This window comes from Arthrobacter sp. 24S4-2 (assembly GCF_005280255.1).
Lineage (GTDB): Bacteria > Actinomycetota > Actinomycetes > Actinomycetales > Micrococcaceae > Arthrobacter.
The window spans coordinates 225,855-338,635 of record NZ_CP040018.1; the positions used below are offsets into that span (position 1 = coordinate 225,855).

Genomic DNA, 112,781 nt, shown 5'->3' on the forward strand with positions numbered 1-112,781 from the left:
GGTGCCCGGCTCGCCGTTGAACATCTGATTGAGCGTGGACATAAGCGCATCGGGCACATCTCCGGGCCCCAGGACTGGATCGATGCCGCGGAGCGGACCGAAGGCTGGCGGGAAGCGTTGGCGCAGGCGGGATTGGTCGACGACCTTCTCGTCGAGGGGGACTGGAGCGCTGGCAGCGGCTATGGCATCGGCCAGAAGCTCGCCGTCGAACGTACTGCCACGGCGCTGTTCGTGGGCAACGACCAGATGGCGCTGGGGGTCTTGCGCGCCTTCAGTGAAGCCGGCGTGCGGGTGCCCGAGGATGTGTCCCTGGTGGGTTTCGATGACCAGCCCGAGGCCGGTTTCTTCACGCCCCCGCTCACCACCGTCCGCCAGGACTTTGAGGAGCTCGGCCGCCGCTGCGTGGACATGATGCTGGCGCTGCTCGAAGACGGTGCCGGGGCGGGAACCACCGTGGTGGATCCCCGGATCGTGCTGCGTGCAAGCACGGCCCCGCCTGCCTGATCCGCCACTGATCCACAAGCCTTGACCGGGTGGCTTCCGGCCGTTGGCACCACTTGCAGCATGGGCCATACCTTGACAGGTCGTTTGTTAGCGCTAACAATTAACTCAACCGCAGAGCAGCGGAGACTATTGGAGGAATTGATGGACGTCACAGCAGACGGTTCAGACAGCTTTGTGATCGGCGTGGACTACGGCACGCTGTCCGGGCGGGCCGTGGTGGTCCGCGTCCGGGACGGCAAGGAACTGGGCAGCGGTGTCTTTGAATACCCCCACGCCGTGGTCACCGGCGCTCTTCCGGCGGACCTGGCGGACGTAGCGGATGGAGCAGCCGCACGGCTGCCGGGGGAATGGGCCCTGCAGGTGCCCAACGACTACCGTGACGTGCTGCGCCGGGCAGTGCCCGCCGCGATCGCCGACGCCGGGATCGACCCCGCCGCCGTGGTGGGCATCGCCACCGACTTCACGGCCTGCACCATGGTCCCCGTCAAGGCCGACGGCACGCCCTTGAACGAGCTTTCCGAATTCGCCAACCGTCCGCACGCCTACGTGAAGCTGTGGCGCCACCATGCCGCCCAGCCGCAGGCAGACCGGATCAACGCACTCGCTGCTGAACGCGGCGAAAGCTGGCTGCCGCGCTACGGCGGGCTGATCTCCTCTGAATGGGAGTTTGCCAAGGGGCTCCAGCTGCTGGAGGAAGACCCGGAAGCGTACGCCGCAATGGACCGCTGGGTGGAGGCGGCCGACTGGATCGTGTGGCAGCTGTGCGGCAACTACGTGCGCAACGCCTGCACCGCCGGATACAAGGGCATCTACCAGGACGGGCGCTACCCGTCCGAGGAATTCCTGTCCGCGCTGAACCCGGACTTCAAGGATTTCGTCAGCACCAAGCTGGCGCACACCATCGGCCGGCTGGGTGACGCGGCGGGCCACCTGACGGCCGAAGCCGCCGCCTGGACCGGGCTGCCGGAAGGCATTGCCGTCGCAGTGGGCAACGTGGACGCCCACGTCACGGCGCCGGCGGCAAAGGCCGTGGAACCGGGACAGCTTGTGGCCATCATGGGCACCTCCACCTGCCACGTTATGAACGGCTCCGAGCTTCGCGAAGTCCCGGGCATGTGCGGCGTGGTGGACGGCGGAATCGTCGAAGGACTGTGGGGCTATGAGGCTGGCCAAAGCGGTGTGGGGGACATCTTCGGCTGGTTCACCAACAACGGCGTCCCGCCCGAGTACCACCAGGCAGCCGCTGACCAGGGCGTGGGCATCCACGAGTACCTCACGGAGCTGGCTTCCCGCCAGGCAATCGGTGAACACGGGCTCATTGCCCTGGACTGGCATTCGGGCAACCGCTCAGTGCTGGTGGACCACGAACTGTCCGGCGTCGTGGTGGGCCAGACCCTCGCCACCCGGCCCGAAGACAATTACCGCGCCCTGCTGGAAGCCACGGCCTTCGGCACCCGCACCATCGTGGACGCCTTCCGCGACTCGGGAGTGCCGGTCAAGGAGTTCATCGTGGCCGGCGGCCTGCTCAAGAACAAGCTGCTCATGCAGATCTACGCGGACATCACGGGGCTGCCGCTGTCCACCATCGGGTCCACGCAGGGGCCGGCGCTGGGCTCGGCCATCCACGCCGCCGTCGCGGCGGGTCAATATCCGGACATCCGTGCCGCGGCCGCTGCCATGGGTTCAGAGCCCGGCGGGATCTATATTCCGATTCCGGAAAATGTTGCCGCGTACGAGGGACTCTTCCAGGAGTACCGCACCCTGCACGACTACTTTGGCCGCGGCACGAACAGCGTGATGCACCGGCTTAAGGCGATCCAGCGCGCGGCCAGGCCCTCATTTGCCGCCGCCGCAGGCACCCCGGAGCGCAACGCCGACCCCGCTAACCCGGCCGCAGAGGAAGTGTCCGCATGAGTAACCTTCTTGAAACCATCGCGCAGGCCCGTCGCGAGGTCTGCGAACTGCACGCCGAACTCACGCGCTACGAACTGGTGGTGTGGACGGCCGGCAATGTCTCCGCCCGGGTTCCCGGCCATGACCTCATGGTCATCAAGCCGTCCGGAGTCTCGTACGCGGACCTCACCCCGGAGAGCATGGTGGTCACGGACCTCCACGGCATCCCCGCGGACGGGGAGTGGGGCAATCCGCCGTTCTCGCCGTCGTCGGACACGGCGGCACATGCATACGTCTACCGGCATATGCCGGAAGTGGGCGGCGTGGTGCACACGCATTCCACCTATGCCACGGCGTGGGCTGCCCGCGGCGAGGCGATCCCGTGCGTGCTGACCATGATGAGCGACGAGTTCGGCGGGAGCATCCCCGTGGGTCCGTTCGCGCTGATCGGCGACGACTCGATCGGCCAGGGAATCGTGGAAACCCTCCGGAACTCGACGTCACCGGCCGTCCTGATGCAGAACCACGGACCGTTCACCATCGGCAAGGATGCGCGTTCGGCGGTGAAGGCCGCGGTGATGTGCGAGGAAGTGGCGCGCACCGTACATATCTCCCGCCAGCTGGGTGAACCGCTTCCCATCGACCAGGCCAGCATCGAATCCCTCTACGCCCGCTATCAGAACGTCTACGGCCAGTAGCGCCGCAGTCCACCCGCTTTCTTCAGGAGAACCCCATGAGCAACGCCAACAACACGTCCCTCGAGCCGTACGAGGTCTGGTTCCTCACCGGCAGCCAGCACCTTTACGGTGAAGACGTCCTCAAGCAGGTCGCCGCGCAGTCACAGGAGATTGCCGCCGCCCTGAACGAGTCCTCCGATGTGCCGGTCAAGGTGGTCTGGAAGCCGGTCCTCACCGATTCGGACGCCATCCGCCGGACCGCGCTGGAAGCCAACTCGGACGATGCCGTGATCGGTGTGACCGCCTGGATGCACACGTTCAGCCCGGCCAAGATGTGGATCCAGGGCCTGGACCTGCTCCGCAAGCCGCTCCTGCACCTGCACACCCAGGCCAACGTTGAGCTGCCTTGGGCGGACATCGACTTCGACTTCATGAACCTCAACCAGGCCGCCCACGGCGACCGCGAGTTCGGCTACATCCAGTCCCGCCTGGGCATTCCCCGCAAGACCGTGGTGGGGCATGTGTCCAACCCGGAGGTCTGCCGCCAGGTGGGCGTATGGCAGCGGGCGTCCGCCGGCTGGGTCGCCGTCCGCACCCTCAAACTGACACGGTTCGGTGACAACATGCGCAACGTGGCCGTCACCGAAGGTGACAAGACCGAGGCCGAGCTGCGCTTCGGCGTCTCGGTCAACACCTGGTCCGTGAACGAGCTCGCCGACGCGGTTCACGGTGCCGCAGAGTCCGACGTCGACGCCCTCGTGGCGGAGTACGAGCGCCTTTACGACGTGGTGCCCGAACTGAAGGCCGGGGGAGCGCGGCACGAATCGCTGCGCTACAGCGCCCGGATCGAGCTGGGTCTGCGCAGCTTCCTCGAGGCCAACGGCTCGGCGGCGTTCACCACCTCGTTCGAGGACCTCGGCGAACTGCGCCAGCTGCCCGGCATGGCCGTGCAGCGGCTGATGGCCGACGGCTACGGCTTCGGCGCCGAGGGCGACTGGAAAACCGCCATCCTGGTCCGCGCCGCCAAGGTGATGGGTTCCGGCCTGCCCGGCGGCGCCTCCCTGATGGAGGATTACACCTACCACCTGGCCCCCGGCCAGGAAAAGATCCTCGGCGCGCACATGCTGGAGGTCTGCCCGTCGCTGACCGCCACCAAGCCGCGCGTCGAGATCCACCCGCTGGGCATCGGCGGCAAGGAGGACCCGGTCCGCATGGTGTTCGACACCGACGCAGGCCCCGGCGTCGTGGTGGCGCTCTCCGACATGCGGGACCGCTTCCGCCTGGTGGCCAACGCGGTGGACGTGGTGGACCTGGACGAGCCGCTGCCCAACCTGCCCGTGGCGCGCGCGCTGTGGTCGCCCAAGCCCGACTTCGCGACGTCGGCCGCGGCCTGGCTCACTGCCGGCGCCGCCCACCATACGGTCCTCTCCACCCAGGTGGGCATGGACGTGTTCGAGGACTTCGCCGAGATAGCAAAGACCGAACTCCTGACCATCGACGAAGGCACCACCATCAAGCAGTTCAAGAAGGAACTGAACTGGAATGCCGCCTACTACAAGCTGGCCGGCGGGCTCTAGGTTCCACTTCTAGCGGACCTTAAGGCCGCGGTTCCACCCTTGCCGCCCGCTCAGCCCTTCGGGGCCGGGCGGGCGGTTATGGCGTGCTGGTCCCCGCGGGCGCCACCGTCGAGCTCCGCACGATGAGTTCCGTGGCGAGCTCCACGGACGGAGGGCTTTTCGCCGCGCCATGGCCGCCTGTCCAATGTCGTCAAAGCCCACCACGCTCGGCTGGTCCGGAACCCGGATGGAACGCAGTGACGCGGCGCTCATCAGGCCCATGGCCTGGAGATCGTTGCCGGCAAAGACAGCCGTGGGCGGGGCATCCAGTTCATGAAGGCGCTGCCCAAGGAGCTCGACGACGCCGCCCAGATCGACGGCTGCGGACCCTTCCGGAGCTTCCTGCGGGTCATCCTGCCCCTGTGCGTTCCGGCCCTGGCCACCACCGCGATCTTCACGTTCATCTCCACCTGGAACGAGTTCTTCGGCCCCTGCCCTACATCCAAGAACCAGGACCTGTACACCGTTCCGCTGGCGCTAAGGGCCTTCATGGACTCCGAAGGACAAAGCTTGTGGGGCCAATGTTCGCCATGCCCGTGCTGTCCATCCGGCCCATCATCGGCTTCTTCATCGCCGGCCAGAGATACCTCGGCAACCGCCGTCATAGTGGCCACGCCAGCGCTGACGCTGGCGTGGCCACTATGGATTCAGCATGAAATCTGGAATGAAAAGAAGCTCCAATTGCCGATCAGTCGGTGAGCTACAATTGCCGGCCGAAGGCCGGGGTGGTGGTGATGGTGTTGCTGTCCAGGGTGACCGCGCCGTTCAGTGCCAGCGCACGGCCTTCAATGGCCACGCCGGTTGTCACCGTGATCGATGCGAGTGCCATGATCGTGCCCGCGATCGAGGACGCCGTGCCCAGAGTCGCGGAACTGCCGACTTGCCAGAAGACGTGGGACGACTGGGCGCCGTCGATCAGCTTGACGTGGCTGGCCGAGGCTGTGGTGAGCATGGATCCCATCTGGAAGATGAAGACCGCCTCCGGATCGCCCTGACCATCCAGTGTCAGTGTCCCGCTTAGCGCGAGCGAACTTGCGGAGCTATAGACTCCGGCGCTGAGGGTGCGGCCCACCAGGTCCCCCGCGACCGTCTCGGTCGGGGTGCGGCCGGCGGCATCATTGTAGGCGGCCTGCAGGTCCGCATGCGCGGCGCCGGCCTGCACATCGGCGGAGTGGGTGGTGCCATCCAGGGTGCCCGGCGGGAATCCCGTGATCGCGGTTCCCGGACTGACTCCCAGGTCCCCGCCAAGGTTTGTCGGACCGGTATTGGTCACCGTCGAAGCACCCAAAACCGAGAAATTCGCCGCAGTACCCAGCCCCACCATCGCACCCGAGGCATGGGCCGGGGAGGGCGTTGACAGAAGGCCCGCAAACAGTAGGGCGCATGTCAGCGCGGCGGCGCAGACAACCACTGTCCAACGGGTCGTTCCGGGACCTTCAGCAGCTTTGGTCCGAAGAATATTGCTAAACATCATGGTCTTCCCCCAGGTTGACTGCCCCCGCGGGTTTTCCGCCGGAGACTCATAGTGATCAATACGTTGTGTTGGGACGGGGCGTTGATTAAGCCGCAATCAGCCCTGTTTGCCGGTGCTTCGACGATTCCGGGCATGCTTGCGCCCGCTCTGGTCTGGGAGAGCTGCGCGATCGCGCTGGCTTGTTGAAGAAGTCGCCGGATACCGGCTTCCGGCCCGCCGTTAATTACTGGATCGCTGCGTAGGAGCGACCCTAGAGAATACGTTCCGTGGCCCCCACCATGAACGAATATCACCAACGACGTGGTGTGTAGGCCCCCACGCTGAACCTCATCCAGGATGAAGTCAATAGCTCGGACCGTCCAGAACGGCCGGACAGGCTAGCCGCCGGAAAGCCGGGTTCCGGACGCCATCAGCGCCCCGACCCGGCGTGTCCACGGCGTTCCCTTGACTGCGGCGGCTCTTGCATCAAGAATGGTGTTCTATAACGTTGTAGAAAACTAGAAACGAGGACGTTTACGTGGGCACTTCCGAACAGGCCACTGCAAAAATCACCCTTGATCCCGCCTTCACCGTGGGGCCCGTCCGGCGCCGCACCTTCGGCGCCTTCGTTGAGCACCTGGGCCGCTGCGTCTACACCGGGATCTTCGAGCCGGGCCACCCGAAGGCCGACGGGGACGGCTTCCGGACCGACGTCCTGGAACTCACCCGTGAACTGGGTGTATCCACGGTCCGCTACCCGGGCGGCAACTTCGTCTCCGGCTACCGCTGGGAAGACGGCGTGGGGCCTGTGGAGCAGCGGCCGGCGCGCCTTGACCTCGCCTGGCATTCCACCGACCCCAACCACGTGGGCGTGGACGAGTTCGCCAAATGGTCCGCCAAGGCCGGCGTTGAGCCCATGATGGCGGTGAACCTCGGCACCCGGGGGACCCAGGAAGCCCTGGACCTGCTGGAATACTGCAACATCGATGGCGGCACCGCCTTCTCCGACCGGCGCAGGGCCAACGGGGCCGAAAATGGCTACGGCATCAGGATGTGGTGCCTCGGCAACGAGATGGACGGCTTCTGGCAGATCGGCCACAAGAACGCAACGGAGTACGGCCGGCTGGCGGCTGACACCGCCCGTGCCATGCGGATGGTGGAGCCGGACCTGGAGCTGGTGGCCTGCGGAAGCTCCGCCCCCGGCATGCCCACGTTCGGCAAGTGGGAGCGGGTGGTGCTGACCGAAACGTACGACCTGGTGGACCTGATCTCCGCGCACCAGTACTTCGAGGACTTCGGCGACCTGCAGGAACACCTCTCGTCCGGCCACCGGATGGAGGCGTTCATCAAGGACATCGTGGCCCACATCGACCACGTGAAGTCGGTCAAGAAGTCCGCCAAGCAGGTCAACATCTCCTTCGACGAGTGGAACGTCTGGCACATGAGCCGCGACGAGTCGAAGGCCCCCACCGGCAAGGACTGGCCCGTTGCCCCCGTCCTGCTGGAGGACCGCTACACGGTGGCGGACGCTGTCGTCGTCGGCGACCTCCTCGTCACCCTCCTCCGGAACACGGACCGCGTCCACTCCGCCAGCCTGGCGCAGCTGGTCAACGTCATTGCCCCGATCATGACCGAACCCGGCGGCCGCGCCTGGAAGCAGACCACCTTCCACCCGTTTGCCCTGACGTCCCGCCATGCCAAGGGCACGGTGCTGCAGCTCGCCGTCGAGTCCCCGCTGCTCAGCGGCCGCAAGACCGCGGACTTCGCCGCCCTGTCCGCCGTGGCCACCTTCGATGCCGACGCCGGCGAGGCCGTGGTGTTCGCCGTCAACCGTTCGGCCACGGACGCGCTGACGCTGGACGCCGCCGTCGCCGGGCTGGGGAACGCCAAGGTTGTTGAGGCAGTCACGTACGCGAACAAGGACCCGTATTGGCAGGCGACGGCGGATGACTCCACCTCGGTGCTGCCTGGCGGGAACGTCAGTGTAAAGCTCGACGGCGGCCGGCTCACCGCCGAGCTTCCGGCAGTGTCCTGGAGCATGATCCGCCTGTCCGTAGACGGGGCCGGTAGCTAGGCACGGCGCCGGAAGCTAGCTGTCCAACAGCGCCGGATCGAGGTGGACGGGGGCGTCCAGGTCGCGAGAGCAGACCAGGACGTCCCCTTCCACGTGCAGCCGGGCCGCGTGGATGCTGGTGCGCTGTTCCCGGATGGCGCGTTCGGGGTGGTCCAGACCGTTCACCATCCCGGTGTCCTGCCACTCCGGATGCGTGAAGTAGAAGATGTAGGCGTGGTCGCCCTGGGTGACCACATCCGCGTGCCGCCCGTACGTGGCGTCGTCCGCGCAGGCGCCGGGGTGTCCAGGATGAGGCCGTTGTTGGTTTCCTGCCGGGCCCAGGCGAGGCCGTCCGCCGAGCGGTGCACGGCCTGGCCGCGCCACTCGTCCACCACCATCCAGTGCCAGCCGCCCAGCCGGAACACGTTGGGACCCTCATGGGCGGGCGGCCCGATCACCTGCCCCTCGGCATGCCAGTGGCCACCCGTAAGCGGGCGTCCGGTGCGTCCGACGGCGGTGCTGCCGCTGCCGCCGCCCGTTTCTTCCCGGAGGGCCGGTTCTTCCCAGACCGCCGACCACGTGGTGGAACCGTCCACCTCGTCCTTGAACCACAGTCGGGGCGCCCGTCCGCCACCACGGCGAAGGCGGCGTCGATCACGTTCTCGGAGCCGACGTCCACCCGTGCTTCGAACTCCCAGTGCTCCAGGTCCGTGCTGGTGAAGTGCACCAGGCGGCGCTCGGTCTGCTCCGCCCACGTGCCGGGTGCGCCGGCGCCCCACGTCAGGAACATGTGGTAGCTGCCGTCGTGCCACACCACTTCCGGCGCCCAGTGCGTGTTCAGGCTTGGGGCTACTTCCGGATCGAGGCCCTCCACCACGCCCCGGTACTGCCAGCTGGCCCCGGCATCCGTGGATACTGCGATCCCGATCCTGGTGCCCGTGATCCAATCCACGCCACCGGTGGTCAGCGTGGCCCGGCGGGCTGTGTAGAACATCCACCACTCCGCCGTGCCGCGCCGGTGGATCACCGTAGGATCGGCCGCGCCGTCGAACACCGGGCAGCGGAAGAGCGAAGAGGAGGCGCATGGCATGGCATTTTCCTTGCTGATGATCGGCGCCAGTGGTGGGCGGGCTGTTGACTCGGAGCTCTGGAACCGGACGCTGCAGAACGAAGCGATTCTATAACGTTGTATACGTTGCGGACAGGGCAAAACCGGAACGCATCTGCAACGATGTAGCTGAAAGTATTGACCGGGAAAGGGTGTCACCTGTGGCTGTGACCATGAACGATGTTGCGCGTGCCGCCGGCGTCTCGCTAAAGACTGTGTCCAATGTGCTCAATGACTATGAGTTCATCCGGCCCGCCACCAAGCAGAAGGTGCTGGACGCCATCGCCGAGCTGGGGTACGAGGCCAACCTGACGGCCCGCAGCCTCCGTTCCGGAAAAACCCGCATGCTTGGGCTGGTGCTGTCCGACCTGTCCGTGCCCTACTACGCGGAGCTCGCGTCCCGGCTGATGACGGTGGCGTCCGGCCGGGGCTACCGCGTCCTGGTGGAGCAGTCCGGCGCAACCGCCGGCCATGAACTGAGCGCACTCCAGGGCCCCTTCCGCCAGCTGACGGACGGGCTGCTGTTCACCCCGCTGGCCCTGGACGCCGGGACCATCGCCGCGCAGCAGGGCAGCAAGCCGATCGTGATGCTCGGCGAACACATCGCGGATCCGCACTTCGACCTCGTGACCATGAAAAACGCCGAGGCCGCCGAGGCGATCACAGCCCACCTCCTGGCCGGCGGCCGCCGACGGATTGCCGTCCTCGGCGCGGCGGCAGGGGACACCACCGACAGCCCCGGCCTTCGCCTGAACGGCTACCGGAAGGCCTTGGAGGCCGCAGGGTCTGAGTTCGATCCCTCCCTGGTGGTGCCGTGCGAGTGGCGCCGTGACGGCGGGGCCTCAGCCGTCGGCGGCCTGGTGGGCAGCGGAGTCCGCTTCGACGCCGTCTTTGGCCTCAATGACGCCATTGCGCTTGGTGCCATGCACGAGCTCCTGATCCGCGGCATCAAGGTCCCGGACGACGTGGCAGTGGCTGGCTTTGATGACATCGACGAGGCCCGCTTTGCGACGCCGCCCCTCACCACGGTGTCCCCCGGGATGGCGGAAATCGCGGAGCGGTCCGTCAACCTCCTCATCGACCGGATCGAAGGCGTGGCTACCGTGCCCCAGGGGCTTCATGTGGAAGCGGGCTTCGAGCTGAAAGTCCGGGACTCGGCCCCTTAGGGGCGGGAATTGGCGGCCAGGACCGGGCCGGGACCCAGCCCCCTACGGTCCGGGCCGGGGCCGGGCGCTGAGGACCGGCCCCTGCGGACGCGGCGAAACCAGGACGCGGACGTAACGTACGGCCAATTAGCGCACGTTTGAGTTGCTTAATTCGCACCCTTGGGCGATCCTCTTATGAGGCAAGCCTAACCTTGGCTGCGATATCTGAGGCTCTACGTAATGACAGCAAACTATTTAATCGGCCTGCGCGAAGGCCTTGAGGCAACACTCGTCGTCGTCCTTCTGATGGCCTACCTCCTCAAGACCGGGCGGCAGCACCTGCTTCCCCGGCTCTGGGTTGGCGTCGGAGTGGCCGTTGCCGCGTCCGTCGGGTTCGGGGCGCTGCTCACCTTCGGCCCGCGCGGGCTCACCTTCGAGGCGCAGGAAGCCATCGGCGGGAGCCTCTCCGTCGTCGCGGTGGCTCTGGTGACCTGGATGGTGTTCTGGATGGCCCGCACCGCCCGGACGCTTGGCACCGAACTCCGCTCGCAGGTGGACAGGTCGGCGGGTGGCGCCGGCTGGGGGCTGGCCGTCGTTGCCGCCCTGGCAGTGGGCCGGGAAGGCCTCGAAACTGCGCTGTTCCTGTGGGCTGCCGCCCAGGCCACCGGACAGTCGGCAACACCGCTGCTCGGAGCCTTGCTGGGACTGGCCACCGCCGTAGTGCTCGGCTTCCTGCTGCACCGGGGGTCCTCAGGATCAACCTGGGGGCGTTCTTCACCTGGAGCGGCGTCGCGCTCATCGTGATCGCCGGCGGCGTTCTGGCCTACGCTGTCCACGACTTCCAGGAAGCCGGACTCCTCCCCGGCCTCCACAACCTGGCCTTCGACGTGTCGGCCGCTGTCCCGCCGTCGTCCTGGTATGGAACGGTGCTCAAGGGCACCCTGAATTTCTCGCCCGCCACCACCTGGCTGGAAGCAGCGGCCTGGCTGCTGTACGTCCCGGCCGTGTTGTTCTTCTACCTTCGTTCCCACCGCCGCGCCCGCGCCGCATCGCAGGCCATTACAGCCTCGCGGACTGCCGTCCCGGCGGCCTGACCCCCACTCCCGCACCCCCAAAGGAACACCTCCATGCCCAGCCCCAGCCTGCCCAAATCCGACAACTCAGCAGCAGCCCGCACGCCCGGCCACCGGCGGGGCACTGCCGGCCGCCTGGCCGCGGCAGCCGCCGTCATCGTCCTTCCCCTGACGATGGCTGCCTGCACGGACAACGCTGCGCCGTCATCGTCCGCCGGGTCTGCCGGCCCGATCCAGGTCACCAGCACCAGTGACGCCTGCAAGGTGTCCACGACGTCCGCCACGAGCGGCAACCTCACCTTCGCCGTCCAGAACGACGGCGGGCAGGTCACCGAGTTCTATCTGCTGGCAGAGGACGGCCTGCGGATCCTGGGCGAGGTGGAAAACATCGGGCCGGGACTGACCCGGAACCTTGTGGTCACGGTCCCGGCCGGAAAGTACACCACCGCCTGCAAGCCCGGCATGGAAGGTGACGGCATCCGGTCCGGCTTCGAGGTGACCCAATCCGGCAGCCAGCCCGCGGTGGACAGCGACCTGAAAGCACTCACCGACCAGGGGACGGCCCAGTACCTGGCCTACGTCAAGGACCAGACGGAGCAACTGCTGACCAGCACCAAGAAGTTCGCCGAAGCCTACGCGTCCGGCGATGCTGCCGCCGCCAAGGGCTCTACGCCGCAACGCGCATGCACTGGGAGCGGATCGAGCCGGTGGCCGAGTCCTTCGGCGACCTTGATCCCAAGCTGGACGCCCGCGAGGCCGACCTTGCCTTGGGCGAGGAATGGACCGGCTGGCACCGCGCCGAAAAGGACCTCTTCCCGCCGGCAGGGTTCCAGGCGCTGAGCGCAGCGGACCGTGAAAAGCTGGCCGCCCAACTGGTGGCTGACACCGAGGAACTGGCCAAGCGCACGCGCACCGTTGAGCTCACTGCCGACAAACTGGGCAACGGCGCCAAGGAACTGCTGGACGAAGTAGCCACCGGCAAAGTCACGGGTGAAGAGGAAATCTGGTCCCACACCGACCTCTGGGACTTCCAGGCCAACGTGGACGGCGCGCGGATCGCCTTCGAAAACCTCAAGCCGGTGCTGGAGCAGAAGGACCCGGAGCTTGCCAAGAGCCTCGATACGAAATTCGCCGCGCTGCAGGCCGAACTGCAGACCCACGCCAAGGGCGACGGCTTTGCCTACTACAACGAGCTGACCCCGGAGCAGATCCAGCGCCTCGCCGCCCTGGTGGATTCGCTCGGAGAGCCGTTGTCCAACCTCACCTCGGCAGTAGTGCTGTGACGGGCTGCCCTTTCGGCCACGGCCCGGACGGCGAGCAGGGCGGCGGCCAGCGGGACACCGCCCCGGCCGCCGTCGCCGCCGGCTCGGCTGACGGCGCCGGCTCGGCTGGCGGCGCCGCCAATGGGGGAGCGGCCAGCGATGCGGGGGCCGGGCGCGGCGTGTCCCGCCGGCGCATGCTCTCCTTCGCCGGCGTAGGAGGCGCCGGGGCGCTTGCCGGCCTGGCTGCCGGGCTGCTGGGGCGCGACGCCGTCTTCGCGGCAGTGCCTGCCGCCGAGGCGCCGGCCGATGACACTGTTCCGTTCCACGGGGAACGCCAGGCTGGAATCACGACGGCGGCGCAGGACCGCCTGCACATGGCCGCCTTCGATGTCATCACAGAGGACCGCAAGGACCTGGTCCGGCTCCTCAAGGACTGGACTGCCGCTGCGGAGGCCATGACGCAGGGCCGGGAAACCGGCGAAACCGGCGCGGCCGGCGGCTCCTACGATGCCCCGCCGCAGGACACCGGCGAGGCAATGGGCCTCAGCGCCGGAAAACTCACCGTGACCTTCGGCTTCGGTGCCAGCCTGTTCGAAAAGGACGGGAAGGCACGGTTCGGGCTCGAGGGCCGTCGCCCCGAGGCCCTGATCGACCTGCCGCATTTCCCGGGCGATGACCTGCAGGCAGGGCGCAGCGGCGGAGACATCATTGTGCAGGCATGCGCCGACGACCCCCAGGTTGCCGTGCACGCCATCCGCAACCTGGCCCGGCTGGGCTTCGGGAAGGTCCGCGTCCGCTGGTCCCAGCTGGGTTTCGGGCGCACGGCCTCCACGTCCCGGGCGCAGCAGACGCCGCGCAACCTTTTCGGCTTCAAGGACGGCACCAACAACCTCAAGGCCGAAGACACGGACCTGCTGGAAAACCACGTCTGGGCGGAGGCCGGCACCGGGCCGGGCGAAGCCTGGATGCAGGGCGGAAGCTACCTGGTGGCCCGCCGCATCCGGATGCACATCGAGATCTGGGACCGCACATCGCTGGGCGAGCAGGAAGCCCTGATCGGACGGACCAAGGCCGAGGGCGCTCCGCTGTCCGGCGGCAAGGAATTCACCGCCCCGGACTTCAATATCAAGGGGAAGGACGGCGAACCCCTGATGGGCATCGATTCGCATGTCCGTCTGGCCCATGCGGACCAGAACGGCGGCGTCAGGATGCTGCGGCGAGGGTACAACTACACGGACGGTTCCGACGGCCTGGGGCACCTCGACGCCGGCCTGTTCTTCATCGCCTTCGTCAGGGATCCGCGCACGCACTACGTGCCCATGCAGATGGCAATGGCCAAGCAGGACACGCTGGCGGTGGAGTACCTCAAGCACACCGGCTCCGCGCTGGCCGCGGTGCCGCCGGGCATCAAGCCCGGCGGCTTCATCGGCGAAGGCCTGTTCAGCTGACCGCGCCTTAGCTGAGGCCCGCCGTCGCGTGCTCCTGCGCTGCGAGGTAACGGAACAGCTGCTGCAGCCCGAAGCGCCATGGCGGCAGTTCCTCCGCAGCGCCCACTGTATTGACCAAGGCACCAAGATGGCGGCTGCGGATGGTGACCACGTCCCCCATCCTGTGGGTGAACCCCTGCCCCGGCACGTCACGGTCCTGTGTGGGCGCGAACAGCGTACCCGTGAACAGAGCGAACCCGTCCGGGTACTGGTGGTGCTTGCCGAACGTCGCCGCCACCAGCTCCTCGAACGGACGGCTGATCCGGGCGACAGTGTTCCGGCCCTCCAGCTGGTACCCGTCCGCGCCCTCCACCCGGAGTAGGATCTCTTCCTGCCGCAGGGTTTCGAGCGTGAACGCGTCGTCGAACAGCCGGATCAGGGGCCCCAGCGCGCTGGAGGCGTTGTTGTCCTTTGCCTTGCCCAGGAGCAGGGCACTTCGCCCTTCAACGTCGCGGAGGTTCACGTCGTTGCCGAGCGTGGCTCCCACAACCCTGCCCGTGGACGTGGCGATCAGCACCAGCTCCGGTTCAGGGTTGTTCCAGGAGGAGAACGATGGGATTCCGATGCCTGCGCCGAGGCCGACGGACGAGAGCACTGGCGCCTTGGTGAAGACCTCGGGGTCGGGGCCAATGCCCACCTCCAGGTACTGCGACCACAGTCCTTCGGCGATCAGCACCCTCTTGGCCTCGGCGGCCTCGGGGGAACCCGGCCGCACGTCGCCGATGCTGCCGCCGAGGGCCCTGCCCACAAGTTCACGCATTTCGCTGGCCCTGCCGGCATCTCCGCCGCAGCGCTCCTCGATGACGCGCTCAATCATGCTATCAACGAACGTCACCCCGCAGGCTTTGATGACCTGGAGGTCAACGGGCGCCAGCAGGTGCGGACGAGCCGTCTCCTGCGCCAGGGACGCACTGACGACGTCCGCGGTCTTCCAGCGCGCCGCGGTCATGGCGGAACGCACGTCCGCCGCCGGTTCCGCCCGTTCCAGCAGCTCCGAGACCGTACCGGCAAGGTGCTGCAGGTCGAACACGTCCTCGCCCTGCACGGCGACGACCCGGGGGCCGGAGGTTTCCACGTCCCAGAGGCGGCCGATGAGAACGGCGTTCGCGGCGTCTTCCGGCAGAACCGACGCGACCGAAGCCGGCAGCGCGGTCACAGCTCGCCCTCCAGCCGGCCGGCCGACGGATGCTGCCAGATGCCGTCCACCCTTTGGGGGACGTTCCACGGGTTCGCATCCTGCAGCGGCTCCGGAAGGCGCGGCGCAGGGAAGGACTGGAAGGCCACCGGCCGCAGGAACCGGCGGATGGCGGCCGTCCCCACGGAGGTGGTGCCCGACGTCGTGGCCGGGTACGGCCCGCCGTGGTGCTGGGCGTAACTGACGGTGACGCCGGTGGGCCAGCCGTTCCAAAGCAGCCGTCCGCTGATATCTGCGAGCCTGCCGGCAAGCTCGGCGACGTCGTCCTCGGGTTCCGCCTGCAGTGTGGTGGTCAGCTGGCCCTCCAGGAGCCCGGCAAGGGCAGCGAGTTCGGATTCGTCGCTGTACTGCACCACCAGGCTGGCCGGACCGAACATCTCCTGGCGGAGGGGGCCGGGATCCCGGCGAACCGCATCGGATGTCGTCAGCAGGACGGTGGGTGCCGGCGCATCGGCGAAGTCGCCGTCAACCAGTACCTGCACGCCTGCCGTGTCCCTAAGGGTGTCCACGGCCTCCCGGAACCCTTCGTGCAGGCGTACACTCAGCAGCTCGGCCGGGGCAAAGTCCGCGAGGGCCGTTTGCAGGGTGGCCCGGACCTCGTCAGTCAGACCAGCCGGAATGAACAGCACGCCGGGCTTGGTGCAGAACTGCCCCATGCCGAGGGTGAAGGAGCCGGCATAGCCGCTGAGGATCTCCTCCCGTCGGGAGGCCCAGGCGTTTCCGGTGACGAAAACGGCGTTGATCCCGCCCAGCTCGCCGAAGAACGGTATCGGCTCCGGCCGCGCGGCGGCGCGGTCGAACAATGCCCGGCCTCCCGCCGTCGAACCCGTGAACCCGATGGCCTTCACCAAGGGGTGGTCAACCAGCGCTTCTGCCGCCTGGCGGCCGGTGACCAGGGAGAAAAGGCCCGACGGCGCCCCGGCCGCCGCGAGCGCGGCGGTCACAGTTTCTGCGGTGCGGACCGCGAGTTCCCGATGGCCGTCGTGCGCCTTGTGGACGACGGCGCAGCCGGCCGCCAGCGCCGACGCGGAGTCGCCGCCCATCACGCTGAAGGCGAAGGGGAAGTTGGAGGCCCCGAAGACCCCGGCCACGCCGAGCGGGACGTTGTAGCGGCGAAGGTCCGGCCGCGGCCCCATGCCCCAGGCGGCATCCTCATGGTCGATCGTCGCGTCAAAGTGCTCGCCGCGGCGGATCTCGTCGGCGAAAAGCCGGAGCTGGAAGACGGTGCGCTTCAGCTCGCCCTGGAGGCGGGGCACGGCGAGATGGGTTTCCCCGGCCGCGGTCCCAACAAGGGCCCCGGCGTCGTCTTCCAGGCCGCCGGCTATCGCTTCAAGCCAGGCTGCCCGTGTTCCCGGACTTTCCAGGCGGGCCTTTTCGAAGGCTGCGTGGGCGGCCTCGACGGATGCGTTCAGTTCGCCTGAGGTGGTGTTCATCGGAAGGCTCCCGCGGGAGCAAGGCTGGCGCCGGTCACGGCGGCACGGTTGCCCACTTCAAGCCAACCCGCGCCGGAGGGGAATTCCCAGCGAGTCCGGGAGGCGCTGAGCATTTCGGCCCCTGTGCCCGGGCGTTCCGGGGCGGCATAGCGTCCTTCGACGATCCGGACAGGTTCGGCGAAATGTTCGTGGAGATGGTCCACATATTCGATCATGCGGCCGTCCTGGCTTCCCGTGATGGCGGCGTAATCGAAGAAGGAGAAGTGCTGTACAAGCTCGCAGAGACCCACGCCGCCGGCATGCGGGCAGACCGGGACGCCGAACTTGGCGGCGAGCAGTAGGTTGGCGATGTTCTCGTTGACCCCGCCCACCCGGGTGGAATCGAGCTGGAGGACGTCGATGGCGCCTGCCTGGAGGAGCTGCTTGAACACGATGCGGCTGGCCACGGCTTCGCCGGTAGCAACGCGCACCGGCGAGATTCCCTTCCGGATGTCCGCATGGCCCAGGATGTCATCGGTGCTGGTGGGTTCCTCAATCCAGTACGGCTTGAATTCGGCAAGCGCGTTGACCCATTCGATCGCCTCGGACACCTCCCAGCGCTGGTTGGCGTCAATCGCGATGGGAAGATCGCCCACTGCCTGCCGGGCAAGGGCCATGCGGCGGCGGTCGTCGGCGATGGCGCCGCCCACCTTGAGCTTGATCATGGAAAAGCCGTCTGCGGCCGCCTCCTTGCTTAGCCGGACCAGTTTCTCGTCGCTGTATCCCAGCCAGCCGGGCGAGGTGGTGTATGCAGGGTAGCCGTCCGCCCGGAGGGCGGCTATGCGGGCGGCCTTGCCGTCCTGGCCGGCGCGGAGGATGTCCAGTGCCTGCCGGGGGTTGAGGGCATCGCGGATGTGGGTGAAGTCCACGACGTCCACGATCTCTTCCGGGGACATTTCGCTCAGGAGCAGCCAGAGCGGCTTGTTCTCGCGGCGGGCGCGGATGTCCCAGAGGGCGCTGACCAGGGCGCCGGCCGCCATCTGGGTGACGCCCTTTTCCGGGCCGAGCCAGCGGAGCTGCGAGTCGTGGATGAGGCGTTTGGAGGCGTTACCCAGGTCGTAGATCAGTTCGTCGATGTCCCGACCCTGCAGAAGCCCCGCATAGGAGTTGATGGCCGCCGTGAGGATTTCGTTGCCGCGGCCGCAGCTGAACACAAAGCCATGGCCTTCATCACCCGCATCGGTGCGGATGACGACGTAGGCGGCGGAGTAGTCGGGGTCAACGTTGACCGCGTCGGACCCATCGAGTTCCAGGGACGTGGGAAAGCGGACGTCCTGGGTGGTGATGGAAGTGATGGAAGGCATGGATCTCTTCTCTCGAATTGAACTGGAGGGTTTGCATGATTTCCTATATGAATTTCAGTAATCATATAGGAACCGTGATCCAGATCAAGCCCCGGTCGAAAAAAGAGCCCCGGCCGTGGGGCCGGGGCTTGGGTCTAATGCACGATGTGCCGCCTGGGTTGGCCGCTGTCCTGCAGCGGCGCGAGGTCCGCGTGGCCTTCGAAGGCCTGGGCGAAACGGGCAAAGGAGTTCCGGATGTGCTCCGCCATGGCCGCTTCGGCCTGTTCCGGCTGGCAGGCCTTGATCGCCTCGCGGACCTCCGAGTGCTCCGCGACGGTAATGGCACCGTCGACGTCGGCCGGGTAGAGGCGGAAGGTGTGCAGGTGGCAGTGCGTCTGCGCAAAAGCGTGGCGGACCACGGTGTTGCCGGCGGCGGCCAGGATTGTGTCGTGGAACCGGGTGTCATGGGCCACCAGATCCTGCCGCAGGTCGCCGTCGGACTTCATGGCGCCGCGGAACGCCGCAATTTCTTTCTCAAGGGCGGCTGACGGGTTGGCCAGCCGGTCGACGGCTGCAGAGCGCGCCGCCCAGGGCTCCACCAGCAGCCGGAATTCAAAGAGGGAGCGCAGTTCGGCCAAGTCCAGCAGGGGCGTGGTGCTATAGCCCCTGCCGGGGTTGTAGACCACCAGGTTGTCGCCCTCCAGCCGCTGCAGCACCTCACGCACCGGCGTCTGGGAAACGCCCAGGCTGCGCGAAACGGCGTCGATGTTGATCCGGGTGCCGGGCGCGATTTCGCCTTCGAGGATGGAGGCGCGCATCGACGAATACACATCGCTGACGGCGGCTTTGCCTCGGGAGATATCGGAAGACTGACGTGGGGGCACGCGCTGACCTCTTAGTGCTGGTTGGGTGTGTTGTTCGGGTTGGAGTCGCTGGGGGAATCATATTCCACCGGACGTGGGGGCGCTGCTGCAGGCGATTTTTTGAGTGGGGCTTGATCTGGATCACTTTTTCTATATGATTAACCAGATTCCTATATGATTTGGCATCGATATCTTCGGTGTCTTCCCCGGCGCCATAGGCGCCTGAAGCCATGTTTACGTCGAAGGAGACCACATGACTGCGCTCGGAAGTAAAGTCGCCAGCACGTCATCCCTCAAAAATCCCCGAACCATGACCCGGAAACGCTGGGTCATTATTTGGCTGGCCTTTATCGGGCTGAGCATCAACTACCTGGACCGCTCCAGCCTCAGCGTTGCCTTGCCCTTCATGGGCAAGGACTTCGAGATGACCGCCACCCAGCAGGGACTCATCTTTGCTGCCTTCTTCTGGGCCTACGATTTCTGCCAGCTGGCGGCCGGCTGGTACGTGGACAAAGTCGGGCCGCGCAGGTCGTTCTCGCTGGCGGCGGTCTGGTGGTCCATCTTCACGATGGTTACCGCCGCCGCGACGAGCTTCTGGTCCCTGTTTGCAGCCCGCTTCCTCCTGGGGTAGGCGAAAGTCCCGCGCCCAGCACCGCAGCCAAGGTGGTGGCCACCTGGTTCCCGGTCCGTGAACGGGCGTTCGCCACCAGCATCTGGGACTCGGGTTCCCGCGTGGGGGCCGTGATCGCGCTGCCCATCGTTACCCTGATTGTGGCGCTGACCTCATGGCATGCAGTGTTCATCATCATTGGCGTCGCCGGCCTTATCTGGGCCGCCGTCTGGTGGAAGGTGTACCGGAGCCCCCAGGAGCACCCCAGCGCCAACGCCGCCGAAGTGGCTTATATCGAGGAGGGCGGTGCCCGCGGCGAAGGCAGCGACGACGCCAATGCCGCGAAGCTGCCCTGGCGCTCACTCTTCAAGTACCGCACCATCCTCAGCATGATGTTCGGCTTCTTCTGCCTGAACAGCGCCATCTACTTCTTCATTACCTTCTTCCCGAGCTACCTCGTCAAGGAACGCGGATTCGACCTGCTCAAGCTGGGTTTCTTCGGTGCCATCCCCGGTATCTGCGCGGTGCTGTGCGGCTGGCTGGGCGGGTACCTGGCCGACCGCGCAGTCCGGGCCGGGGCATCCGTCACCAAGGTCCGCAAGACCGCCATCGCCGGCGGCCTCGCAGGCGGCTCCGTCATTATGTTCGCCGCCCTCGTTCCGGAAGCCTGGATGGCCCTGGCGCTCCTGTCCGTCGCCTACTCCAGCCTCACTGTTGCGGCGACCGGCATCTGGTCACTGCCTGCCGATGTGGCGCCGAGTTCCAAGCATGTCGGCTCCATCGGCGGACTGCAGAACTTCGCCTCGAACCTGGCGGGCATCTTCACTCCGATCCTGATCGGCGTGCTGGTTGACCAGACCGGATCGTTCGTGGCCCCGCTGGCGGTCATTGGAGCCGTTTCCCTCGTGGGTGCCGCCAACTACCTGTTCGTCATGGGCAAGATTGAACCCTTGAAGGTCAACGAGCCCGCGGCGGTGGCGTAACCGCATATCGGGGCGGCGGCAACTTGCTTGGTTGCCGCCGCCCTTTTGCGTTCCGCCAGCCCTTGCTTAATGCGTTAGTGATGACTAACGTATTTTCTGTGCCCGATCTTCTGGAAGTCGCAACGGAGCCCAACAGGCGGGCGCTGCTTCGGCTCCTGGCGGAGGGCGAGAAGTCGGTCACTGAGCTGTCCGGCCACTTTCCGGTCAGCAGGTCGGCCATTTCCCAACATCTGCTGCTTCTCTCGCAAGTGGGGCTCGTAACCGCCCGGAAAGACGGCCGGAACAGGTTCTACCGCCTGGACGGCGCCGGGATGGTCCGGCTGCGTGAACAATTCGAGGCCTTCTGGACAACCGAACTGGACCTGCTGGTGGCCGATGCCGGCCGGCTGGGCCAGCAAACAACTCAAGGGAATATCTGATGACATTCAACAAGACAGTATTCATCCCGGTTGATCCGGACGCCGCCTTCGCGCTCATCACGCAGCCGGAACGGCTCCGGCGCTGGAAGGCTGTAGCCGCGAGGGTGGATCTTCGCGTGGGCGGGGACTACCGCTGGACCATCACCCCGGGCACTCGGCGATGGGAAGCTTCACCGAAATCGAGCCTGGCAAGCGCATCGTCTACACATGGGGATGGGAGGGTGACGCCGGACTGCCGCCGGGAGCGTCGACCGTCACCGTGAACCTGGAGGCTGTCGAGGGCGGAACCACGGTCCAGCTGATTCACGAGGGACTGACCGAGCAGCAGGAGGCGGCCCATGCCCAGGGCTGGAACCACTTCCTCGAGCGGCTCGTCCTGCTCGCTACCAACGGAGATGCGGGCCCCGACGAGTGGGATGCAGCCCCGGACCCCATCGATGAACTCTCCAGCGCCGAGGCCGCCCTGGCGGTTGCCCAGCGCATCCTTCGGGGACTCAAGGATTCAGACCTGGGTGCAGCGACACCCTGTGAGGACTTCACGGTTGAGGCCCTCCTGGGCCACCTCTTTGGCTCGATCGCATCAATCGGCAACGCGCTCGGCGTGACCGTCCCAGACCGGCCGGATGCCACGCCGGAGACTCGAATCGCCGACGCCGCGCAGTCCACGCTGGAGGCATTCCGCGTCCGCGGCACGGAAGGAACCCTGGACATGGGCTTCGCCGAACTGCCGGCAACCATGGTCGCCAACATCCTGAACCTGGAACTGCTGGTCCATGCCTGGGACTTCGCCAGGGCCACCGGGCAGGAGCTCACCGTGTCGCCGGTCCTGTCCGACTACGTCCTGGGCCTCGCCCGGAACACCATCAGCCCGCAGATGCGCGGCAAGAGCTTCGCCGAGGAAACGCTGGCTGACGAATCGGCAGCAAGCATGGAACGCCTGATTGCCTTCACCGGCCGGCAGGTTGCAGGACTCTAGGTCCTCGGGGCACGAGCGGAGGTGGCAGGCATGGTTGACGTAGTGACGGCGATTGAAATCAACCGACCATGCGGGGTGGTGGCAGCCTACGCCGCCAATCCGGAAAACGCTCCGGCCTGGTATTCGAACATCAAGGCCGTCAGGTGGGAATCGGATCCGGTTGTGGCCGTGGGCTCCAAAGTGGCGTTCAGGGCTCAGTTCCTCGGGAAGACCTTGGACTACATCTACGAATTCACCGAACTTGACCCCGGCAGGAAGCTGGTCATGCGCACGGCCAATGGGCCGTTCCCCATGCAGACGAGCTACACATGGGAGGAGGCCGGCGGCGATTCCACCCGGATGACCCTGCGCAACACCGGCTCGCCGGCTGGCTTCCCCGCCGTCATTAGCCTTGTGATGGCCCCTATGATGCGCCGCGCCATGCGCAACGATCTCGCGAAGCTGAAATCCCTTCTCGAAGGGGACCGGCCGCAAGCCACCCAGGAAAACACACAACGGAAGGACAAGTCATGAGCAAGTTCATTTACATCTACAAAGGACCGGCCACGCCGATGGACCAGTTCACGCCGGAGCAGTCCGCGGAACAGATGGCTGCGTGGGGCGCCTGGATGGAGAAGCTGGGCCCGGCATTGCTGGACGCCGGTTCGCCCTTCGCTGCCAGTACCTCGCTGGTGGACGACGGATCCGTAGCGGAAGCCTCCGACCTGAACGGCTACTCGATCGTGGAGGCCGAAAACCTTGATGGTGCGAAGGCCCTCGCGGACGGCCACCCGTTCCTGTCCGAAGGCGGCGGTAAGTTCAGACTCGAGATCTACGAGCTCGCCAACATGCAGATGTAGAGGTTGCTCCACCGTCGCGGAGCACGGGCACCTGCTTGGCTTTGGAGTGATTGCGGGTCCGGCCCGGCCCAAGGCCAATACATCCTGAACGAAGCGGGCGGCAGCAACGCCGTCCGTTTCGTCCTTGACCTCAATCTCACAGGCCGCATAAAGGTCCTCGACGGACTGGTCGCCAAGACCATGCCGGCCGAGGTCGCCCAGCTCCGGGAGCTGAAGGCCGTCGTCGAAGCACGCTAAGCACCGTTGGAGCCAGGGGTTCCTTTAGGGTCCGGCCTTCTATAACGTTGTATGGATGTTGCTAGCGCAAACCCATCCCCTGGGCTGCAACAGCTGGGACTGTTTCGGCACCACTGTCACGGAGGACGACGTCCTCGCCAACGCCGAATTCATGGCCGCCCACCTCGCCCCGCACGGCTGGGACACCGTCGTCGTCGATATCCAGTGGTGCGAACCTGCCGCCAAAGCGGGCGGTTACAACCCCGGCGCCGCCCTTGTTTTGGATGGGTTCGGCCGCCAGCTGCCGGCCGTGAACCGCCTTCCCTCGGCCGCGGACGGGAAGGGCTTCGGCCCGCTGGCACGGCGGATCAGGTCGCGGACACAACGTCTGTCTGCGACTGGAACACCGACAACTACGGCCTGGACCACAACCACCCGGGGGCGCAGGCATACTAGGATTCGCAGCTGGCACTGTTCGCGGAGTGGGGCGTGGACTTCGTCAAGGCGGACGACATGCTGGGGCCGTACTTCACCTCGGAAATTGCCGCCTACCAGGACGCCATCGGCAAGTCCGGCCGGGACATGGTCCTCAGCCTCTCGCCCGGACGCGTGCTGTCCCTGGCGCACCTGGAGCGACTCCGTTCCAATGCCCAGATGTGGCGTGTCTCGGACGACCTCTGGGACAACTGGGACGACGTCGAAGCCCAGTTCGCGCGCCTGGCGCGCTGGGCGCCGCACCAGCGGCCGGGGACCTGGGCGGACGCGGACATGCTGCCGCTGGGCAGGATTGCCCACCGCGCGGAACGCGGCCCGGAACGACTCACCCGCCTTACCGCTGACGAGCAGCGAACCATGATGACGCTGTGGTGCATGGCCCGCTCGCCGCTCATGCTGGGCTGCGACCTCCCGTCCTCGCCGCCTGAAACCCTGGAGCTCCTCACCAATGCGGACCTCCTGGACGTCCCCAAGGCAAGCCGCAACAACCGCGAGCTCCTCCGCGACGGGGATCTGGTGCTCTGGGCAGCCGAGAGCACGACGACGGCGGACAGGTTCGCCGCGGTGTTCAACACCGGGGGAGAGACCTTGGAAGCGGCTTTTCCCCTGGGCGATCTGGGCCTTGGCGAGAGGGCTTCGTGGGATGCCTGGTCCGCTGTGGAGGCGTGGTCCAGGGAAGACGCGCGGCCCGGGACCGCGGCCTCTGGCAGTGTTTCGCCTGCCAGCGGTTTGCCTGGCGGCGTTCTGCAGTGTGCGGTGCCACCGCACGGGGTCCGGTTCTACCGCTTCTCGTAAAAATAGGGACGGCTGGTGGCCAGCCTTCAGTAGTTGTCCCCGATGCCAAAACGGGGATGCAGCACTCTGTCCTGCGCCTTAGAGAACCCGGGTTTCGTTGATCGCTCGAGGTGCTGCCAAGCTACGGCCCGGGACGAATACTCCGGCGAAGCGCTCATGTTCAATGGTGGCCGAGCTGCGGTTCTTGATCAGCTCGGCCATTACCGCTGTGCCCCGGACCGCCACATCATGCACCGGAATTCTTAGCGTCGCGATCCCGATCTGATCGGCGCCCATCAAGATGCCGTCACACCCTGTGATGGACAGATCCTCGGGGATGCGCAGCCCCGCCGCTTTTGCGAACGGCATGAAGGAGATGGCCCGGGTGTCCGAGGGGAACATGGCTGCGGTGATCCGCCCCTCGCCTGCCAGCCGGACGATGTCCTCACAACCGTCCACTGAGGAGCCAAAGAGATCCGTGTCGAGCTGGTGGACCTCTATCCCGCGCCCGCGCAGGTGCGCTGCCATGGACAGGCCCCGGCGGTTCTCGGCAGTGGAGAGGGAGAATGCGGGAACCACCACCGCGACCGAGCGGTGACCCGCGGCAGCCACACGGTCGGCCAGGATGGCACCATTAGTGTCTTCGTCATAGGAGACTCCGTAAATGCCCGGATGCTCCTCCATCCGCCCGACAGACACCACCGGCACCGAGTCGAGGAACGGTTCGAGATCGTGAGCCTTGATAACACCTGTGGACACCATGAGGCCTCCGACCCGCAGGCCCAGGAGGCGCCGCAGGCCGGTCAACTCGTCGTCAGCACCCTGCGTTGCCGTGGGGACGACAGTGATCAGCTGAAGGCCGGCCCGGCTGGCTTCGTTCTGGATCTCGCTGTGGAGCAACCCGTATGCGGGGTTCCTGGGATCCCGCAGCAGCAGGCCCACGAGGTCCGAGCCCTTGGCGGCCAGCCCGCTGGCAATCATGTTGGGCACGTAGCCTAATTCCCGCAAGGCCCGGTTGACCTTTTCCTGCGTCTTGGGAGAAACAGAGGAATGCCCCATCAACACCCGGGATACTGTGGCCCGGGACACCTGGGCAAGCTGGGCGACGTCGTCCATCCGCACGCCCAGCGGTGATCCTCCGTTACGTCCCTTGGGGGGCCCCAGCTCAGTCACAGCCATAACTCTACTGGCTGGCCAATGCGCGGGCCGACGCGCCGTCGAGCACGGCATTTCGGTATGGAACCAGCAGCCCCGGCCAGTCGGTCTGGATGATGTCCGCTCCTAGTCCTACAAGGCGGCCCCATCCTGAATCCGGGTCTCCAAGCACGGACATCTCGTCGTCCCAGCCGCAGAACAGGGGAACCCTGTCGTTGAGGTTTATGGCGTTCACCAGGGCGAACAGCCCCCGCGAATGAAGCCATGCCACATAATCCGTGGAGGCAAACTCGTGGTCCGGGCCTTCTGCCAGGAGCTCCAAGCCAACGGTGTTGATCTCCGTATATTCCAGCACTCGCAGGACGTCTTCATGGGATCGGACCATTGGCGCGAAGGCGTACTTCACATGGTGGGCTGCCAGTAACTCCAGTGCTTCCCGGTCCACAGGGGATTTCAATACGGCCCGGCCCAGCACGTCATAGTCGTCCAGATAAGGCAGAAGCCGTTCCCAGTACCACCAGGAGCGGTCAATGTTAAAGAGGGCATGACGGTTTTGACTCAGCACCTCTTCGAGCGTTGCCACCCGATATGCCTCACTGGTCCCCGTGGAGCGCCAACGGTACTCCAGGGCTCGGATCGTCTTGCTGTCCAGCGTCCTGATGTTCTCCTGGATGCCAAGCTGCATTTCCTCGCAGCCGTCGTGGAATAGGAAGAACTCTCCATCTGTGGACTCCACGACGTCGATCTCCACCATTTCCGCACCTTGCCGCAGGGCTGCCTCCACGGCCTGCTGGGTGTTCTCGGCGATGGTGCCGAGTCCTGTGCCGCGGTGCACGGCCACGAGTGGGCGTGCACGCGCGAAGGCGGCATTGAGCGGGGCGTTCTGTTGAGCAAATCGGGGGTGTCCAAACATTTTCTATCTCTCCTGCTTGTTCCCGGTGCCGGCGGTGGCCAGTTCGGGGGGTTCGGGGGCGGCTATCTGGCTTGTCGGGGGCGGGACCGGCACTGCTGCTCGTGGCGGGGTCCGACGGCGGGACCGTTTACGGCCCGCGCCCCGTCCGTAGACGAGGCACATGGTGACGCCGGTGATGGCCATGAGGATCACGGTGTAGACGAAGGTCAGGGCGGTGGTGTCCGACAGGGTGTCATCGTTGGTGGCGTTCTTGATGACGATGCCCAGCGGCTGGTACAGGGGGTGTGCCAGGAAGACAGCCGTATCGTAGTCGTCGAGCAGGTGGTTGAAATTCAGGGCAGCCACGGCCGCCGCCGTGGGTGCGACGATCGGCAAAAGGATCCGCCGGAAGGTGGTGAAGGAACCGGCTCCTAGAATCGCTGCCGCCTCTTCCAGCTGATCCGGTACCGCGGCGAAGGCTGCCTTTAGCATCCGCAGTGTAAACGGGATCTTGCCTATCACGTACGCAATGGCGAGGATTGCCAGCGTTCCGGTTAGGACAGTGTTGCCCACCAGCCATTCGGAGTGGTCGAAGGTGACCATCAGTCCAAGCGCCACCATGGTTGAGGGCAGGATCCAGGGAATATGCAGGATGTATTCGACGGCAACTGTGACCGGGTTACGGAAATTCTGCACGAGGCGGGCGACGAATAACAGCCCGAAGACAACAACAACTGTTGCGACGGCACTGTAGCCGACGCTCACCATGAACGGCCACAGTGCCGAGTAGTCGGTGAAAACGCGGAGGTAGTTGTCCAAGGTGAAGCTGCCCGGATTCAGGCTGGCGCTCTGGATCGATGCGGCATCGGTGAAGGAGAAGATGACGATCAGGACCGGCGGGAGTGCGTAGACGGCGAAGAGAGCATATGCCACCGCGTGCACCACAACATTAGCAATCGGGTTTTCAATTTTTTGCTTCTGCATGGACGCTGGAACTTTGGACACGCTGAAGTAGGTTCCGCCTTTCTCCAGGCGGTTCATCACAGCCAGCAGCACGATAGTGGATAGGCCCAGGACGATGGCAAGGGCTGCGGCAAGATCCCGCGATGACGGAGCATTGGCGAACGACAAAATCATGGGCGTGACGGTCTGGAAGTCCTCACCCCCGAGTACCTGAGGGCGGCCAGTGCACCCAGCCCACCCAGGAAAGTCAGGATTGTGATGGCATACACCATCGGCATCAGCGTCGGCAGGACTATGCGGCCCAGCACGTTCCAACTCGAAGCGCCCATCATTCGGGCGGCTTCGATAGTCTGGAAATCCACTTTTGCCAGCGCGTTGCCGAGAAACAGAAGATGGTTTCCGGTGCAGGCAAACGTCATGACAAACACCACGGCAAACATGCCGGTGAACCAGCCGGCATTCATGCCCGGGAACACGTTCAGCAGCAGTCGGGTAACGAAACCACTGTCTCCGTAAATGAACTTATAGCCCGCCACTAACACGATGCCGCCGTAGATCAGCGTGCTGGCGTAGCCCAGCCACAGGATGCGGGCACCTTTGATGTCAAAATACTGCGTGGCCAGGACGATGAAGATCCCGACAGCGTTGACGGTTACCGAGAGCACGACCGCAAGAACGAAGCTGTTGCGCAGGGACTCCATCGCGCGCTGGGAGGATGTCAGCCGCCGGATAGCTTCGAAGGAAAACTGCCCCTCGGGCATGAAAACTGTTCCAAGAAGCCGGACGTTCGGGTAGATCAGGAAGGTTACGGAAAACCACAGCAGCACCGCGCCCACGATCAGGAACAGCGGGGAGCGAAGCAGCTGCTTCACCGAGCCGTTCACGAGGCACCCTCGTACTGAAGGACATCGGAGGGAGTAACCAGCACCCGCACTGAATCTCCTGGCTGGAAGCCCCCGGTGCCATCCTCCTGCAGGATCCCCCGGAACATTCCGCGTTCCGTCTCGACCCGGTAGCTGCTGTAGACGCCGTGATATTGGCGCGAACTGACCCGGCCCGCGAGAGCGGGCACCTTTGCCGAGGCGGCGGCAGCGGGCGTCTCGATTCTGACCTTTTCGATCCGCACATAGGCTGGCCTGGCCGGATCAAGGTGGATCCCGCCATCGCGCTTCAATGCTTCAACGGTTGCGGGAGAGAGCTTGTTGGCGTCGCCCACAAAATTACACACAAACTCGGTCGCGGACCGTGTGTACACCTCCTGAGGCGTTCCCACCTGCTCGATCCGGCCGTTGTTCATCACGGCAATGCGGTCGCTCATCGTCAGAGCCTCGTCCTGGTCATGGGTGACGTAGACGGTCGTGATACCGAACTGCTGCTGCAGATCCTTGAGCTGGGCCCGCAGTTGGTGGCGGAGCTTGGCATCGAGGTTGGACAAAGGTTCATCCAGTAACAGAATCTTGGGGCGCAGCACGAGGGCGCGGGCGATCGCAACACGCTGTTGCTGGCCGCCGGAAAGGTCCGTGACACTCTTGGCCAGCTGTTCGTCGCTGAGATTCACCTCGCGGGCGATTTCATGGACGCGCTCTGCGGTCTCGGCCTTGGAAACTCTCGCGACTTTGAGGCCGAAGGCGATGTTCTCCCATACCGACAGGGTGGGAAACAGGGCGTAGCTCTGGAAGACCATCCCGATTTCGCGGCGGTGGCTGGGGAGGTGAGTGACACGCTTGCCGCCGATACGGATGTCGCCGCGGCTGGGCTGGATGAAGCCGGCCAGCACCCGAAGCGCTGTGGACTTGCCGCAGCCCGAAGGGCCGAGGAGGGTGAAAAACTCGCCTTCTTCCACCGTGAGCTGGTACTCCGGCAGCGCAACAAAATCGCCGAAACGGATCTCTACATTCTCAAACGTGATCATTTCCACTAGCCCTTCAAGTACTCAAGCTCGATCTTTTCGACCCACTTGTCGATGTTTTTCCCGACCAAGGTCCAGTCGATGTCCTGCTTCTTGAACTCGGCGGTCTGTTCGATGGCCTGGGCATCGGCCGCAGCAGCGGCCTTGCTGTTTACAGGAGCGGTGAAGAACTGCTTGGACCACTTGGCCTGGACATCGGCGGAACCGAACCAGTCGATGAACTTCTTGGCGGTTTCGGCCTTCTTCGTGCCTTTGACCAGGCCAACCTGCTGTACGGCGAAGGGAACGCCAATGCTCGGCTTCGCCGCCTCCGTCTGGATGCCGTACTGCTTTTCACGGCTGGCCTTACCGGCGAGCCACATCTGGCCGGCGTCCACCTGGGACTTCTTCATGCGGGAGTACAGATCCTCGCCCTTGACGGCACGGTTCCCGTTGGCGAAGTAGGCCTTCACCTGATTCCATCCCTCGGCGCTGACCCCGAGCTCGCCGCTGGGGTCGGCATAGCGGCCCAGGATGCCGGCAAGCACCATCTGTGTGGTGGCACCTCCCAGGGAGGTTTGCACCTCGTACTTGCCTTTGAACTGGTCCTTGGTCCAAAGGTCGGTCCAATCCTGCGGGGCGGCAGCAGGTGTGGCGTAGGCAGCCTTGTTGTAGACGAGCATGATCGGTTCGCTCACGATCGGCCAGAACTGCTTGCCGGTCTGGTCACCCAAAGAGCCATCGACCTCGCCCGCCCAAGCCGGGGAGTAGGGCTCAAGCACGTTCTGTGCCTTGAGCTTCTCGAAATACACATTGTTCAGGCCGAACGTCACGTCAGCCACCGGGTTGTTCTTCTCCGCCGTCAGGCGGTTCATTACGTCTCCGCCGCCCAGATCGACGAAATCAAGCTTGAAGCCCGCAGCCGCGGCCTCCTTCTTGAGCCAGTCGCCACGGCCATCCGAAACCGAGTTGCTGTAAATGATGAGGGACTCGTTAGGGGAACCCGACGCTTGACCGGGGGGCGTGCAGGCTGTGGTCAGTAGGGAGCCGGCGCTGAGCAGGGCACCAAGCAGAACGATTCGACGCTTCATAGTGTCTCCAAACGGGTGGGGGCAGGGTGATCAGGGCCGCGGCAGCGACGCCGGCGACAGGGCATGATATAAATCACACACAAGATGAACGCGCTTTCATTTTTACACCGCATAGCCACGCTGGAAAGGCTAGAAGGTAAACAAGACGCCAACGATTTGCAAAATTGGCGATTTGAACGCGCTCTCATAATTGAGTCAAGGAGCAACATGCTGCCCGAGTTCCACTACCTCATCCATTTGGTCATGGCCTTCGTACTTTCCACGGCCATCGGAATCGAACGGGAGATACATCAGAAGTCGGCCGGGCTCCGTACCCACATGCTCGTAGGGGTCGGCTCGGCACTGTTCATGATCATCTCCAAGTACGGATTCAACGACATCAGCGCGGAACCCGAATTCTCCCTGGACGGTTCAAGGGTTGCGGCGCAGGTCGTCAGGCATCGGATTCCTTGGGGCCGGGCTGATCTTTGTCAGGCGCGGTAAAGATCCGGTATGCGACGGTCGCGGCATCCTCAGGGAGATCATCAAGCAAACTGCTGAACACGGCCTCGCCGTAAACAACCTCAGCATGACAGCGGACCTCTTCGGCGAAACGCACCGGGACGAAAATTGCCAGGACATACTGCTCAGGGTGACCGGATCGCCTAACGCCGTGGCGGCTGCCGTCGTAGCAATCAATCAAATCGACGGCGTCTCCAGGACCTCGTTCAGCGAAGTGGACGGCTGACGGGCTCCTGTGCGGGCGCCCTTCTGGCCAAAATGCGGAGGGTTGATCATGATGAGTTCCTGGGCTCGGTGCAGCTACTCGCGGACGCCGACAGCATCATGGTGATTAGCTGGGGAGCGGGGGCCGCTGTGGCGGAGTACGCGAGAAGTATGCGGCCCTTGCCGTGGTCAGGCCATACCAAGAGACATCCGGTACGGCAGCGATCCCTTCGAGGGTTCCAGTTTCCAGAGGTTGCCTGCCCTCCGGACAACGCGATCGGCTTCTTCTAAGCTGTGCCAATCCTCGTGCGTCAAGGCGCGGAGGCTTGCCATGGGGTATTACGTCCGACGTTACGTCATGCCCACGGATCAGGCGCGACACGGGATATCCGCATCCTCCCCCAGCCCGAATCGCGCCATGTGGGACCCTGAAGACCGGCTCGAGATCGAAAGTGTGGATTTCGATCCAGGGGGTACATGGTCCTGGCGAGGTGAATGTATCCCGCGCGCAGAAGCGCAGATAGCCTACGCCTATCAGCCAGGCAGACTGACGCCCGTCCGCCTGAACTGCCACACTGTTGCTGATGCAGGCATTCTTCGACGGACTCCTCAACGCCAGCCCGCTGCTGGTGGCCTGTGTTGTGTTCGCGCTGGTTTTCGCCGAGGACGCCCTCTTCATCGGCTTCGTCATTCCCGGCGAAACCGCGGCCGTGGTGGGCGGCGTGATCGCGGGAAAGGGCGGCATCCCGCTGGCAGCGATGATTGCGGTGGTGGTCTCCGCGGCGATCCTGGGCGACACCGTGGGCTACGAAATCGGCAAGCACCTGGGACCGCGGCTGATCTCGCGGAAGATCTTCGACCGGAAGCGCCCCCAGCTGGACAAGGCCCGGGAGTTCCTCAAAAGACGCGGCGGACCGGCCATCTTCCTGGGCCGGTTCACCGCCTTCTTCCGCGCCGTGATGCCGGCACTGGCAGGTCTCAGCGGCATGCCCTACCGGCGCTTCGCGCTTTGGAACATCACCGGCGGCGTGCTGTGGGGGAGCCTGTTCGTCACGCTCGGCTTCCTCGCCGGAGGCCTGTATGACGAGGTGGCCCGCACTGGCGGCAGCGCCGCCGCGGTGGTCGTGGCAGCAGTGGCTGTGGCGGTGCTGGTCGTCTGGCAAATCCGCCGGCGCCGGTCCCCGGCGGACCGCTGATCCCGCCTGACCACCGGGGCGCAGCGCCGCCAGGAAGTGGGCTGGACGGCGCTCCGCTCCATCCAGCGTCCGGCCAACGGGGAAACCCTGGAATCAGCGCACGTTTAACCGGTAACCGAGCTGGTGGTTAGGGATTCCACCGCCGCTCCCGCTGCCTGAACTTCCGGTGCCTGTACTTAAGTGGCAGGAATGCACTCTAAACTTGACGGGTCCTCCGCGTAACTCCGACACAGTCTGTCTTACTGGCAGGGAATAAGGGCGCAATGGTGTATGTTGCATTGCCGTCAGACAAGAACATTAGAGAAGAGAACCCCCTAAGTGGCAACTGATTACGACGAAGTACGTTCCGACGTCAAGGAATCGCAAGACAACTCCCTGGAAGCGCTCCAGTCCGCCAACGCCCCGGATGCGCGCAGCGTTGTCCGCGAGCTGGACGAGGCCGACGCGATGGACGACTCCATTGTCCCCGGCGGCGAGTTTGTGGCCGAGGAACTGGTGGTCCAGGTCATCCCGCAGGCGCAGGATGAGTTCACCTGCTACTCCTGCTTCCTGGTCCGGCACCGCTCCCAGATCGCCCGCGAAAAGAACGGCCACGCTTACTGCGTTGAATGTGAAGGCTAGGCGCACAGCAGAGTTCCCAACCCATAACTGAACGCGCCGGCGCACTGAAAATCCGGGGACGGGTCCCCGAAATCTTCCGGAAACCTGACCGGCCTACTGTGGTCACAAACCACACCCGGTTGTGCCCAGACAGGTAGAGCTCCGGCAGGTCTGGCTAAGTCCGATCCTCCGGGTCTATAAACATAGGACCGTGCCGGGCCGTTGAAGGGACTCTCTGATGCATCTGTTGCCCCGTGAGCAGGAAAAGCTCATGATCGTGGTCGCAGCCGACCTCGCCCGGCGCCGGCAGGCGCGCGGGCTGAAGCTCAACTTCCCGGAGGCCGTTGCGGTCATCAGCTACGAACTGATCGAGGGCGCCAGGGACGGCCGCACCGTGGCCGAGCTTATGAGTTACGGCACTACCCTGCTCAGCCGTGACGACGTGATGGAAGGCGTCCCGGAAATGATCCACGACGTCCAGATCGAGGCCACCTTCCCGGATGGCACCAAGCTCGTCACCGTCCACAATCCCATCCGGTAGGAGAGCCCCTATGATTCCTGGAGAGTATGTCCTCGGCTCAGCGCCGGTGGTGGTCAACGCCGGGCGCGAGGCGATCGAGGTCGTCGTCGTCAACACCGGCGACCGGCCCGTGCAGGTGGGCTCGCACTACCATTTCGCTGAAGCGAACGGTGCCCTCGAGTTTGACCGCACGGCGGCGTACGGCCGCCGGCTGGATATCCCGGCGGGAACCGCGGCCCGGTTCGAGCCGGGTGACAGCAAGACCGTCCGGCTGATCGAGGTGGCCGGCAGCCGCGAGGTCTACGGCCTGAGCAACGCGGTTAACGGGCCCCTGGCGCCGGCGCCGGCACAGTCAGCCGAAGGGGGAGCGCAGTGAGCTTCGAACTGACCCGTAGGCAGTACGCGGACCTGTACGGCCCGACGACGGGCGACTCCATCCGCCTGGCGGACACCGAACTGTTCCTGGAAATCGAAAAGGACCTCACCGTGTACGGCGAGGAAGTGGTGTTCGGTGGCGGCAAAGTGATCCGCGACGGTATGGGCCAGAACGGCCAGGTGACGCGGGACGGGAACGTCCAAGGCGGAGCCATCCCGGACACCGTGATCACCAATGCCGTCATCCTGGACTACACCGGAATCTACAAAGCCGACGTCGCGCTCCGGGACGGCCACATCTTCAAGATCGGCAAGGCCGGCAACCCGCAGATCACCGACGGTGTGGACATCGTCATCGGCGCCAGCACCGAGATCATCGCCGGGGAACGGAAGATCCTCACCGCCGGCGGCGTGGACACGCACATCCACTTCATCTCCCCGGACCAGGTGCCCACCGCCCTCACCAGCGGCGTAACCACCATGGTGGGCGGCGGCACGGGACCGGCCGAAGGAACCAAGGCCACCACGGTGACCCCCGGCAAATGGCACATCCAGCGGATGCTGCAGGCCACCGAGGGGATGCCCATCAACATCGGACTGTTCGGCAAGGGCCACGCGTCCGCCGTCGAACCGCTGGCCGAACAGATCCGGGCCGGCGCCATCGGGCTCAAGGTCCACGAGGACTGGGGATCCACCACCTCCTCGATCGACAACTCACTGAAAGTTGCCGACGAATACGACGTCCAGGTGGCCATCCACACCGACACCCTCAACGAGTGCGGCTTCGTCGAGGACACCATCCGGGCCATCGCCGGCCGGGTCATCCACACCTTCCACACCGAGGGCGCCGGCGGCGGCCACGCCCCGGACATCATCAAGATCGCCGGGCTGCCCAACGTGCTGCCCGCCTCAACCAACCCCACGCTGCCGTACACGCGCAACACCATCGAAGAGCATCTGGACATGCTCATGGTGTGCCACCACCTCAATCCGGACATCCCGGAAGACGTGGCGTTCGCCGATTCCCGCATCCGCGCCGAAACCATCGCCGCCGAGGACGTCCTGCAGGACATGGGCATCTTCGCCATCACCTCCTCCGACTCCCAGGCCATGGGCCGCGTAGGTGAGGTGATCACCCGCACCTGGCAGGTGGCGGACAAGATGAAGAAGCAGCGCGGCGTGCTGAAAGACCCTGCCGGGGGCAGCCATGGTTCCGAAGACAGCGACAACTTCCGCCTGAAACGGTACGTGGCGAAATACACCATCAATGCGGCCATCGCGCAGGGCATGGCCGACTCCATCGGGTCTGTTGAAGAGGGCAAGTTCGCGGACCTGGTGCTCTGGGACCCGGCATTCTTCGGCGTGAAGCCGGAGCTGGTGCTCAAGGGCGGGCAGATCGCCTACGCGCTGATGGGCGATGCCAACGCCTCCATCCCCACCCCGCAGCCGCGCACCATGCGGCCGATGTTCGCCGCGTTCGGCAAGGCAGTGCAGCAGTCCTCCATCACGTTCCTGTCCCAGGCCGCCATCGACGCCGGAGTGCCCGAAGAGCTGGGCCTGCAGAAGGTCATCCGGCCCGTGTCGGGGATCCGTACGCTGTCCAAGGCGGACCTCAAGTACAACGACGCCACGCCGGACATCCAGGTGGACCCGGAAACGTACAAGGTGACGGTGGACGGCGAGGACGTCACCTGCGAACCGGCTGACGTGCTGCCCATGGCGCAGCGCTACTTCCTCTTCTAGGAGCCCCACGTGATCATCGAAGAAGTCCTCGGCAACCTGCACGATCTCCCTGACTCCGAGGCCGGGGCGTACGCCGGGCTGCACAAGGAGAAGGTGGTGCTGCCCAGCGCCCAGCTGGTGAAGCGCATCCAGCGCGTCACCACGGACCAAGGCAAGGAGCTCGGCATCCGGCTGCCGTCCGGTTCCGGGGACCTGCGCGACGGCGACATCCTGCACGTGGCCGGCGCCAACATGATCGTGGTGTCCGTGCTCCCCACCGACGTCCTGGTGGTGGCGCCGCGGACCATCCACGAAATGGGGGTGGCGGCGCACTCGCTCGGCAACCGGCACCTGCAGGCCCAGTTCTTCGACGCTTCCTCCGAGTACGCTGCAGAAGTCATGGTTTGCCAGTACGACCACACAGTAGAGGACTATCTCAAACACGTCGGAGTGCCTTACGACCGCCAGGAACGCGTGATGCCCGTCCCCTTCCGCCATGCCGAACACTCGCACTAGTCCGTACCTCCGCGCGTCAGGTTTCGTCCCAGCGGCCTTGGGGTTGGAGATGAGCGCGTCGTACCAGCTCGCCCTGCAGCAGTTGACGGATTCGGCTTTGCCTACCGGGGCGTTTGCTCACTCGCTCGGGTTTGAGACCTATATTGAGCGCGGGCTGGTTCATGATGGGGCGTCCTTTGGGGTGTGGCTGTCCGCGTTTGTGGGCCAGCAGCTGAGCTATTCCGACGGGCTGGCCATCCGCTTCCTTTACGAGGGTGTCCCCGTTGCGGACCTCGATGTCCTGCTGACGGCTCAGCTCCTGCCGCGGCAGCTGCGGGAGGCGAGCATCAAGATGGGAAACCGCCTCCTTGAGATCGGGAGCGAAGTGTTCCCGTCCCCGCCGCTGGCGGCGTACCGGGACCTGGTGACCGCGGGCCGGGCCGCCGGCCATCAGCCGCTGGCGTTCGCCGTGGTCGCCCGTTCCTTGGGGGTTCCGCTCACGGAAGCGCTCGCCGCCTACCTTTTCGCGGCGGTCACGTCGCTGACCCAGAACGCGGTGCGGGCCATCCCGCTGGGGCAGAACGCCGGCCAGCGGATTCTGCGGAAAGCGCACGACGACGTCGCTGCCGCGGCCGGGCGGATCGCCCGCCTCACGCCGGACGACTTCGGGGCAGTCAGCCCCGGGCTGGAAATTTCGCAAATGCGGCACGAGCGTCAGCGTGCCCGCATGTTCATGAGCTAGCAGGAGGACAGAATGTCTGAACCCATCAAGATCGGCATCGGCGGACCGGTTGGCGCCGGCAAGACCCAGCTGGTGGAGCGGCTTACCCGCCATATGAGCCGCGAGATCTCCATGGCTGCCATCACCAACGACATTTACACCATCGAGGACGCCAAGATCCTGGCCGCCAACGGTATCCTCCCCGAGGACCGGATCATCGGAGTCGAAACCGGCGGCTGCCCGCACACGGCCATCCGCGAAGACACCTCCATGAACACCGCGGCCATCGAGGAGCTCAAGAAGCGCCACCCGGACCTGCAGGTCATTTTCGTGGAGTCCGGCGGCGACAACCTCTCCGCCACGTTCAGCCCCGAGCTGGTCGATTTCTCGATCTACATCATCGACGTGGCGCAGGGGGAGAAAATCCCGCGCAAGGCCGGGCAGGGCATGATCAAGTCCGACCTCTTCATCATCAACAAGACCGACCTCGCCCCGCACGTCGGCGCCGACCTGTCAGTTATGGAACGGGACTCGCGCGAGTTCAGGGGCACCAAGCCGTTCTGCTTCACCAACCTCAAAACCGACGAAGGCCTCGAGGCAGTCATCGAATGGATGCGGCGCGACGTCCTGATGCTCGACCTGGCGACATGAGCACGATCCCGCTGGCAGAGCCTTCCGGCGACGTCGCCGGACCCAGCCCCGCCGCCCGGTCACCGATGGGGGAGCTTGAGCTCGTCATCGCTGAACGTGGCGGGCGCTCCGTGGCCGCGCACCAGTACCATCAAGGCGCCTTGAGGGTTTTGCGGCCGCACTACTTGGATGACTCCGGGCAGGTTTGTTATGTGGTGGTGAATCCCGGCGGGGCCTATCTCGGGGCTGATCTTTATGTGCTTGACGTGGAGGTTGGCGACGGGGCTTCGTTGGTGCTGACGACGCAGTCGGCGACGAAGATTTACCGGACTCCGGGGTCGTTTGCGGAGCAGCGGATGACCATCCGGCTGGGGGAAGGGGCGCAGCTGGAGCTTGCCCCGGACCAGGTCATTGCCTACCGGGAGGCCAGCTACCGGCAGAACACGCACATAACTGTGCATCCGTCGTCGAGCCTTGTCATGGCAGAGGTCATAACACCCGGGTGGTCACCGGACGGCGCGTCCTTCCGGTACGAGGAACTGCGGCTGCGGAACGAAATCCATGTTGCGTCGGCGGCCGGTACCAGGCTCCTGGCCCTCGACAACCTGCTGATCCGGCCGCCCGAAAATGATGTCACCGGAATGGGTTTCATGGAGGGTTACAGCCACCTTGGTTCGCTGGTGGTGGTGGACGCCCGCGTGGACCAGGCGCTCGCCGACGAACTGCATCATGTGGCGGCAAGGCACGATGCCTACACAGGTGTCTCGCTCGGTGCCACAATGGACGGCATCACAGGATTAGTGCTCCGGTCCCTCTCGAACAGCACCGAAAAACTAAATTCGTTACTGGGTGGCTGCAGCAGCCTTCTCCGTCAACGCTGGCATGGCAAGGCGCCCCTGAACCTGAGGAAGTACTGATGACCTCGCTGACCGAATTTGCCACCCTGTACCGCCGGCGCGAGCATCTCTCGCTGCGGACGCGGCTGCTTTTCCTGGTCGGTGCGGTTGCCGCCCTGCACATTGCCGCCGTCGTACTTCTTGTGGCCGGTTCGGCCAGCGCCGGAGCGCCGCTGGCCCTGGGCCTGGTGCTGGCCGCCTACATGGCCGGCGTGAAACACAGCTACGACTGGGACCACATCGCCGCCATCGACAACTCGACCCGGAAGTTCGTGGCCCAACACAAAGAACCGGTCAGTGTCGGGTTCGCGTTCAGCCTGGGCCACAGCTCCGTGGTGATCCTTGCCGGAACCCTGATGGTGGGCGGCGCGGCGCTGGTGGGCCAGTTCATGGAGGGCGGCACCACCGGAAACCTTGTGCTGGGGCTGATCGGGAGCGGCGTCTCCGGGGTGTTCCTGCTGGCCATGGGCCTGTTCAACGGGTCCGCGTTCGTACGGGCCGCCCAGGTCTACCGAAACGCGCAGGGCGGCGGGGAAATCCGGGAAGAAGACCTCGAGGCCAAGGGCTTCGTCGCCCGGCTGCTGGCCAAACCCCTGTCCGGGGTCCAGCGGCCCCGGAATATTTACGTCATCGGCTTCCTTTTCGGGCTGGGATTCGACACGGCCACCACCATCGGGCTGCTGGTGCTGACGACGGCGGCATCCCTCGCCGGAGTCTCTCCGCTGGCCCTCCTGGCGCTTCCGCTGGCCTTCACCGCTGCCATGACCCTGTGTGACACAACAAACGGCGTCGCCATGATGCGCCTGTACAAGTCAGCCATCCACAATCCGCAGCGGAAACTGGGCTTCAATGCCCTGGTGACCGGCATCTCAGCTTTCTCTGCGCTGTTCATTTCCTTCATCACCCTGGGCGGATTCTTCAACGCTGCCTTCGGCCTCAACGACCCGCTGACCACCTGGCTGGGCGGAATCGACCTTGGAGAGGCCGGACTGCTGCTGGTGGCTGCGTTCCTGGCGGTATGGGGTGTGGCGGCGCTGCTCGAGCGGCGAAAGGACCGTTCGCAGGACACCTAGCCTGAACACGGGACCTGAACCGGCACACCTATGACGCGGACCGCAGCGGATGGAAGGATAGGACGCATGGAACTGCACATCACGGGGGACCCCGCTGCCGACAAACTGCTCAGCGACGATGCCTTTGCACTGCTCACCGGCATGCTGCTGGACCAGCAGGTGACCATGGAGTCGGCGTTTGCCGGTCCTGAAAAGATCCGGCAGCGCATCGGATCCATGGACCCTGCGGCCATCGCCGGGTACGACGCCCAGGGCTTTGTCGAGATGTTCAAGGAGCGGCCTGCCGTGCACCGCTTCCCGGGATCCATGGCAGGACGTGTCCAGGCCCTTGCCGAGACGGTGCACGGTGACTGGAACGGGGACGCCACAGCCATCTGGACGCAGGGCAACCCCGACGGCCAGGAGGTACTGCGCCGGCTCAAGGCGTTGCCTGGATTCGGCGAACAAAAGGCGAAAATCTTCCTGGCGCTTCTTGGGAAGCAGTGCGGGCTGCAGGCAGAAGGCTGGCGCGAGGCCGCCGGCCACTACGGCCAGGAGGACGCCTTCCTGTCTGTGGCCGACATTGTGGATCCGGAATCGCTGAGCAAGGTGCGCGCCAGCAAGCAGGCTGCCAAGGCCGCCGCCAAAGCGGCGAAGCCAACCGGGCACTGACGGCCCGGCCTGAGGAAGTCTCCTGATTGGAGGGTGGGACAGTGAACGAGCCGCTAGCAGGTAAGTTCCTATCGATCTGGGCGGCCACAAGTGCCGCCACGAGCTACGCCGCCCTCGACGCGGATCTTGACGTCGACGTGGCTGTGATCGGTGGGGGCATCGCAGGTCTGACGGCTGCGCTGGCCCTGAAGCGCGCAGGGCAGACGGTGGCCGTGCTGGAGGCGGCCCGGGTGGGCAGCGGAGTTACCGGGAACACCACCGGGAAGGTCACTTCCCTGCACCGCCTGGCCTACACGGAACTTGCCGGCCGGCACGGTGCCGAGGCAGCCCGCATCTACGGGGAGGCCAACGAAGCCGCAATTCAGCATGTGGCCGGCACTGTGGCGGCAGAAGGCATCGACTGCGGCTTCCGGCGGGTGTCCAACTACACCTACGCCGAATCGGAGCGCACGCTCGATCTCGTCCGGGAAGAAGCGGCGCTGGCCGGCAGGCTTGGACTTCCGGCATCCTTCACCGCCGAAGTGCCGCTGCCTTTTGCGGTGAAAGGGGCGGTCCGCTTCGACGGCCAGGCACAGGTCCACGCGCTCAGGTACGTCCAGGGACTGGCCCGCGCCGTGGCGGGGGATGGCAGCTTCGTCTTTGAGGACTCACCTGCAACGGGGTTCCGGGACGGGACGCCGGCAGTGGTCAACACGGAGCGGGGCTCGGTACGGGCCCGGGAGATCATTGTGGCGACGAATATGCCCTTCGGGGACCGAGGGGTTTTCGACGAGCGATGCTACCTGCACCGCTCGTATATCGTTGCCGGGCGCACGGCCCTTCCCCTTTGGATTCCACGTTTCTCAGCGCGGACGAGCCAATGCGCTCCATCCTGGCCATCGACATCGATGGCACCAGTTACGTACTGGCCGGCGGCGAGGGCCACCCCGCGTCGGAGCGGCACGACTCAGCCGACAGGTACCGGCGGCTCAGCTCGTTTGCCCTTGACCGCCTCGCCGCGGACGAGATCGTCTACCGCTGGTCAACCCAGGACGCAATGCCCGCCGATGGACTGCCCTACGTCGGTCTCATGTCACCGGACGCCCGGCATCTTCACGTCATCACGGGGCTACGCAAATGGGGGTTGACCAACGGAACTGCCGCGGCTCTGATCCTCCGGGACACGCTGTGCGGCCGCCACAACCCGTGGGCGGCAGTGTTTGACAGCACCAGAGTCTTAGAAGGCAGCCAGGCCGTCCGCGACGAGGCTGCGGCGCCGGCAGTGGACGGCCATGCTCCGGCTGCGGACGTCACCTCGCCTGCCCCGCGGACAGTCCTCGCTCCCGGCGTAGGAAGGGTGGTGGATGTGGATGGCGCAAAGACTGCCGTCTACCTCAGTCCTGCAGGGGACGTCAGTGCCGTCTCGGCCGTCTGCACGCACCTGGGCTGCACGGTGGATTTCAACCCGGCGGACGTGACGTGGGACTGCCCGTGCCACGGCTCCCGGTTCAAGACCGACGGCACGGTGATCCAAGGCCCGGCCACCCGGAACCTCGCGTCCAGCCCTGCACCGGCGGAGCTCCGCTGAGCCCAGCGGGGCGCTCACCCTCACTCCCTCGCTGATACGGGCCGGCGGCGGCTCGACCAGGCTGTGCGTTGTGAGTGTGTCCTTTTGCGGCGTTACCCGGCTAGCCTTGCCCGGAGTCCGCCGATAATCACATCCAGGCCGAAGTCGAAGGCGTGCCCGCCCCGTTCCTCCGCCGGCCCGGCATTGCCGAGAGCGCGTTTGAGCGTGGGATAGCCGTCCGCCGGCGGGTCCCAGACAACTTCCGGAGCCGCCAGGTCGAGGGCCGCGCCCAGGGCAAAGCTGTCGATGGTGGAGATGGCCGCCACCACGTCCCGTCCCCGGAATCCCGCACCCTCGAGGGCCAACGCGAGGTCCTCGTAGAGGCCGATGACGTCCGGATCGGTGATGGACTGCAGCACCAGCAGCGGGGCCAGCCGCGGATGGCGGGCAAACGCGTCCCGGTAGGCGCGGATCAGGACCCGCAGGGCAGCTTCCCAGTCCCTGTGGTCCACCGGCGGATACGGCTCCTCGGTGATGATCCGGTGGCGCAGGAGCTCCAGGATCTGGTCCCTGCCGCTGACGTGGTTGTAGATGGAGGACTGGCTGACGCCGATCTTCTACGCCTTCATCGTGTGGACCGTGGTCCAGGCCTACGGCGAAGACCGCGCCGTGGAAGCCGCTGGTGAACTGGCCGGCGGGATGTTCTTCCAGACCATCAACCACTACGTGGGCCCGTGGGCGGAAGTGGTGATGTACCTCCTGATCGTCACCAGCGTCTACGCCTCGCAGCTGGCCTTCCACAACGCGATCAACCGCTACGTGTACATGCTGGCCCGCGACGGCGTGCTGCCCGTCTTCCTTGGCCGGACCCACCACCGGTTCCAGTCCCCGCACCGGGCAGGCCAGCTGCAGACCGCCCTGGCCGCGGTGGTCATCACCACCTGCGCCGTGCTCAACGCCGACCCCTACCAGCAGCTGCTGATCTGGGTAAACACGCCGGGGATCTTTGGCATCGTGGGTCTCCAGGGCCTGGTGTCGGTAGCGGCGTTCCTCTACCTGCGCCGGAACCCCGCCGCCGCGACGCACAAGCTGATGGTGCCGCTCAGCCTGGCCTCGGCCATCCTGCTTTTCGGTGTGGTGCTGCTGATCGGCCTGAACATCGAGCTGCTCACGTTCGCCGACGCACTGACCAACACCATCCTGATCCTGGTGACGCCCCTCGTCTTCATCGCCGGGCTCCTGGCCGCCCGCTGGGTGCGCCGCCACCGTCCCACGACCTTCGCGCAGATTGGAAGTTTCGAAACCCATGAATCCTGAATTGATCATCCTCGCCGACACCGTCCACGCCATGGAGGGCCAGACCTCCGGGGGGCCGGCGCCGCAGGCCGTGGCAGTCCAGAACGGCGTGATTGCCGCCGTCGGAAGCCGTTCGGATGCGGAAGGCTGGCCGGCCGCGCAGGTCATCGACTTCGGTGCCGCCGTGCTGACTCCGGGCCTGGTGGACTGCCACATGCACCCTGTCCCTCCGGGGACTGGGTGCGGGGGTGGGGCATGGACCCCAATGTGTTCGGGTCCGCCGCGGCCCACCGCGAGCTGATTGACGACGTCGTCTCCGGACGGCCGTGCCTCATCCGCCTCTTCGACGGGCATTCCGCGCTGGCCAGTTCCCGGGCGCTCGAACTGGCGGGGGTCGCCGGACCGCGGGCGTTCAACCAGGCCTCGGAAGTGGTCTGCGACGGAAGCGGCACGCCCACGGGTCTCCTGCTGGAGGCGGCCGCCGTCGAGCTCGTCGCGCGGGTGATGCCGGCGGAGTCCTTCGCCGAGCGGAAGGCGAGGCTCGCGGACCTCTTCACCCGGTTCGCGCGGTCCGGGCTGACGGGGGCGCACGTGATGGACTGCGGGGAGGGCTCACTGGAGCTCTTGCGCGCCCTCGAAGCGGACCTGGACGGCGGGCTCCCGCTGCGCCTGCGGATCTCGCCGTGGTGCATGCCCGGCAGCGGCGGGGAAGACTGGCAGCGGCTTGCGGAACAGATCGGACTTGGCGGGAAGCGCTGGGAGGTGGCCGGCATCAAGCTGTTCGTTGACGGCACGGTGGACAACGGCACGGCGTGGCTGTTTGAGCCCGATGCCTATGGGGCGTCCGTGTCCCCGTTCTGGCCCCGCCCGGAGGAGTACGCGGCGGCGGTGCGCTTCTTCGCCGGCCGCGGGATTCCCACGGCCACGCACGCGATCGGCGACGCCGGAGTGGCCGCAGTCCTGGACGCCTTTGAGTCCCTGCCTCCCGCGGTGCGGTCGGTTGCACCGGCGCCCGTGCACCGGATCGAGCACCTCGAAACCGTCCCGGACGCCCTCATCGGGAGGTTTTCCCGCTCTGGGCTCGTGGCCAGCATGCAACCCAGCCACTGCACCCACTACTCCCGCGCCGACCATACCGATAATTGGTCCACCCGGCTCGGAACGGAACGGGCGAACCACGCCTGGCGGTGCGCGGACCTCCGCGCGGCGGGAAGTACCCTGGGGCTCGGCTCCGACTGGCCGATCGCCCCGTTCGAACCGTTGCCCATCCTGGCGGAAGCGCAATTACGACGGCGGGCCGGCCGCCGGGGCGAACAGCCGGTCGTTCCGGGCCAGGCCCTCACTGCTTTGCAGGCGCTCGAAGGCTACACCTCGCACGCTGCCCGGGCTGCGGGGGAGTGGGCGGTCTCCGGGTCCGTCACCGTCGGCAAGCGGGCGGATTTCACACTGTTCGACGTCGATCCGCTGGCGGCTGCCCCGGATGACCTGGCTGCCGCGCAGGCACTGGCACCGTTCGTGGACGGGCAGGTGCAGCACCTGGCGGTGGGGTCGTCCCGGTAGGACGCGGGTCGGCCGGCGGAGTCGGCGGAGGGCCGTTAGTCCCGTGACACACCCGGAACCGGCAAAGACGCCGCGGGACTTCCAAGGATCCCAGCCAGGCCTTCAGCGGGATCAGGAATGCGATAAAAGTGTTCCGACTGCCAGCGCTGGGTGGCCTCCGCCGCCCGGCTGCTGGGTTCGGACCACGGCGGATAGACCCGGATGGCGCGCTTTCCGCCGACAAATTCCTGGGACACAACATTGTGGGCAATCAGGGCAGCCTGCGGGAAAACGAAGTGCCCGACAGCGGATTCGCCGCGGACGCTGACCACAAAGAGCCCGATCCCGTCGGAGCTGTCGAAGGGCCGGATGGGGCCGCCGTCGGGCCCTGCCCGCTGCCACAGCGTCACGAACTGGCCGGCCTTCTTCGGAGTGGTTCTGGCAATTCGAAAGACCGCTTTGCGGCCGTTGACCTCAAAGGTGTGGGCGCCATACTCCCGGCTTTCGGCCTCGGCGTTCGGCCCCGAGCAGGCGTAACCGAAGGCACTGAATTCGGCCAGGGTCATGAGTAGGTCCGGGGGCAGCGGCATCTCCGGAGCTTACCTCTGCAACGGCGAGATGGCCCTCACTGCCACCGTCCCGCCCGGGACCACCGTGCAAGTCCGCCTTACCGGCCGGTTGCCGTCGTCGGGCCCGGCACCCATACCTTTAGGGCCGCCGCAGGGGAACTACCCCCACGCCCGGGAAGCGCTGTTCCAGGCACAGCTGTAAGACCTCAAGGCGGCGGTCCGCTAGCTGCACTCAGTGCGGCTGTGGACTACTTCGCCGGCGAACTTTAGAGACGGGCTCAATTTCTGGCGCTAGCATTCCGGTATGGCTATCGCACGCTTCCCTGGTCTCGTCATCGACTGCCCTGACGCCGGGGCCCTCGCGGCCTTTTACGGTGCCCTGCTTGGCTGGAACGTGAAGGTCGACGGTGACTGGGCGGAAATCCGCCCCGACGACGGAAGTGACTGCATCTCGTTTCAGCAGGTGGACGGCTACCGGGCACCAGAATGGCCGGGCCAGGCGGTTCCACAGCAGATGCACCTGGACCTGATGGTGCAGGACCTGGACGAAGGGGAAAAGGTCGCCGTCGGGCTGGGAGCCGCCAAAGCGGACTCGCAGCCCGGTACCACCTTCCGGGTCTTCCTCGACCCGGCCAGGCATCCCTTCTGCCTCTGCGTGGACTAACGGTTCGAACGGTTCACGGACGCTCATTCCAGTCAATGAAACTCCGCTAGCGGGCGCGTCGGCGATTCCGCGGCGAGGAGCCTTTCGACATTGGCGAGGACCGGCCGCGGCTGTTCGGGCAGGTGAGGACCGCAACGCCTGGCGGGGTCAGCCGGCCTACGAGCTTGAACTTGGCCCTGATGAGGGGCAGCTGGTCAGCTACGGGCGCATTCGCCACGGGGAGTTGCGTGTTCATTTCCTCAAGCTGAGGGACATTGGTTCCTTCTTTCCAGTCCGGAGCTTCGCAATGGCGTGGTCACCAGCATGCCTTCAAACCCTGCCGCCCGTCGTCGGGCATCCCAGTGAGTAAATACATTTAGGCGTGAAGCCCGGGCAGCAGAGCGTCGCGCAAGTGCGTTTCCTGGGCGCTTGGGTCTCGGCCGTCGTCGGGAGTGCAATCGCTATGGACGCTGCCGTGTGGCGGTGCCAAGGTGAAGCAGCAGGGGTGAACATTCCGGCATTGAAGCAACGGAGGTTGGTCATGAATCTCGACGAACTGGTCTTCCACCCCTGGGCTGTTCAGGGGCCGCGGGGCGTGCCCACTTTTGTCGGTGGCTCGGGGAGCTATGTCATCGACGCCAGCGGACGGCGCTACCTGGACTTCAGCTCGCAGCTGGTCTTTACCAACCTTGGTCACCAACATCCGCGCATCGTGGCCGCGATCAAGGAGCAAGCCGACCGTCTGTGCACGCTGGCACCCGGCCACGCGTCCGATGTCCGGGGCGAAGCGGCGCGGCTGATCGTGGAGGTCTCGCCGGAGCGGCTCGGCCACGTGCTGTTCACCACCGGCGGTACGGAAGCCATCGAGCATGCGGTTCGGATGGCGCGCCTGTACACAGGACGACCGAAGGTGCTTGCCGCCTACCGTTCCTACCATGGCTCGACTGCGGCATCGATCCACCTCACCGGCGACCCGCGCCGCTGGGCCTCGGACACCGGCGCGGCGGGTGCCGTCCACTTCTTCGGTCCCTTCCTGTACCGGTCGGTGTTCGGGTCGAGGTCCCCGGAGGAAGAGTCCGAGCGGGCGCTCGCCCATCTCGAGCAGGTGATCCTCTTGGAAGGCCCGTCGACGATCGCCGGGCTGGTCCTGGAATCCGTGATCGGCAGCTCGGGCGTCATCGTGCCACCAACCGGCTACCTTCGCGGCGTCCGCGACCTGTGCGACCGCCACGGCATCGTCTACATTGCCGACGAGGTGATGGTCGGCTTCGGCCGCACGGGAGCCTGGTTCGGCGTCGACCACGATGGCGTGGCGCCCGACCTGATGGCGTTCGCGAAGGGCGTGAACTCCGGGTATGTGCCGCTGGGCGGTGTGCTGGTGGGCGACGCAATCTACGACATGTTCACCAAACGCCCCTACCCCGCGGGCCTAACGTACAGCGGCCACCCGCTCGCCTGCGCAGCAGCCGTCGGCGCCATCAACGCGATGCGCGAAGAAGACACGGTCGCGGCAGCTGCCCGGCTCGGCACGGACATCCTGGGTCCGGGGCTCCGGGAGCTTGCCGGGAAGCACGAGTCCGTCGGCGACGTTCGCGGCATTGGCGGCCTCTGGACCGTCGAACTCGTCCGCGACCGGCTGACCAAAGAGCCCCTCGTGCCGACAGGCGCCACTGGCCCGGCGAATGCGCCCATGGTCTCCTTCACTAAGGCGTGCCTGGACCGGGGCTTGTTGCCGCTGACCATGGGCAACCGCGTCAATGTTGCCCCTCCCCTCAACGTGAACGACTCCGACGCCACCGCGGGCCTGGCGATCCTGGACGAGGCACTCTCCGCAGCCGACGCATTCCTGACCTAACGCCGAACGCCGCGAACGTTGTGCCCAGCCACCGGCGGCAGCTCGAACAGATTACGACGCACCGAACGCCCCATAAGCAACACCACTTTTCAGTCAGGTGTTGCCACGTTCGTTAGAATCCGCCTTGGCCATCGGGAGGTCTGTGAGCGAGCCGGACCGGCTTAGGCAGGAACATTCCGTACCGATACCACTCGCGATTCCGGCTCGACCCGGTCGGCCGTGCTACCCGAGGGTTTCGTCGGTGCGCGGCAGGGCCAAGCTTCGGCCGGCAGTTCAGGTTTTGAAGTACCTGTTTCGTTGTGGTTGTTGGTGGGGGTCGATGTGGGGTGGCGGGATGAACCAGGGGATGCCGGTTTTGACCTGGATGGTCCACAGTTCTTTGTGGATGAGGTGGTGGTGATGGGAGCAGAGCAGGGTTCCGTTGTCGGTGCTGGTGGGTCCGCCGTGTGACCAGTAGGTGATGTGGTGGGCTTCGCACCAGGGTGCGGGGATGGTGCAGCCGGGGAAGGCGCAGCCTTGGTCGCGGGCGGTGATGGCTTTGCGGATGTGGGGCGGGAAGATCCGGGTGGTGCGGCCGATGTCCAGGATGCGGCCTTCGCTGCCGAGGAGGACGGGGATGATGTCGGCGTCGCAGGCGATCTTCCGGACGGTGGTGGCGGTGACCGGGCCGGTGAAGGTGAACGACCCGGTGCCCGGGATCCCGGTGGGCCCGTGGTGCTCAGCTGTAGCGCTTCCGTCGCCGTGGAAGCCGGAGCTGGTGTCTGCGGTTCGGGAGCGGTAGCGGGGTCCCTGGTTGGTGGTGTGTTCGAGGCGGTCCAGGAGGTCGCGGTAGTCGATGGTGACCATGACCTGGGGCCGTAGCCCGCCCGCGGCCGGGAGGGTGCCGGTGGCGAGGGCTGCTTTGCAGGCGCCGATGAGGCCGTCGAGGAGCCGCTGCGGGCGGGTGCGCCTGTCCAGATCGGCATCAAGTGCACTGCTGTTGCCGCCGGTCTCATCGCAGCTGTCCCCGGCGCCATCACCGGTCCCGCCACCGCTGTCAGGGGCGCCTCCAGCGTCGTTGCCCTCAGTAGTACCTGCCCGGGTGCGGGGGTTGGTGGCGGTGTTCATGACGGTGAGGAGGGATTCGTACTGGTCGGGGGTGGCGAAGATTTCCACATGGTGCAGTCCGCGGCGGGCCGGGCGGAGGAACGCACCCTGACGGCGGCGGAGTTCTTCCTCGGAAGGCTCCGAACCGTCCTGGTCGATCGCGTCGGTCCACTGGCGGGCGATGCGGGTCAGGAAGTCGGTGTCGCGTTCGGCCGCGGTGCGGGTCAGTGCATGTTCCATCCGGGCCAGGGCCTCTTCGGGGGCGTGGTGCCGGACACGGTCCAAAGCCATTGTGATGATGGTCGCGGGACGGGAGCCGATGGTCCCGGCGGCGAGGGCGGCGGCGAGTTCGGGCCGCTCAGGGGGCTCCGTGTGGCCCGTGAACCCTGTCCGGGGCAGCACCGCCGCGGCGAGAGTGATCCGGCGGCGTGCTTCAGCGGCGCTGATCCGCAGCCGGGCACGGAGGAACTCGGTGGCGTTCCGGGACCCGTCATCCGCAGGATCCGGCGGGGCGGATCCCGGCCCGCCGCTGGCAACCGGGCCTACGCCCACGCCGCAAGCCGACAGATCACTATTCGGCCCGCCGCTGGCCGCCGGACCGCTGGCGCCAGGCCCGCTTCCCGATGGGCCGGTTTGGCTGTCGCCAGGCCCGCTCTCGGCTTGGCCGGCTTTCCCGGTGACCCAGCCCACCGGCTCGCGCACGGCAGTCTCACCCCATCCCGTAACCCAGCCAACCGCCGCGCCCGACCCTGCACGCGCCGCTGCTGTGGCCTGGCGCCGGCTCCGGTCCACAGCACCGGCCGCAACAACCTGCAAGTATTCGACCGTCCGGGAGACTTCCTCGACGTTGGCGGCGAAATCCGCGGCCTCACGGAAATCAAGCAGTGCGGCCTCGGCGACCGCCGTCGAACTAAGGCTTTTGAGCAACTCAAGGCTCCGGGCCAGATCACCGGACGCACCGCCGTCGGACGCTAAAGCGTCCGGATGCCGGCGTTCCGAGGGGACGCTGCGCAGGCCGCGGAAGCGCGCGGCAGCCGGTTGAACAGCACGCGATGGAACAGCAGGAGGTTGAACAGCAGAGGCGCCGCGAAGCTTCGCCCACCGCAACGCACCTCCCGCTGCAAGATCCCCCATGGCTTCCATGGGATAACTCTCCCAAAGGGGTCAGACAATTTACGCCCGTTCTCCGGAGAGAAAGTCTCAATCCGCGACCCGTCCTGGAAACGGGGTCCTGGAAACCGGGGAAGTGCTGGGCCAAGCCGCATGGCGAACCCTATTTTGCGCGGCCGCCTAGTTGCTGCCGTATTCCTCGTCGGTGACGTGCTCGCCCCACGCGGATTCCGGGCCCTCCTGGCCTTCGCCCAGGGCTTCCCACATGGCAAGGTGGCACATGAAGTGGTCCGCGGCCGCGCCGTGCCAGTGCTCTTCACCCGGCGGGGTGTAGATGGTGTCGCCCGGACGGATCTCGATGACCTCCCCGCCGCGCGACTGGACCAAGCCGCGGCCTTCAGTCACATGCAGGGTCTGGCCGTTCGCGTGGGAGTGCCACGCGGTGTGGGCGCCCGGCGCGAAGCGCACCATGTTCACGCGGAGCCGCGACGGATCCTCGCCCTTGGCGATCACGTCGAACCAGACGTCGCCGGTGAACATCTCCGCCGGTCCCTTATTGCTTGGTGTCTTCGGCTGGATTTCCAACTGGTCTCCTCTGTTGCTGGATTGCGCGCCCGGTGGGCGCCCGGCACGCCCGGTGGGCGTCGCGGCGGCGCCGGTGGGCGTCGCATTCACGCCTTCAACCCTAGGAGCCTTCCGTCGCCAGAGGGAGGCCCTGTCAGTACCTGTATCAACAGAACCTTCCCCGCGCATAAGGAACGCGGTTTTCTGGGTATGCACCGAACACATCCTAAGGAGCACCACCATGGCAACAGAGACCCCTTCACCTGCCCAGCAGCTCATCGGCGACGTCGCACCCAAGCTCGTCCAGCTCACCGATGACGTGCTTTTCGGTGACGTCTGGGAACGGCCCGGCCTCTCGCCCCGCGACCGCAGCCTCATCACCGTGGCTGCCCTGACGGCGCTCTACCGGACCGGCCAGCTCTCCTCCCACCTGCGCCGGGCCCTCGCCAACGGAGTCACCCGGGATGAGCTGGTCGAAGCGATCACTCACCTGGCGTTCTACGCCGGCTGGCCGAACGCCATGAGCGCCGTCACCGCGCTCAAGGAAGTCCTTGCAGAGCAAACGACGCCTGCACAGCCGACGACGGCACAGCCGACGACGGCGCACGCCGGCTGACCGGCCCGGCCCACCGTTACATCGGCCCACCTCTACATCAACGCCTTACTTCCATTCCGAAAAGGATTCTGATGCGAGCAACAATCATGTACGGCGCCGGCGACGTGCGCGTGGAAAACGTGCCCGACGCGGCCATCAAGGAACCGACAGATGCAGTGGTGCGGGTCGTGCTGTCCTGCGTGTGCGGCAGCGATCTCTGGCCTTACGGCTCGCTCGCGGCGTCGGACCACGGCCGGCGCATGGGGCACGAATTCCTTGGCGTCATCGAGGACCTCGGCTCCGACGTCCAGGGCTTCAGGCGAGGCGACCTGGTGGTGGCGCCGTTTGTCTGGTCGGACAACACCTGCGACTTCTGCCGTGAGGGGCTGCAGACGTCCTGCCGCCACGGCGGCCAGTGGGGCCACAACCTCGACGGCGGCCAGGGCGAAGCGGTGCGCGTCCCGCAGGCACAGGGCACGCTGGTGAAGCTGCCCGTGGGCGAGGACTCGCCGCTGCTGCCCTCCCTGCTCACGCTCTCCGATGTGCTGTGCACCGGCCACCACGCCGCCGTCACGGCAGGAGTCAACCCGCGCACCACTGTGACGGTGATCGGCGACGGCGCGGTGGGCTTGTCCGCTGTGATCGCAGCAAAGCGACTCGGCGCCGAGCGGATCCTGCTCATGGGCAGGCACAAGGACCGCACCGATCTTGGGCTCGAATTCGGTGCCACGGACATCATCGCCGAACGCGGGGACGACGGGATCGAACGGATCCGTGAACTCACCGGCGGCGACGGGACACACATGGTCCTGGAGTGCGTCGGGACCCAGGATGCCATCAACACCGCGATCGCCGCCGTGCGCGACGGCGGGGCCATTGGTAGGGTGGGAGCTGCGCAGTACACCGATGTGCCCATGAATTTCGGCACCGTGATGCGCAATATCACGCTGACGGGCGGCGTTGCCCCCGCCCGGGCCTACATCGAAGAACTGATGCCGGACATCCTCTCGGGAACAATTCAACCCGGCAAGGTGTTTGACCATACTGTGGCCCTCGACGACGTCGCTGCAGGGTACCGGGCGATGGCCGACCGCGAAGCGCTCAAAGTGCTCATTCGCCCCTAAGACTTCCACCCAACCAAACGGATTTCTCACCCAACATTGGAGAAGATATTGCTTACCGCTAACGCTTACGCTGCCCCGTCCGTTGACGGAGCCCTCGTTCCCACCACCATCGAACGCCGCGACGTCGGCCCCCACGACGTGCTGATCGAAATCAAGTACGCTGGCATCTGCCACTCGGACATCCACACCGTGCGCGGCGACTGGGGACCCCAGCAGTACCCGCTGGCACCCGGCCACGAAATCGCCGGAATCGTCACCGAGGTCGGTGTCGAAGTCACCAAGCACAGCGTGGGCGACCGCGTCGGCGTTGGCTGCATGGTGAACTCCTGCGGCCAGTGCGTGAACTGCAAGAAGGGTGAGGAGCAGTACTGCCTCAAGGGCAACACCGGCACCTATGGCGCCGTGGACCGCGACGGCACCATCACCCAGGGCGGCTACTCCACCCACGTCGTGGTAACCGAGGACTTCGTCGTCCGGATCCCCGAGGGGATCGAGCTCGACGCCGCCGCGCCGCTGCTGTGCGCCGGCATCACCACCTATTCGCCGCTGCGCCACTGGGGTGCGGGACCCGGCAAGAAGGTCGCCATCGTCGGGCTCGGCGGCCTGGGCCACATGGCCGTCAAGATCGCCCACGCCATGGGCGCCGAGGTCACTGTGCTGTCCCAGTCGCTGAAGAAGCAGGAAGACGGCCTGAAACTGGGCGCAGACCACTACTACGCCACCAGCGATGAGAACACCTTCAGCGACCTGGCCGGCAGCTTCGACCTGATCATCAACACCGTCAGCGCTTCGATCGACATCAGCTCCTACCTGCAACTGCTGACCCTCGACGGCGCCCTGGTGAACGTCGGCGCACCGGCGGAACCGCTCCCGGTGAACGCGTTCGCGCTCATCATGGGCCGCCGCTCCTTCGCCGGTTCAATGATCGGCGGCATCCGTGAGACCCAGGAAATGCTGGACTTCTGTGCCGAGCACAACCTGGGCGCCGAGATCGAGGTCATCCCGGCCGAGAAGATCAACGAGGCCTACGAACGCGTTCTGGCCTCTGACGTCCGGTACCGCTTCGTCATCGACACCTCGACTTTGGTCTAACCTCCGGGCCGAACGGGCGCCGCCCCCGGGCGGCGCCCCCGAAAGCACCGTCACCGAAAGCAGCGCCGTCCTCAGGAGAGGGCGGCGCTGCTTTCGTGGATAACATCCACCAGCTGGACCGTCACGCCCCTGCTTCGGAAGAGTTCCACCGGCCCCTAGCCCGCAGTCATCACGTGGGTGAAGTGGTCGTACCGGATGGTGAGGGGGCCGCCGTCGTGCGCCAGGCTGATGTTGGCACCGTTCGGCGAGCCGCCCGCACCGTAGCTCTCAGCCCAGGACCGGTTCAGCGCGGCCTTGAACTCGTAGCTGCCGGCCGGAAGGTCAGGCACGGACAGCTTCCAGACCAGGTCGGCGGGGTCCAGCACCAGCTGGGCCTGGTCGCACGATGGCATCCAGTCTTCCGCGCAACCGAGCTCCGAATTCATGCTTCCCGCTGAGGCAACAGCGGCGGGCTGCTGGGACGCGTACACCGGGCTGAGCAGGTGGGTCGAGTGGTCGTAGCGGAACGTGACGGCACCTCCCGGGTGCTCCAGCACGATGTTCCCGCCGTTGAAGGCGCCGCCCGCCCCGTAGTTTTCGTCCCAGCCGCCGTTGAGCGCGGCCTTGAACTCGTACGTTCCGGCCGGCAGGTCAGGCACCGTGAGGCGCCAGACCTTGTCCGCGGGGTCGAGGGTCATGAAGGCGGCGTCACAGGCCGGCTGCCAGTCGTCCGGGCAGCCCAGTTCGGAATCCAGGCTGCCGGCCACCGTGACCGTGTCCGGCTGCGGGATCTCGCCCGCCACCACGGTCCGGATATCGCTCACCACGTTCGCCGCGCCCGGAACGGACATGGTTGCCCGATACCGCACGGCGGTGCCGTCGGCGAGACCCAGCGCCGCAAGGTCGTCGAAGACCGTGTAGGCCGGCGATGAACTGTCCGAACCGATGGCAATCCAGTCGCCGCCGTCAACGCTCCGCTCGAAGCTGACCGTGTAATCAGCCTTCTCGGGGCTTGCGGTGGCGCTGACTTCCACCTTGCCGTCCGCGCTGCTGCCCTCGGCCGGCTTCTGCATGGTGAGGACAGGGGCGGGGACAGTGCCGGTCCGGGCCGCGCTCGCGGACGTGTGCCCGCCGTTGTCCAGGGCCACGGCACGGTATTCCACGGCGGTGCCGGGGTTCAGCGCCGTGACCTCGTGGAACACCTGGTACGGCGCGGTGTCGTCCGTGCCGATCGGCTCCCATTCTCCGCCCGCTTTCCGCGCCTCGAAGGTGAGCTCGTAGAACGAGGAACCGTCGACGTCGGCCGCCACCCGGATCCTGCCGTTGTCTCCTTCCGCCGTGGCCGGCTCCTGAAGGGCGACGGTGGGAGCCGCCTTGGAGCGCGGGATCCGCCCGGAGGATTCGTAGACCACGGCGGACAGTGGCGGCACGGTGACTGTAAGTTTGCCGTCACCGGCTGTTTTGGCCTCCGCCGCGGGGTTGGCCGCGTCTCCTGCGCCCCCATAAATTCGGGTGTAGCTGCGTTTGGAGATGTAGGTGGGCACGGAGGCCGTCTGCTGCGTTTCGCTGTTGTTGACGGCAACGACGTATTCGCGCTGGTCCTTCGCGTCCGTGCGGGAGAACGCGTAGATGCCCTGGCCCTCGGCGGCGTACCGGTTCTGGTGGGCGCCGTTGCGCAGGGCCGGGTGCTCGGCGGTCAGTGCGGCCAGCTCGCTGATCTTGCTGTACAGGGGATGGGCGGTGTCGAAGTTGTCCGTCGCATGGGTGGCATCCGTGCCGAGCAGGTCGTCGTCCAGGTAGTCGGGCACCTTGCTGGCGAACAGGGTCTGGCGCGCGTCCTGGTCACCGCCCGGTCCCGTGAAGCCCTGCTCGTCACCGTAGTAGACCACGGGGTTGCCGCGGGAGAAGTACATCAGTTCATGGGCCAGCCGGTCTCGGGCTACCCGTTCGGCGTCGTCCGCGTCCGGGTTGTCCGCTGCGATGAAGCTGCCGATCCGGCCCATGTCGTGGTTGCCCAGGAAAGTGGGGAGTTCGTAGACATTGGAGTCGGCGTCCGTGTACCAGTCGTCCGCCGCGAAGAACGTCTCCAGCTCGCCCGCATCCCGGCTGCGGGAGGCGAAATTCCTGGCGGCATCCTGGAACGGGAAGTCCAGCACCGCCTGCATCCTGTTGCGGGTGGTGAACTGGGAAGTGAAGCTTTTGGAGGTGTCAAAGACCTCGCCGAACATAAAGAACTCGTCCTTGCCGTGGTCCTTGGCGTAGTCCAGGACCTTCGGCCCGAATTCCTGCCAGAACTCGTCGTTGACGTGCTTCATGGTGTCGATCCGGAATCCGTCCACGCCGAAGTCGCCGATCCACTTTTCATAGACGTCGATCATGCCGTTGACCACGGTGGGGTGTTCGGTGAAGAGGTCGTCCAGGCCGAAGAAGTCGCCGTAGAAGGAGTCCTCGCCCTGAAACGTGGTGTCGCCGCGGTTGTGGTAGAGCGCAGGATCGTTGAGCCACGCGGGAACCTTGAGGTCTTCTTCGCCGGCGGCCAGCTTGGGCGTGTACGGGAAGGACGTGGCCGGGTCCAGCGCGGGGAAGGTGTCCTTGCCGGCGTAGTCGCGGTCATCGAACGCCTCGCCCGCCGCCGTCTTGTAGGGAGCCGTGTCCTTCGAGATGTAGGCGGTGCGGTCACCTTCCTCGTAGCCGATCACGTCCGCCGTGTGGTTGGTGATGATGTCGAAATAGACCTTCATCCCGCGCGAGTGCGCCTCGTCGATCAGTGCCTTCAGTTCGTCGTTGGTTCCCAAGTGCGGGTCGATTTGAGTGAAGTCCGTAACCCAGTAGCCGTGGTAGCCGGCGGATTTGTCTTCCGGCTGGACCGCTTTGTTCTTGAAGCTGGGCGTCAGCCAGATGGACGTGGTGCCCAGGCCCTGGATGTAGTCGATCCTGTCCCGCAGGCCTTTCAGGTCGCCGCCGTTGTAGAAGCCCTTTTTCGTCGGGTCGAAGCCGGAGACCATCGGATCGGAGCCCAGCCCGCCGTCGTCGTTGGCGCTGCTTCCGTTACTGAAGCGGTCCGCCATGACGAAGTAGAAGTTCTCGTCCGTCACCGGTGCGCGAAGCGAATGGCCGGCGGGGGGCGCGCCGGGATTTTCCGGTTCGGGCGCCGCCTGCACGGGCGCCGAAACGGCCGACGCGGCCACCAGCGCTGCAAGCAGCGCGGCCGCCGTCCGGGACGGATTCTTACGGTTGGCACTGCGGGAAAACACGATGGGAACCTTCCGGTAAGCGACGGTGCTGTTGTGAACGGTGCTGTTGTGAAGGACGATGCTGTTGTGAAGGAAGATGCTGGAGACAGGCCATTGAGAGCCAAGTCACAACCGTAAGCGCTTACACCGACATTTTCCAGCAAATCCCAAGGTTGCTTTGTGTCCTTGGCAATTCGGTAGCATGAAACTCCACAAACAGCATCGAGGGAGCCTGCGTTTGCCAGAAAGCACACTGCCCTCCGGGCCGGCCGGGTATATGGAAAGCACTGGATCCATGGACACTGCGGAGGCCACGGTCCGCCGTCTCCGTGCGGCAGGCTGCGTCTTCGCTGAGGACGAGGCACGTCTGATTGCCGGCGCGGCGGAATCGGCCGCGGAACTGGAGGCGATGGTGGACCAGCGGATCTCGGGGCTGCCGCTCGAACACATCCTCGGTTGGGCCGAGTTCTGCGGGCTGCGAATCGGCGTGGCTACCGGAGTGTTTGTGCCCCGGCGGCGGACCGAATTCCTCGTCCGGCAGGCGGAGCTGCTGCTCGGCCGGGCACCTGACGCCGTAACGCCCGACGGCGGGCCACGCGCCGTCGTCGTCGACCTCTGCTGCGGGTCCGGGGCAGTGGGTGCGGCCCTGGCTGCGCGCCAGGACGGCATCGAACTGCATGCCTCGGACCTCGACCCGACGGCCGTGCTGTGCGCCCGGCGGAACATCGGGGCTGCCGGCGGGCGGGTGTACGAGGGTGACCTCTTCGCGCCGCTGCCGGCCGGGCTTCGCGGCAGAATCGGAATCCTGGTGGCCAACGCACCGTATGTTCCCACGGCCGCAATCCGGACCATGCCGACGGAAGCGCGAACGCATGAGCCGAGGATGTCGCTGGACGGCGGCCCGGACGGCCTGGACATCCAGCGGCGGGTCGTGGCGGAGGCCCCGGCCTGGCTGGCCCCCGGCGGGCACGTGCTCATCGAGACCAGCGCGGACCAGGCGGCGCGGACCATTGGCTTCATGCGCGAGTCAGGGCTTGCCACCCAGCTGGCCAGTGACCCGGAACTGGACGCCACTGTAGCGATCGGCCGGCTGGGCCGCTGACCGCCTGGACCGCTGAACGCATGGATGGCTGAACGCGGTCCGCAGCTTACAACCCCGCGGCGGCCGCTTCCGCTGCAGCCCGGGGCGCTGCTGCCAGAAGTTGAGAATACAACCGTACGTGGTCCTCAACCATGCGCTGGGAACTGAACCTTCGTTCGGCCTCGCGCCTGCAGTCGTTACGGTGCAGCCATTGGCAGCCCTGCAATGCCTCTGCCAGCCCGTGGACGCTGTCCGCCAGGAACCCCGTTTCGCCGTCGGCGATGATCTCCGGCGCGGATCCGCGCCGGCTGGCCACCACCGGGGTTCCTGCAGCCAGCGCCTCGATCATCACCATCCCGAACGGTTCCGGCCACTGGATGGGGTTCAGCAACGCCACGGACTCACCCAGGAGCTGGTACTTCTCTGCCGTGCACAGCTCGCCAAGGTACTCCACGTCGGGGCCCAGCAGCGGTTCGATCACGTCGTGGAAGTAGTCCTCCTCGAACGTTTCGCGCATCTTCGCCCCGATCCGCAGCGGGATCCCCGCTTCGCGCGCCACCATGATGGCCTGAAGCAGGCCCTTATTCGGGTGCATACGGCCAAGGAAACAGGCTCCGCCGGTAGGCACGGGGCTGTACGGAACAGACCGGACGTCGATGCCGTGGTGGATGACGGCGGCGATTTTCACGCCCCTCGCAGTGGACGCCTGGTGGTGCGAGATGGCCACGAGCGCCGATTCGCGCTGCATGGCCCGGTAGATCCGGGTGAGTTCATCGTCGAAGGGCCCGTGCAGTGTGGTGGCGCGCGGAATATTGGGCACTTTGGGCTGGCACAGGGGGCCGAGAAGCGTGTGGTCGTGCACGACGTCCACGTCCTCCATGGCTTCGTAGGACCGGAGCACGTGCAGGATCTCCTGCCGTCCGGAATCCATGCTCAGCTCCGAAGCTTCCGAAAGGCCCGGAACCCTCGGCACGGGACAGGTGCTGTCCCCCGACGCTGCCAGCACGACGTCGTGCCCTGCTTCGGCGAGCCCCACGGCAAGCGTGTGGACCACAGACTCCGTTCCCCCGTAGCCTGGCGGTGGAACGGGGATCCAAGGTGGTGCCAAAATGCCAATGCGCATTACGCCTCCTACATCAGCCAGCCTTCCGGCCGGGGTCATGGCGGACCCTGACCAGGTCCGCCAGGGGTCCTGCGTCCCCAGATGCAGTTCAATCGACGGCGGCAGCCCCGTCACGTTTGCGTCATTCCCCGAGACCTCGATGGTCAGCCGGGACCCGGCCAGGGGCACCTGGTCCTTGCGCAGGTAGCCGAAGCTTTCCGGGAAGGCGGGGCTGAGCCACAGCGCGCCGGTGGAAGCGGAAGGTTCAAAACGCAGCAACACACGGATGAGGTGGATCGGCGTAGCCGACGCCCAGGCCTGCGGTGAGCAGGACGAGGGGTAGGCCACCGGCGGCCGGTCCGTTTCGCGGCCAAATCCGCAGAACAGCTCCGGAAGCCTGCCGCCGAAAGCCGCTGCCGCGTCGAAAATCGCCATCGCCACCCGCTGCGCTTCCCCAATGAACCCGTATCGCATCAGCCCCGCGGCGATCAGTGCGTTGTCATGGGGCCACACCGAGCCGTTGTGGTAGCTCACAGGGTTGAATGCGCCCATGGTGGAAGCGAGGGTGCGGACGCCCCAACCCGAGAACATGTCCGGCTCCATGAGGCGTTGGGCCACGAGCGCCGCCTTGTCATCGTCCACAATGCCCGACCACAGGCAATGGCCCATGTTGGAGGCGCACGCATCGACCGGCCGCTTGTCCTTGTCCAGGGCAACGGCGAAGTAGCCGCGCTGCGGTAGCCAGAACCTGCGGTTGAACTCCTCCTTGAGCGCGGCAGCCCTGTCACCCCAGGCATGGGCAAGCCCCGTATCGCCGGAGTCCAGTGCCAGCATCGCCCGGGCCAGGTAGGCGCTGTACACGTATCCCTGGACCTCGCACAGGGCTATCGGCGGCTCGGCGAGCGTGCCGTCCGCGAAGTTGATGCCGTCGTAGGAGTCTTTCCAGCCCTGGTTGAGGAGCCCGTGCCGTGTGGCGCGCTCGTATTCCACAAACCCGTCCCCGTCGCGGTCGCCGTGGCGGGTAATCCATTCCAGCGCGCGGTCCGCATGGGGAAGGAGCGCCTGCACCGCCTGCGGCTCGAGCCCCCACCGGCTGACTTCACCCAGGAGGGTCACGAACAGGGGCGTCGCGTCCGCCGTTCCGTAGTACGTCTTGTCGCCGCCCAGTGACAGGGCGGCGCTGGATCCGAGGCGCACCTCGTGGAGTATCCGTCCGGGCTGCTCCTCGGTGAGCTCGTTGACCCTTTGCCCCTGGTACTCCGCGAGCGTCTGCAGCGTGCCCAGGGCGATCGTGGGATCAACCGGGAGTGCCATCAGTGACGTCAGCAGTGAGTCGCGTCCGAACAGTGCCATGAACCAGGGAGCTCCCGCCGCAATGACGGTGCGGTCCGGATGCGCCGGGTCCGTGATCCGGAGCGCGCCCAGGTCGCGCTGGCTCTGGCGCAGAATTCGTTCGAACACGGGGTTGTCCATGGTGATTTGCGGTGCCGCCGCCCCCCAGTTCCGGTGGCGCAGCGCAGGCACCGATTCGTGCTGCGGTGTGCTGGCGGAGAACTTGCCTGCCGGTTCGCTCCCGTCGGAGCTGGGCGTGACCACGATGGTGGCGGTCCAGGACCCCTTCGCGGGGACCGTTACCTTGAACATCACACCGTGGCGGTTGACGTCCGCTCCCGGCGCCCGGACAGCCACACCCAGTATCCGGCCGTTGTGGCGCCCGCTGATGATCAGCCGGTCACCCTCCGGCCGGTGCGAGGGACGCAGTTGGCGGGTCTTCCGCCCGGCCTTGACCTCGAACAGGTCCGCGAAGTCCGCCTCCACGGCCAGTTTGATGCTGCAGGGCGCCGGAGAGCTGGAGTAGTTGCGCACAGTCAGTGTCTCCCGGACGCCGTCGCCCACCTGCCGGTCCCGCTCAATCACCATGGGGCGGTCGGCGGCGCCATCCGGCTGCGGTGCCCGGCCTGTGAAGACAGCCCGGTAGGGTTCGGGGTTCACCACAGTCAGTTCCTCGACAAGGTGGTTGTTGACCAGCAGGTTCCAGCGGGAAATGATCCTGGTGTCCTGGTAGAAGGCGCCGTGCGCCAAGGCAGGGTCCAGGTCCCCGTTAAGGGCTGAAATGAAGAACGACGATCCTTCAACGATGGTGACGGCGTCATGGCCGATGGAGCCGGCCGTGTCAAGGTTCCAGCCGGTCATGGCCCGGGCCAGGGAGTGCGCAGCACGGCTGAGGGCATCGGACGTGGTGCCGGGCGTCGAAAGCTCATGAATTCACTCCGGACTGAGGATTCAAAGGCTGACTGCTTAGCCACCCACATTCTAGAATTCCGCGCGGCCCCCCACAAGATTCTTTGGACCCTAGTGAAGCCCGGAACGCCAGGCAGCCCGGCGCCGCCTCAAGGGAGGGGTGCGCGGGCAAAAAGGCCGACCCGGCCGGACCAGTAGTCCGGCCGGGTAGGCCCCGAATGTTGGTAAGTCCTAGGTCCGGTCAGGGTTCGTGTTGGTGGCGGCGCCGTCGGGCGTGGCGCCGCCTTCGTCGGACCAGTCCTGGCCGGTTGCGTCGTTCAGTGCCGGATCGCTGCTGACGTCCGGCGTGCCGGCGTCGGAGGTGCCCAGGTTGACGGTTTCCGGATAAGTGCTGTGCGAAGGGACGTAGTCGCCCGCTGGCAGCTCGCCCTCAGCCGAGGGAACTCCGGCTTTGGCATGGCCGTCCTTGGCGCTCGCCGGCGAATTGTCGCGGTGCATTGCGGAGCTGATGACTGTACCCGCCCTTCGGGCCGCCTCAGTCAGCTGGTCCGTAACCTCGGGTGCCTTGTCTTTGACCGCCTCGGTTGCAGCGGCCACTTTGTCCTGGACCGGCTTGCTGTCCCAGATCCCGGCTGCCCGGGCCTTGATTTTTTCGTAGGCGGCGCGGCCGGACCTGGAGCCCAGAAGAAATCCTGCTGCCAATCCTGTACCAAAAAGAAGTTTTGCTTTCATGCTGTACTCCTGCTCCGTGAGAAGGTGCCGTACTTGGGCCGGCCCGCTGGAGGGGCTGACCCTGGACCAATGAGGCCGTGAAAGGAAAAACGGCCCCAGGAAAAAATCCCGGGGCCGTTTCTCAGGCCAGGCTCCGCTTTAGCGGGCTGTGCGCTTGGTGATCATGCCATAAACAAGCAGGACGATGATCGCACCGCCAATGGCCAGGAGCCATGTGGACAGCGAGAAGAACTCGTTGATGCCTACGCCGAAGAGCGCGCCGCCAATGAATCCGCCCAAGAGTGCGCCGACAACACCGAGCAGCAGCGTAATGAAAATGCCGCCGCCCTGCCGGCCGGGGAGGATTGCCTTAGCGATTGCTCCGGCGATGAGGCCCAGAATCAGAAATGCGAAAAAACCCATTTTATTGTTCCTTCTTCTTTCTTTGAGGAGGTGCCCGGATCCCGGGCACGCTTCATCCTTCTACCTAATACTAATCATGCTTAGTATTAATCTTCCAGTCGGCGGAGCTGTGAACTTCGTTGGGGCGCCGACCGTCAGTGGCCTTGGACGTCAGAATTAACTCCGGTCTCGTCACCTCCATCCAAGGTGGCGATGGCTGTTATGTCGTCTGTGTCCAAGGCAAAGCCGAAGATGCCCAGGTTCTCTTTCATGCGTTGTGGATTGGCCGACTTGGGGATGGCGACGAGGCCCTGCTCGACATGCCAGCGGAGCACGATCTGGCCAGGCGTCTTGGCATGTTTTTGGGCGATTCTTCCCAGTACTGGGGCGTTCAGGAGGTCACTGCCTGCACCCAGCGGGCTGTACGACTCCGTGACGATTCCGAGCTGCCGGTTGTAGGCAATATCCACTATCCGGGTGATGGCCGGGCTGACCTGAATCTGGTTCACGGCAGGTACAACATCGCAGGCGGCGAGGAGCCGTTCCAGGTGCGCCGGCTTGAAGTTGGAGACGCCGATCGACCGGGCTTTGCCCTCGGCCTGCAGCCGTTCAAAAGTCTTCCAGGTTGAGATGAATTCATCGCGCCGGGGGAGCGGCCAGTGGATCAAGAGCAGGTCCACGTAGTCCAGCCCGAGGCGCCTGAGTGAGCCGTCAAGTCCGGCAACAGCCCTGTCGTTGCCTTGGAATTCGCCGTCCAGTTTGGTGGTGATGAACAGTTCCGACCGCTCCAGGCCGCTGGCGCGGACTCCGTCTCCCACGCCCGCTTCGTTTCCGTATTTCACCGCGGTGTCGATGTGGCGGTACCCGGCTTCCACTGCATCCACGACGGCGGCAGCCACCTGTTTGTCGTCCAGCGGCCAGGTGCCCAGTCCGATCTGGGGAATCCGGTGTCCGTCATTGAGCTCAATCACAGGTGAAAGTGCCATGGCAGAAGTCTTTCCCATCTGAGTCGGTTTGCCCAGACGTTCAAGGGCAAAGTCTTCCAACGATTCCGTTGTGGCACGGCCTCCCTTCTTGCCCGCCGGCGCCTACGGCCCGCGCGCCCAACCCGCCGGCGCCTACGGCCCGCGCGCCCAACCCGCCGGCGCCTACGGCCGGCGCGCCCAACCCGCCGGCGCCTACGGCCCGCGCGCCCAACCCGCCGGCGCCTATGGCCGGCGCGCCCAACCGGCCAGCCGGTCGCTGAGGTCCATGAAGCCGGCGTCGATCTTCTGCAGCGCCGGGTGGGCATCGTGCCAGCGGACAATCTCCCGGGCCCCTTCCGCGAACGGGATGGAGCACTGGAACGACGGCACCAGCGACTTGATTTTTGAGTTGTCGAACACCACGGAGTGCGCCCTGTCCCCGAGCAGCCACGGGCCCCGTTCGGGGTCGTGGGTGGCAATGGTTTCCGAGGCAACGTGCACCAGTTCCGGTTGGGCGACCCCTGCTGCCCGGGCAAACAGCCGGTACACCTGGTCCCACGGAAGGAACTCGTCGGAGGTGATGGTGTAGCTCTCGCCCACCGACTGCGGCCGGCCCAGCAAGCCCACGAAAGCCTTGGCGAAGTCCCGGCTGTGCGTCAGCGTCCACAGCGATGTGCCGTCCCCGTGGACCAGCACTGGCAGTCCCTGCCGCATGCGGTGGATGTCCGTCCAGCCGCCCAGCAGGGCAATCCTGGTGCGGTCGTAAGTGTGCGAGGGGCGGACCACGGTTACCGGGAATCCGTCGTCGCGGTAGGCCCGCATCAGCAGGTCTTCGCAGGCGATCTTGTCCCGCGAGTACTGCCAGAAGGGATTCCGCAGCGGCGTCGATTCCAGGATGGGCAGCCGTGCGGGCGGTTTCTGGTACGCGGAGGCTGAACTGACAAACACGTACTGTGCGGTGCGGCCCGAGAACTGCCCGACGGCCGCCGCGGCGTGTTCCGGTGTGAAGGAAATGAAGTCCGCCACGGCGTCGAACTCGCGTTCGCCCAGGGCCCCGCGCACGGCGGCGGCGTCCCGGATGTCCGCGTTGATCACTTCGGCGCCTTCCGGAGCCGGCCGGTCCGTGGATTTCCCGCGGTTCAGGATGGTGAGCCGGTGGCCCAGCGCGACGGCGAGGTCCGCCGCCGCCGCGCTGATCACGCCGGTCCCGCCGATGAACAGGATGTCCGACGGCGCCGCCACCTTTTGCGGAAAACTCACCAGGCGTAGTCTTCCGGGGCGGTGCGGTGGCCGGGGAAGATGTCATCGAGCCGCTTGAGCGCGTCGGCGTCGAGCGTTACCTCCAGTGCCCGGATGCCGGCGTCGAGCTGTTCCTGCGTTCTCGGACCGACGATCGGTGCGGTGACCGCGGGCTGGTGCAGCAGCCAGGCGAGGGCGACATCCCCGGGTTCGTGGCCGAGGTCATCGGCCAGGTCCTCGTACTGGCGGATCTGTTCGTGGTGCTTCTTCAGCGTCTCGGCCGCCCGTCCTTCGGTGCGGCGGACGCCGTTGCGCTCCTTCTTGAGCACGCCGCCCAGCAGGCCGCCGTGCAGCGGCGACCAGGGGATCAGCCCCAGCCCGTACTGCTGTGCGGCCGGGATGACTTCCAGCTCCACATTGCGCGTGAGGAGGTTGTAGATGGACTGCTCGCTGACCAGGCCGTTGAAGTGACGGCGCGAGGCCGCTTCCTGGGCCTGGGCGATGTGCCAGCCGGCAAAGTTGCTGCTGCCGGCGTAGAGGATCTTGCCCTGCTGGACGGCCACCTCCATTGCCTGCCAGATTTCGTCCCACGGGGTGTTCCGGTCGATGTGGTGGAACTGGTAGACGTCGATGTAGTCCGTCTGCAGCCGCTTCAGGCTCGCATCCAGGGCACGCCGGATGTTCAGCGCGGACAGTTTGGATTCGTTGGGCCGGTCCGTCATGGTGCCGTAGAGCTTGGTGGCAAGTACGGTGCGTTCGCGGCGCTCGCCGCCCTGGGCGAACCAGCGGCCAATGATTTCCTCGGTCCAGCCGTGGCGGCCCGAGCCGCCGTACACGTTGGCGGTGTCGAAGAAGTTGATGCCGGACTCCAGCGCGGAATCCATGATGGAATGCGCGGCGGCTTCCTCGGTCTGCGGGCCGAAGTTCATGGTGCCCAGGCACAGGCGGGAGACTTTCAGGCCGGAACGGCCCAGTTGGGTGTACTGCATGCTGAGGGATCCTTTGGTTATTGAGGTTTTTAGTTTTGGTGCAGTGACGCGGCTGGCCGCTTGGCAGCTACATCTGGCTGAAGGCCGCGACCGCGGGGTCGGCGCCCGCGCGGGCACCGGACTCGAGGGCGGTGATTTCGGTGAGTTCGGCGGGGGAAAGCCCGACGGCGACGGCCCCCAGGTTCTCCCGCATCCGCTTCGAGTCGGCTGACTTGGGGATGACGATGGTGCCCTGGGCGAGGTGCCAGGCGAGCACGACCTGGGCCGGCGTGGCGCCGTATTTGGCGGCCAGGGCTTTCACCGCGGCGGCATTCAGGTCTGCTCCCTGGCCGAGCGGGCTGTAGGCCTCCACGGCAATGCCTAGGTCCCGGCACTTGGCTGCCAGTTCCTGCTGCTGGAACGTGGGGTGGATTTCGAACTGGTTTACGGCAGGGACCACCTCCGCTTCCGGGAGGAGCGTGTCCAGGTGCTCCGGCAGGAAGTTGGAGACGCCGATGGCCCGGACCTGGCTGTTTGCGTACAGCTTCTCCATCGCCTTCCAGGCTTCGGTGAACAGCCCCTGCGACGGCACCGGCCAGTGGATCAGATAGAGGTCCACGAACTCGACGCCGAGCGCCTTGCGACTGTTCTGGAAGGCCTCGTGGGCAGTGCCCTGTTCGCCGTTGCGCAGCTTGGTGGTGATGAAGATTTCCTCGCGCGGAATACCCGATGCGGCGATGGCGGCACCGACGCCGGCCTCGTTGCGGTAGGCCGCGGCGGTGTCTATGTGGCGGTAGCCTGCCTCGAGCGCGTCTTCGACGATGCGCTGCGTTTCTTCCGGCGGCACCTGGAACACTCCGAAGCCGAGCTGCGGGATCTGAACGCCGTTGTTGAGGGTCAGTTGCGGGATGGTGGTTTCATGCGTCTGGGACATCGTCGATTCTTCCGGTGGTAGGGCTGGATTCCGGCGCCAGGACACTGGCAAGGCACTTGCAAGGCGCTGCCAAGGAGCGGGCAGGGCTCGCGGGAAACCGCTTTCGTGCTGGCTATGCATTGAGCCTATGCACATTGTGATGCTGTGTCAGTAGGGGTGCCTATTCCTGTTTTTCCTAGGACTGGCAGTCCTACCTTCGTTGTAGAAAGACTGCCTCCGGCCATGCACAATGGAAGGCATGGGTCAGAGCGCCGAGTTTGGAAAATTCCTGAAGGCCATGCGGTCACGGCTGAAGCCGGAGGACGCCGGGCTGCCCGGGACCTCCGCAGCCCGGCGGGTCCCCGGGCTGCGCCGTGAGGAAATTGCCCGGCTGGCGGACGTCAGCACGGACTACTACACGCGCCTGGAGCAGGGCCGCAACATCCACCCGTCCCGGGCAGTGCTCGATTCCGTGGCGCGGGCGCTGCGCCTGGATTCCAGCGAGCAGGCACACATGATGGACCTCCTGGAGCACTGTGCGGAATCGCAGCGTCCGGGGGTTCCGGCCCAGGGCGTCCGGCCGGGGCTGCGTCAGCTTCTGGATGCGGTGGGTGATGTTCCCGCCCTGGTTTTGGGCCGCCGGAGTGACGTGCTGGCCGGCAACCGCCTGGCTTTCCTGCTGTTTGCCGACTTCACAGCGCTGCCGGCGGGGGAACGGAACCTGACGCGATGGCTGATGCTGGAGCCGCGTGCCCGGGAACTGTTTCGGGACTGGAAATCCGTCGCAGCCGAAGCGGTCGGTGCCCTCCGCGTTGACGTTGGCCGGCACCCCAACGATGCCCAGGCCAACCAGCTGGTGGGCGAGCTCGCGGTGCACAGCGAGCACTTCCGCCAATGGTGGGCGGGTCACCGGGTGGCGACGCCCTCGGCCGGCAACCTGCGGCTCCACCATCCCGTGGTGGGGGACCTGGAACTGAACTTTGAAAACCTGGTGCTGCCCGACGACCCGGACCAGGTGCTCCGGGTGTTTTCCGCGAAGCCCGGTTCGCCGTCGGCCGATTCCCTGACACTGCTGGGCAGCTTCGGCGCCGGAGACGCCGGTGCGGCGCCGGCATCCACCGACAGCCAACGGGCCACACAAATAGCTGATGTCAGCGACGCCGGCGGCGCTTCCTAAGCCCGGCGCAGCCGGCAATTCCGCCGGATTGTCCCCGCCGGGGACATAAGTTCTGCTTATCCGTCCACGCAGAATAGGTCTTATCCATTCCTCCGCCGAGTCCCTACGCTCGAATGAAGGAACCGTTCTTTGGTTGCGTCCCACTCAAGAACCTGGAAGAGACCATGCCTGATTTTTCCCCCGCTGCCCGCGTCAGCCGCATCAAATCGTCTCCTAGCGTGGCGGCCGCCGCGAGGGTACGGGAACTCAAAGCCGAGGGCCGCCGCATCCTTGACCTGACGGTCGGTGAGCCTGACTTCGATACGCCGCAGCACATCAAGGAAGCGGCCATCGCCGCCATAAATGCCGGTGAAACCAGATACACCTCCGTCAGCGGCACCGCAGTGCTCCAGAAAGCCATCCTTGGCAGGCTCGAATACCACACCGGGATCAGGTTTGAACCGGACCAGATCACCGTGGGCGGCGGGGCGAAACAGGTAATCTTCCTGGCGCTCATGGCCACTCTGGACGCCGGCGACGAGGTCATTATTCCGGCCCCTTACTGGGTGTCCTACCCGGACATGGTCCTGGCCAACGACGGTACGCCCGTCATTGTCTCCTGCACGGAGGAGGCCGGCTTCAAACTCACGCCGGAAGCGCTGCGCGGGGCCATCACGCCGCGCACCAAGTGGCTGATCCTCAACGCGCCGTCGAACCCCACCGGTGCCGTCTACAGCCGCGGGGAACTCCGCGCCCTGGCCGCGGCCCTTCGGGACTTCCCGCAGGTCAACGTCCTCACCGATGAAATCTACGACGAGATCTACTTCGGCCAGGGCCGGATTGCGAGCCTCGTCGAGGTGGCCCCGGAGCTGCGGGACCGGATTTTCCTGGTGAACGGCGTGTCCAAGGCCTATGCGATGACAGGGTGGAGGCTTGGCTATGCGGCCGGTCCCGCGCCGCTCATCGCAGCCGTGAACAAGCTCCAGTCCCAGATGTCGTCCTGCCCGTCCTCCGTCAGTCAGGCGGCCGCGGCGACCGCCCTGTCGGGTCCCCAGGACTTCGTCAGCGAGAGCGTGGCCGTCTACCGGGACCGCCGTGACGCCGCCGTGGCGGGCCTCAACGCCGTCGACGGCCTGCACTGTGCCCCGGCCGAAGGCGCTTTCTACGCGTACGTAAACTGCGCCGGCGTCATCGGAAAGCGGACGCCGGACGGCGCCCAAATCACCTCCGATGAGGACTTCACGCTGTACCTCCTCGATGCGGCGCATGTCGCCACGATCCACGGATCGGCCTACGGGCTCGGACCGTACTTCCGTATTTCCTTTGCCACCGGCCTGGACATCATCCAGGAAGCGACTGCGGCCATCGACAAGGCCGTCCGGGCCCTCAGCTGAGTTCCGGCGCACGCGCCGGATACCCGCGTCATCCAACCCTGAATTCCCACTCCCGTTAGGAACCCTGCCATGATCCACGTCAAGACCAACATCGAACGCCCGGACGCCGACGTCGTCAGCCGGCTCGCCGCGTTTTCTTCCGCCACCATCCACGAAGCCCAGGGCCGCAAGGGCGCGCTCAGTTCGCGGATCAAGCCGATCGACCGGTCCATGTCCTTCTGCGGACCCGCCGTGACCGTCCGCTGCGCCCCGCAGGACAACCTGATGCTGCAGGTGGCCATCCACTACGCCCAGGCTGGCGATGTTGTCCTGGTGGCGGCGGGGGAATACGAGGAAGCCGGTACATTCGGCGACGTGCTGGGCAACGCCATGAAGTCCAAGGGGATCGCCGCGATGGTCACCGACTCGGGCGTACGCGACACGCAGGACCTGATCGAGCTGGGCCTGCCCGTCTTCTCAGGCAACATCTGCATCAAGGGCACGGTGAAGGAGACCCTGGGTCCCATCAACCACCCGGTCGTGTTCGGCGACGAAATCATCTACCCCGGGGACATCCTCCGGGGAGACGCCGACGGTGTTGTTGTGGTCCGCCGTGAGGAAGCCGAGGAAGTCATCGCCCTCTCGCAGGCACGCGACGACGCGGAACGCGAGCTGATCAGGCAGTACCACGACGGCGGCACCACCATTGAGCTCTGCAAGCTGACCGACGTCCTCAAAGCCAAGGGGCTGCTCGTGGAAGTTTAGGAAGGCCGGAGGGTTCGCTCTAAGCCGCCGGCAACGCAGGAAGGCCCAGCCAGCACTTGCTGACTGGGCCTTCTCCTATCCGTTCGCGCTTACGTGGCCTAGTCCGCCAGCGGGCTCCTGGTGTCGACGAGGTACCAGGTGGTGCCGCGGCCCGACGAGGTGGGCATGATGCTGCCCTCGAAGACGAATAGCGGTTCCCCGACGCCGCCCGCCGGGCCAGGCTGGGCGCGCCAGAAACCGTTGACCGGGCAGTGGCTGCCCGTCCTCGCAGCCAGGCGGGTGCCTTGGCCGGAGCCCATCCTGGCAGCAGTTCCTGTTTTCTTCATGGCAATATTCCTTGTGTTTCCCGGAATTCCCCTGCGGGGAATGTGATCATTTGTTTCTTTGATCCTAGGGAAATTATTCCACCATGAATAAGACAAAATCCGCGTGCCCTGATAAGCCGCGGCTATGCCTCTCCGAGGGGCGGGCGGATTGTCGGCTACTCGCCGTATTTCCGGTTCAACATATCCTGAAGCATTTCCTTCAAAATAATCAAAACGGCGGAGCCGGCTTCGGAAAGCGGCTCGTGGTCGGGAGTGCACAGGGCTATCTTCGACTGCAGTGCAGGCCCGGTGATCCGCAGCACCTGGAAGTCCTCGTCGTGGAACAGCGCATCTGCCGCGGATCTCGGCAGAACCGTTGCACCGAGGTTCGCCCGCAGCAGCCGGGCAAGGGACGGAACGGACTCCACCTCGCCCATGAGGCGCAGCTTCAGCCCGTTCTCATCGAATCCGCGCTCCACGATCTGCCGGAGCGTGTGGATCCTCTCCGGCAGGAACAGGCCGAAGCCTGCCGCCTCGTGCAGGCTGATTTCCGTTGCTTCCGGCGAAATGCCCGCCTCGGGGCTGATCACCAGATAAAGGTCTTCGACGATCATGGTGGTGAACTGGACACCGCGGATGGGTCCCGGTTCATAGATGAGCGCCATGTCCAGGCGGCCGTTTTTGATGGCTTCGCTCAGTACGCCGCCATAGATTTCGGTCAGGTGCACGGTGATGTCCGGATAGCGGCGGTTGACCTCGCTGATGATCTGCGGGGCGAGGCTGGAGGCCATGCTGTAGGGGGCGATGGCCACCGACACCCGGCCGGTGGGGGTTGCCCCGGACGTCTCCACGTCCTTCCGTGCCTGCTCCACCTGCCGGAGGATCATCTGGGCGTGCCGGTACAGCGTATGTCCGGCTGCCGTTGGCTCGACGCCTTTCTTGCTGCGAATGAGCAGCCGCTGCTTGAGTTCGTTCTCCAGGGACGACACCTGCTGGCTCAGGGCCGGCTGTGCCACATGCAGGGTTGCCGCGGCCTTTGTGATGCTGCCCGAGTCTACGATCTGGACGAAGTACGCCAGCTTCCTCGTGTCCACGCTTTCCGACCTTTCTCAAGACACACCCGGGAACCGGAGGTCATAGCCCGATTCTATGTCCGGGCACCCGGCCTGCCTCCGGGGCCCGGTTCCGGCCCGGCAGTGCCCGTCCGGTCATAAGGACTTCCTATCACGGGACAGGGAATAGGTCTTTGTGTGATGTCCATCTCGATGCTTGAATCTATTCAAGCAAATGTTACCCAAATGCGGAAATTCATAACGGAATCCGATGGGGGCATTGGAATTATTTATGGATTCCCGAATTTACGTACATGAAATAAGTTTCCCTTAATGTTCCTAAAAAGGCATTGACCACCATTCACGATAGTGAGGCAAAGATGAATCCGACGGTTGATCTCGTCGCCGATCTGGGCGAAGGCTTCGGCGCCTACACCGTGGGGGACGACCGTGCCCTCCTCGAGGTCGTGTCCAGTGCGAACATCGCCTGCGGCTTCCACGCCGGAGACCCGGACATCATGGACGCCACGGTTGCCGAATGCGTACGCCGCGGAGTCGGGATCGGCGCCCACCCCAGTTTTCCCGACCTGCGGGGCTTCGGCCGCCGGGCCATGGACCTGACTCCCGGCGAAGTCCGCACCGATGTCCTCTACCAGCTGGGCGCGCTGTCCGCCTTTGCGGCGTACCAGGGAACCCGGGTGGCCCACCTGGCGCCGCACGGACGCCTCGGAAACCTCGTAGCCACGCGGGCCGACTACGCGGCAGCCGTGGCAGACGCCGCGTGCGGAACCGATCCCCGCCTCATCATTCTGGCCCAGGACGGAGAACTCGCCCTGGCAGCGGCCGATCGCGGCCTCGACGTTGCAATCGTCGGAATCGCGGACCGTGCCTACAACGCCGACGGCACCCTGGTGCCCCGGGGCCAGGACGGCGCTGTGATCCATGATCCTTCAGTGATCGTGGAAAGGACTGTGCGGATGGTCTGCGAGGGCCTGATTGAAACTGTTGCCGGCGTCGACATCCCCATCCAGGCCGACACTATCCTGCTCCACGGCGACAACGCCGGCGCCGTGCGGCTTGCCCGGCTCATCCGGTCCGAGCTCACGGCGGCGGGTGTCACCATCGCCCCACTGGACCAGGTGCTCGCAACCAGGAAGGAAAAGGTGGCCTGACATGTCCGCCAACGCAGCGGCCATCGAGGTGCACGAGTCCGGTGACTCTGCCCTGCGCGTGGTGGCAGTGGATGCCGACCGTGAAGCCAACTGGACAACGGTGCACCGCCTCGCCGAATGGCTGGAATCCTCGGGAGCGGACGGCGTCCACGGCGCCGTCCCCACGTACGACTCCGTGCTGGTCGAGTTTGATGCCCGGACCACGTCCGCGCGGCAGGTCAAAGCCTTCATCCAGCTCGGGATCCGGCAGCTCGGCAACGCCGATACCCCGGTCCGGGAGCCGCGCGGGTTCGAGGTTCCCGTGGTCTACGGCGGTGAGTACGGGCCAGACCTGGAAGGCGTGGCAGAGCAGCAGGGACTCAGTGCTGCCGACATCATCCGGCTGCACTCTGCCGGGTCCTACATCATCCGGTGCCTCGGAGCTCCCGCAGGATCGCCCATGATGGACGGTCCGGACTTCGCGCTCCCTGTGCCCCGGCTCAAGGATCCGCGGCTGAGCGTTCCGGCCGGTGCCGTCGCGGTCGCGGGCCGCCAGGCCGTCATCGCACCGGCCACCGCCCCCGGCGGATGGTGCGTCATCGGCCAGACACCGCTGACGCTGCTTAACCTGGCCAACGAACCGCTGGTCCCGTATATGCCGGGAGACACGCTGCGCTTTATGCCCATTGCGGCTGGTGACTTTGCCCGGTACGCCGGACGCTACCTGGAGCCACTGCGATGAGCGGAATCCTGACCATCAGCCAGCCGGGTAACTCCGTTGTCACCGACCTGGGCCGGTTCCGCGGGCCGCGTTTCGGGCTGCCCGTGAACGGCGCCCTCGACCAGTTCTCCGCCAGGGCCGCCAACATCCTGGCCGGGAATGAGGACAACGACCCGCTCATCGAAATCACGGCACTGGACTTCCGGCTGGGGACCGACGCCGACGTCCTTATCGCCGTCACGGGTGCGCCGGTCACCGTGTCAGTCGGCGGCAGGACCTGCCCGCAATGGGAACCTGTGTCCGTCCGGGCCGGCGAAACCCTCGCGATCCGGGGAATGACGGGCGGGCTCCGGGCCTACCTGGCCATCCACGGATCTGTCGCGGCACCCAGCCTGCTGGGAAGCTGTGCCCCGGATACCGTCGTCGGCTTCGGCCTCAAACTGACGGAAGGGACGCAACTGGAGGTCCGCCGCAGCGTCGCCCCGGTCCGCCAGCCCTATTTCGACCTGCCGCTCTTCCGGCTGGGGCTCAACCGTCCCGAGTTCGGATCCGAGCGCGTGGTGGACGTCACCGACGGCCCGGACATCGAAGAGTTCGGCAAATCGGCAGAACTGCTGTTCTCCTCGGGCTACACCGTCAGCGGTCGCAGTAACCACATCGGCCTCCGCCTTGGCGGTGAATTGCCGGAACGGCAGTCATCCGCAGAAATGCTCTCGCGGGGCGTTCCCGTCGGGGCGGTCGAGGTGCCGTCCCGGGACGAGCTCCTGGTCCTGCACCGCGGCCGGGGTGTCACCGCCGGATATCCGGTCCTGGCCGTGGTGACCAGCATGTCCCTGGACGTCCTGGCCCAGGCCCGGCCAGGCCATACGGTCACTTTCCGACAAACCACTGTGGCCGAGGCCGCCGCCTCACTCCGGGCGGCCACGCGCCAACTCGAAAACCTCCGGGCCGCCGTCACCACGGTGTTCGGCCTCCTCGGGATCGGCGCCCAGGCCCACTGGCACGATCTGGCTCCGGCAGTAGGAAGCTAAAAACACTCGCATCAGCTCCAAAGCCTTGCTACCCTCCCCTTAGTTAGGAAAGCCATGTCAACTTCAACGCGTGCGGCCCAGCCGCATCAAGAGCGGCTCAGCAGCAAGCAGACCCGCAAGGTCGTCACAGCCGGCTGCGTCGGCATTTTCGTGGAACTGTACGACAACGGCATCTTCGCCTTTATGGCCGGGACGCTGGCCCTCGTCTTCCTGGCGCCCGGAAACCCGGACAATGCGTTGCTGTTTGTTTTCGCAGGTTACGCGGTGTCATTCTTTGTCCGGCCCCTTGGCGCAGTGGTCTGCGGGTTCCTGGGAGACCGGATCGGGCGGCAAAAGCTGCTGGTCTTCGTCATCCTCCTGATCAGCATCGCCACCGCCGGCATCGGGTTCCTGCCCGCCTACTCCGCGATCGGCATCGCAGCCCCCGTCCTCCTCGTGTTGCTCCGCATGCTGCAGGGCTTCTCGGTAGGCGGCGAGGCTGCCGGCGCCATGACCTTCCTGGCTGAGCACGCCCCGGAAGGCAAGCGCGGCATCATCACTTCGTACGCCCAGATCGCATCCTTCGCGGCTCTCCTGACCGGCACGCTGGTGGCGTTCTCCATGTCGCCGTGGCTCACCCAGGCGGCGATCGATGGCGGCGGCTTCGGTGCCTTCGCGTGGCGCATTCCGTTCCTTGTCGCCATCCCCATGGGCATCATCGGCTGGTACATCCGCAAGGCCATTAGCGACACCCCCAACTTCGTCAAGCTCAAGGAAGAGGGCGGCCTGTCCAAGAACCCCCTCAAGGAAGCCTTCAAGTCCGCAGAACACCGCCGCGCCATGCTCCTGGCCCTGTTCATCCCGCTCATGAACGGCTCCGGCTACTATGTCCTGTTCTCCTACATGCCCACCTTCCTGAAGGGCAAGCAGCTGAACTTCACCATCGGTGAGGCGCTCATCGTCACCGCCTGCAGCCTCGTCGCCATCTGCATCGCCATCCCGTTCATGGGCGCCCTGTCTGACCGGGTGGGACGCAAGAAGGTCATCGCCGGCTCGGCTATCGCCATGGCAATCGTCGGCATCCCGGCCTACGCCCTGATCGCCACTGGCAACATGGGACTCGCCATCCTCGGCGCCTGCATAATGGCAGTGGTCTTCGCCGGCCACACCGCCGTCATCCACATCCTGATCGTGGAACTGTTCCCCACCCGCGTCCGCTACTCCGCGTACGGCCTGGGCTACAACATCTCCTCAGCCGTCTTCGGCGGCACCGCCCCGCTGCTCATGACCTGGCTCATTTCGAGCACCGGCAACATCTACATGCCGGCGTTCTATGCAGTCATCACGGCGCTGGGCACCCTCGCCGCCGTGAGCACGGTAAAGGACCGCGCCCACGAGCCGCTGCGCGACGCCTGACCGGCCTGCGTAACCGCCCTCCTTCGGCAGGTCCACAGCACCTTGGCCGGGCCCCGCTCCGGGGCCCGGCCGCCCAACTCTTCCCTTCCGCCTAACTCATCATGGAGACCTGATGCCTTTTTCCGACTACACCACAGCCCTCGTCACCGGCGCATCCACCGGCATGGGAGCCGCCATCACTGAACGGCTCGCCAAGCGCGGGCTGACCGTCCACGCCGTCGCCCGCAACCAGGAACGGCTTGAAGAACTGGCGGACCGCACCGGCGCCGTCCCGCACGTTGTGGACCTCACGGACACCAAGGCCCTGGCCGCGGCGATCGACGGACTCAAGGTCGACGTGCTGGTGAACTGCGCCGGCGTCTCCCGTCCCGGCAACATCCTGGATTCCTCCGAGGACGACGTCGACGAACTGGTGGACGTCAACCTTCGCGGGCTCCTGCACCTGACCCGGCTCATCCTGCCCGGCATGGTGGAGCGCGACCTCGGCCACGTGGTGAACATCAGCTCCATCGCCGGTGTGTACAACTTCTACGGACATACCGTCTACCACGCCACCAAAGCGGCGGTGCACCAGATCTCCCGCCAGCTCCGGAACGACACCGTGGGCAAGCGGATCCGCGTCACCGAGATCTGCCCGGGCCGGGTGGAGACGGAAATCTTCGGCCGCAACCTGGGCGGCACGCCGGAGGCGATGGAGGAAGCATGGAAGACGTACTACGAAGGCTACGAATCGCTGACCACCGATGACATTGTCAACGCCCTGGACTACGCCATCGAAGCCCCAGGCCACGTGAACCTGGGAATGATGGAAATCATGCCCACGTTCCAGGTCCCGGGCGGTCTCGTTTTCGATCGGCGCTAACCCTTTTCCGCGGGCGGCTGGCCCCGACGGCACCGGACTGTGCAGCTGCCTTGTGGACGCGGTTGAATATGGGCAACCGCCCATTGGGGGAGCGCGGCGGCTTTCCTAGCCTTGGGGTAGACCTTTTCACCACCAAGGATGGGATTCAACGATGAAGCGCATCGCACTGCTCCGGGAACGAGTGGACACCTCCGGCGCCACCGGAACGCACTGCCCCGTATCCGGATTGTGGGCGCCTGACACCGCCCCGCATGAGGGCCAAACCTTCTTTGAAGGACACATTTTTCCGTCTTACAACGGGTCTCCGACCATCTGGCGCCGCAGCACGGCGGGCACCACCTCCCGCTGAAACTGCGGCCGCTAAAACGGAGGCGAACCGCGGCCGCGGCCGCGGGGCCACGGTTCGCCTGACGCCGTCCAGCAGCTCCGCGCTGTCAGCGCTCCAGGCGGAAGCCCAGCTTAATGGTCACCTGCCAGTCGGCCACCTTGCCGTCTTCCAGGTGGCCACGGACTTCCTTGACCTCGAACCAGTCCAGATTGCGCAGGGTTTTGGCCGCCTCGGCGATCCCGTTGCGGACCGCGGCGTCCACGCCTTCACTCGAAGTTCCGACAATTTCAGAAATGCTGTAGGTGTGATTCGACAACTTCGCTCCTCATAATCTCCATTGACACCCGGAACTGCGGGCCGTCCCTGCAGATTAGCGGACGGAGGACGGAACGACTAGGGCTTCGGCACGCTTTTGGACTCCGGGGCGAGGGCGCAGCGGGAACTCAGCGGTCGGGGCCCGCCGGCAGGGGGCCGTGCGGCAGGCCGGGCCCAAACACAGGGCCGGGCTCCGGGCGCTTGGCCGTCAGGCCCAGTGTTGCGGGGCGCTGCCGTACCCGGCGGAGCACCCACGGGAACAGGTACTCCCTGGCCCAGACCAGATCGTTACTGCGCGCCTGCCGCCATGTACCGGTGGGCAGGACCTTCGGTTCAAGTGGTTTCAGGGTGTGGGAGACATTAAGCGTCTCCAACACCATTGCCGCGATAGTGTGATGCCCCAGCGGCGAAAAGTGCAGGCGGTCCGGATCCCACATCCGCGGGTCCGTCAGTTGCCGCAGTGTCCAAAGGTCTGCGACTACGCCGTCATGCCTGGCTGCTATGGTGCGGAGGTCTTCATTGAAAATCGCTACTTTGCCGCGAATGCGGCTGAACACGGGGATGTTGCCCCAGTCCGGTCCGGTGAAGAGCACCACGGTTGCCCCGGTGTCGCTGAGCCGTCCGATGACAGGGTCCAGCCTCTCTGCCAGCTTGTCGGGGTCGGCGCCGCGGAACACGATGTCGTTGCCTCCCGCGGAGAGGGTGACCAGGTCCGGTCTGAGTTCGATCGCCGGCCCCACCTGGTCATCGATGATCTGCTGGAGCAGACGGCCCCGGACCGCAAGGTTGGCATACGCGAAATCCCCATGGTTCACGCTTAGCTCTTCCGCGACCCGGTCCGCCCAACCCCGGACACCGCCGGGGCTCCGAGGTTCCGGATCGCCAAAGCCCTCGGTGAACGAATCTCCCAACGCCACATACCGGCCCCACGGGTGCGGATCTGGCGTGGGCGCCGCGGAACGACTCCTCGCCGGGCCCGGGATGCTGGACGTGCTCATCCTCCTATGGTGAGCTTCTGTTTCGTTGGAAAATAGGGTCGAAAGGCGCAAAACCGGTGCGGTGCGCAGCCTCCTGTCACCACCTGGCTGTGTGGATATTTGAGCAGGCGAATACAGAGGGGGTATATGATGGAAGGATCTTTGGAGCCCATGGAGGACGCAATGGAACTCGACCCAGCCGAGATGAAACCCGTCATTAACCGCCTGCGCCGCGCTCAGGGGCAGCTGGCGGCCGTGACCCGGATGATTGAAGAGGGGCGCGACTGCAAGAGCGTGGTCACCCAACTGGCCGCGGTTTCGAGCGCCCTGGACCGGGCCGGCTTCTCCATCATCGCCACCGGCCTCCAGCAGTGCATGCAGCAGGAGGACCCCACCATGGACAGGGCCGAACTGGAGAAGCTCTTCCTCTCGCTCGCCTAAAACCCTGCACAGCGGCCCGGCGTCCGCCTCGCCTAAGCCCGCGGGCCGGCCCACGCGCAGCCCGCGCCGTCAGGCGGTCTGTGCCTCCAGCACGTAAGTCTTCAGGTCGTCCAGGGTCTGCTGCATGTGGGCGTCCATGGCGCTCCGGGAGCGCGCGGCGTCCCGTGACCCGAGTGCCTCGGCAATGGCCTGGTGGTGTCCGATGGCATGCTCCTGGATGTCCCGGAACTTGGACGTCTGCGTCCGGCGTTTCTCCAGCACACGGTGCAGGGGTTCAAACAGGACCGCCACAAACACATTCTCCGAGGCGCGCAGGATCAGGTCGTGGAAGGCCAGGTCAGCCTCGACAAAGGCGGCCAAGTCGTTGGACTGATGGGCCTGGCGCATGGCAGCCACGTAGCCGTGCAGGGTGTTGACGTCGGCGTCGCTGATGCGGCTGGCCGCCAGTTCGCAGGCTCCCGTTTCCAGCATCCGGCGGAGCTCAATCAGCTGGATGGCCGCGGAGGCGTCGTTCTTTCCCTCCGATGCCGCGCGGAGGACGGCCTCGAGGGAGGCCCAGCGGTTGAGCGGGTTGACGAACGTGCCCCGCCCGCGCTCCACGCTCAGGATGCGCTGGGCTTCGAGAGTCTTCATGGCCTCGCGCACGGTCATGCGGCTGACTTCGTGCTTGGCGCTGAGTTCCAGTTCGCCCGGCACGCTGGCTCCGGGAGGAAATTCGCCGGCAATGATCCGGTCCAAGAGCTCATCAGCCACCACTCCGACCAGTGATTTCCGTGCCATTTTCCCCCATTCAGCGGTGAGCGACGATTTGTCCGACAAGTCTACTTGCGCGTCCCTTGTGCCTTGTGCCACACTAGCATTCAAATGTTAGATGTCTGACATCTTACAAATACCTACCCGCAGCAGAGATTTCATACACAACGGAGTGCAAAATGCCCCTTGAAGCAGATGTGCTGGCCGCCTTCCCGGCAGAAGTCCAGATTCCCGCTGACCTGGTTGCCAGTGCTGTCGCGGCGTCGTCGGCAGCCTCCCCCGGGTTTTGGTAGTGCTCGACGACGACCCCACCGGCACGCAGTCCGTTGCGGACCTGCCCGTGCTCACCCGTTGGGACGTTGCCGACTTCACCTGGGCCTTTGCCCACATTCGGGAGAACAAGACCAAGGCCGCCGTCTACGTGCTGACCAACACCCGCAGCCTGGACCCGGCCGAGGCTGCCGCCCGCAACGAGGAAATCGTCCGGAACGCCCTGGCCGCTGCCGGTGCCACTGAAGGCACCACCGCCGGTTCCAGCGCCGGCACCAGCGCCGTTTCCAGCCTGCGGCTGGGGTTCGTCAGCCGCAGCGACTCCACCCTCCGTGGCCACTACCCGCTCGAGCCGGACGTCATTGCCGCCACCGTCGCCGCCGTCAGCGGCGAGGCGACTGACGGCGTCGTCATCATTCCGGCGTTCCCCGACGCCGGACGCGTGACCATCGGCGGCGTGCACTACACACGCGGCACCGGCGCCGACGCCGGCACGCTGACCCCCGTGGCCGAGACGGAGTTCGCGAAGGATGCCTCCTTCGGCTTCGCCAACTCCGAAATGGCCAAGTACGTCCAGGAGAAGTCGCAGGGGCGCTTCGCCGCGGATTCCGTCATCGTCCTGGACCTCAACACCATCCGTGCCTCCACCGATCCGCATATCACCGCCAAGGCCATTGCCGACGCCATTGAGTCCGCTACCGACTCCACCCCGATCGTCGCGGACATCGTCTCCGAAAACGACCTCCGCGCCCTCTCGCTGGGCCTCGAGGAAGCTGAACTCCGCGGCAAGAAACTCCTGTACCGCGTGGGACCGCCGTTTGTCCGTGCCCGGATCGGCCAGGAAATCCGCACCGAACTCAGCGGCGAAGAGGCTTACGCCGGCAACACGCCCTCGGAAGCCGGCGGCCTCATCGTGGTGGGCTCCCACGTCGGCATCACCACCCGCCAGCTCAAGGCTCTTACCGAACAGCACAACGCAGCACGCATCGTCGAGATCGACGTCGAGAAGCTTGTCGCCGCCGAAACCGAAACAGGCGGCGTGGCCAACTACCTTGACGAGACTGTGGACACGGTGGTCGGGGCGCTGCACAGCGGCGACGTCATCGTGCACACCAGCCGCCTGCTCATCAGGACGGACGACCCCGCCGAGAGCCTGCGGATCGCACGCACGGTGTCCGCCGCCGTCGTCGCCGTCGTGAACCGCACGCTCAAGACTTTCCCGCCGCGCTTTGTGATCGCCAAGGGCGGCATTACGTCCTCGGACGTCGCCGCACACGGCTTGGAAATCCGGCACGCGATTGTCCGCGGCCCCATGCTCCCGGGCATCGTGAGCCTGTGGGAGCCGGTGGACGGTCCCGCCAAGGGCATCCCGTACATCGTCTTCGCCGGCAATGTGGGCGATGACCAGTCCCTCGTCGATGTCACGCGCAAGCTCAGCAACACCTTCTAGCAGAACACCAAGATTCAACGGAGAACACCATGACCAGCAACTACACCATCACCGTCCTGGGCCTCGGCGCCATGGGCCTGCCCATGGCCACCCGCCTGGCCAGCCAGCTCACCGTGCACGGCTTCGACATCGCCGAGCCCCGCCTGAAGCTCGCCGAGGAAGCCGGCATCCGCACGTTCGCTTCCGCCCGCGAAGCCTCGGAAGGCGCCGACGCCCTGCTGCTGGCGGTGCGCAACGGCGAACAGCTCAACGATGTCCTCTTCGGCGCGAACGGCGTGGCCTCCGTGCTGAAACCGGGCGCCGTCGTGATCCTGGGCAGCACCGTGGGCACGGACGCCATCCCGGCCACCGTGGAGCGCCTGGCCGAATACGGCGTCGAACTGGTGGACGCGCCCCTTTCCGGCGGCCCCAAGCGCGCCGGCGAAGGCGACCTGCTGATCGTGGTGGGCGCTTCCCCCGAGGCCCAGGAAAAGGCCCGCCCGGCCCTGGAGCTGCTGGCCTCCACCCTGACCGTTGTGGGCGACAAGCCCGGCGACGGCCAGGCCCTCAAGACCGTGAACCAGCTCCTTTGCGGCGTCCACATCGCAGCCGCAGCCGAAGCGCTGGCCTTGGCCGATGCCCTGGGCCTGGACCAGGAGAAGACCCTCAAGGCCCTCGAAGCCGGCGCGGCAGGTTCGTTCATGCTCTCCAACCGCGGCCCGCGCATCCTCGAGGCCTACACCGAGGAAGGTGCCGAGGTGCTCAGCCGCCTGGACATCTTCGTCAAGGACATGGGCATCGTGGGCAAGGCCACCCGCGCGGCCGGGCTCGCCGCCCCCGTTGCCGCGGCTGCCGAACAGCTGTACCTCCTGGGCCAGGCCCAGGGCCTCGCCGCCGCCGACGACTCCGCAGTCATCAAGGTTGTCGCTCCCACCAAGCGCACCGCGTAGCTCCGCCTCACCACCCCGATTCAACACAAGCCCGACGACGGCGGTCCCCCCTCCGCCGTCGTCGAACTACCCCCGTCGGCCAGCCGTGCTGGTCTGTCAAAGGAGACAATCCCCAATGAACCCCCTGATCAATTCGTTGATGGTGCGGGCGGCTGACGCCCCCGTCATCAAGCCGGCCGTGGAGCTGGGTACTCCGCTGCTGCTGACCATCGCCGCCGCCGGCGTTGCGCTCCTGCTGGTCATGATCATCCGTTTCAAGGTCCAGGCTTTCGTGGCGCTTCTAACGGTCAGCATCCTGGTGGCCGTGGCGGCCCAGATCCCGCTCAAGGACGTCTTCACCGTGGTTTCCAACGGCGTTGGCAGCACCATGGGCAAGGTCGCCCTGCTGATCGCCCTCGGCGCCATCCTCGGCCGGATGATCGAAGTCTCCGGCGGCGTCCAGTCCCTCGCCGACCACTTCACCGCCAAACTCGGCGCCAAACGCGTGGCCGTCGCCCTCACCGCTGTCGGGTTCCTCGTCGCGATTCCGGTGTTCTTCGAGGTGGGCATCATCGTGCTCGTCCCCATCGTCTACGCCTTCTCCAAGATCGCCAACGTCCATCCGGTCAAGTTCGGCCTGCCCATGGCCGGCATCATGCTTGCCATCCACGTGGCCGTGCCGCCGCACCCCGGAATCGTTGCCGGCGCCGGCGTGTTTGGCGCCGATATCGGACTGATCGCCCTGATCTCGCTGACCATCTGCGTGCCGCTCGGCTTCCTGTCCTACTGGGTCGCATCGATCATGAACCGCAAGGACTATGAGCTGCTGCCCGCCGTGAAGGCCCAGGTGGAGGAATTCGGTTCCGCTTCGCTGGTGCACGTGGGCCACGACGGCCCCGGAGCCCACGCAGTCGCGCCGCCGCGTCCCGGCCTGATCATCTTCCTCATCGCCGCCCCGATCTCCCAGATCCTGCTTGGCACCGTCGGGACGCTGGCAATCAGCAAGGACAGCGCCTGGTACGGAGTGGCGGCGTTCGTCGGCAACCCGTTCTTCGCCCTCCTGGTGGCCGTTGCGCTCTCGTTCTTCCTCCTGGCCGTCCGCCGGCAGTGGTCGCTCAAGGAAACCGGGGAAATCTTCGAAGGTGCACTGCCGCCCATCGCCTCCATCCTGATGGTCGTCGCGGCCGGCGGCGTCTTCGGCGGCGTCCTGCAGGTCTCGGGCATCGGCAAGGCGCTGTCCGAAACCCTTGACACGCTTGGTGTGCCGCTGCTGCTGCTCGCCTTCATCATCTCGCTCGCCCTCCGTGCCGCCCAGGGTTCGGCCACCGTGGCCATCGTGACCACCGCCGGTCTGCTCTCCTCCGCTGTCAGCGGCGGCGGCTACACGCCGGCGCAGATCGCCGTGATCGTCATCGCCATCGGCTTCGGTTCCCTGGGCCTCTCCCATGTGACCGACGCTGGCTTCTGGGTGGTGGTGCGCTACTACGGCCTCACGGTCGCGGACGGCCTCCGCACCTGGACCGTGCTCACCACCGTCCTTGGCCTGGCCGGCTTCGCCCTGACCTTCGTGGCCTGGATCCTGGTGGGAGGCCTGAGCGCCTGATGCGTGCCCGACTCGATCACCTGGTAGTTTCGGCCCTCCAGCAGGGCTCAGCCGTCCCGGCCTTCACCTGTTATGACTTCACCACCGCCCTGGCCGTGGTGGATGCGGCGGAAGAGGCCGGCCGCGGAGCCATCCTGCTGGTGGCGCCCAAGACAGCGGCCACCCCCAACGGGCTGCGCCTCATTACGGCACTGCGCGGGCTGGCCGATACTGCCGCCGTTCCCATTGCAGTGCAGCTGGACCACGCCTCCGACCTCCAATTGATAGCCGACGCCGTCGCGGCGGGGGCGGACTCGGTCCTCGCGGACGGTTCGGCCCGGCCGTACGAGGAAAACATCTCGCTGGTCCGCGAAGCGCGCGCCGTGCTGGACGCGCAAGGGCACACCGACGTCGTGATTGAAGCGGAACTGGGCGGCCTGGCCGGTGACGAGGACCGCGCGTTCGGCGCGGGCGCCGAAGGATCTTCGCCCGCGGACACAGACACGGACACAGGCGCGGACACGGGCACAGGCACAGGCGCCCGCACCGCCGGGCTGACCGACTCCGCCCAGGTGGAGGACTTCGTTGCCCGCACCGGCGCGCAGCTTCTTGCCGTGGCTGTGGGCAACGTGCATGGCAAGTACAAGGGGGAGCCGCAGCTGCGGTGGGACGCGCTGCAGGACATCGCCGTGCGCACCCACATTCCGCTGGTGCTGCACGGCGCCTCGGGCATCCCGGCCGGGGAACTGGTGAAGGCCGCGTCCATGAATGTGGGCAAGGTGAACTTCAACACCGAACTCCGCACCGGGGTGCTGGCCACGCTCGAAGGCCACACCCCCGCGCACCGGGCCGACGGCGAGAACCTCCGGGGCCTGCTGCTGAAGTGGAACGCGTCGGCGAAGACTTTCGCGGCTGGCGCTTTGGCGATGCTCACCCGGTAAGGGAAAAGCCAAACCGCAAAAAACCCGGACGGGGAAGGCTAGGATCGAGCCATGATCCCGGCCTCCCTCGTTTTCGCGTTAATCGCTGCCCTGCTGCATGCCTACATCTTCACCATGGAGTCCGTCACGTGGACCCGCCCGGCCACGTGGAAACGCTTCGGCGTTGCCTCGCAGGCCGACGCGGAGACCACCCGTCCGATGGCCTATAACCAGGGCTTCTACAACCTGTTCCTGGCCGTCGGTGCGCTGACCGGGATCGGCGCGGTCCTCCTGGGCCAGCCGGTGGTGGGTTGGACCCTCATCTTCAGCGGCTGCGGCTCCATGCTGCTCGCGGCTACCGTGCTCGCGCTGACCGGACGGAAGTACCTCCGCGCGGCCGCGACGCAAGGCACGACGCCGCTGCTCGCCGTCGTGCTGGGCCTCCTCGCGCTGCTGCCCGCCTGACGCTGAACCACCGCGGCGCGGCCGCCGCGGTGGTTGTGGCCCTTGACGGAATCCCGGCGGACAATGGAAAGTAGGCAGAGGATCGTTCCGTATCCGTAGGGAGCGCAATGGGTGTTCCGCAGCAGAAACGGCCGCCCCGGCAGGCAAGCGCGGTGCAGAACGTGCGGGCACCGGAACGCGACCCCGTCATCGACCTTGCCCGCTTCTTCTGCCTGGCCCTCGTAGTTGTGGGCCACACCATGATGGTCAGTCCGGTGCTCCACGCTGACGGCACAGTGACCACCGAGAACACCCTCGCGCTGCAGGACTGGTTCGAGCCGATCATCTGGATCTTTATGGTGATGCCGCTCTTTTTCGTGGCCGGCGGCATCACCGGGCTGCAGTCCTGGCGGCGGCTCCGGGCGAGCGGAGGCAGCGGTTTTGAGTTCGCCCAGGCCAGGCTGCTGCGCCTCGTCCGCCCGGCGGCCGCACTCTTAGCAGTCATGTTCGCAGGGCTGTGGGCGGCGCGGCTCCTCGGTGTGGAACCGCAGGTGGTGGAGCTCATTGTCACCGGCGCCGGGATGCCGCTCTGGTTCCTGGCCGCGTATCTGGCTGCCCAGCTGAACATCCCCGTGCTGGCGGCTCTCCACCACCGCGCACCGTGGCTGACGCTCGCCGGCCTCACCGCGCTGGTGGTGGCCGTGGACTGCCTACGCGGTGCCCTGCCGCTCCTGGCCTATGCCAATATCCTGTTCCTGTGGTGCGCCGTCCAGCAGCTGGGATTCATCCTGGCGGACGCGGCGCCCGGCAGCCTGGGAGCCTCGCGCCTGGTCGGTATCATCGTCGCGAGCAATCTCCTGCTGGGCTTGGTCACGGGGCTGGGGCTTTACCGCGGCAACATGCTGGTGAACCTGAATCCGCCCAATTTCTGTCTTCTGCTCCTCGGGGTTGCCCAGGCCGCGGCGCTGCAGCTCTCCCGGCCGCTGCTCGTCACGGCGGCCGCGGCAAAATGGGTGCGCGCCGTGGTGGGACTCGCGGGGCGGCGGGCCATGACCGTCTACCTGTGGCATTTGCCGCTGCTGGCAACGATGTCCGGCCTGGTTCTCCTCAGCGACCTCCCCAAACCGTCGGCCGGCACGGCGGCCTGGTGGTGGTCGCGGCCGCTCGTCCTGCTCTGCGTCGTTTCACTCCTCCTGCCGGTATTGGCACTGTTCGGACGGCTGGAGGAGCGTCCGACGGCGTCTGCGCACTCCCGGCGGCGGCCCGCTGCCGCGGTGCTGACCGCCGTCGTCGTTGTGTTTGTCCCGGTGGCTGACGCGGCGTTCAACGGTCTGACGCTTGCGCTGCTGGGCGGGGGAGCCGCCTGCTTTGCCCTGGCGGTCCTTCTCCTTGGCCGGATGCCGGTGCGGGCGCTGCCTGCCCCTGCCGACGCCGCGCCGGGGGACTCCGGCGGACCATTGCCACAGGCTCCTTTAAGTGCCAATGTCGAACCATGACGGAGAACACGGTATCAACTGAAGACACGTTCAGCCCGGACGTAACCACTGTCCGGAATGATGCCCTTCATCGCTACGAACTGCGTGTGGGCGGGAAGCTGGCCGTTCAGTCGAGGTTCATGGACAGGCCGGGGCACGTGGACTTCATCCACACCGACACGGCGGAGGATTTCAAAGGCCAGGGGCTGGCAAAGGTGCTGGCGCATTTCGCCCTGGACGATGTGGTGTCTTCAGGGAAGCGGATCATTCCGCATTGCCCTTTCATCTACGCCTACCTGAAGAAGCACGACGACGCGTACGAGCAGTTCATCGACTGGCCCGAACAGCCGCCCACGGACGACATCACAGCCTCGTAGGGCTGGCCTGAAGCTCCTGGCTAGTCGTCGAAGTGCGTTGCCGGCGCCTGGGCGGCGAACGACGCCAGCAGCTTTTCTGCAACGTCCCTCAGTTTCTGGTTCCGGCCGCTGGACGCCTTGGTGAGGATGACCATCGCTTCCGCCTGCGAGCACCGGTTCTGGCCCATGATGATGCCGGCGGCGAGGTCGATGGCGGTCCTGGATTCCATGGCGGACCGCAGGTCGTCGGCAAGCTGCTGCCGCGTGCCGATCCGCACGGCCAGCCGGAGCGACTTTTCGGCGTGGGAGGCGAAGAGTTCCGCCTTTTGGATGGCGGCGGAGTCGAAGGCGTCCGGGGCCGGAGCGAAAACGTTCAGCGCTGCGGCAGCCCCCGCGTCCAGGGTAAGAGGTACGCCCAGCACGCTGAACTGACCCTTCATGGCGATCGCCGTGCCGTATTCCGGCCACCGCTGGTCGGTTCGTGTGTCCTTGACCAGGACCGTCGTTCCCGTGTTCATCGCGTGGAGGCAGGGTCCGTCGCCAAAGTCGTGCTGGATTTCATCAAAAAGCCGGGCCCCCGGGTTGCTCCACGCCGCCGTCGTGGTGCGGCGGTGCCGGTGGAGGGTCACGGCGCAGGAAACTTCCTGCCCCAGGGTTGCCGAGAGCGAGCCCGCGGACAGCTCGCAGAGGTCCGAGAGAAAACCGTTGACGTCCACGCTGTCGATGATCAGATCCTGCAGCCGCTCCGCCACGGAGGCGTCCAGCGCGATCTCGTCCATCTTTCAAGTCTAGGTCCGCCCGGTCCGGAATGACCGGGGGCTGGCTGACAACTTGTGGCGTGGACAACAATCTCGTATGGTTTATGTGAGTTATGAAGCTGGCTCTTGGACGTCTCTTTGGGAGAAACCTTGAACCATAAACTTCGTGTCCTGGTCCGTGTGGATGTTGACCCCGGACGGGTAACCCTCGAGGCCACCGGCTGCCTCACCCAGGCCAATTACCCGGTACTCCTGCATATCATGCGGCGCGGGCGTCGCCTTGCCCCGGACCAGGGGATCACCGTGGACCTCCGCAGCGCATCCCATCTGGACCCGGAAGTCCTGATGTACCTGCGCCATATCGCCGGACGCGACGGGGGCGGCAGCCAGACCCCCACGGATCGGGCGAACGGTTCCGAAGCCTTCCAGCTCCGGCTTGTCGAGCCCGCCGAATTGCCCGTTTGCCTTGAGCACGCAGGCCTGACGGGCGGAGAGGTGGGCCTGGACGGGGAGCTTGATGCCTTGCTGGGCGGCCAGACGAGCCCCGCCCCTGATCCTGACGGCGCCTTGGCAGCAGCCGGCGAACAACGCACCGTCAACGGCCTGGAACTTTCCGAATACCTGGAGGGGAACCTGGATCCCGCGGCTACGCTCCGGGCATTGTCAGACGAGGCGCTGGGCAGGCTGGCCGACGCACTGTACCGGCACCTGGACACCCCCAGCCCCTCGTTCGGGGCCCATACCTGGTACGAACTGGCCGCGGAGGAACTTCACCACCGGCACCTGACGGAGCCTGAAGGCCCCTCCCAGGCTGAAATCGCCGCCGGCTGACGGCCGTCACGGCCTTTCCCGCCACAATTTGCCCCGGCACCTCGGCCCTTTTGGCGCGCGGGCGGATAAAGTTGGACTGACTCAGGACAGTCCGTCGTTCCTGCTCCATTGGTCTCACTCCGGAGCCGGATCCCAACCGGCCGGCTGACTGAACCGACGAGGATCCAGGGGGACAGCCAGGCGTGCTGGGGCGTAATTTGGTGGAATCCACTGGCGGGGCCCGGGGGCTTCCGCGGGGCAGCTTGGTCAGGCGTGCCCGGGCGGCAGCATGTGCTGTGGACGACGAGACGGCCCTGGCTGTCCGGAGGCAACAGTGACGCCGCGGCAGCTGGCAATTCGGCTGATTGTCCTCGCGACCGCGGTCCTCGGGCTCAACTACATCATCTGGCGCTGGATGGTGTCGATCAACTGGGAAGCCTGGTGGATCGCGCTTCCGCTGGTCCTTGCCGAAACGTACTCCCTCCTGGATTCGCTGCTCTTCGGCGCCACCATGTGGCGCTACCGGCAACGGGCCACGCCACCCGCCCCGCCGGAGGGGCTGACCGTGGACGTCTTCATCACCACCTACAACGAGCCGCTGGACCTCGTCCTGGGAACAGCACGGGCCGCCCGGAAAATTGAGTATCCGCACAGGACCTGGATCCTGGACGACGGCAACCGCTCCGAACTGCGCGAAATCGCGGAAGCCGAAGGCATCGGCTGGATCACCCGGTCCGAGGACTGGGTCAACCGCCCCCGGCACGCCAAGGCGGGCAACCTCAACAACGCGTTGCTCGCCACTGACGGCGAGTTCATGCTGATCCTGGATGCTGACCAGGTGCCGGACCCCAGGATCCTTGACCACACGCTGGGCTATTTCAACGACCGCAAGATGGCGCTGGTCCAAACACCCCAGGTGTTTGTCAATGTCCCGCCCCACGATCCGCTGGGCAGCCAGGCGCCTTTGTTCTACGGCCCCATCCAGCAGGGCAAGGACGGCTGGAACGCAGCCTTCTTCTGCGGATCCAACGCCATCATCCGCCGGGAAGCCCTGATGCAGCTCGGCGTCATGCGCTACGTCTCGGAAACCGAGCTGGCGTTGAACAAGGCCCTCAAGACGGCGGACAAAGTGGTGGCCAAGGCGAGGCGACAGCTTGGACCCGGGCAGGAACGGCTGGCCGCAGCCTTGTCCACGGTGGCCACGGACCTGCATCAGGTCCGACGGGAACTGAGCGAGGGCCAAAGCATCGCCGACGTCACCTACCGGTTCCAGGAGCGCGTGGACGCGGTGGCCAGGAACCTGGTGGCGCAGGACTTCGCGGCGCTGCACGCCGAGCTGAACTCCATCGAGGGTCTCTCCCGGACCATTGACATGGACGGTTCCCTCGCCGTCGTCGACGACGTCGCGCTGGACCGGCTGTCCCAGCGGGACTGGTCCCCGCTGGGAGCGGTGGAAACCGTCCGCGTCCTGATCGATTCCGTCAACGCCGAGAAGGCCGGCGAGGCCCAGGCCGTCATGCCGCTGGCCACGATCTCCGTCACGGAGGACATGGCCACCTGCATGCGGCTGCATTCCCTCGGATGGGAGTCGGCGTACCACCATGAAAAGCTGGCAGACGGGCTGGCCCCCGAGGATCTCGATTCGATGCTGACGCAGCGGCTCCGGTGGGCCCAGGGCACCATGCAGGTCATGTTCCGGGAGAATCCGGTGCTGCAAAAAGGGCTGAGCCTCGCCCAGCGGCTGATGTACCTGGCAACCATGTGGAGCTACCTTGCCGGCTTCGCCGCCGTAGCGTACATCGCGGCCCCCGTCATCTACCTCACCCTGGGAATCCTGCCCGTGCAGTCGCTGAGCAACGAGTTCTTCCTCCGGCTCATCCCCTTCCTGCTGGTGAACCAGATCCTGTTCCTGGTGGTGGGCAGGGGCGTAAGAACGTGGCGCGGACAGCAGTACTCGCTGGCACTTTTCCCCACCTGGATCAAGTCCGTCACGTCCGCCTTCGGGAACGTGTTCCTGGGACGGGAACTGGATTTCCGGGTCACACCCAAGACCCTGCAGGCACGTAAGCGGCTGCCGTGGCACCTGGTGAGGCCGCAGCTGATCGCCATGGCCGTCCTGGTCCTCGCCGCCCTCGTTGGCGTGGTCCGCCTGCTGCTCGGCCAGGGGGACGTCCTGGGCAGCTCCGTCAATTTCGTGTGGATCGTGTTTGACCTGCTGATCTTCAGCGTGGTCATCCAGGCCGTACGCTACCCCGGCTACGATGCCTGGCTGGACAGCAACAAAAAGAAAGAGGAAAACCCGTGATCGAATTCAACAATGAAACCCTGGCTAATGGAGTGGGCGTGATCCGACCCGTCGGACGGCTCAACATGGTCTCGGCGCCGCGCCTGGGTGCCAACATCGATGCGCTCATCAGCGACGGCACCGTCCGGCTGGTGGTTGACCTGGCCGGTACCGACTTCATTGATTCGTCCGGCCTGGGCGCGCTGATCACCGGGCTGAAGAAGACGCGGCAAGCGGGCGGGGACCTTCGGCTTGCCAACCCCACCGCGCAGATCACTGCGGTCCTGGAAATGACCAACCTCAATAAGGTGCTGCAGCCGGTCTCCTCCGTGGACGGGGCCTATTGATGAGCAGCGAGTTCAGCCTGCGCGCCGCCGCGGTGCCCGAGAGCCTGGAGCTCATCCATGACCTGCTTGAGAAGGTGTGGGAGGGCGAACCGGGGATTGACCAGATGGACCGCATCCGGTTCGAAACGGCCCTGATTGAGGTGGCCTCCAACATCATCGAACACTCTCAGCCGGCAGGGAGCGACCCGGTGCGCCTGGTCCTGGCCGTGGAGTGCGAACCCGAGCGGCTCTTTGCCGAATTCACGGACAACGCCAGGCCGGCAGGCATTGACCTCTCGGTGTCCGCGCTTCCGGACGACATGTCCGGAAGCGGGCGCGGACTGGCCCTTGCCAAGGTGGCCCTGGACCAGTTTTCCTACGCCAAAGACGAGTCCGGAAACCGCTGGACGCTGCTTTGCCGCCGTAGGTCTGCTGCCCCGGCGCCGCAGTAGGCCGCATATTATGCCTTGCCGCAGCCGCGGCGACAGTCAATGACGCTCCATTGAGTCTCAAACCCCCGGAGTTCCGCCTATTTCATAATTAGCTCACAAAAGTTTGACTAAAAGGTTTACCTAAGTAAGGCTTGCCTTGCTACGTTAGTGCGCCGCCAAACGCCTACCAAAGGAAAACCCTGTGACGCTGTTGCCCCGTGTGGATGATGAGACCCTGGACCTGCCTGCCCCGCCTGCCGGGCATGATTTCGGCTCCCGGGTGGAGCTCGCCCTCGCCGCCACCAACCACCTTTTCAACTCCCGCAATGCACCCCGCTACGTGGCGCAGGTGCTCCAGGGCGTCAATGCGGTCGCCACCAAGCTGGAGCGGACCACCAAGCCGTTCACCGGCGCCGGACCCGAGCAACTCAAGGCGCGCGTCAGCGCCGTCGACCTGGACCGCCCGCTGCCGGACACTGCCGCGGCGCTGGCGGAACTCGAAGAGGTCTACCTGCAGGACGCCGTCTACTTCCATGACGCGAAGTACGCCGCCCACCTGAACTGCCCCGTGGTCATTCCGGCGCTGGTGGGGGAGAGCATCCTCTCGGCCGTGAATTCGTCCATGGACACCTGGGACCAAAGCGCGGGCGCCACCATGATCGAACGCCGGCTCATCGACTGGACGGCCGAGCGGCTGTGCCTTGGCGGCGCCGCAGACGGCGTCTTCACCTCGGGCGGCAGCCAGTCCAACCTCCAGGCGCTGCTGATTGCACGCAACCACGCTGTCGCAGGGCTGCGGAAGCTCCCCGGCAATGAATCCCGCCGGCTGCCCGGCCTGCTGGACAAGCTGCGCATTTTCGCGTCCGAGGACAGCCACTTCAGCATCCGCAAGTCCGCGTCCATGCTGGGCCTGGGGTGCGACGCCGTCGTGCCGGTCGCGTACGGGCCGGACCACCGCATGGACTCCGCCGCGCTTGCCGCCGCACTCGCGGAGACCGCCAGTTCCGGGCTGGTTCCGATGGCGGTTGTTGGCACGGCGGGCACAACCGACTTTGGTGCCGTGGATCCGCTCGCCGAGCTCGCCGCCCTCGCCAAGGCATACGGCGCCTGGTTCCACGTGGACGCCGCCTACGGCGGCGGGCTCATGGTTTCAGGCCGCTACGGGCACCGCCTGGACGGAATCCGGCTGGCCGATTCGGTCACGGTGGACTACCACAAGACCTTCTTCCAACCCGTCAGCTCCAGTGCCCTGCTGGTACGGGACCGGGCCATGCTGCGCCACGTTACCTACTACGCGGACTACCTGAACCCGGAGAGCGCCGCCCTGGCGGACATCCCCAACCAGGTGGACAAGAGCATCCAGACCACCCGCCGCTTTGACGCCCTGAAGCTCTGGCTCACGCTCCGGATCATGGGCGCGGATGCAGTGGGTGCCCTGCTGGACGAGGCGATCGACCTCGCTGCCCGCACCGGGGAGGCACTGGCCGCCGACCCCGACTTCGAGCTCGCCGCCGAACCCCAGCTCAGCACGCTGGTGTTCCGCTACCGCCCAGTCCTGGCTGACGGGACGCGCCTGGATGAGCACGCTGCGGACACCCTCAACCCTGCCATCAGGGCCGCCGTCTTTGCCTCGGGGGAGGCGGTCGTGGCCGGAACCAAGGTGGCCGGCAGGCACTACCTGAAATTCACGCTGCTGAACGCGGAGGCCACCCCGGAGGACATCAACGTGATCATCGGCCTGCTCCGCCGAACCGGCGCAGCGCTGCTGACCGGGCAGGAGGCCGCCGCATGAGCGACGCCAACTCCGGCACCTCCGGGGCAGGCCACATTTACGACTTTGCCGGGATCGGCGTCGGGCCCTTCAACCTGGGGCTTGCGGCGCTCACCGAGCCTGTGGACGGGGTCGATGCGGTGTTCCTGGAGCGCCGCGACTCGTTCGACTGGCACCCCGGGATGATGCTGGAGCCCGCCCACCTGCAGGTCCCGTTCATGGCGGACCTCGTGACGCTCGCGGACCCCACCTCCCCGTATTCCTTCCTGAACTTCCTCAAACAGACCGGCCGGCTCTACCGCTTCTATATCCGGGAGAACTTCTATCCCCTGCGCGCCGAGTACAACCAGTACTGCCAGTGGGTGGCCGGCCAGCTCGATTCCGTGCACTTCGGCACGGACGTCCGGGACATCACGTACGACGGCGGCGTGTACACGCTTTCGGCGGACGGTCCCACGGGGCCGGAGGTGCTGCGCGCCAGGCGGCTGGTGCTTGGCACCGGAACGTCCCCCTATATTCCCGCGGCCTGTGACGGAATAGTCGAGGCGACAGCCAACGGCCGCGGACTGGTCCTCCACAACGCCGATTACTTGTCGAGGAAGAGTGAGCTGCAGAAGCAGCGGAGTATCACCATCGTGGGCAGCGGCCAGAGCGCGGCGGAAATCTACTACGAGCTCCTGCAGGAAATCGACGTCCACGGGTACCAGCTGAACTGGGTCACCCGCTCGGGCCGGTTCTTCCCGCTGGAGTACACCAAGCTCACGCTCGAGATGACGTCCCCGGAGTACGTGGACTATTTCCACGGCCTCCCGCAGGACCAGCGCGACGGCCTCATCAAGAGCCAGAAGAACCTGTACAAGGGCATCAACTCCGAGCTCATCGACGCCATCTACGACCTCCTGTACATCAAGAGCCTCTCCGGGATCGTGGACACCCGGCTGTTGACGCATTCGGCGCTCACCGGTGCCTCCTGGGACCCGGCAGCCGGGTCCCACACCCTGCAGCTGCGGCACGGGGAACAGGGCGCCGACTATTCGCTGGACACCGACGCGGTGGTGCTTGCCACTGGCTACGGCTACCGGGAGCCCGAGTTCCTGGCAGGCGTGCAGGACCGCATCGCAAGGGACGGCGCCGGAAGGTTCGCCGTCGAGCGCAACTACAGCACCGGCGTCGAACCCGGGGAGATCTTTGTCCAGAACGCCGAACTCCACACCCACGGCTTCGTCACGCCGGACCTGGGCATGGCCGCCTACCGCAACTCCTGCATCCTGCGCGAAATCGCAGGGCACGAGGTCTATCCCGTGGAGCGCAGCATCGCATTCCAGCAGTTCGGCGTGCGGGGGCAGCCGGAGCTTCCGGCCGGCGCCCGACAGGCCGCACAACCTGAATCCGCGGAGGTGCATGCATGAGTTTCACCTTCCGCTGCCTCAACCCCGAAGCCGACGCACAACTCCTCCACAGCTGGGTTACCCGGCCCTACGCCTCCTTCTGGGGGATGCAGTCCGCCACGGTGGAGGACGTTGTGGAGGAATACTCTAAAATCCAGGCCAGCGGGCATCACCGCTCGCTGCTGGGGCTCGACGGCGGCGTTCCCGCCTTCCTGATGGAGGAGTACTTTCCGTCGCTGTCGCCGCTCGCCGGCGTGTACGCCGTGCAGCCCGGAGACATCGGGATGCACCTCCTGGTTGCGCCGCCGGCCGGCCCGCCGCGCACCGGCTATACCGCGGCGGCGATGGAAACGGTCCTGGACAGGCTCTTCGCCAAGGACACGGTGGAGCGTGTGGTGGTTGAGCCCGACGCGCGGAACCACAAAATCCATGTCCTCAACGAACGGCTGGGATTCCAGGCCGCCGGAGAGGTGACCCTTCCGGACAAGCAGGCCCTCCTCAGCTTCTGTTCGCGGGAAGCATTCCATGCCGCACGCGCAGCCCTTCATTCATCCCCGATCCACCAGGGAGCATCACTGTGACCACCGTTGAACTTGAATCCGTCCTGACCGCACGCAATGCCGCGGCCCACCTCACGCCGGAACGCTGGGCGGCCGCCAACCGGCACCTTGTCCGCAAGGCCCTCGCCGAGTTCTCCCACGAGCGGATCCTCACCCCGGAACGCATCAGTGCCGGCGAGCCGGCCGGGGCCGGTGCCGAACGCGGCGCCGGGGCCAACGGGTACCGCGTGCTGAGCGATGACGCCTCGGTTGAATACCGGTTTTCGGCCAGGGTCCTGCACCTTGACCACTGGTCCGTCGATGCGGCCTCCATTTCATGCAGCCGCGACGGAGAGAACGCACCGCTGGATGCACTCCGGTTCATCACCGAATTCCACGACGCCCTGGGAGTCCGGCAGGAGATGCTCCCGGTCTATCTCGAGGAGATCAGCAGTACCCTCTCCGGCCATGCGTACAAGCAGTGGATGGGCCAGCCGTCGTCTGCTGAACTGGCAGCCGGCGTGACCCGCGGAGCGGACGTCGCCACGGACTTCCAGACCATTGAACGCAGCATGACCGAGGGCCATCCCTCTTTCGTGGCCAACAACGGCCGGCTGGGCTTCGGCATCAGCGACTACCGTGCCTTTGCTCCGGAAGCCGGTGCCGCAGTGCAGCTGGAATGGATCGCGGTGCACCGGAGTAAGGCAGTGTTCACCTCCAGCACGGGATTGGACTACGCCACCCACCTTGACGCCGAACTGGGGAAGGCGGCACTGGCCTGCTTCGACGCTGAACTCGGCGCGCTTGGCCTGGACCCGGCCCGGTACTTCCTGATGCCGGTGCACCCGTGGCAGTGGGAGAACAAGCTGACGGTGACTTTCGCGGCCGAAATTGGGCAGCAGCACATCGTCCACGTCGGCATCGGGGCGGACAGGTACCAGGCCCAGCAGTCCATCCGGACTTTCTTTAACACGGCTTCACCCGAAAAGTCCTATGTAAAAACGGCCATGTCCGTCCTGAACATGGGCTTTATGCGCGGGCTGTCGCCGCACTACATGAAGGCCACTCCGGCCATCAATGACTGGCTCCGGGAACTGATCGGGAGCGACGAGGCCCTGCAGGACCGCGGACTCGCGATGATCAGCGAAGTAGCCGCCATCGGGTACCACAACGGCTACTACGAGGCAGCATCCGCGAAAGGTTCGCCGTACCGGAAGATGCTGTCCGCCCTGTGGAGGGAAAGCCCCCTGCCGCTGCTCAAGGACGGACAGCAGCTGGCCACCATGGCCTCGCTCCTGCATATCGATGCTGCGGGCAAACCCATGGTGTCAGCGCTGATCGAACGGTCCGGGTTGGAAGCAGGGGAGTGGCTGCGGCGGTACTTCGAGGCGTACCTCGTCCCGCTGGTGCACTGCCTGTACCGCTACGAGCTGGCGTTCATGCCGCACGGCGAGAACGTGATCCTGGTCCTCGAAAACGGCGTGCCGGTCCGGGCGGTCATGAAGGACATCGCCGAGGAAATCGTGGTGATGGGGGACAGGCTTGACCTGCCCCAAGCCGTGTCCCGGATCAAGGTGGACATTCCCGATGGGGAGAAGGTCCTGGCAATCTTCACCGACGTGTTCGACTGCATCTTCCGGTTCCTGGGTGCCCTCCTGGAGGAAGACGGCGTGCTCGGCGGCGACGAATTCTGGCGCATCGCGGCTGCCGCCATCCACGGCTACCAGGCAGAGCACCCGGAACTCGCGGACCAGTTTGCCCGGCATGACCTGTTTGCCGCAGATTTCCAGTTCTCCTGCCTGAACAGGCTGCAGCTGCGCAACAACCAGCAGATGCTGGACCTTGCCGACCCCTCCGGCGGCCTGCAGATGGCCGGCCGGCTGGACAATCCGCTGGCGAAGTTCGCTTGAGGAGGGTTCCGTCGAGATGGCATGTGACGGCAGTCCTGGTCGCAGGGAGCGCCGTGATGTGCCATCTCGGCGCTGGATAGGGGAGGCGCCCGGCGCAAGGGGATACTAGGCTTGCGGCATGACCGAACAAGTTGCCGGATCCACTGCCCTGATCACCGGCGCCACGGCTGGCCTCGGCGCCGAGTTCGCCCGCCAGCTCGCAGAGCAGGGCCACCACCTTGTGCTTGTTGCGCGGGACAGGGAGCGGCTCCAGGCCGCCGCGCACGAGCTTGAGAACAACTACAGCATCACCGCGGAAGTGCTGTCCGCGGACCTGACGGACGACACCGGGGTGGCCTCCGTCGTCGAACGCCTGTCCGATGCGTCGCGGCCGGTGGAAATCCTGGTCAACAACGCCGGGATCGGCTTGCTGAAGAGTTTTGAGAAGAACAGCCTGGATGAGGAACGCGGGCACCTCCGGCTGCATGTCCAGACGCCCATGGAACTGTGCCACGCGGCCCTGCAGGGCATGCTGGCGCGCGGTTCGGGCAGGATCATCAACGTGGCCAGCGTCGCCGCGTTCGCCAACCGGGGGAGCTACTCGGCGGCCAAGGCCTGGCAGGTGAGCTTCACACGCTGGGCCAACCTCGCGTACGCCGGCAGCGGGGTGAAAGTGACGGCGGTATGCCCCGGCTTCACCCACACCGAGTTCCACGACCGCATGGGCATGGACAAAACGGCCGCCCCGCGCTGGCTATGGCTGAACGCCGACCGCGTGGTCCGGGAAGGGCTGGCTGACAATGAACGCGGCCGGGCCGTTTCCATCCCCACGAAGCGGTACAAAGTGGTTGCCGCCGTCTCCCGGATGCTGCCCGCCCGGTTCACGTCAGGGCCGCCGAAGAGGCCTGCGAAGTAGCCGCCTTCCGGAACTGCGTGCCTCAACCCGCCGTGCGCCGGCGGCGCCGGATCAGCACAATGACCAGGATGCCGATCACGGCACCCACCACGGTTTCCACGCCGCGTTCCGAGATGAGGACGTAGGGGTCGGCGGGGGCGGCGAGCTGCGTCATCAGCAGGATCACGGGCGTGAAGGACACCATGGCCAGGCCGTAGTGCCGGGTCATGAAAAGTTCGGAGGTGAACTGGAAGACGACCACCAGCAGCGCCAGCACGGCGGCTTCCGCCCCGGGGAAGAACCGCAAGGGGGCCCAGGGGACCGGAAGCAGTACGACGGCGACCAGCACCAGGCCAAGGAACGTCCCCATGATGCGGTGAAGTCCGCGGTGCACACTGCTTGGCAGGTCGGCGCCGGCGAGGGGAACCGCGGCGGCAGCCATGGCCCAGTGCGGGTGGCCGCTGCCGCTCAGAACGCCGATTGCGCCTGCGGTCCAGACCGCCAGGACATACCGTGCCGCGTGGATCATGGCCGCGTGCCTCCGTGGTCCGCGCAAGGGCAGCGAGGCCCTCCCCGCCCCCCGTTGCCACTCACGGCCGCGGACCCAGCCGCCGAACCCGATAACCATTGAAAACGCCGCGGCGGCCGCGGCAATGAGCAGCGCGGCGAACCAGGGAACCGTTGTGGGTACCGAAGCGCAGGCGCCCAGGGCCAGGATGCCGAAGAACGGGCCGTTGGGTTTGAGATGCACCCTGTCCGAGAAGACCGAACCGACGCCTGCCAGCAGGGCTTCCACACCCACCAGCCACCACGAATGCAGGTGGTTAACGGAGAGGAAGACGCCCACACCCACGCCGCTGAGCAGGACCAGTGCGGCCTGTGCCTGGTGCGTGAGGCGGAGCTGGTGGGGCTCGGTCCGCCCGTACATTCCGGTCAGTGCGCCGAACACGGCGTAAATGATCAGCTCCGGGCGCCCAAGAACGAGGAGCGTCAGGGAGGGAACGGCCACGCTCACGGCCACGCGCAGGGCCGACAAGTGATCGTTGTTGGCAGGGCCCAAGCTGTGCAGGGCGCGGAGATGCCCCATGATGGCGTGGGCCATGCGTACCTCCACTCTTCCGTGCATTCTGTCTTCAAAAAGTCTGCCAGACGCGCGAGAGGCCTGCTTTGCATGCCGTCACAAAGGGCATCGTGCAAAGCAGGCCTCGCCGGGCGGGGAACAGGACTACAAGGTCAGACCTTGGCCGGAACCTTCTCGGGTTCCTGAACCTGATCCTCGAACGGCATCTCATCCAGGTTGATCAGGGGGTTCTCGTCCTGGGTGGCCACGAGCTCGTGGGCCTCAGCCTTGGTATCCACGCTGGGCATGGACCCCGGCAGCGGACGGTTGGCCGATTCCTTCAGGAAGTAGATCGCGACGGCGCCGATGGCCGATGTGGCCATCAGGTAGTAGGCGGGCATCATGTCATTGCCCGTCGCCGTGATCAGTGCGGCCACAATGAACGGCGTGGTTCCGCCGAAGATTGCCACGGCGAAGTTGTACGCGATGCCCATGGCACCGTAGCGGCTGGCCGTCGGGAACTGGGCCGGCAGCGCCGAGGCCAGGTTCGCGACGTAGAACGTCACCGGGAAGGCAATCAGGGAAAGGCCGGCCAACGTGGACCAGATTTCGCCGATGCCGATCAGGAGGAACGCAGGGGTGGCCAGGACGACCGTGCTGATGGCGCCGATCCACAGTACGGGACGGCGGCCGATCCGGTCGGAGAGCTTGCCGGTCAGCGGGATGCAGAGGCTCATGATCACCAGTACGGGGATGGTCAGCAACGTGCCGTGCAGCTCGTCGTAGCCCTTGGACTCGGTGAGGTACGTCGGCATGTAGGACGTCAGGGCGTAGCCGGCGGTGTTCGCGGCTGCAACCAGGATCATGGCGACGATAAGCGAACGCCAGTAAGCCTTCACAATGCCAACCGGGCCCTTGGACGCGGTGGCATCTGAGGCGGTGGCGTCCTTGGCGAGGCTCTCCTGGGCATCCAAGGTTGCCTGGAACTGCGGGGATTCCTCAATCTTGCTCCGGAAGTAAACCGCGATCAGGCCCAGCGGGCCGGCAAGGAGGAACGGGACGCGCCAGCCCCACTGCTCCATGGTGTCCTGGCCCAGGGTCAGCTGCAGCACAGAGACGAGGGCGGCGCCGAGGGCGAAGCCGAGGTAGCTGCCCATGTCCAGGAAGCTGGCGAAGAAGCCGCGGCGCTTGTCCGGGGCGTATTCGCTCACAAAGGTGGTGGCGCCGGCGTACTCGCCGCCGGTGGAGAAACCTTGCACCAGCTTGAGCAGCACCAGCAGGGCCGCGGCCCACATTCCGATCTGCGCGTAGCCGGGCAGCAGGCCGACGGCGAATGTACTCGCGGCCATCAGCATCAGCGTGGCGGCGAGGACCTTCTGGCGTCCGATCTTGTCGCCGAGCCAGCCGAAGATGACTCCGCCAAGCGGGCGGGCGATAAAGGTGGCGGCGAAGGTTCCCAGTAAGAACAGGGTCTGAACGGACTTGTCCGCCTCAGGGAGGAACACCGGTCCCATGGTGGTGATGAGGTAGCCGAACACGCCGACGTCGTACCACTCCATGGTGTTACCCACGATGGTTCCGCCGAGTGCTTTCTTAAGCATCGGCTTGTTGACGACGTTGATGTCGGAGACTTTGAGCCTGCGGCGAGGCAACAGCCTCGGCTTCTTGGCGCTTTGGGGCGCAATACTATCGGTCCCGCGGGCGTTAATTACGCCTGCTGAAGAGTCGGTCATGCTTCGGTCTTTGGGCATTTGGGCTGCTCCTGTGGAGGTCATTTGCTTGCGACTTGTAGCTGCCCCGCTCCGGGCAGGCTTTCAATTTTACGCGATTTCCATGGAGTTTCCGAGTTCAGTGGCGTATGATCCCTCGATTCAGGCCCGTATTCGGCTTCAAAGCCGAAATTGTTTTGCGCCGTTTCACCGCTCCAGCACTGGAAATCCGGCGACGCCGGGCATCGTTACCAAACCTTTTCGGCTGGCAGGCCGAAAAAACGCCCAAATGCCCTGATTCCGGCCCCTAAGCGGCCGCCGCCGGCAGCCCTTCTGAAGTCCGTGATTCCACGCAAAACCAGGGTTCCCAACGGGCCGGATCACTGTCTAAGGTTGAGCCATGGGAACACTGATCCTCGGGTAAAGCCTGCGGCCGGCTGTCAGCGCCGGCAGTTGCTGGCCGCCCGCCCGCCGTATTCACCCGCAATGCACGCAAGTTGAGGCGTACCGCCGCGTTGATTCCCGTACGACCCCCGTCGTCGTGACTTCTCCACCGCGACCTTCCAGCGCGTCCACAACACATCACCGCCAGCCGATTACGCACCACAAGGAGAGCATCCGTGACTGACAAAGACAACACCCAGGGCACAGAACCCAAACCGGACCCCCAGGTAGAAGGGTCGGAGTCCAGCCAAGGCATCAAGTCCCGGCTAACGGACGCGCAGCGGGAAATGCTGGCCAGCAAGTCCCGTGGCAGCTCGGGTTCGCAGAGCGTTTCCCACGGCCAGAAACCTACGCACGCCAGCGGAAAACAGGGGCCCGCCCAAAAAAAGGTCCGCTGGTAGTTCCTGCAGACAAGCAGTTCCTGCAGTCCTACTATTGGTGGACACTTCATTTCAATGCGGAAAGGAAGAGCAAAAAATGGCTGAGAAGAATCCTGAGGGACACCTCGAGCCGGAACTCGCCAGTCACCTGGCGGAGTCCATGGACGAGGTGCCTGCGCCTGAGCTGACGGCCCCCGCCGGCCCGGCAAACGGCGGCCAGCAGTGGCCGGACGGAAGCGGAAAGCACAAGCACCCGAAGGACCGCGCTACCCTGCATGGCCGCGATCACGAGACTGCAGTGGGAGCTATCCACCGGACCAGCCGGCCGCAGCTTCCGCACCACGACTAAGGGCCCACGGGCCGGACATGCTTCCGGCGCCTCAAACCCGCCAATGCCCTGGTGCCCACCTCCATCAGGTGGGCGCCGGGGCATTTCCGCGCCCCGGCCTTGTCGCACCGGGCAGTGTCAGCCGGACTCTGCCACGACCTCGTCCGCGTTCTTGTCCAGGCGCCAGCCCCTCCAGACGGGGTGCCTCAGCTTCCCGCCGCCGGTCCAATCGCCGAAGGTCACCTCCCCCACCAGACGCGGGGTCACCCAATGGGCATCGGATGCATCGGTCTGGGGGACTTCGGTGAAGGGCGAGCTCTTCCTGGCCAGGGAATCCAGCCGCAGGCGCAGCTCAGTCAGCTCACGGTCGCTGAAGCCGCTGCCCACCCGGCCCACATACCGGAGTTTTGCGCCGTCCGGAATGCCCACCAGCAACGAGCCCACAGAGCCCTGCCGTGCCCCCTTGCCGGGCCGCCAGCCGCCCACCACCACTTCCTGGGTCCGCTCGAACTTTAGCTTCAGCCACGACCTGCTGCGCTCCCCGCTGACGTAACGGCCGTCAACGCGCTTGGCCATGATTCCCTCCAGCCCCAGTTCCCTGGCGCTCGCCAGGATGTGCTCCACCTCGTGGTGGAGCACTTCGGACAGGTGCACAGGGCAGCTGCCCGGCCACTCCAACTGCTCCAGGCGCGCCCTGCGTTTCCGGAGCGGCATCCAGCGGAGGTCCTCGCCATCGTCGGACAGCAGGTCGAACACCATGAGCCGGACCGGTGTGGCTGCCCGCGCCCTGGCGACGTCCGCCGCCTTCGTCAGCTTCATCCGGGTCTGCAGCAGCCCGAAATCGGGCCGTCCGGAGGGCCCGACGGCGATGATCTCGCCGTCGGCGGTGAAGCTCCGTTCCGGCCAGCAACGCCGCTCCGTGAGTTCCGGGTAGCTTGCGGACATGTCGTTGCCGTTCCGGCTGATGAGGCGGATCCTGGTTTCGTCGCCGACGATCAGGGCGCGGATGCCGTCCCATTTCAGTTCGAACTGCCAGTCCATGCCGCGGAGGTCGGCTGTGGTGCCGGCGCCGGCCATCATCGGGGCGAAATCCGGGGCCGCGGGCAGGGAAGAAGCGGCGGCACGCCGGGGCGGCCGCTCCGGTTCGAGTGGAAGTTCGCGGGGCTGTTCGTTGGGCCGCTCCGGCTGTGCTGCCGGAGTCCCGTGCCCCTTGCGGTCCATCAGGTGAATGAGCCACTGGGCCTGTTCCGCCGCCTGGGACGTGTCGCTGTCCCGTCCGGTCCGGATCAGCGCGAACCTCTTGGGTCCCCCAAGACCCCCTCCTTCAGCCCCCGTGAGGGTGGCGATGACTTCTTTGCCGGCAATCCATTTATCGCATTCGTAGTAGCCGTGGTCCCAGATGGTGACCGATCCGGCGCCGTACTGGCCTTTGGGAATGGTGCCCTCGAAGTCGAGGTAATCCATGGGATGGTCCTCCGTCTGGACAGCCAGATGGTTCTGGGTTCCCGTGATCGGAACGCCTTTCGGAAGCGCCCAGGACACCAGCACGCCGTCGCGCTCCAGCCGGAAGTCGAAGTGCAGCCGGCTGGCGTGGTGCTCCTGGATGACGAACCGTTCCCTGATGGTGCCGGCGTTTGGGTCCGCCCGGAACCGGTCCGCGCTGAACGGCTCCGGGGTCCCTTCGGGATCACGCTTGGAGCGGTACTTCTCCAGCCTCGGATCTCCGCTGCCGTCGCCTGCCGTTCCGCCGGCGCCCCTGGCCTGCCAGCTGACCCGGCGGCGTCGGCGTGGCCCTGCACGTGGCCGCCGCCGGCGGAGACAGCCGCGAACGGGTCCTTGCCGTCCTTCACCCGTCGCATGACCTCCCGGTAGTCCAGCTGCTTCAGGGTGGGGGAGGCCAGCTCGCGCCAGGTCCGCGGGGCCGCCACGGTGGGCCGCAGCCGGCCCCGGAGTGAGTAGGGCACGATGGTGGTCTTGGCGGCGTTGTTCTGGCTCCAGTCCACCAGGACTTTTCCCGTGCGCAGGCTCTTTTTCATATCGCTGACGGCAAGGTCCGGATGGTCTGCTTCCAGGGCGCGGGCAAGTTCATGGGCGAAGTCGGAGATGCGGTCCGAGCTCTGCGTGCCGTCGAGGCCGGCATAGAGGTGGATGCCCTTGCTGCCGCTGGTCACCGGAACAGGATCCAGGCCCACGTCCTTGAGGATGGTGCGGGCGAGCTGGGCCACCTCCACGCACTCAGCCAGTCCAGCGCCCTCGCCGGGGTCCAGGTCCAGCACCAGCCGGTCGGGGAACATGGGATTTCCGTGCGGATCGACGCGCCACTGCGGGACGTGGATTTCCAGCGACCCCATTTGGGCCAGCCACGTAAGTGTTGCCGCGTCATTGACCAGCGGGTACTGGTTGCTGCGCTCCTTATGGCGGATGGAAGCACGCGGAATCCAGCCGGGAGTGGACTCTTCCAGGTTCTTCTGGAAGAACATCTGTCCCGGTGCCTCGGCCGTGCCCACTCCGTTGACCCAGCGCTTCCGTGTGGCGGGCCGGTTGGCCGCGGCAGGGATCAGCACCGGAGCCACGGCGGCGTAGTACGCCAGGACGTCCGCCTTGGTGGTGCCCGTCTCCGGGTACATCACCTTGTCCAGGTTGGTGACGACCAGTTCGCGGCCCTGGACCCGGACACGCTCCCTACTGCCGGCCAAAGGTCTTCACCTCCGGGCAAGTCTGATGTTCACTTGATCCATGAGAGCCATCTGGAAAGGCGCTATCGCATTTGGGCTGGTCAACGTGCCGGTCAAGGTCTACAGCGCCACAGAGGACCACGACATCGGGCTGCACCAGGTCCACAACGCCGACGGCGGCCGCATCCGGTACCAGCGCCGCTGCGAAGTGTGCAGCGAGATCGTGGACTACGCGGACATCGACAAGGCCTACGAAGAGGACGGCCGCACGGTGATCCTCACCCGCGACGAGCTTAAGTCCATCCCGGCGGAGAGCAGCCACGAGATCGAAGTGGTGCAGTTTGTGCCGTCCGAGCAGCTGGATCCCATCATGTTCGAGCGCAGCTATTACCTGGAACCGGACTCGAAGTCGCCCAAGGCGTACGTCCTCCTCCGCCGGGCGCTGGAAGACACCGATCGGGTGGCAGTGGTCCAGTTCGCCTTGCGCGAGAAGACGCGGCTGGGTGCCCTGCGGATCCGCGACGACGTGCTGGTGCTGCAGTCCCTCCTGTGGGCGGACGAGGTGCGTGAAGCGGCGTTTCCCGCATTGGAGACGTCCGTCCGCATCTCTGCGCAGGAGCGGGAGATGTCCGCGGCCCTGGTTGACTCCATGGCCGGCGACTTTGAACCCGGCCAGTTCACGGACGACTACCAGGTGCAGCTCCGCAAACTCATCGACGCCAAGATCGAGCAGGGCGAGTCCCTGGACACGGAACAGACCTTCGGCGCCGAGGCCGCCGAAGCCGGCGGCGGCGAAGTGATCGACCTGATGGAGGCGCTCAAACGGAGCCTGGAAAGGAAGAGGGGAGGTGGCGGCGCCGAAACGTCCAAGGCCGACGCATCCCCGGAAGACGGCGAGGCTTCTCCCACGAAGACGACCCGCGCGAAGGCAACCGCGGCCACCAAGGCAGCCTCCACTAATACAACGGCAGCCAAGGCACCTGCCAAGGCTCCCGCCTCCAAGGCTGCAGCCAGCAAGGCTCCTGCTTCCAAGACCCCAGCGAAGGAACCGGCGGCCAAAGAGCCGGCCAAGAGCCGGCGGAAGGGCGCCTGACGCTGGACGGTGGCGCATGACTGCCGCCGTCAGGAGTTTCGGAGAGCTGAAATGAGCTCGCTCTTCTTCTTGGCGGAGTACCCGGCGAGTCCGATTTCCTTGGCCTTCGCCTTGAGCTCGGGCACTGTCCAGTCTTCATAGTCGCCCGCCTTGCCGCCCTTACGGCCCACTGCTGATCGGCCTCTCTTGGCGGCGGCGTTGGAAATACGGGCAGCCTTCTGCTTGGAGGCGCCGTCTTCCCGAAGTTCCCCGTACAGCTCCGGGTCCTTGATGCTGGGGTTCTTTTTCTCAGCCATGATCAGCTCGGTTTCGAGGGATCGGAGTCGTCCAGGACCGGGTCCACGCCGGCAGGGCGCTGCGGAGAGGGCACCGGGGCGTGTGCTGCGAAGCCGGCCTCTTCATCGGTGCTTTCCACCTCGCCGCGGTCCACGGCCGAGCGCCAGGCGCCCGTTTCAATGCCGCGGTTTTCGATGAACTCCTTGAACCTCTTCAACTCGGCGCTGATCTGGTGGCTGTCCGCGCCGATGGCCGAACCCGCCTTCTCCACGAGGCCTTCCGGCTCCCATTCAAGTGCCACCGTGACCCGCGTCTGTTCCAGCCCAATGGGCTCGAAAGAGACCGTACCGGCGTTGCGCGGCTTGTCCGTGCTGACCCAGGCGATGCGGCGGTCAGGCAGCTGGTCGGTGATCTGGGCGTTGTATTCGCGCCGCACTCCGGCGATGTCGGTCCGGAAATGCAGGGACGTCTCGTCGATCTGCTCCACGGACTCAACGCCCCTCATGAACGTGGGGAATGATTCGAACTGGGTCCATTGGTTGTAGGCCGTGGACACGGGAACGTCCACCTCTATGGTTTCCTGCAAAGTCGCCACTGTCTCATCCTCTTTCAGCCCGGTAACGTGCCCCCGAATGCGGGTCTGCGGAGCGGCGTGTCGCCGCGCTACTCACGCTAACCGGGCCCGAAGGCAAAAACAAGGAATCTACTAAGGCTGCTTAGCTGCGCGCGGGGTGGAAGCCGGCCGTCCCGGAGCCTGCAGGAGAAGCGGTTAAAAGCAGCAGCCGGACCCCTGCGCCAGGCGCCCCCAAGAGGGACTTACCGTTGCGCAGCGGACCGGCCGCGTGACGCTGACCTAAGCGGCCGGCGTCGTGCCTTTACTCGGCGTCGTGATCGGTTTCCAGGATCTGGACCAGCTGGTCCAGGGCGGTGTCGGCGCCGTCGCCCTCGGCACGCAGGACCACAACATCGCCGTGCGCCGCGCCCAGGCTCATGAGGGACAGGATGCTGGCAGCATCCATGGCCTCGTCGGCCGGCTCGCCCTGGCGGGCGATGGTGATCTCGTGCGGGTATTCGCCGGCGGCCTCGGCAAAGATGGCGGCCGGGCGGGCGTGCAGCCCGACGCGGCTGGCGATGGTGGCGGTGCGTTCGAACATTTGTGCTCCTTGGACTTCAGGTCAGGACAGGGGGTTTGGAAAGATACCGAACCGGGTCAGACAGTTACTGGAACCGGCTCCACGGTATCAACGGACTGGCGGACGGCCCAGCGCTTGAGGGCGATCACTGCCAGGGCGGTGACCACGGTGCCAACCATGATGGAGACAACGAACATCACGAAGTTGTCGATGGCGAAGAAGACGAAGAAGCCGCCGTGCGGGGCTTTCGAACCTACGCCGGCCGCCATGGAAATGGCACCGGTCACCGCACCGCCGAGCATGCTGGCGGGGATGACGCGCAGCGGATCGGCAGCAGCGAACGGGATGGCACCTTCGGAGATGAAGGACGCGCCCAGCAGCCAGGCCGCCTTGCCGTTTTCACGCTCGGCCAGGCTGAAGCGCTTCTTGTCGAGGACCGTGGATGCGAGTGCCATGGCCAGCGGCGGAACCATGCCCGAGGCCATGACGGCTGCCATGATCTGCCACGGTGCCTGGTTGTCCAGCGTTGCGGCACCGAGTCCAGCGACGGCGAAGGAGTAGGCAACCTTGTTGACGGGTCCGCCGAGGTCGAAGCACATCATGAGGCCCAGGATGACGCCCAGGGCGATGGCGCTGGCACCGGTGAGACCGGAGAGCCAGGCGTTCAGGCCGGTAGTGATGGCAACGATCGGGGCACCAAGGATAAGGAACATCAGGCCGGACGCGACGAGCGAGGCCAGCAGCGGGATGATCACCACAGGCATCAGGCCGCGCAGCCAACGGGGCACGCTGATCTGGCCGATGACGTGCGCGATGTAGCCGGCGAGCAGGCCGCCGACGATGCCGCCCAGGAAGCCTGCGCCCATGAACCCTGCTACGGCACCGGCCACGAAGCCCGGCGCGATGCCCGGCCGGTCAGCGATCGCGTAGGCGATGTAGCCGGCCAGGGCCGGGACCAGGAAGCCAAGTGACAGGGCGCCGATCTTAAAGAGCACGGCACCGAGGTAGGCGCCGAGCGGGCCCCAGGCGTTGTCCGGGAACTGGGTCGGCAGGTTGAAGAGGCTGTTGTCCACCACGATGGCGTCCGCGTACTTCGTGATCAGGTAGCCGCCCATGAGGAAGCCCAGCGCGATCAGCAGACCGCCGCCGGCCACGAACGGGATCATGTAGCTGACACCCGTGAGGAGGGCCTTTTTCAGCTTCTGGCCGATATGCTCGCCCTTTTCGGTGGCTTCGTTCTCGGCCTGCTCCTCGGCCCCGAAGTGCGGGACGCGGCGGGCGTTCGGGTTGTCAGCGGCCGCGAGTGCTTCCTGGACCATCTTGTCCGGCTCGTCGATGCCGCGCTTGACGGGTGCGTTGATGACGGGCTTGCCGGCGAAGCGTTCCTTGCCGCGGACGTCAACGTCCACTGCGAAGATCACGGCGTCGGCGGCTGCGATCACGGCAGGGTCCAGCGGCTTGGCGCCGGAGGAACCCTGGGTTTCCACCTGCAGGTCCACGCCGACTTCCTTGGCCGCGGCCACCAGCGAATCAGCTGCCATGTAGGTGTGGGCGATGCCCGTGGGGCAGGCCGTCACGGCGACGAGCCGCTTGGGGCCCTTGCCGGCGGCACTGGCGGCGCCGCCGGTGGCGGCACCGGCCGATGGTGCCACCGGGGCGGCGAAAGCGGGTTCCGCGGCGGCGGCCGGCTTGTCGGCCAGGGCGCCGTCCACCAGCTCGACGATGTCCGCTTGCGTAGTGGCGGCGCGCAGGGCTGCCGTGAAGTCCTTCTTGATCAGCGAGCGGGCCAGCTTGGACAGGAGCTTCAGGTGCTCCTGGTCCGCGCCTTCGGGGGCCGCGATGAAGAAGATCAGGTCCGCCGGGCCGTCCTTGGCGCCGAAGTCCACAGGGTGCGAGAGCCGCGCCATGGCCAGTGTGGGCTGCGTAACCGCCGCGGAGCGGCAGTGCGGAATGGCGATGCCGCCGGGAACGCCCGTGGCTGTCTTCTGCTCGCGGGCAAAGGCGTCGGTGAAGAGGCCTTCCACCTCGGTGGCGCGGCCGTTGGCGGCAACCCTGCCGGCCAGATGGCGGATCACGTCCTCGGGCGTATTGCCCAGGTTCTGGTCGAGCTCGACCAGTTCAGTAGTAATGAGCTGAGTCACTGTCAGTCCTTCCGGAGGGCCGTGATGGTTACGGCGTCGGGGGTGGTTTGGTGGACCGCCGGAACTGTGGAGCCCGGCAGGGAAGCGGCGGCGGCACCGTGTGCCACAGCCTGACGGAGGCAGTCGGCCGGGGCGGCGCCCTGGCTGGAGGCGAGCAGGTAGCCGGCGAGGGATGAATCGCCCGCGCCGACCGTGCTGACCGCCTTGACCGGCGGATGCGTGGCCAGCCACGCGCCGTCGGACGTCACAAGTACCGCACCTTTGGAACCGAGCGTTGCCAGCACGGCACCTACACCGGAACGTACGACGGCGGCGGCGGCTGCCGCGGCAGCCTCCGGATCCGCTTCCAGTTCGTCAGCGGTGGACGCCGTGGCGAAACCGGCTGCGGCAGCCAGCTCCGCCAGTTCTTCGGCGTTGGGTTTGAGGAGGTCCGGCATACCCGACGCATCGCCCGAGAGGGCTGCGGCGAGGGGCGCGCCGGAGGAGTCGACGGCAATGCGCGGGGCAGCATGTCCTGTGCCGTTGCCGTCATTTGTGGAGCGAAGCCGCCGGGTGACGGTGGCGTAGAAATCGGCCGGAACTCCGGGTGGGAGCGAGCCGGCCAGGACAACCCAGCTGGCGCCGCGGGAACGTTCCAGCAGCAGCCCGATCAGGGCTTCCTGCTGGTCTTCGCTCAGCACCGGGCCGGGTTCGTTGATCTTGGTGGTGACGCCATCCGGCTCCGTCAATGCCACGTTGGTACGCAGCGGCTCGTGGATGGGGAGGGCGGCGAAGGGGACGCCGCTGTCACGAAGCCCCGCGAGTACGGGATCGGAGTCGCCGCCCGGAAGGACCGCCAGTGTTTCCAGTCCGGAAGCCACCAGGGCGCGGGAGACGTTGACGCCCTTGCCGCCCGATTCCTGGCGGACGGAGACGGCCCGCTGCACTTCCCCGCGCAGCAGGGGCGAGGGGAGGCTCACTGTACGGTCAAGGCTGGGGTTCGCGGTCAGGGTGACAATCATGCGATCACCACGTCAACGCCGGCGTCAGCAAGCGCCGCTGCGAGTTCCGGGCTGGGTTCACTGTCTGTAATCAAGGTGTCCAGATCTTTCAACGAGGCGAACTGGACCAGCGTTTCCGCATCCAGCTTGGACGAATCGGCCAGCACCACAATGCGGCGTGCCGACTGGACGAAGGCAGCCTTGACGGCGGCTTCTTCAGGATCGGGCGTGCTCAGCCCGAAGGCCGAATGGACTCCGTTGGCGCCGATGAAGGCGATGTCCGGACGGATCCGGTGGGCTGCGTCCACGGTGGACTGCCCCACGGCAGCCTGGGTGAGGCCGCGGACCCTGCCGCCCAGGAGATGGAGGGCAATTCCCGGCTCGCCGGCGAGCTTCGCGGCGATGGGGATCGCATGGGTGATGACCACCAGTTCGTTGTCGGCGCCTACTGCCGATGTGCCGGGCTCGGCGAGGCGCAGGGCGATCAGGTCCGCCAGGGCCTCCGTGGTTGAGCCGGCATCCACCAGGATGCTGCCGGCCGGGCTCTGCGGGATGAACGCCAGTGCGGCCTCGGCGATCCGCAGCTTTTCCGGCTGGCGCTGGATGGTCCGTTCGAGGATGCTTTCTTCGGTGGTGCTGATCCGGTCCGGAGCGACGGCGCCGCCGTGGACCCGGCGCACGGTTCCGGCGGCTTCCAGTGCGGCAAGGTCGCGGCGGACGGTTTCAGTGGTGATGCTGAAGCGCTCGGCAAGGGCAGTGACGCTGGCGCGGCCGCTTTCGGCGACAAGACCTGCAATCAGCTGTTGGCGCTCCTCGGCGAACACTTACCCTCCATTGCGTAAAAAACTGCAGAACCTCTGGATTGAGCTCGGTGACTGGGTTTCCGTGACTGCCATCACACGATGTTGAATTGTTTGACTTTATCTTTGTTCTTGTTGGTTTGTCAATGAAAACAACACGAACGCAGATGGACCCCTGTCGGGAAAGCCGGAAGCCGGGCCGGACCATGGTGGTCTGGCCCGGCTTCCGGGAAGTTCAGCTGCGGTTCATCCCTGTCCGTGGACAGTCGCGGCCGGAAGGGCATGGCTAGATGCCGCCGTCCCGGCTCTCGTTGCGGACAATGCGTTCGCCGGTATTCGGATCCACCACTGACCGGGTCTCGCTCACCCGGCGTGTGCGTCCCGGCGATGCCAGGACCAGCGAGGTGATCAGGCCGATGACGCCGACGGCCATCAGGATGTAGCCGATGAGCGTCTGGTCCACGTAAGGGATGAGGCCGGGGGTGATGGCCCACGCCAAAATGGCGCCGATGGCGATAAGGAAAATGGAGGAACCGATTCTCATGACGTGCTCCTAGCTGTCCGGGGGGCTTGCGGGCAAACTTGATAAGTATGCTTTCCAGCGACAGGCTACAGGCCACCGCCTGCCCTTTCAATGAACCGGCCAGCGCGCGCCGGGACTGTATCCCACACGTTATTTCCGTGCCGCGACCGCCCATCCCTCGCGGCGCCACGGACGAACCACTCCTGAGCTGCCGGTTCTGCCGGATGCCTGCAGCTAAGTCACACCGGCAGCAGAGGGCGCGCCCCGCGTACTGTGGAATGCGCACGCATTCTCCGGCCACCCGGAGCCGGCCCCGGCCGCAGCGTCAACGGATCCACAGGAGCAGTGTTCTCAATGCCTGAAGCTTTTCCCACGGTTGTCGTCACCGGCCTTGGAGCGGTGACTCCTGTCGGCGCAACCGCCAGTGAAACATGGGACGCCCTCCTGGCCGGACGCACCGGAATCGTGCCCCTCGACGACGCCTGGGCAACAGGGCTGCCCGTGCGGATGGCGGGCCGCGTTACCGCCGATGTGCACTCGCAGCTGTCCACTCCGGAGTACAAAAGGATGGACCGCTGCGGCCAACTGGCCCTCATCGCAGCACGCGAGGCCTGGGCGCACGCCGGACGGCCGGAGACGGACCCGGAAAGGTTGGCCGTGGTGATCGGCTCCGGCTACGGAGGCCTGGACACCACCCTGGAGCAGACCCGGGCCCTGGACGCGAAAGGCCCCCGCAGGGTCTCTCCGCACACACTCACCCGGATCATGACCAACGGCCCGGCGGCCTGGGTCTCCATTGACGTCGGGGCCCGCGGCGGGGCCCGGACTCCGGTCAGCGCCTGCGCCTCCGGGGCTGAAGCGATCTCCCAGGCCGCGGACATGATCAGGAGCGGCGCCGCAGACGTGGTGATCGCCGGAGGCGTGGACTCCTGCATCAACGGGCTCACCATCAGTGGATTCGCGCAGATCAGGGCCCTGTCCACCCGGAACGACAGCCCGCAGTCCGCCTCCCGCCCCTTCGACCGGGACCGGGACGGCTTTGTGATGGCCGAAGGCGCGGGGATCGTGGTCCTGGAACGCGAAGACCATGCCCGGGCCCGCGGCGCCGAGGTCCTCGGGGTGGTGGCGGGCAGCGCGGTCACGTCCGATGCCGTGGACATTGTGGCGGCCGACCCCGCCATGCAGCGCCGTGTGCTGCAGAAGGCCATCGCCGCAGCCGGCCTCACAGGTGACGACATCGGTTTCGTCCACGCCCACGCGACGTCCACACCGGTGGGGGACCGGCTCGAAGCGGAAGCCATCGGCGCCGTCGTCGGACATTCCGTTCCGGTCACGTCCACCAAATCCCTCACCGGGCACCTGCTGGGCGGGGCCGGCGCGCTCGGCGCCATCGTCACCATCCAGGCGCTGCGCACCGGGACGATCCCCGGGACGACCAACCTCGAAAACCAGGACCCGGACATCCACCTCAACATCATCGCGGAAACGACCGGTGGCCTGACGGCGAAGGCCGGCATCGCGAACGCCTTCGGATTCGGCGGCCACAGCACCTCGCTGGTGATCACCGCGGGCTGAGGCCCGCCGTGAAAGTTAGCCCGCCGCGGAAAGTTAGGCTGTTGCGATGGAGACAGTCGTATGGTCCAGGCCGGAGCACCAGCGCGCCGGAACGCCGCTGCTGGTGATGATGCACGGCTACGGCACTGATGAGGTCCGCATGTCGGACCTCTTCGGCCAGTTGCCGCCTGAATTCACCTGCGCGGCCCTTCGCGCGCCCAAAGTGATCGGCGACGACTACGGCTGGTTCCTGCTGGACTACTTCCTGACCCACGACTTCGCGGACGTGATTTCCGTCAGCAACTCGGTGTTCAACTGGATCAACTCGGTCAAGGGCCGGCACAGCAGCGTGAGCCTGCTGGGCTTCTCGCAGGGTATGGCCATGGCCAGCACGTTGCTGCGGCTGCGGCCGCACGACTTCCGCGCAGTCGTCGGGCTGTCCGGGTTCGTCCTGGACAACGAACTGCTGGCGATGAGCGAGTCGTTCGACACGAAACCGCCGTTTTTCTGGGGGCGGGACAAGGCGGACCTGGTCATCAATGAGGACGCCGTCGATCACACCGGGGAATGGCTGAACCGGAACACACTGCTCACCGCACGGACGTATCCCGGCATGGGCCACACGATTTCCAAAGCGGAGATGGTGGACGTTGGCGCTTTCCTTCGCCACTACGTTCTGCGCTGAGGCGTAAGAATTTCAGGTTCCGGAGAAAAACAGTTGCGCGCTAAATTTGTAAGCGCT

At 65.9% G+C, this 112,781-nt stretch carries 110 protein-coding genes and 7 pseudogenes (1 of these 117 only partly in view); 74 read left to right on the top strand and 43 right to left on the bottom strand.

The window, feature by feature from the left end:
• The 4 genes from FCN77_RS01130 to araA form a co-directional block, all read left to right on the top strand.
• Positions 1-504, top strand: the final stretch of a protein-coding gene (locus tag FCN77_RS01130) for a LacI family DNA-binding transcriptional regulator (RefSeq protein ID WP_137320762.1). 510 nt of this gene lie to the left of the window's left edge; the window shows 504 of its 1,014 coding nt (coding positions 511-1,014); the start codon falls outside the window, past its left edge; it ends in the stop codon at positions 502-504.
• 141 nt (positions 505-645) lie between these two features.
• Positions 646-2,418, top strand: coding sequence for a ribulokinase (gene araB / locus FCN77_RS01135; protein ID WP_137320763.1), 1,773 nt, complete (start codon positions 646-648; stop codon positions 2,416-2,418).
• The gene (locus FCN77_RS01140) at positions 2,415-3,095 is read left to right on the top strand and encodes an L-ribulose-5-phosphate 4-epimerase (protein WP_137320764.1); all 681 of its coding nucleotides are present in this window, start codon (positions 2,415-2,417) and stop codon (positions 3,093-3,095) included. Before araB ends, FCN77_RS01140 begins: the two co-directional genes overlap by 4 nt.
• Before the next feature lie 35 nt (positions 3,096-3,130).
• Positions 3,131-4,651 carry an L-arabinose isomerase gene (gene araA / locus FCN77_RS01145; RefSeq protein WP_137320765.1) on the top strand — a complete coding sequence of 507 codons (1,521 nt, stop codon included), beginning with the start codon at positions 3,131-3,133 and terminating at the stop codon, positions 4,649-4,651.
• A 9-nt stretch (positions 4,652-4,660) separates the two neighbouring features.
• Here the strand turns inward: araA and FCN77_RS01150 are convergent, their stop codons facing one another.
• Positions 4,661-5,002 (bottom strand): substrate-binding domain-containing protein, encoded by a 342-nt coding sequence (locus FCN77_RS01150; RefSeq protein ID WP_175417404.1) that lies wholly within the window; start codon positions 5,000-5,002, stop codon positions 4,661-4,663.
• Between FCN77_RS01150 and FCN77_RS01155 the strand changes: the two genes are divergently transcribed.
• Positions 4,964-5,389 carry an ABC transporter permease subunit gene (locus FCN77_RS01155; protein WP_254678793.1) on the top strand — a complete coding sequence of 142 codons (426 nt, stop codon included), beginning with the start codon at positions 4,964-4,966 and terminating at the stop codon, positions 5,387-5,389. The genes FCN77_RS01150 and FCN77_RS01155 overlap by 39 nt on opposite strands.
• 1 nt (position 5,390) lies before the next feature.
• On the opposite strand, the gene FCN77_RS01160 is transcribed toward FCN77_RS01155, so the two are convergent.
• Positions 5,391-5,963 carry an ice-binding family protein gene (locus FCN77_RS01160; protein WP_254678794.1) on the bottom strand — a complete coding sequence of 191 codons (573 nt, stop codon included), beginning with the start codon at positions 5,961-5,963 and terminating at the stop codon, positions 5,391-5,393.
• Between the two features lie 718 nt (positions 5,964-6,681).
• Here FCN77_RS01160 and FCN77_RS01165 point away from each other — a divergent pair.
• Positions 6,682-8,217 carry an alpha-N-arabinofuranosidase gene (locus tag FCN77_RS01165; protein WP_137320766.1) on the top strand — a complete coding sequence of 512 codons (1,536 nt, stop codon included), beginning with the start codon at positions 6,682-6,684 and terminating at the stop codon, positions 8,215-8,217.
• Between the two features lie 15 nt (positions 8,218-8,232).
• On the opposite strand, the gene FCN77_RS01170 is transcribed toward FCN77_RS01165, so the two are convergent.
• Both FCN77_RS01170 and FCN77_RS01175 read right to left on the bottom strand, forming a co-directional pair.
• Positions 8,233-8,580, bottom strand: coding sequence for a hypothetical protein (locus FCN77_RS01170; RefSeq protein ID WP_137320767.1), 348 nt, complete (start codon positions 8,578-8,580; stop codon positions 8,233-8,235).
• Positions 8,581-8,650: 70 nt separating this feature from the next.
• On the bottom strand, positions 8,651-9,286 hold the full coding sequence (locus FCN77_RS01175; protein ID WP_137320768.1) for a hypothetical protein: 636 nt from the start codon (positions 9,284-9,286) through the stop codon (positions 8,651-8,653).
• A 179-nt stretch (positions 9,287-9,465) separates the two neighbouring features.
• Here FCN77_RS01175 and FCN77_RS01180 point away from each other — a divergent pair, with 179 nt between their 5' ends.
• The 4 genes and pseudogenes from FCN77_RS01180 to efeB all read left to right on the top strand — a co-directional run bounded on the left by FCN77_RS01180 (position 9,466) and on the right by efeB (position 14,232).
• Positions 9,466-10,470 carry a LacI family DNA-binding transcriptional regulator gene (locus tag FCN77_RS01180; RefSeq protein ID WP_137320769.1) on the top strand — a complete coding sequence of 335 codons (1,005 nt, stop codon included), beginning with the start codon at positions 9,466-9,468 and terminating at the stop codon, positions 10,468-10,470.
• Between the two features lie 219 nt (positions 10,471-10,689).
• A pseudogene (efeU, locus tag FCN77_RS01185) lies at positions 10,690-11,543 on the top strand (iron uptake transporter permease EfeU).
• A gap of 153 nt (positions 11,544-11,696) precedes the next feature.
• Positions 11,697-12,805, top strand: a pseudogene (efeO, locus tag FCN77_RS01190) (iron uptake system protein EfeO).
• Between the two features lie 173 nt (positions 12,806-12,978).
• Complete coding sequence (gene efeB, locus FCN77_RS01195) at positions 12,979-14,232, top strand: iron uptake transporter deferrochelatase/peroxidase subunit (RefSeq protein ID WP_137324586.1); 1,254 nt, start codon at positions 12,979-12,981, stop codon at positions 14,230-14,232.
• 7 nt (positions 14,233-14,239) lie between these two features.
• On the opposite strand, the gene FCN77_RS01200 is transcribed toward efeB, so the two are convergent.
• The 4 genes from FCN77_RS01200 to FCN77_RS01215 all read right to left on the bottom strand — a co-directional run bounded on the left by FCN77_RS01200 (position 14,240) and on the right by FCN77_RS01215 (position 19,105).
• A complete protein-coding gene (locus FCN77_RS01200; RefSeq protein WP_175417405.1) occupies positions 14,240-15,418 on the bottom strand; it encodes a fumarylacetoacetate hydrolase family protein in 1,179 nt (392 codons plus the stop codon).
• A gap of 5 nt (positions 15,419-15,423) precedes the next feature.
• Positions 15,424-16,899 (bottom strand): aldehyde dehydrogenase (NADP(+)), encoded by a 1,476-nt coding sequence (locus FCN77_RS01205; RefSeq protein WP_137320771.1) that lies wholly within the window; start codon positions 16,897-16,899, stop codon positions 15,424-15,426.
• Positions 16,896-18,242: an L-fuconate dehydratase gene (locus FCN77_RS01210; RefSeq protein WP_137320772.1), complete on the bottom strand. Its 1,347-nt coding sequence runs from the start codon at positions 18,240-18,242 to the stop codon at positions 16,896-16,898. Before FCN77_RS01210 ends, FCN77_RS01205 begins: the two co-directional genes overlap by 4 nt.
• 134 nt (positions 18,243-18,376) lie before the next feature.
• The gene (locus FCN77_RS01215; RefSeq protein ID WP_137320773.1) at positions 18,377-19,105 is read right to left on the bottom strand and encodes a GntR family transcriptional regulator; all 729 of its coding nucleotides are present in this window, start codon (positions 19,103-19,105) and stop codon (positions 18,377-18,379) included.
• 385 nt (positions 19,106-19,490) lie between these two features.
• On the opposite strand from FCN77_RS01215, the pseudogene FCN77_RS01220 reads away from it, so the two are divergent.
• From FCN77_RS01220 to FCN77_RS01250, 8 genes and pseudogenes are all read left to right on the top strand, one after another.
• Positions 19,491-20,677: pseudogene (locus FCN77_RS01220) on the top strand (MFS transporter).
• Positions 20,678-20,757: 80 nt separating this feature from the next.
• Entirely contained in the window at positions 20,758-21,096 is a 339-nt protein-coding gene (locus FCN77_RS01225) for a helix-turn-helix transcriptional regulator (RefSeq protein WP_137320774.1), read from the top strand.
• Positions 21,096-21,412 (top strand): annotated as a pseudogene (locus tag FCN77_RS26525) (SRPBCC domain-containing protein); the annotation flags it as partial. The gene FCN77_RS01225 and the pseudogene FCN77_RS26525, both read left to right, overlap by 1 nt.
• A gap of 192 nt (positions 21,413-21,604) precedes the next feature.
• Positions 21,605-22,072 (top strand): TIGR03086 family metal-binding protein, encoded by a 468-nt coding sequence (locus FCN77_RS26530; RefSeq protein WP_254679076.1) that lies wholly within the window; start codon positions 21,605-21,607, stop codon positions 22,070-22,072.
• A gap of 30 nt (positions 22,073-22,102) precedes the next feature.
• Entirely contained in the window at positions 22,103-22,585 is a 483-nt protein-coding gene (locus FCN77_RS01235; RefSeq protein WP_137320775.1) for an SRPBCC family protein, read from the top strand.
• Positions 22,582-22,911 carry a YciI family protein gene (locus FCN77_RS01240; protein ID WP_137320776.1) on the top strand — a complete coding sequence of 110 codons (330 nt, stop codon included), beginning with the start codon at positions 22,582-22,584 and terminating at the stop codon, positions 22,909-22,911. The genes FCN77_RS01235 and FCN77_RS01240 overlap by 4 nt, the downstream gene beginning before the upstream one ends.
• Before the next feature lie 3 nt (positions 22,912-22,914).
• A complete protein-coding gene (locus FCN77_RS01245; protein ID WP_137320777.1) occupies positions 22,915-23,148 on the top strand; it encodes a hypothetical protein in 234 nt (77 codons plus the stop codon).
• A gap of 468 nt (positions 23,149-23,616) precedes the next feature.
• Positions 23,617-24,417, top strand: a complete 801-nt coding sequence (locus FCN77_RS01250) for a hypothetical protein (RefSeq protein WP_254678795.1) — start codon at positions 23,617-23,619, stop codon at positions 24,415-24,417.
• A gap of 78 nt (positions 24,418-24,495) precedes the next feature.
• Here FCN77_RS01250 and FCN77_RS01255 read toward each other — a convergent pair whose 3' ends face one another.
• From FCN77_RS01255 to FCN77_RS01275, 6 genes are read right to left on the bottom strand one after another with little or no spacing between them, the layout of a single operon-like run.
• Entirely contained in the window at positions 24,496-25,569 is a 1,074-nt protein-coding gene (locus FCN77_RS01255) for a LacI family DNA-binding transcriptional regulator (protein WP_175417100.1), read from the bottom strand.
• Positions 25,570-25,579: 10 nt separating this feature from the next.
• Positions 25,580-26,464 (bottom strand): glycerophosphodiester phosphodiesterase family protein, encoded by an 885-nt coding sequence (locus FCN77_RS01260; protein WP_137320779.1) that lies wholly within the window; start codon positions 26,462-26,464, stop codon positions 25,580-25,582.
• A 3-nt stretch (positions 26,465-26,467) separates the two neighbouring features.
• The gene (locus FCN77_RS27460) at positions 26,468-27,580 is read right to left on the bottom strand and encodes an ABC transporter permease (protein WP_368074302.1); all 1,113 of its coding nucleotides are present in this window, start codon (positions 27,578-27,580) and stop codon (positions 26,468-26,470) included.
• Complete coding sequence (locus FCN77_RS27465) at positions 27,577-28,290, bottom strand: ABC transporter permease subunit (RefSeq protein ID WP_368074303.1); 714 nt, start codon at positions 28,288-28,290, stop codon at positions 27,577-27,579. Before FCN77_RS27465 ends, FCN77_RS27460 begins: the two co-directional genes overlap by 4 nt.
• On the bottom strand, positions 28,287-29,318 hold the full coding sequence (locus FCN77_RS01270) for an ABC transporter ATP-binding protein (protein ID WP_137320780.1): 1,032 nt from the start codon (positions 29,316-29,318) through the stop codon (positions 28,287-28,289). The genes FCN77_RS27465 and FCN77_RS01270 overlap by 4 nt, the downstream gene beginning before the upstream one ends.
• Positions 29,319-29,323: 5 nt before the next feature.
• The gene (locus FCN77_RS01275) at positions 29,324-30,385 is read right to left on the bottom strand and encodes an extracellular solute-binding protein (protein WP_137320781.1); all 1,062 of its coding nucleotides are present in this window, start codon (positions 30,383-30,385) and stop codon (positions 29,324-29,326) included.
• An 84-nt stretch (positions 30,386-30,469) separates the two neighbouring features.
• Here FCN77_RS01275 and FCN77_RS26535 point away from each other — a divergent pair, with 84 nt between their 5' ends.
• The 15 genes and pseudogenes from FCN77_RS26535 to FCN77_RS26550 all read left to right on the top strand — a co-directional run bounded on the left by FCN77_RS26535 (position 30,470) and on the right by FCN77_RS26550 (position 41,536).
• The gene (locus FCN77_RS26535; RefSeq protein WP_254678796.1) at positions 30,470-30,868 is read left to right on the top strand and encodes an MgtC/SapB family protein; all 399 of its coding nucleotides are present in this window, start codon (positions 30,470-30,472) and stop codon (positions 30,866-30,868) included.
• Positions 30,869-30,953: 85 nt separating this feature from the next.
• Positions 30,954-31,112 carry a hypothetical protein gene (locus FCN77_RS26540; protein WP_254678797.1) on the top strand — a complete coding sequence of 53 codons (159 nt, stop codon included), beginning with the start codon at positions 30,954-30,956 and terminating at the stop codon, positions 31,110-31,112.
• 562 nt (positions 31,113-31,674) lie between these two features.
• The gene (locus tag FCN77_RS01285) at positions 31,675-32,286 is read left to right on the top strand and encodes a DedA family protein (RefSeq protein ID WP_137320782.1); all 612 of its coding nucleotides are present in this window, start codon (positions 31,675-31,677) and stop codon (positions 32,284-32,286) included.
• Between the two features lie 318 nt (positions 32,287-32,604).
• Positions 32,605-32,907 (top strand): DUF4193 domain-containing protein, encoded by a 303-nt coding sequence (locus FCN77_RS01290; protein WP_137320783.1) that lies wholly within the window; start codon positions 32,605-32,607, stop codon positions 32,905-32,907.
• A gap of 217 nt (positions 32,908-33,124) precedes the next feature.
• Positions 33,125-33,427: an urease subunit gamma gene (locus tag FCN77_RS01295; protein WP_137320784.1), complete on the top strand. Its 303-nt coding sequence runs from the start codon at positions 33,125-33,127 to the stop codon at positions 33,425-33,427.
• A gap of 10 nt (positions 33,428-33,437) precedes the next feature.
• Positions 33,438-33,782, top strand: coding sequence for an urease subunit beta (locus FCN77_RS01300; RefSeq protein WP_137320785.1), 345 nt, complete (start codon positions 33,438-33,440; stop codon positions 33,780-33,782).
• A complete protein-coding gene (gene ureC / locus FCN77_RS01305; protein WP_137320786.1) occupies positions 33,779-35,524 on the top strand; it encodes an urease subunit alpha in 1,746 nt (581 codons plus the stop codon). Before FCN77_RS01300 ends, ureC begins: the two co-directional genes overlap by 4 nt.
• A 9-nt stretch (positions 35,525-35,533) precedes the next feature.
• On the top strand, positions 35,534-36,019 hold the full coding sequence (ureE, locus tag FCN77_RS01310) for an urease accessory protein UreE (protein WP_137320787.1): 486 nt from the start codon (positions 35,534-35,536) through the stop codon (positions 36,017-36,019).
• Between the two features lie 49 nt (positions 36,020-36,068).
• Positions 36,069-36,740, top strand: a complete 672-nt coding sequence (locus FCN77_RS01315; protein WP_137320788.1) for an urease accessory protein UreF — start codon at positions 36,069-36,071, stop codon at positions 36,738-36,740.
• A 12-nt stretch (positions 36,741-36,752) separates the two neighbouring features.
• Positions 36,753-37,370 carry an urease accessory protein UreG gene (ureG, locus tag FCN77_RS01320; protein WP_137320789.1) on the top strand — a complete coding sequence of 206 codons (618 nt, stop codon included), beginning with the start codon at positions 36,753-36,755 and terminating at the stop codon, positions 37,368-37,370.
• A 65-nt stretch (positions 37,371-37,435) separates the two neighbouring features.
• A complete protein-coding gene (locus tag FCN77_RS01325) occupies positions 37,436-38,266 on the top strand; it encodes an urease accessory protein UreD (protein ID WP_175417406.1) in 831 nt (276 codons plus the stop codon).
• The gene (locus tag FCN77_RS01330) at positions 38,266-39,318 is read left to right on the top strand and encodes a HoxN/HupN/NixA family nickel/cobalt transporter (RefSeq protein ID WP_137320791.1); all 1,053 of its coding nucleotides are present in this window, start codon (positions 38,266-38,268) and stop codon (positions 39,316-39,318) included. The genes FCN77_RS01325 and FCN77_RS01330 overlap by 1 nt, the downstream gene beginning before the upstream one ends.
• Positions 39,319-39,384: 66 nt before the next feature.
• Positions 39,385-39,969 carry an HhH-GPD-type base excision DNA repair protein gene (locus FCN77_RS01335; protein WP_175417101.1) on the top strand — a complete coding sequence of 195 codons (585 nt, stop codon included), beginning with the start codon at positions 39,385-39,387 and terminating at the stop codon, positions 39,967-39,969.
• A gap of 143 nt (positions 39,970-40,112) precedes the next feature.
• Positions 40,113-40,655: pseudogene (locus FCN77_RS26545) on the top strand (NAD(P)/FAD-dependent oxidoreductase); the annotation flags it as partial.
• A 140-nt stretch (positions 40,656-40,795) separates the two neighbouring features.
• The gene (locus FCN77_RS26550; protein WP_254678798.1) at positions 40,796-41,536 is read left to right on the top strand and encodes an FAD-dependent oxidoreductase; all 741 of its coding nucleotides are present in this window, start codon (positions 40,796-40,798) and stop codon (positions 41,534-41,536) included.
• Positions 41,537-41,628: 92 nt separating this feature from the next.
• Here the strand turns inward: FCN77_RS26550 and FCN77_RS01345 are convergent, their stop codons facing one another.
• Positions 41,629-42,027, bottom strand: a complete 399-nt coding sequence (locus tag FCN77_RS01345; protein ID WP_254678799.1) for a TetR/AcrR family transcriptional regulator C-terminal domain-containing protein — start codon at positions 42,025-42,027, stop codon at positions 41,629-41,631.
• 79 nt (positions 42,028-42,106) lie between these two features.
• Here FCN77_RS01345 and FCN77_RS01350 point away from each other — a divergent pair, with 79 nt between their 5' ends.
• Genes FCN77_RS01350 through FCN77_RS01355 form a run of 3 tightly spaced genes read left to right on the top strand, consistent with a single transcriptional unit; the run spans position 42,107 to position 44,371 of the window.
• On the top strand, positions 42,107-42,832 hold the full coding sequence (locus FCN77_RS01350) for an amino acid permease (protein ID WP_254678800.1): 726 nt from the start codon (positions 42,107-42,109) through the stop codon (positions 42,830-42,832).
• Positions 42,822-43,112, top strand: coding sequence for a hypothetical protein (locus FCN77_RS27470; RefSeq protein WP_368074304.1), 291 nt, complete (start codon positions 42,822-42,824; stop codon positions 43,110-43,112). The genes FCN77_RS01350 and FCN77_RS27470 overlap by 11 nt, the downstream gene beginning before the upstream one ends.
• Positions 43,052-44,371, top strand: coding sequence for an amidohydrolase (locus FCN77_RS01355; protein ID WP_368074305.1), 1,320 nt, complete (start codon positions 43,052-43,054; stop codon positions 44,369-44,371). The genes FCN77_RS27470 and FCN77_RS01355 overlap by 61 nt, the downstream gene beginning before the upstream one ends.
• A 35-nt stretch (positions 44,372-44,406) precedes the next feature.
• Here the strand turns inward: FCN77_RS01355 and FCN77_RS01360 are convergent, their stop codons facing one another.
• Positions 44,407-44,916 (bottom strand): MepB family protein, encoded by a 510-nt coding sequence (locus FCN77_RS01360; protein ID WP_137320792.1) that lies wholly within the window; start codon positions 44,914-44,916, stop codon positions 44,407-44,409.
• Between FCN77_RS01360 and FCN77_RS01365 the strand changes: the two genes are divergently transcribed.
• The 3 genes from FCN77_RS01365 to FCN77_RS01375 all read left to right on the top strand — a co-directional run bounded on the left by FCN77_RS01365 (position 44,915) and on the right by FCN77_RS01375 (position 47,417).
• Positions 44,915-45,121, top strand: coding sequence for a hypothetical protein (locus FCN77_RS01365; protein WP_137320793.1), 207 nt, complete (start codon positions 44,915-44,917; stop codon positions 45,119-45,121). The genes FCN77_RS01360 and FCN77_RS01365 overlap by 2 nt on opposite strands.
• A gap of 102 nt (positions 45,122-45,223) precedes the next feature.
• Positions 45,224-45,583, top strand: coding sequence for a VOC family protein (locus FCN77_RS01370; protein WP_137320794.1), 360 nt, complete (start codon positions 45,224-45,226; stop codon positions 45,581-45,583).
• A 520-nt stretch (positions 45,584-46,103) separates the two neighbouring features.
• On the top strand, positions 46,104-47,417 hold the full coding sequence (locus FCN77_RS01375) for an aspartate aminotransferase family protein (protein ID WP_137320795.1): 1,314 nt from the start codon (positions 46,104-46,106) through the stop codon (positions 47,415-47,417).
• Positions 47,418-47,690: 273 nt separating this feature from the next.
• Here the strand turns inward: FCN77_RS01375 and FCN77_RS01380 are convergent, their stop codons facing one another.
• Complete coding sequence (locus tag FCN77_RS01380; protein WP_137320796.1) at positions 47,691-49,646, bottom strand: HNH endonuclease signature motif containing protein; 1,956 nt, start codon at positions 49,644-49,646, stop codon at positions 47,691-47,693.
• Between the two features lie 147 nt (positions 49,647-49,793).
• On the bottom strand, positions 49,794-50,198 hold the full coding sequence (locus tag FCN77_RS01385; RefSeq protein WP_137320797.1) for a cupin domain-containing protein: 405 nt from the start codon (positions 50,196-50,198) through the stop codon (positions 49,794-49,796).
• 220 nt (positions 50,199-50,418) lie between these two features.
• Here FCN77_RS01385 and FCN77_RS01390 point away from each other — a divergent pair, with 220 nt between their 5' ends.
• The 3 genes from FCN77_RS01390 (at position 50,419) to FCN77_RS01400 (ending at position 52,988) form a co-directional block, all read left to right on the top strand.
• Positions 50,419-50,793, top strand: a complete 375-nt coding sequence (locus tag FCN77_RS01390; RefSeq protein ID WP_137320798.1) for a carboxymuconolactone decarboxylase family protein — start codon at positions 50,419-50,421, stop codon at positions 50,791-50,793.
• A 71-nt stretch (positions 50,794-50,864) separates the two neighbouring features.
• Positions 50,865-51,896, top strand: a complete 1,032-nt coding sequence (locus FCN77_RS01395) for an alcohol dehydrogenase catalytic domain-containing protein (protein WP_137320799.1) — start codon at positions 50,865-50,867, stop codon at positions 51,894-51,896.
• Positions 51,897-51,944: 48 nt separating this feature from the next.
• Complete coding sequence (locus FCN77_RS01400) at positions 51,945-52,988, top strand: NAD(P)-dependent alcohol dehydrogenase (protein ID WP_137320800.1); 1,044 nt, start codon at positions 51,945-51,947, stop codon at positions 52,986-52,988.
• Between the two features lie 155 nt (positions 52,989-53,143).
• Here the strand turns inward: FCN77_RS01400 and FCN77_RS01405 are convergent, their stop codons facing one another.
• Positions 53,144-56,221, bottom strand: a complete 3,078-nt coding sequence (locus FCN77_RS01405) for an alpha-amylase family glycosyl hydrolase (protein WP_254678801.1) — start codon at positions 56,219-56,221, stop codon at positions 53,144-53,146.
• 274 nt (positions 56,222-56,495) lie between these two features.
• On the opposite strand from FCN77_RS01405, the gene FCN77_RS01410 reads away from it, so the two are divergent.
• Positions 56,496-57,302 carry a putative protein N(5)-glutamine methyltransferase gene (locus tag FCN77_RS01410; RefSeq protein ID WP_254678802.1) on the top strand — a complete coding sequence of 269 codons (807 nt, stop codon included), beginning with the start codon at positions 56,496-56,498 and terminating at the stop codon, positions 57,300-57,302.
• A gap of 46 nt (positions 57,303-57,348) precedes the next feature.
• On the opposite strand, the gene FCN77_RS27475 is transcribed toward FCN77_RS01410, so the two are convergent.
• From FCN77_RS27475 to FCN77_RS01450, 7 genes are all read right to left on the bottom strand, one after another.
• The gene (locus FCN77_RS27475) at positions 57,349-60,576 is read right to left on the bottom strand and encodes a glycogen debranching N-terminal domain-containing protein (protein ID WP_137320802.1); all 3,228 of its coding nucleotides are present in this window, start codon (positions 60,574-60,576) and stop codon (positions 57,349-57,351) included.
• Between the two features lie 279 nt (positions 60,577-60,855).
• The gene (locus FCN77_RS01420) at positions 60,856-61,356 is read right to left on the bottom strand and encodes a YtxH domain-containing protein (RefSeq protein ID WP_137320803.1); all 501 of its coding nucleotides are present in this window, start codon (positions 61,354-61,356) and stop codon (positions 60,856-60,858) included.
• 138 nt (positions 61,357-61,494) lie between these two features.
• The gene (locus FCN77_RS01425) at positions 61,495-61,758 is read right to left on the bottom strand and encodes a GlsB/YeaQ/YmgE family stress response membrane protein (RefSeq protein WP_137320804.1); all 264 of its coding nucleotides are present in this window, start codon (positions 61,756-61,758) and stop codon (positions 61,495-61,497) included.
• 134 nt (positions 61,759-61,892) lie between these two features.
• On the bottom strand, positions 61,893-62,723 hold the full coding sequence (locus FCN77_RS01430; protein ID WP_137320805.1) for an aldo/keto reductase: 831 nt from the start codon (positions 62,721-62,723) through the stop codon (positions 61,893-61,895).
• Positions 62,724-62,945: 222 nt separating this feature from the next.
• Positions 62,946-63,962 carry an NAD-dependent epimerase/dehydratase family protein gene (locus FCN77_RS01440; RefSeq protein WP_137320806.1) on the bottom strand — a complete coding sequence of 339 codons (1,017 nt, stop codon included), beginning with the start codon at positions 63,960-63,962 and terminating at the stop codon, positions 62,946-62,948.
• Positions 63,959-64,930, bottom strand: a complete 972-nt coding sequence (locus FCN77_RS01445; RefSeq protein WP_137320807.1) for an aldo/keto reductase — start codon at positions 64,928-64,930, stop codon at positions 63,959-63,961. The genes FCN77_RS01440 and FCN77_RS01445 overlap by 4 nt, the downstream gene beginning before the upstream one ends.
• Before the next feature lie 67 nt (positions 64,931-64,997).
• Complete coding sequence (locus tag FCN77_RS01450) at positions 64,998-65,843, bottom strand: aldo/keto reductase (RefSeq protein WP_254678803.1); 846 nt, start codon at positions 65,841-65,843, stop codon at positions 64,998-65,000.
• A gap of 238 nt (positions 65,844-66,081) precedes the next feature.
• On the opposite strand from FCN77_RS01450, the gene FCN77_RS01455 reads away from it, so the two are divergent.
• From FCN77_RS01455 to FCN77_RS01465, 3 genes are all read left to right on the top strand, one after another.
• Positions 66,082-66,999: a helix-turn-helix transcriptional regulator gene (locus FCN77_RS01455; RefSeq protein ID WP_137320808.1), complete on the top strand. Its 918-nt coding sequence runs from the start codon at positions 66,082-66,084 to the stop codon at positions 66,997-66,999.
• Between the two features lie 164 nt (positions 67,000-67,163).
• Positions 67,164-68,372, top strand: a complete 1,209-nt coding sequence (locus tag FCN77_RS01460) for an aspartate transaminase (protein WP_137320809.1) — start codon at positions 67,164-67,166, stop codon at positions 68,370-68,372.
• Positions 68,373-68,441: 69 nt separating this feature from the next.
• Complete coding sequence (locus FCN77_RS01465) at positions 68,442-69,116, top strand: 4-carboxy-4-hydroxy-2-oxoadipate aldolase/oxaloacetate decarboxylase (protein ID WP_137320810.1); 675 nt, start codon at positions 68,442-68,444, stop codon at positions 69,114-69,116.
• A gap of 98 nt (positions 69,117-69,214) precedes the next feature.
• On the opposite strand, the gene FCN77_RS01470 is transcribed toward FCN77_RS01465, so the two are convergent.
• Together FCN77_RS01470 and FCN77_RS01475 are read right to left on the bottom strand one after the other, a co-directional pair.
• A complete protein-coding gene (locus FCN77_RS01470; protein WP_137320811.1) occupies positions 69,215-69,442 on the bottom strand; it encodes a hypothetical protein in 228 nt (75 codons plus the stop codon).
• A gap of 155 nt (positions 69,443-69,597) precedes the next feature.
• A complete protein-coding gene (locus FCN77_RS01475; protein ID WP_137320812.1) occupies positions 69,598-70,515 on the bottom strand; it encodes a LysR substrate-binding domain-containing protein in 918 nt (305 codons plus the stop codon).
• 338 nt (positions 70,516-70,853) lie between these two features.
• Between FCN77_RS01475 and FCN77_RS01480 the strand changes: the two genes are divergently transcribed.
• The 6 genes from FCN77_RS01480 (at position 70,854) to FCN77_RS01505 (ending at position 75,982) form a co-directional block, all read left to right on the top strand.
• Positions 70,854-71,645, top strand: a complete 792-nt coding sequence (locus FCN77_RS01480; protein ID WP_137320813.1) for a LamB/YcsF family protein — start codon at positions 70,854-70,856, stop codon at positions 71,643-71,645.
• A gap of 1 nt (position 71,646) precedes the next feature.
• Positions 71,647-72,366 carry an allophanate hydrolase subunit 1 gene (locus FCN77_RS01485; RefSeq protein WP_137320814.1) on the top strand — a complete coding sequence of 240 codons (720 nt, stop codon included), beginning with the start codon at positions 71,647-71,649 and terminating at the stop codon, positions 72,364-72,366.
• Positions 72,363-73,376, top strand: a complete 1,014-nt coding sequence (locus tag FCN77_RS01490; protein WP_137320815.1) for a biotin-dependent carboxyltransferase family protein — start codon at positions 72,363-72,365, stop codon at positions 73,374-73,376. Before FCN77_RS01485 ends, FCN77_RS01490 begins: the two co-directional genes overlap by 4 nt.
• Before the next feature lie 54 nt (positions 73,377-73,430).
• Positions 73,431-74,771, top strand: coding sequence for an MFS transporter (locus FCN77_RS01495; protein ID WP_137320816.1), 1,341 nt, complete (start codon positions 73,431-73,433; stop codon positions 74,769-74,771).
• A 112-nt stretch (positions 74,772-74,883) separates the two neighbouring features.
• The gene (locus FCN77_RS01500; RefSeq protein WP_137320817.1) at positions 74,884-75,633 is read left to right on the top strand and encodes an SDR family oxidoreductase; all 750 of its coding nucleotides are present in this window, start codon (positions 74,884-74,886) and stop codon (positions 75,631-75,633) included.
• A gap of 151 nt (positions 75,634-75,784) precedes the next feature.
• Positions 75,785-75,982, top strand: a complete 198-nt coding sequence (locus FCN77_RS01505) for a hypothetical protein (RefSeq protein ID WP_137320818.1) — start codon at positions 75,785-75,787, stop codon at positions 75,980-75,982.
• Between the two features lie 85 nt (positions 75,983-76,067).
• Here FCN77_RS01505 and FCN77_RS01510 read toward each other — a convergent pair whose 3' ends face one another.
• Together FCN77_RS01510 and FCN77_RS01515 are read right to left on the bottom strand one after the other, a co-directional pair.
• Positions 76,068-76,277, bottom strand: a complete 210-nt coding sequence (locus FCN77_RS01510) for a dodecin (RefSeq protein WP_137320819.1) — start codon at positions 76,275-76,277, stop codon at positions 76,068-76,070.
• A gap of 127 nt (positions 76,278-76,404) precedes the next feature.
• Positions 76,405-77,274, bottom strand: a complete 870-nt coding sequence (locus FCN77_RS01515; RefSeq protein ID WP_137320820.1) for an SGNH/GDSL hydrolase family protein — start codon at positions 77,272-77,274, stop codon at positions 76,405-76,407.
• A 162-nt stretch (positions 77,275-77,436) separates the two neighbouring features.
• Between FCN77_RS01515 and FCN77_RS01520 the strand changes: the two genes are divergently transcribed.
• Positions 77,437-77,694: a metal-sensitive transcriptional regulator gene (locus tag FCN77_RS01520; protein ID WP_137320821.1), complete on the top strand. Its 258-nt coding sequence runs from the start codon at positions 77,437-77,439 to the stop codon at positions 77,692-77,694.
• A gap of 69 nt (positions 77,695-77,763) precedes the next feature.
• Here the strand turns inward: FCN77_RS01520 and FCN77_RS01525 are convergent, their stop codons facing one another.
• Positions 77,764-78,474, bottom strand: a complete 711-nt coding sequence (locus tag FCN77_RS01525) for a FadR/GntR family transcriptional regulator (protein WP_137320822.1) — start codon at positions 78,472-78,474, stop codon at positions 77,764-77,766.
• Between the two features lie 152 nt (positions 78,475-78,626).
• On the opposite strand from FCN77_RS01525, the pseudogene FCN77_RS01530 reads away from it, so the two are divergent.
• The 7 genes and pseudogenes from FCN77_RS01530 (at position 78,627) to FCN77_RS01560 (ending at position 85,873) form a co-directional block, all read left to right on the top strand.
• Positions 78,627-80,167, top strand: a pseudogene (locus tag FCN77_RS01530) (four-carbon acid sugar kinase family protein).
• A 29-nt stretch (positions 80,168-80,196) separates the two neighbouring features.
• Complete coding sequence (locus tag FCN77_RS01535) at positions 80,197-81,096, top strand: NAD(P)-dependent oxidoreductase (RefSeq protein WP_137320823.1); 900 nt, start codon at positions 80,197-80,199, stop codon at positions 81,094-81,096.
• Between the two features lie 115 nt (positions 81,097-81,211).
• Positions 81,212-82,678: a GntP family transporter gene (locus tag FCN77_RS01540; protein WP_137320824.1), complete on the top strand. Its 1,467-nt coding sequence runs from the start codon at positions 81,212-81,214 to the stop codon at positions 82,676-82,678.
• Positions 82,678-83,598, top strand: a complete 921-nt coding sequence (locus FCN77_RS01545; protein ID WP_137320825.1) for a class II fructose-bisphosphate aldolase — start codon at positions 82,678-82,680, stop codon at positions 83,596-83,598. Before FCN77_RS01540 ends, FCN77_RS01545 begins: the two co-directional genes overlap by 1 nt.
• Positions 83,599-83,649: 51 nt before the next feature.
• Positions 83,650-84,042, top strand: coding sequence for a DUF1304 domain-containing protein (locus FCN77_RS01550; RefSeq protein ID WP_137320826.1), 393 nt, complete (start codon positions 83,650-83,652; stop codon positions 84,040-84,042).
• A 107-nt stretch (positions 84,043-84,149) separates the two neighbouring features.
• A complete protein-coding gene (locus FCN77_RS01555; protein ID WP_137320827.1) occupies positions 84,150-85,517 on the top strand; it encodes an acyltransferase in 1,368 nt (455 codons plus the stop codon).
• Positions 85,514-85,873 carry a GNAT family N-acetyltransferase gene (locus FCN77_RS01560; RefSeq protein WP_137320828.1) on the top strand — a complete coding sequence of 120 codons (360 nt, stop codon included), beginning with the start codon at positions 85,514-85,516 and terminating at the stop codon, positions 85,871-85,873. The genes FCN77_RS01555 and FCN77_RS01560 overlap by 4 nt, the downstream gene beginning before the upstream one ends.
• A gap of 20 nt (positions 85,874-85,893) precedes the next feature.
• Here the strand turns inward: FCN77_RS01560 and FCN77_RS01565 are convergent, their stop codons facing one another.
• Positions 85,894-86,631 carry a GAF and ANTAR domain-containing protein gene (locus tag FCN77_RS01565; RefSeq protein ID WP_137320829.1) on the bottom strand — a complete coding sequence of 246 codons (738 nt, stop codon included), beginning with the start codon at positions 86,629-86,631 and terminating at the stop codon, positions 85,894-85,896.
• A 129-nt stretch (positions 86,632-86,760) separates the two neighbouring features.
• Between FCN77_RS01565 and FCN77_RS01570 the strand changes: the two genes are divergently transcribed.
• From FCN77_RS01570 to FCN77_RS01610, 9 genes are all read left to right on the top strand, one after another.
• A complete protein-coding gene (locus FCN77_RS01570; RefSeq protein WP_137320830.1) occupies positions 86,761-87,441 on the top strand; it encodes a hypothetical protein in 681 nt (226 codons plus the stop codon).
• A gap of 394 nt (positions 87,442-87,835) precedes the next feature.
• Positions 87,836-89,725 carry a glycosyltransferase family 2 protein gene (locus tag FCN77_RS01575; RefSeq protein ID WP_254679077.1) on the top strand — a complete coding sequence of 630 codons (1,890 nt, stop codon included), beginning with the start codon at positions 87,836-87,838 and terminating at the stop codon, positions 89,723-89,725.
• Complete coding sequence (locus FCN77_RS01580; protein WP_137320832.1) at positions 89,722-90,051, top strand: STAS domain-containing protein; 330 nt, start codon at positions 89,722-89,724, stop codon at positions 90,049-90,051. The genes FCN77_RS01575 and FCN77_RS01580 overlap by 4 nt, the downstream gene beginning before the upstream one ends.
• Positions 90,051-90,482, top strand: coding sequence for an ATP-binding protein (locus FCN77_RS01585; RefSeq protein WP_137320833.1), 432 nt, complete (start codon positions 90,051-90,053; stop codon positions 90,480-90,482). Before FCN77_RS01580 ends, FCN77_RS01585 begins: the two co-directional genes overlap by 1 nt.
• A 187-nt stretch (positions 90,483-90,669) precedes the next feature.
• Positions 90,670-92,253: a pyridoxal-dependent decarboxylase gene (locus tag FCN77_RS01590; protein WP_302647484.1), complete on the top strand. Its 1,584-nt coding sequence runs from the start codon at positions 90,670-90,672 to the stop codon at positions 92,251-92,253.
• On the top strand, positions 92,250-93,641 hold the full coding sequence (locus tag FCN77_RS01595; protein WP_217496209.1) for a lysine N(6)-hydroxylase/L-ornithine N(5)-oxygenase family protein: 1,392 nt from the start codon (positions 92,250-92,252) through the stop codon (positions 93,639-93,641). Before FCN77_RS01590 ends, FCN77_RS01595 begins: the two co-directional genes overlap by 4 nt.
• On the top strand, positions 93,638-94,201 hold the full coding sequence (locus FCN77_RS01600) for a GNAT family N-acetyltransferase (protein WP_137320834.1): 564 nt from the start codon (positions 93,638-93,640) through the stop codon (positions 94,199-94,201). The genes FCN77_RS01595 and FCN77_RS01600 overlap by 4 nt, the downstream gene beginning before the upstream one ends.
• Positions 94,198-96,069 (top strand): IucA/IucC family siderophore biosynthesis protein, encoded by a 1,872-nt coding sequence (locus FCN77_RS01605; protein ID WP_302646535.1) that lies wholly within the window; start codon positions 94,198-94,200, stop codon positions 96,067-96,069. Before FCN77_RS01600 ends, FCN77_RS01605 begins: the two co-directional genes overlap by 4 nt.
• A gap of 118 nt (positions 96,070-96,187) precedes the next feature.
• Positions 96,188-96,964: an SDR family oxidoreductase gene (locus FCN77_RS01610; RefSeq protein WP_137320835.1), complete on the top strand. Its 777-nt coding sequence runs from the start codon at positions 96,188-96,190 to the stop codon at positions 96,962-96,964.
• Between the two features lie 22 nt (positions 96,965-96,986).
• On the opposite strand, the gene FCN77_RS01615 is transcribed toward FCN77_RS01610, so the two are convergent.
• Both FCN77_RS01615 and FCN77_RS01620 read right to left on the bottom strand, forming a co-directional pair.
• On the bottom strand, positions 96,987-98,045 hold the full coding sequence (locus FCN77_RS01615) for an FUSC family protein (RefSeq protein WP_137320836.1): 1,059 nt from the start codon (positions 98,043-98,045) through the stop codon (positions 96,987-96,989).
• A gap of 131 nt (positions 98,046-98,176) precedes the next feature.
• Entirely contained in the window at positions 98,177-99,754 is a 1,578-nt protein-coding gene (locus FCN77_RS01620; RefSeq protein ID WP_137320837.1) for an MFS transporter, read from the bottom strand.
• Between the two features lie 578 nt (positions 99,755-100,332).
• On the opposite strand from FCN77_RS01620, the gene FCN77_RS01625 reads away from it, so the two are divergent.
• A complete protein-coding gene (locus tag FCN77_RS01625) occupies positions 100,333-100,557 on the top strand; it encodes a hypothetical protein (RefSeq protein ID WP_137320838.1) in 225 nt (74 codons plus the stop codon).
• 76 nt (positions 100,558-100,633) lie between these two features.
• A complete protein-coding gene (locus FCN77_RS01630; RefSeq protein WP_137320839.1) occupies positions 100,634-100,885 on the top strand; it encodes a hypothetical protein in 252 nt (83 codons plus the stop codon).
• A gap of 117 nt (positions 100,886-101,002) precedes the next feature.
• Here FCN77_RS01630 and ligD (FCN77_RS01635) read toward each other — a convergent pair whose 3' ends face one another.
• On the bottom strand, positions 101,003-102,862 hold the full coding sequence (gene ligD / locus FCN77_RS01635) for a non-homologous end-joining DNA ligase (protein WP_368074352.1): 1,860 nt from the start codon (positions 102,860-102,862) through the stop codon (positions 101,003-101,005).
• Positions 102,751-103,491: pseudogene (gene ligD, locus FCN77_RS27480) on the bottom strand (non-homologous end-joining DNA ligase); the annotation flags it as partial. The pseudogene ligD (FCN77_RS27480) and the gene ligD (FCN77_RS01635), both read right to left, overlap by 112 nt.
• A 109-nt stretch (positions 103,492-103,600) precedes the next feature.
• On the opposite strand from ligD (FCN77_RS27480), the gene FCN77_RS01640 reads away from it, so the two are divergent.
• Positions 103,601-104,632 (top strand): Ku protein, encoded by a 1,032-nt coding sequence (locus FCN77_RS01640; protein ID WP_137320840.1) that lies wholly within the window; start codon positions 103,601-103,603, stop codon positions 104,630-104,632.
• A gap of 29 nt (positions 104,633-104,661) precedes the next feature.
• Here the strand turns inward: FCN77_RS01640 and FCN77_RS01645 are convergent, their stop codons facing one another.
• The 7 genes from FCN77_RS01645 to FCN77_RS01675 form a co-directional block, all read right to left on the bottom strand.
• Entirely contained in the window at positions 104,662-104,928 is a 267-nt protein-coding gene (locus tag FCN77_RS01645) for a Rho termination factor N-terminal domain-containing protein (protein WP_137320841.1), read from the bottom strand.
• A gap of 2 nt (positions 104,929-104,930) precedes the next feature.
• The gene (locus FCN77_RS01650; protein WP_137320842.1) at positions 104,931-105,503 is read right to left on the bottom strand and encodes an SRPBCC family protein; all 573 of its coding nucleotides are present in this window, start codon (positions 105,501-105,503) and stop codon (positions 104,931-104,933) included.
• Positions 105,504-105,783: 280 nt separating this feature from the next.
• On the bottom strand, positions 105,784-106,062 hold the full coding sequence (locus FCN77_RS01655) for an HPr family phosphocarrier protein (protein ID WP_137320843.1): 279 nt from the start codon (positions 106,060-106,062) through the stop codon (positions 105,784-105,786).
• Positions 106,063-106,118: 56 nt separating this feature from the next.
• The gene (locus tag FCN77_RS01660) at positions 106,119-108,182 is read right to left on the bottom strand and encodes a fructose-specific PTS transporter subunit EIIC (RefSeq protein WP_137320844.1); all 2,064 of its coding nucleotides are present in this window, start codon (positions 108,180-108,182) and stop codon (positions 106,119-106,121) included.
• 2 nt (positions 108,183-108,184) lie between these two features.
• On the bottom strand, positions 108,185-109,183 hold the full coding sequence (locus FCN77_RS01665) for a 1-phosphofructokinase family hexose kinase (RefSeq protein ID WP_137320845.1): 999 nt from the start codon (positions 109,181-109,183) through the stop codon (positions 108,185-108,187).
• Positions 109,180-109,986, bottom strand: coding sequence for a DeoR/GlpR family DNA-binding transcription regulator (locus FCN77_RS01670; protein ID WP_137320846.1), 807 nt, complete (start codon positions 109,984-109,986; stop codon positions 109,180-109,182). The genes FCN77_RS01665 and FCN77_RS01670 overlap by 4 nt, the downstream gene beginning before the upstream one ends.
• 262 nt (positions 109,987-110,248) lie before the next feature.
• Positions 110,249-110,506 (bottom strand): DUF6458 family protein, encoded by a 258-nt coding sequence (locus FCN77_RS01675; RefSeq protein ID WP_137320847.1) that lies wholly within the window; start codon positions 110,504-110,506, stop codon positions 110,249-110,251.
• 333 nt (positions 110,507-110,839) lie between these two features.
• Between FCN77_RS01675 and FCN77_RS01680 the strand changes: the two genes are divergently transcribed.
• Both FCN77_RS01680 and FCN77_RS01685 read left to right on the top strand, forming a co-directional pair.
• Entirely contained in the window at positions 110,840-112,060 is a 1,221-nt protein-coding gene (locus tag FCN77_RS01680; protein WP_137320848.1) for a beta-ketoacyl synthase, read from the top strand.
• Positions 112,061-112,106: 46 nt separating this feature from the next.
• A complete protein-coding gene (locus FCN77_RS01685; RefSeq protein WP_137320849.1) occupies positions 112,107-112,724 on the top strand; it encodes an alpha/beta hydrolase in 618 nt (205 codons plus the stop codon).
• Positions 112,725-112,781 lie beyond the last annotated feature (57 nt).

Bases quoted from the DNA above. Each gene is read 5' to 3' on its own strand.
- araB (WP_137320763.1), top strand. From the start codon at position 646: ATGGACGTCACAGCAGACGGTTCAGACAGCTTTGTGATCGGCGTGGAC.
- FCN77_RS01140 (WP_137320764.1), top strand. From the start codon at position 2,415: ATGAGTAACCTTCTTGAAACCATCGCGCAGGCCCGTCGCGAGGTCTGC.
- araA (WP_137320765.1), top strand. From the start codon at position 3,131: ATGAGCAACGCCAACAACACGTCCCTCGAGCCGTACGAGGTCTGGTTC.
- FCN77_RS01155 (WP_254678793.1), top strand. From the start codon at position 4,964: ATGAAGGCGCTGCCCAAGGAGCTCGACGACGCCGCCCAGATCGACGGC.
- FCN77_RS01175 (WP_137320768.1), bottom strand. From the start codon at position 9,286: ATGCCATGCGCCTCCTCTTCGCTCTTCCGCTGCCCGGTGTTCGACGGC.
- efeB (WP_137324586.1), top strand. From the start codon at position 12,979: ATGCTCTCCTTCGCCGGCGTAGGAGGCGCCGGGGCGCTTGCCGGCCTG.
- FCN77_RS01205 (WP_137320771.1), bottom strand. From the start codon at position 16,899: ATGAACACCACCTCAGGCGAACTGAACGCATCCGTCGAGGCCGCCCAC.
- FCN77_RS01210 (WP_137320772.1), bottom strand. From the start codon at position 18,242: ATGCCTTCCATCACTTCCATCACCACCCAGGACGTCCGCTTTCCCACG.
- FCN77_RS01225 (WP_137320774.1), top strand. From the start codon at position 20,758: ATGACTAACGTATTTTCTGTGCCCGATCTTCTGGAAGTCGCAACGGAG.
- FCN77_RS01235 (WP_137320775.1), top strand. From the start codon at position 22,103: ATGGTTGACGTAGTGACGGCGATTGAAATCAACCGACCATGCGGGGTG.
- FCN77_RS01240 (WP_137320776.1), top strand. From the start codon at position 22,582: ATGAGCAAGTTCATTTACATCTACAAAGGACCGGCCACGCCGATGGAC.
- FCN77_RS01260 (WP_137320779.1), bottom strand. From the start codon at position 26,464: ATGTTTGGACACCCCCGATTTGCTCAACAGAACGCCCCGCTCAATGCC.
- FCN77_RS27460 (WP_368074302.1), bottom strand. From the start codon at position 27,580: ATGATTTTGTCGTTCGCCAATGCTCCGTCATCGCGGGATCTTGCCGCA.
- FCN77_RS01270 (WP_137320780.1), bottom strand. From the start codon at position 29,318: ATGATCACGTTTGAGAATGTAGAGATCCGTTTCGGCGATTTTGTTGCG.
- FCN77_RS01275 (WP_137320781.1), bottom strand. From the start codon at position 30,385: ATGAAGCGTCGAATCGTTCTGCTTGGTGCCCTGCTCAGCGCCGGCTCC.
- FCN77_RS26535 (WP_254678796.1), top strand. From the start codon at position 30,470: ATGAACGCGCTTTCATTTTTACACCGCATAGCCACGCTGGAAAGGCTA.
- FCN77_RS26540 (WP_254678797.1), top strand. From the start codon at position 30,954: ATGACAGCGGACCTCTTCGGCGAAACGCACCGGGACGAAAATTGCCAG.
- FCN77_RS01285 (WP_137320782.1), top strand. From the start codon at position 31,675: ATGCAGGCATTCTTCGACGGACTCCTCAACGCCAGCCCGCTGCTGGTG.
- FCN77_RS01295 (WP_137320784.1), top strand. From the start codon at position 33,125: ATGCATCTGTTGCCCCGTGAGCAGGAAAAGCTCATGATCGTGGTCGCA.
- FCN77_RS01300 (WP_137320785.1), top strand. From the start codon at position 33,438: ATGATTCCTGGAGAGTATGTCCTCGGCTCAGCGCCGGTGGTGGTCAAC.
- FCN77_RS01315 (WP_137320788.1), top strand. From the start codon at position 36,069: ATGAGCGCGTCGTACCAGCTCGCCCTGCAGCAGTTGACGGATTCGGCT.
- ureG (WP_137320789.1), top strand. From the start codon at position 36,753: ATGTCTGAACCCATCAAGATCGGCATCGGCGGACCGGTTGGCGCCGGC.
- FCN77_RS01325 (WP_175417406.1), top strand. From the start codon at position 37,436: ATGGGGGAGCTTGAGCTCGTCATCGCTGAACGTGGCGGGCGCTCCGTG.
- FCN77_RS01330 (WP_137320791.1), top strand. From the start codon at position 38,266: ATGACCTCGCTGACCGAATTTGCCACCCTGTACCGCCGGCGCGAGCAT.
- FCN77_RS01335 (WP_175417101.1), top strand. From the start codon at position 39,385: ATGGAACTGCACATCACGGGGGACCCCGCTGCCGACAAACTGCTCAGC.
- FCN77_RS01350 (WP_254678800.1), top strand. From the start codon at position 42,107: ATGGAGGACTGGCTGACGCCGATCTTCTACGCCTTCATCGTGTGGACC.
- FCN77_RS27470 (WP_368074304.1), top strand. From the start codon at position 42,822: ATGAATCCTGAATTGATCATCCTCGCCGACACCGTCCACGCCATGGAG.
- FCN77_RS01365 (WP_137320793.1), top strand. From the start codon at position 44,915: ATGAGTAGGTCCGGGGGCAGCGGCATCTCCGGAGCTTACCTCTGCAAC.
- FCN77_RS01360 (WP_137320792.1), bottom strand. From the start codon at position 44,916: ATGACCCTGGCCGAATTCAGTGCCTTCGGTTACGCCTGCTCGGGGCCG.
- FCN77_RS01370 (WP_137320794.1), top strand. From the start codon at position 45,224: ATGGCTATCGCACGCTTCCCTGGTCTCGTCATCGACTGCCCTGACGCC.
- FCN77_RS01375 (WP_137320795.1), top strand. From the start codon at position 46,104: ATGAATCTCGACGAACTGGTCTTCCACCCCTGGGCTGTTCAGGGGCCG.
- FCN77_RS01380 (WP_137320796.1), bottom strand. From the start codon at position 49,646: ATGGAAGCCATGGGGGATCTTGCAGCGGGAGGTGCGTTGCGGTGGGCG.
- FCN77_RS01390 (WP_137320798.1), top strand. From the start codon at position 50,419: ATGGCAACAGAGACCCCTTCACCTGCCCAGCAGCTCATCGGCGACGTC.
- FCN77_RS01395 (WP_137320799.1), top strand. From the start codon at position 50,865: ATGCGAGCAACAATCATGTACGGCGCCGGCGACGTGCGCGTGGAAAAC.
- FCN77_RS01410 (WP_254678802.1), top strand. From the start codon at position 56,496: ATGGACACTGCGGAGGCCACGGTCCGCCGTCTCCGTGCGGCAGGCTGC.
- FCN77_RS27475 (WP_137320802.1), bottom strand. From the start codon at position 60,576: ATGACCGGCTGGAACCTTGACACGGCCGGCTCCATCGGCCATGACGCC.
- FCN77_RS01420 (WP_137320803.1), bottom strand. From the start codon at position 61,356: ATGAAAGCAAAACTTCTTTTTGGTACAGGATTGGCAGCAGGATTTCTT.
- FCN77_RS01425 (WP_137320804.1), bottom strand. From the start codon at position 61,758: ATGGGTTTTTTCGCATTTCTGATTCTGGGCCTCATCGCCGGAGCAATC.
- FCN77_RS01430 (WP_137320805.1), bottom strand. From the start codon at position 62,723: ATGGCACTTTCACCTGTGATTGAGCTCAATGACGGACACCGGATTCCC.
- FCN77_RS01445 (WP_137320807.1), bottom strand. From the start codon at position 64,930: ATGCAGTACACCCAACTGGGCCGTTCCGGCCTGAAAGTCTCCCGCCTG.
- FCN77_RS01450 (WP_254678803.1), bottom strand. From the start codon at position 65,843: ATGTCCCAGACGCATGAAACCACCATCCCGCAACTGACCCTCAACAAC.
- FCN77_RS01455 (WP_137320808.1), top strand. From the start codon at position 66,082: ATGGGTCAGAGCGCCGAGTTTGGAAAATTCCTGAAGGCCATGCGGTCA.
- FCN77_RS01460 (WP_137320809.1), top strand. From the start codon at position 67,164: ATGCCTGATTTTTCCCCCGCTGCCCGCGTCAGCCGCATCAAATCGTCT.
- FCN77_RS01465 (WP_137320810.1), top strand. From the start codon at position 68,442: ATGATCCACGTCAAGACCAACATCGAACGCCCGGACGCCGACGTCGTC.
- FCN77_RS01470 (WP_137320811.1), bottom strand. From the start codon at position 69,442: ATGAAGAAAACAGGAACTGCTGCCAGGATGGGCTCCGGCCAAGGCACC.
- FCN77_RS01480 (WP_137320813.1), top strand. From the start codon at position 70,854: ATGAATCCGACGGTTGATCTCGTCGCCGATCTGGGCGAAGGCTTCGGC.
- FCN77_RS01485 (WP_137320814.1), top strand. From the start codon at position 71,647: ATGTCCGCCAACGCAGCGGCCATCGAGGTGCACGAGTCCGGTGACTCT.
- FCN77_RS01490 (WP_137320815.1), top strand. From the start codon at position 72,363: ATGAGCGGAATCCTGACCATCAGCCAGCCGGGTAACTCCGTTGTCACC.
- FCN77_RS01495 (WP_137320816.1), top strand. From the start codon at position 73,431: ATGTCAACTTCAACGCGTGCGGCCCAGCCGCATCAAGAGCGGCTCAGC.
- FCN77_RS01500 (WP_137320817.1), top strand. From the start codon at position 74,884: ATGCCTTTTTCCGACTACACCACAGCCCTCGTCACCGGCGCATCCACC.
- FCN77_RS01505 (WP_137320818.1), top strand. From the start codon at position 75,785: ATGAAGCGCATCGCACTGCTCCGGGAACGAGTGGACACCTCCGGCGCC.
- FCN77_RS01515 (WP_137320820.1), bottom strand. From the start codon at position 77,274: ATGAGCACGTCCAGCATCCCGGGCCCGGCGAGGAGTCGTTCCGCGGCG.
- FCN77_RS01520 (WP_137320821.1), top strand. From the start codon at position 77,437: ATGGAACTCGACCCAGCCGAGATGAAACCCGTCATTAACCGCCTGCGC.
- FCN77_RS01525 (WP_137320822.1), bottom strand. From the start codon at position 78,474: ATGGCACGGAAATCACTGGTCGGAGTGGTGGCTGATGAGCTCTTGGAC.
- FCN77_RS01535 (WP_137320823.1), top strand. From the start codon at position 80,197: ATGACCAGCAACTACACCATCACCGTCCTGGGCCTCGGCGCCATGGGC.
- FCN77_RS01540 (WP_137320824.1), top strand. From the start codon at position 81,212: ATGAACCCCCTGATCAATTCGTTGATGGTGCGGGCGGCTGACGCCCCC.
- FCN77_RS01545 (WP_137320825.1), top strand. From the start codon at position 82,678: ATGCGTGCCCGACTCGATCACCTGGTAGTTTCGGCCCTCCAGCAGGGC.
- FCN77_RS01550 (WP_137320826.1), top strand. From the start codon at position 83,650: ATGATCCCGGCCTCCCTCGTTTTCGCGTTAATCGCTGCCCTGCTGCAT.
- FCN77_RS01555 (WP_137320827.1), top strand. From the start codon at position 84,150: ATGGGTGTTCCGCAGCAGAAACGGCCGCCCCGGCAGGCAAGCGCGGTG.
- FCN77_RS01560 (WP_137320828.1), top strand. From the start codon at position 85,514: ATGACGGAGAACACGGTATCAACTGAAGACACGTTCAGCCCGGACGTA.
- FCN77_RS01565 (WP_137320829.1), bottom strand. From the start codon at position 86,631: ATGGACGAGATCGCGCTGGACGCCTCCGTGGCGGAGCGGCTGCAGGAT.
- FCN77_RS01575 (WP_254679077.1), top strand. From the start codon at position 87,836: ATGGTGTCGATCAACTGGGAAGCCTGGTGGATCGCGCTTCCGCTGGTC.
- FCN77_RS01585 (WP_137320833.1), top strand. From the start codon at position 90,051: ATGAGCAGCGAGTTCAGCCTGCGCGCCGCCGCGGTGCCCGAGAGCCTG.
- FCN77_RS01595 (WP_217496209.1), top strand. From the start codon at position 92,250: ATGAGCGACGCCAACTCCGGCACCTCCGGGGCAGGCCACATTTACGAC.
- FCN77_RS01600 (WP_137320834.1), top strand. From the start codon at position 93,638: ATGAGTTTCACCTTCCGCTGCCTCAACCCCGAAGCCGACGCACAACTC.
- FCN77_RS01610 (WP_137320835.1), top strand. From the start codon at position 96,188: ATGACCGAACAAGTTGCCGGATCCACTGCCCTGATCACCGGCGCCACG.
- FCN77_RS01615 (WP_137320836.1), bottom strand. From the start codon at position 98,045: ATGGCCCACGCCATCATGGGGCATCTCCGCGCCCTGCACAGCTTGGGC.
- FCN77_RS01620 (WP_137320837.1), bottom strand. From the start codon at position 99,754: ATGCCCAAAGACCGAAGCATGACCGACTCTTCAGCAGGCGTAATTAAC.
- FCN77_RS01630 (WP_137320839.1), top strand. From the start codon at position 100,634: ATGGCTGAGAAGAATCCTGAGGGACACCTCGAGCCGGAACTCGCCAGT.
- FCN77_RS01640 (WP_137320840.1), top strand. From the start codon at position 103,601: ATGAGAGCCATCTGGAAAGGCGCTATCGCATTTGGGCTGGTCAACGTG.
- FCN77_RS01645 (WP_137320841.1), bottom strand. From the start codon at position 104,928: ATGGCTGAGAAAAAGAACCCCAGCATCAAGGACCCGGAGCTGTACGGG.
- FCN77_RS01655 (WP_137320843.1), bottom strand. From the start codon at position 106,062: ATGTTCGAACGCACCGCCACCATCGCCAGCCGCGTCGGGCTGCACGCC.
- FCN77_RS01665 (WP_137320845.1), bottom strand. From the start codon at position 109,183: ATGATTGTCACCCTGACCGCGAACCCCAGCCTTGACCGTACAGTGAGC.
- FCN77_RS01675 (WP_137320847.1), bottom strand. From the start codon at position 110,506: ATGAGAATCGGTTCCTCCATTTTCCTTATCGCCATCGGCGCCATTTTG.
- FCN77_RS01680 (WP_137320848.1), top strand. From the start codon at position 110,840: ATGCCTGAAGCTTTTCCCACGGTTGTCGTCACCGGCCTTGGAGCGGTG.
- FCN77_RS01685 (WP_137320849.1), top strand. From the start codon at position 112,107: ATGGAGACAGTCGTATGGTCCAGGCCGGAGCACCAGCGCGCCGGAACG.